Below are 114,439 nucleotides of genomic sequence, written 5' to 3'. Positions count from 1 at the left end.
CTCGAGTCGGTCGCGGGAGGTGGTCATGCCCCCGACCCTATCCGAAAGTCCGGGCGGGCCCGGGCCGGCCGGTCGCCGCCGGCGCACGCACGCGCGCCGCTTGCTTTGCGACGGATGCCGCCGGTAATTTCGGCCGCCGTCAATCCCCAGTTCAGGCGCTGTTCGCTATGGGCGTACGCCCGAAGGGACGAAACGCGGGCGGGGCGTCGTTAAGCTTCAGTGAAACCGTTATATGGATTCCGGACGACACCGAGGAGAATGATGTTCGAGAGGTTCACCGACCGCGCCCGGCGCGTCGTCGTCCTGGCGCAGGACGAGGCACGCGAGCTCAACCACAATTACATCGGCACCGAGCACATTCTGCTGGGCCTCATCAGCGAGGGCGACGGCGTCGCCGCGAAGGCCCTGGAGTCCATGGGCATCTCCCTCGAGGCCGTGCGCTCCGAGGTCGTCGACATCATCGGCCGCGGCGCCCAGCCGCCCAGCGGCCACATCCCCTTCACCCCGCGGGCCAAGAAGGTCCTGGAGTACTCGCTGCGCGAGGCCCTGCAGCTGGGCCACAAGTACATCGGCACCGAGCACATCCTGCTCGGCCTGATCCGCGAGGGCGAGGGCGTCGCCGCCCAGGTGCTGGTCAAGCTCGGCGCCGACCTGCCGCGCGTGCGCCAGCAGGTCATCCAGCTGCTGTCCGGCTTCCAGGGCGACGACTCCGACGGCCCCGCCGGCGGCCCCGAGCAGCGCCCCGTGGGCGCCACCTCCGGCCAGCGCGTCGCCGACGGCAACCACCAGGCCGGTTCGCTCGTGCTCGACCAGTTCGGCCGCAACCTCACCGTCGCCGCCCGCGAGGGCAAGCTCGACCCGGTGGTCGGCCGCGAGAAGGAAATCGAGCGGATCATGCAGGTGCTGTCGCGCCGCACCAAGAACAACCCGGTGCTCATCGGCGAGCCCGGCGTGGGCAAGACCGCCGTCGTCGAGGGCCTGGCCCTGGACATCGTCAACAACCGCGTGCCGGAGACCCTGAAGGACAAGCAGCTCTACTCGCTGGACCTGGGCTCCCTGGTCGCCGGTTCCCGCTACCGCGGCGACTTCGAGGAGCGCCTGAAGAAGGTGCTCAAGGAGATCAACCAGCGCGGCGACATCATCCTGTTCATCGACGAGATCCACACCCTCGTCGGCGCCGGCGCCGCCGAAGGCGCGATCGACGCCGCGTCGATCCTGAAGCCGAAGCTGGCCCGCGGCGAGCTGCAGACCATCGGCGCCACCACCCTCGACGAGTACCGCAAGCACATCGAGAAGGACGCCGCCCTGGAACGCCGCTTCCAGCCGGTCAACGTGCCGGAGCCGAGCGTCGACCTGTCCATCGAGATCCTCAAGGGCCTCCGCGACAAGTACGAGCAGCACCACCGCGTGTCCATCACCGACCAGGCGCTGGTCGCCGCCGCGACGCTGTCCGACCGCTACATCAACGACCGCTTCCTGCCGGACAAGGCCGTCGACCTCATCGACGAGGCCGGCGCCCGCATGCGCATCAAGCGCATGACCGCCCCGGCGGACCTGCAGGAGATCGACGGCCGCATCGCGGACGTGCGCCGCGAGAAGGAAGCCGCCATCGACGCGCAGGACTTCGAGAAGGCCGCTGGCCTGCGCGACACCGAGCGCAAGCTGGGCGAGGAACGCCGCGAGAAGGAAAAGAAGTGGCGCTCCGGCGAGTCCGACACCATCACCGAGGTCGGCGAGGAGCAGATCGCCGAGGTGCTGGCCAACTGGACCGGCATCCCCGTGTTCAAGCTCACCGAGGAAGAGTCCTCGCGCCTGCTGCGCATGGAGGAGGAGCTGCACAAGCGGATCATCGGCCAGGACGAGGCCGTGCAGGCCGTGTCCCGCGCCATCCGCCGCACCCGCGCCGGCCTGAAGGACCCGAAGCGCCCGTCCGGGTCGTTCATCTTCGCCGGACCGTCGGGCGTCGGCAAGACCGAGCTGTCGAAGGCGCTGGCCGAGTTCCTGTTCGGCGACGAGGATTCGCTGATCCAGATCGACATGGGCGAGTTCCACGACCGCTTCACCGCCTCGCGCCTCTTCGGCGCCCCTCCGGGCTACGTCGGCTACGAGGAGGGCGGCCAGCTCACCGAGAAGGTGCGCCGCAAGCCGTTCTCCGTCGTGCTGTTCGACGAGATCGAGAAGGCCCACAAGGAGATCTACAACACCCTCCTGCAGGTCCTCGAGGACGGCCGCCTCACCGACGCGCAGGGCCGCGTCGTGGACTTCAAGAACACGGTGCTCATCTTCACCTCGAACCTGGGCACGCAGGACATCTCGAAGGCCGTGGGCATGGGCTTCTCCGGCGTCGGCGAGCAGGATGCCGACGGCCAGTACGAGCGCATGAAGGGCAAGGTCAACGACGAGCTGAAGAAGCACTTCCGCCCCGAGTTCCTCAACCGCATCGACGAGATCGTCGTGTTCAAGCAGCTGTCCCGCGAGGAGATCGTGGAGATGGTCGACCTGATGCTGGCCCGCGTCTCGGAGCAGCTGAAGGAAAAGCGCATCACCATGGACGTCACCGATCAGGCGAAAAACCTGCTGGCCAAGCGGGGCTTCGACCCGGTGCTGGGCGCCCGCCCGCTGCGCCGCACCATCCAGCGCGAGATCGAGGACCAGCTGTCCGAGAAGATCCTGTACGGCCAGATCGGCATGGGCGAGACCGTGCTGGTCGACGTCGACGGCTGGGACGGCGAGTCCGAGGGCTCCGACGCCACGTTCACCTTCGTCACGAAGGCGACCGACGGCGCCGAGGTCCCCGATGAGCTCGACGGCCTGGAGGCCATGGGCGCCGCCGACGGCACCATCGGCACCGGCGCCGGCGACGTCATCGACGCGGCCGAGGCCGCCGTGGAGGAGGCCGCCCGCGAGAGCGAGGCCGCCGAGTCCGGCTCCAAGTCCGGGGCCGATGCCGACGCCGAAGACGACGGCCGGAACGCCGACGGCGACCGGTAAAACCGGGCCGACCGGAACGCGGAGAGCCGTCGGCACGCGGCGCTGACCGGCCGCTCCACGGCAACCGGGACCGGGGCCGCCACGCTAGAATCGGGCGTGGCGGCCCCGGTTTTCTCGCGGCGCACCCCGCCCGCGCCCGGGCCGCGGCAACCGGTCACCGAGTAGCGAGGAGCACCGACATGGGGATCTTCTTCCGCAAGCGCACGAAGTTGGGCAAGGATTCCTGGCTCAACTGGTCGAAGTCCGGGGTCTCCGGCTCCAAGCGGGTCGGCCCGGTGACCATCAACAGCCGCGGCGGATTTTCCATCCGCCTGGGCAAGGGGCTGAACTACCGGGGCCGCTGGAAGTAGTGGCCCCCGGAAGCGGTGGCCCCGCCCGGTGACGGCGCGGTACGGTTCATGACATGACAACATTCGCCGTGCTCCAGCCCCGCGAGGTGCCCCTCGGCGGGTACCGCGCCATCACGGTGCGCCGCACGCTGCCGCACGTCGAGCGGACCAGCGTCGGCCCCTTCATCTTCGCCGACCACTTCGGCCCGGCCGCGCCGTCGATGGACGTCGCCCCGCACCCGCACACCCACCTGGCCACCTGCACGTGGCTGTTCTCCGGCCGCGTGCGCCACGACGATTCCGCCGGCCACCACCTCGACGTCGTCCCCGGCGACACCGTGCTCATGGTCGCCGGCAACGGCATCGCCCACTCCGAGTACTCCTGGCCCGACGGCCCCGAGCTCCACGGCGTCCAGCTGTGGCTCGGGTACCCCACCGACGAGCGCCACGCCGAACGGGGCCTGCACCACTTCACCACCGACGCCGTCACCCACGGCGGCGTGACCGCGCGGGTATTCCTCGGCGAGCTGGTCGGGGAAGTCGGCGAAGTCGGCCGCGCGGCCGGCGGGGAAGTGGGCACTGCAGCCGGGGGAGCGGTGCCCGAGGACGCCCGCTTCGGTTCTTCCCCGATCCCCGCCCCGCGACGCGCCCTCGCCGCCGAACTGCGCATGCGCCCCGGTGCGACGCTGACGCTGCCGCTCGGCCGGGAGGTCGGCATCCTCGTCGATTCCGGCTCGGCGGAGCTGGGTGACGGCTCTACCTCCGCCACCTCCAAAAACTGCGCCACCGCTGGCCCCGCCGCCCTCGCGTACTCGCGCGGCCCCGTCGCCGAGGCCACCATCACCGCGGGCGCAGACGGCGCGACGCTGGTGCTCCTGGCCGGCGACCCCTACGGCGAGGACCTGCTGATGTTCTGGAACTTCGTCGGCGAATCCGAATCCGCCGTCCGCGCCGCCCGCGATGACTGGGAGGACGAGCGCACCCGCGCCCTCCGCTACGGCGTCGTGGAGGGCTACCCCGGCCACGAGGGCGAACCCACCCGCGCCCAGGTCGACCGCATCCCCGCCCCGCCGATGCCCTCGGTGCGGCTGCGGCCCCGGCGGAACAGGTGACCGCGCCCGTTCAACACGTCCCCGCAGCCCCCGGCGCGTCCGGCCCACCCATCACGCTGACCAGCCACCCGAACGCCTCATCCTGCGTCAACTGCCACGCCAGCCCATGCGAGGCGTCGCCCAGGTCTTCGTCGACCTCCGCGTAGGTCACGTTCGCGCCCGCGTCGCACCAATCCCGCACCAGGCGCCGCGCGCCGGCGACGGGAATGACGTCGTCCTTGATGTTGTGCGTCACGAACACCGGCATCCGCGGCGCCGTCGTCCCCAGCTTCTGCTCGTCGACGGCCTCCCGCAGCCGCGGCCCGGCGCCCGAGCCCAGGTGCGCGGCGAACGACCGCCCGTCGACGGTGAGGTCCGCCGACTTCTTCCGCCCCCACAGCGCCAGCGTCGCACCGACGCACTGCGTGGCGGTCTCGCTCAGGAAGCGTTGGCCGTCGGCGTCGAGCATGGCGTCGACGTCGCCGCGGATCTCGGGGTACGCCGCCATCAACCCGTTGATGGCGTAGCCCATCGCCCCCGACAGCGGCGACCCGTCGATTTCCGCTGCCGTCGACGGCAGATCCGCCGGCACCCCGCCCGCGTAGACGGCGCGGATGTTCAGCTCCGGCGCGTGCTCCGCCGCCAACTCCGCCGCGGCCGCCGACGCCGCGCCGCCCTGCGAGAACCCGAACACGGCGATGGGCGTCTCCCTGCCAGGCTCCGCGCCACCTCCGCCGCCCAGCAGCCGCTCCGCCGCCCGCGCGACGTCGAGCACGGCGTGGCCCTGCGCCTCGCGCACCAGATACGTGTGCGGGCCCGGCGTGCCCAGGCCCTCGTAGTCCGTGATGGCCACCGCCCACCCCAGGTCCAGGAAATGGCGCGCCGGCGGAGGGGGAGAGGTGCCGAAGTGCATGGTCATCGACGGCGCGCAGTTGTCCGCCGCCCCCTGCGTCCCCGGCGCGATGATCAGCAGCGGCCGCGGCCCGTCCCCCGTCCACTTCGCGGTCGGTTCCAGCACCGACCCGCTGACGACGTTCGGCCGCCCGTGCACGCCCCGCGAGGCGTAGACGATGCGCCGCGCCGTCTTCACGCTCGGCGACTCCACCGCCAGGTCCATCTGCGTGATGACCGTCCCCGGCGCCCTCTCCACCGGCGGCGGCGTCCCCCGCCCGGCGTCGGCGCCCTCGAAGCCCGACGAGCACCCCGCCAGCGCCACGAACGCCGCCACCATCGCCACGGCGACGAACGGCACGAAACGACCCCGCACCGGGCCGTCTCCCACCGATGAAGCGCTCATGCCGCCAGATTAACCCCGCCCTACCTGGGCAGGCGGAACCGCCCGTCGGCGTCCTGGACGGCCAGGCCGTCGTCGAGAAGCGAAAACAGCGCCCGCGACCGCTGCGCCGCATCGGGCCACACCGCGTCGAGCAGCTCCCGCTCCACCGGCGACTCCGCGCCGCGCAGCACGTCGAGCAGCTTGCCGCGCACCTGCCGGTCCGTGCCCTCGAACTTCTGCACCCGCTTCTTCGCCGCCGCCAGCTCCTCCTCCGACGGCTCGGGCGACCCCGCCGCCACCCACGCGCACGACTCCCGCACGGGGCACGCCCCGCACTCCGGCCGCGTGCGGCACACCGTCGCCCCCAGCTCCATCCACGCGGCGGACAACTCGGCGGCGGCGGGCGGGTCGTCGTAAAGCAACTCCTCAACGGCGGCCATGTCCGCCCGCCTGTGCGCGCCCGGCAGGAACGTCGCCTGCGCGTGGCGGCGCAGCACCCTGCGCACGTTGACGTCCACCACCGGCGTCCGCGCCCCGAACGCGAACGCGGCCACGGCCCGCGCCGTGTAGTCCCCGATCCCCGGCAGCGCCAGCAGCGCGTCGACGTCGGCGGGTACCCGGCCATCGTGCTTTTCGACGATCGCCGCCGCACATTCGCGCAACCTCAGCGCACGCCGCGGATACCCCAGCTTGCCCCACTCGCGCAGCACCTCATCCGCCGGCGCGGCCGCCAGATCCGCCGGCTCCGGCCACAGCCCCATCCACCGCCGCCACGACGGCGCGACGCGGGCCACCGGCGTCTGCTGGCTCATGACCTCGCTGACCAGGATCCCCCACGCCGACGTCCCCGGGGCGCGCCACGGCAGCTCGCGCGCGTTGCCCCGGAACCACTCGACCAGGTCCCCGCGCCAGTCGCCGGAAACGCCCCCGCCGCCGCCATCGCGACCCCCGTTTTGCGCCGAAACCAAAACCCGATTCACTCCATTCAACCGAAACCTTGCAGAATGGATGCTATGACACGCACCCCTGAATCAGTTTGGAAGCACCTGCTCGAGGGAAACCACCGTTTCATGGAGGGTCAGTCCGCCCACCCGAACCAGGACCCCTCCCGCCGCGAGAAGCTCACGGCCGGCCAGCACCCCGGTGCCGTAGTCCTCGCGTGCTCGGACTCCCGCGTGCCCGTCGAGATCATCTTCGACCAGGGACTCGGGGACATCTTCGTCATCCGCACCGCCGGCCAGATCACCGACCTGTCCGTGCTGGCGTCCCTGGAATTCGCCGTCGACGGCCTGGGCGTCCCCCTCGTCGTCGTGCTGGGCCACGAGTCCTGCGGCGCCGTCAAGGCCGCCCACACCGCCCTCGAGGGCGGCGACCTGCCCGGAGGTTTCCAGCGTGTGCTCATCGAGAAGGTCACCCCCTCCCTGCTCGCCGCCCGCAAGGACGGCCGCACCGAGGTCTCCGAGTTCGAGCAGCGCCACGTCGCCGAAATCGTCGAGCACATCGTCGACCGCTCGCCCGAAATCAAGGCCCGCCTCGCCGACGGGCGCGTCGGCGTCGTCGGCCTGCGCTACCGGCTTTCCGACGGACTCGCCGAGACCGTCGTGACCAAGGGAGTCAGCGAGAACCCGCTAATCTGAGTCCGTGACCAACCGACCGCTGCCCCCGGAGATCTACCGGCGCCGACGCATCGCCGCGCTGGTGCTGGCCATCGCGTTGATCCTCGTGATCGCGGGCGTCGTCAGATGGGTCGCCGGCGGCATGGGGTCGGACGAGGGCACCGACCAGGCCGCGGAAACCAGCGAGTCGGTCACCGTCAGCCGCGACGACGGCGTGGAAAACACCTCCGCGCCCGCCGGCGACTCCTCCGAGCCCTACACCACCACCGACTCCGCCGCCCCGTCCGAACCGGCGGACAAGGACAAGGACACCTGCGAGCTCGCCGACCTCAACCTCAAGGTCACCGCCGACAGCCCCAACTACGGCGCCACCAACCCCCGCTTCGCCCTGACGCTGTCCAACCCCACCAAGGCCGACTGCAAAATCGACCTCGACCGCGACACCCTCCGCTTCGAGGTCTTCGACATGACCAGCTACGAGCGCATCTGGTCCGACCTCGACTGCCACGACTCCGAGGGCAGCGGCACCGAGACCATCAAGGCCGGCGGTGAAGTGGTCTACGACGTCAACTGGTCCCGCAAGACCTCCGCGCCCGGCAAGTGCACCGAATCCGACCGCCGCGACGTCGGCGCCGGCAGCTACCTCGTCTACGGCCTCGTCGGCGACCGCAACTCCGACCCGTACACGTTCAACATCCGGTAGCCCCCCAGGTTTACTGCAACCGGTCAAGCCCCTGTCGCACGTGGCGCGCCCACAACGGGCCGACGCCCTCCAGCGCGGCGAGGTCCTCCGTCTTCGCCCTCAGCAGCGACGGCAGCGTCACGAACCGGGCCACCAGCTTGTCCATCAGCGAATACTGCATCCTGGGCACCCGCGCCAACGCCCGGTAACCGCGGGGATCCACCCGCTCGCCCAGCGCCTCCGCGTCCGTCGGATACCCCAGCACCTGCGCCACCGCCCGCGGACCCAGCAGATCCGGGTCCGGCAACTCCGCCAGACCGGCCAACGCGGCATCCACGTCGGCCTCGTCGGGAAGCCCCGATGCCGTGACCAGGTAATCGTGCAGCAACAGCCGCGCGTTCGGCTCGGTGTCCGCGATCAGCTCGCGCAGCTGCACGTCCAGCTGGTGCCCATCCGACCCCAGCGCCACCACATCCAGCGACACCGACTGCGCCGCCCGCCGCAGCAGCTCCGACAACCGCAGCACGCCCACGACCTCCGACGCCGACGCGTACCCCGCGATCTCCGCCGTGAACAGCGCCTCCGACTCCGCGTCGAGCCGCGACCGGTACCGCTCGATGGTCCCCAGCGCCTGATTCGCGCGCGACAGGATCTCCGCCGAATCCTTCAGCACGTGCCGCGCCCCATCCGCGTACACCGTGATGATGTCCATCGACTGCGACACCGCGATCACCGGCACCCCCGTCTGCAGCGCCGTCCGCTCCGCCGACCGGTGCCGCGTGCCCGACTCATCCGTCGGCAGCGACGGATCCGGCACCAGCTGCACGTTCGCCCGCCGGATGCGCGTGCCATCCGTCGACAGCACCACCGCCCCGTCCATCTTGCACAGCTCCCGCAGGCGCGTCGGCGCGAAGGCGACGTCGATCTCGAACCCCCCGTCGCACAGGCCCTCGATCTCGTCGTCGAAGCCCAGGACGATCAGCGCCCCCGTGCGGCCGCGGCGGATCCTCTCCAGCCCGTCGCGGATGCCCGTCCCCGGGGCGAGGGATTTCAGCAGTTCATGGCTCGGTTCCGACACGCGCCCATTTTAGCGCCGCCGAATACTCGAATATGCATCGCCGCAGGCTAATCCAGCGCGGCGTCAATCGCCTCCGCGATCGTGCCCACCCGCACGAGCCGCAGCCCCTTCGGCGCCTGCCCGGGATCGGTCTCCCGCGGTACCGCGGCGTGCGTGAACCCCATCCGGGCGGCCTCCTTCAGACGCCGCCCGACGTCCGGGACGCGGCGGACCTCGCCCGCCAGCCCCAGCTCGCCGATGACCACCATGTTTTCCCGCACCGGCCGCTGCCTCGCCGCCGACGCCAACGCGATGCCCACCGCCAGATCCGACGACGGCTCCAGCAGCGTCATCCCGCCCACCGTGGCCACGTACAACTCGCGCGACGCCAGACCCCGCATCTCGTCCGGGCCATGCTGCGCCACGATCGCCGCGACCATGGGCACGCGCCGCTGATCCAGGCCGGACACGTTGCGGCGGTTGCCCTTCGCGTCCTGCATGTCGACGACCAGCCCCTGCACCTCCGCCAACATCGGGCGGCGCCCCTCCATCGCCACAGTGACGGCCGTGCCGGGCGTGGGGGAGCGGTGATGCAGGAACAGCCCCGACGGATCCTCGACCTCGCGGATGCCGTCCGCCGTCTGCTCGAAGCACCCCACCTCGTCGGTGGCACCGAACCGGTTCTTCAGGCCGCGCAGGAACCGCAGCCCCGAGTGGCGGTCGCCCTCGAAATTCAGCACCACGTCCACCAGGTGCTCCATCGTCCGCGGGCCGGCGACCGTGCCGTCCTTGGTCACGTGGCCGACCAGCAGAATTGCCGTGCCGGACTCCTTCGCCAGCGCCGTCAGCGCCGCCGTCACCGCCCTCGCCTGCGCCACCCCGCCCCGGGTGCCCTCCACCCCGGCGGCCTGCATCGTCTGCACCGAATCGACCACCAACAGCCCCGGCTTCACAGCCAACGACTGCTCGATCACTTCCCCCACGTCCGACTCCGCCGCGAGATACAGCTCGTCGTGAAGCGCCCCCGTCCGCTCCGCCCGGAGCCGGACCTGCCCCACCGACTCCTCGCCCGTCACGTACAGGGCCGGGCCGAGCTCACCCGACGCACAGCGGAACGCGACCTCCAACAGCAGCGTCGACTTGCCCACCCCCGGCTCGCCCGCCAACAACACCACCGACCCCGGCACCACGCCGCGGCCCAGCACCCGGTCGAGCTCCCCGATGCCCGTCGGCACCGCCTTCGCCAGCCCCGGGTCGACCCCCGTGATGGGCGTCGCCGCGACCGCCGGCAGCCCCGACGCAGACGAGACCGCGGACCCGGCCGAACGCGCACGTCCGACCGGTTCCGCGGTCTCGACCAAAGAACCCCATTCCCCGCACGAAGGGCACTGGCCCACCCATTTGGATGCCCGCCAACCACAGGCGGAGCAACGGTAGGACGGGCGGCCCTTCGCCACGGAGCCTGCTACTGGTAGATCTGGCCGGTGTACGGATCCGTCGCCGAGGAGGTCTCAGCGTCGCCGTTGCCGTCCGCGGTCTTGCCGGCGGTCGACTCGGCCGCCTTGGCGCCCTCGGCCATGCCGTCCTTGCCGCGGTTGACCGCGCCGGCCTCCGGGACGTACGGCGAGATGGTCACGAACATCTCGATCTTCTCGGTGCCCTTCGGGCCCTCGAACGTGAAGGTCACGTTGCGGTTCTCGCCGGCGGCGGAGGTCTTCTCGCCGGTCAGGGTCTTCGAGTCGAGGGACGTCGACATGTAGGTGATGCAGGCCTGATTCGCGGCCGCGGCCTTCGAGTACTTCTCCACGGCGCCCGCGTAGTCGGCCACCAGCTGGCAGTCGCGCGGGATGGAGCGGTCGCCCTTCTTGGCGGCCTCGTAGGACTTCGTGGAAGCGACCGGGGTCAGCTTCACGTCGCCGACGCCCTCGACGTCGATGGACTTGAGGGTGTAAACGACGTCGTTGGCGCGCTCCTGGTTGGTGACGGAGAACTTCAGCGCCGCGTCGCCCGACTCCGGATCGACGACGATGTGGGCGTCGCGGATGGCGACGCCACCCGGGATCGCGTCCTGCTCGTTCTGCGCGCCGTCGACGGCGGCGACCTGGTTGGCGGTCTGGGAAACCTGGCCGGCGCCGCAGGCGGCGAGCGCGACGGCGGAAGCGGCGGCGACGGTGGCGAGGGCACCGCGGCGGACAACCGACTTGAGGGTCATGGGTTCGTGTCCTCCATCATCTAGGGCAAGTTGAGGATTGGGGTAAAACGGTTCTGCAGTTGAGAACCCACCTTAGTGTCCTCAAAGGCTCTTCTCATACTAGCGGTAATTTTCAGGGGGGTCATGATAGGGTGGAGGGCCGTTGAAAGGGGCGTGGACACCACATGGAATTCAGCGTCGGCGATACCGTCGTCTACCCGCATCACGGGGCCGCGAAGATCGAGCAGATCATCGAGCGCGAGCTGAACGGCGAGACCGTTCAGTACCTGGTCCTCCAGATTCTGCAGAGTGACCTGAACATTCAGGTTCCGGCGAAGAACGCCGAACTGGTCGGAGTGCGCGACGTCGTCGGCGAAGAGGGCCTGCGCAAGGTCTTCTCCGTCCTCCGCGAAACCGACGTCGAGGAAGCCGGCAACTGGTCCCGCCGCTACAAGGCCAACCAGGAGCGCCTCGGCTCGGGCGACATCAACAAGGTCGCCGAGGTCGTCCGCGACCTGTGGCGCCGCGACCAGGACCGCGGCCTGTCCGCCGGCGAGAAGCGCATGCTCAGCAAGGCCCGCCAGGTGCTGGTCGGCGAGCTGTCGCTGGCCGAGGGCGTCGACGACGAGAAGACCACCGAGCTTTTCTCCCGCATCGAGGCCACCATCGAGCGCCACAAGGCGCTCGCCGACGAGGCCGCGAACTCCGCGGAACCGAAGTCCGCCAACGGCGATTCCGACGCGGACGCCGTCGACCTCGACGCCGAGGACTAGGCCCGCAGTGGGAATGCGGGTCACCGCGCTCGTCGCGGCCGCGGGCCGCGGCACGAGGCTCGGCGAACCCATCCCCAAGGCGTACGTCCAGCTGCGCGGCCGTTCCCTGGTGGAACGCTCCGTCGCGGCCATCGAACGATCGGAGGCCGTCGACGACATCGCCGTCATCGTCTCCGGCGACATGATGGAGTACGCCCGCGAACTGTTCCGCCGTGCCAGGGCCGCCGGCCGCATCCGCTCCGACGTCGACTTCATCGTCGGCGGCGGCGAACGCATCGACTCCGTCTGGGAAGGCATGCGCGCCATGCCCGAAGACGGCGTCGTGCTGGTCCATGATGCGGCCCGCGCGCTGACCCCGCCCGGCATGATCGCCCGCGTCGTGCGGTCCGTCATCCGCGGCAACGATGCGGTCATTCCCGTGTTGCCCGTCGCGGACACCATCAAGGAGGTGGCCGGCGACGTGGTCGTCGGCACCCCCGATCGTTCGACCCTGCGCGCCGTCCAAACGCCGCAGGGTTTCCGGCTGCCTCTGCTGCGCCGCGCGTACGAAGAGCATTTCGGCCGTCCCGCCGGCGAGGCCGTGCACGCCACCGACGACGCCTCCCTCGTGGAGCGCCTCGGCGTCCCCGTCCACGTGGTCCAGGGCGATCCGATGGCCTTCAAGGTGACCACCCCCCTCGACTTGGCCCTGGCGACGCAGATCGCCGGCGAGGCCGAGTCGACCGAGTTCGAGATTTCCGGAGAATGACATGACCGACGCACCCATCCTCATCCCGCGCGTGGGCATCGCCACCGACGCCCACCAGGTCCAGGAGGGCAAGCCCTGCTGGATGGCGGGGCTCCTCTTCGAAGGCGAGGACGGGTGCGAGGGGCACTCCGACGGCGACGTCGTCGCCCACGTGATCGTCGATGCGCTGCTGTCCGCGTCGGGCCTCGGCGACCTCGGCAGCTTCGTCGGGGTGGGGCGCCCGGAATACGACGACGTCTCCGGTGAGCGCCTGCTTCGGGAATGCCGGCAGCTGCTCGAGGACAACGGGTTCGTCATCGGCAATGCCGCGGCCCAGATGATCGGCAACCGGCCCAAGATGGGGCCGCGCCGCGAAGAGGCCGAGCGGGTCCTGTCCGGTTACATCGGAGCCCCCGTCAGCGTCTCCGCGACGACGACGGACCACATGGGGTTCACCGGTCGCGGCGAAGGTGTCGCGGCGGTCGGCACCGCCGTGGTGTGGAAGAAGCCCGACTCGCAGTAGTTTCGCCGCACCCCGCCGCCGAGGGTGTTTCGCCGGCGCATGGCGGGGCCTCACGCCGCCGCCCCGCGCTCGGCGTTGAAACGCACCCGCCGCTTCCCGTCTGACGCGACCGGTTGGGCCCATCCCGTGAGGCCCCGCGGATGATTGGTTCTCGGGGTCATGTGACCGCGCCGTGGATCGGCGCGGGTGTCGTCGTTGTCGGAGTGGTGCCGCCGGCACAGCAGCGTCAGGTTTTCCAGGTCCGTGTTCCCGCCCAGGGCCCATGCGACGAGATGGTGCGCGTCGCATGCGTCCGGCGGTCGATTGCATCCCGGGTGCCTGCACGTCCCGTCGAGAAGCTGAAGTGCTATCCGCTGGTCGAGACTCGCCGACCGCCGGGTTCGCCCGAGCTTCAGCTGCGATTCCACGACCGGGGCATCCGGGTCGATGATGGCGGCGTACATGAAGTCGGAAAGCCCGAGCCGGAGCAAGTCGATCAAACCGAGCTCGACGCCGGAACCGGCCTTGACCGTCGTCCGCGTGGGATCAATGGGGCGTACATTCGGTGAGCGCCCGGCGGCGGGATCGACGCCGGTCGCCGCCGCGAGATCCTTGAGGTTCAACGCCGCGACGACCGTGCACATCGGTTTCCCCTTCACCCTCGGGTGCGCCTCATGCGCCGTCCGCAACGCGAGGTCCAGCGCATCCGCGTTGCGCTGCATCGGGGTTCGACCGTCCTCGTGGCTGCCCTTCTTGATCCCGTGCGCGAGCAGCCACGCCTCGAGCAGTGCCACCGTCGCCGCATCCAGGTATCCGCTGACCTTCGCGCCGCCGTCGTCGTCCTGCTTGCCGACGGTCAGCCTCCTCTTGCCGTGCGCCGCATTCGGGTCCCGCGGGAATCGTCTGTTCTGCTCCTTGACGAGCTGCCTGCACAATGCGCCGGCACCGTGTGGTCCGTGGGCGGGGGAGCGGGCGATCACTTCATCCGCCAGATCCGACGCGGAACGCTCCGCCCGCTCGTCGAGCGATTCCAGCTCCTTCGCCACATCGGCGATTCCCCGCAAAGTCACGTCGCCGGCGCGCAGCGCGGCGTGGGCGGGGCCCTTCAGTTCGGGATGGCCGCTCATGAACGCGCAAGCCCGGACCCGCGACATCGCCTCGCGGCGCGGCAACTGCAGTTCTTCCACCAGATAGTCATCGGGATGCGTGGTCCCCGTCATCCGGGACAACTGCTCCGCCGCCACGGTCGCGGTGACCTGCGCGTCCACGACGGCGAGCCCCCTGCGCGCGGTTTTCAGCCGTTTGAGTGCCGGCATCAGCTGCATCAGCTCCGCCGCCGACAGGGAGCGGTATTCGCATGTGCGGGCGATCTTGACCAGTGCATCCGTCACGGCGCGCGTCAATGCGATGAGCTCCCCGATGCTCGTGGTTGGCCTGGCGGCCAGCCCGGTCCTGTTCCTCTGTACTGCACTGAAGCGTTCATTCATGGCCGCCCGTTCCCCCTCATGTCATGGCGCGTGCCGGAATCTCCGGCTTCGATCATAGGGTCCATGCGAGTCGAAAACAAGAGCGAACCGAAAGTTAATCGAACGTTCATTCGTGGTCGAATCGCGTGTTGTTGGCGCGGCTCCTGAGGCAAGTGGGGCGGATGTTCGTCGTAAAGCGAATCATTTGCCCCGCGCCGATAGCTGAATCATGCGAAGTGAACGACCCTCATCGAACGCCCCGTGAACCGCCGGTGAACAAACGGTGTGTCCGGCGGGGAGGGCCCAGGTCATGTGCCGCGCAAGCGTTCGGGAGGCACGGACGCGACCGCTACACTCGGGGGCGTGAACTTCCGAATCTTCGATACCGCCACCCGTGAGCTGCGAGACTTCGAGCCCATCCGTGCTGGGCACGCGTCCGTCTACCTGTGTGGGGCCACCCCGCAGGCGATGCCGCACATCGGCCACGTGCGTTCCGGTGTCGCGTTCGACATTCTGCGCCGGTGGCTGCTGGCGCAGGGGCTCGACGTCGCGTTCGTGCGCAACGTGACGGACATCGACGACAAGATCCTGACCAAGGCCGCCGAGCATGGCCGGCCGTGGTGGGAGTGGGTGTCCACCTACGAGCGCGAGTTCACCTGGGCGTACGACCAGCTGGGCGTGCTGCCGCCGAGCGTCGAGCCGCGCGCGACCGGCCACGTGACGCAGATGGTCGAGTACATGCAGCGGCTGATGGACAACGGCTACGCGTACGACGTCGACGGCAACGTGTACTTCGACGTCGGTGCGTGGGCGGCGTCGGAGGGCGGCGACTACGGTTCGCTGTCCGGCAACCGCGTCGAGGAAATGGAGCAGGGCGAGCCCGATTCGCCCGGCAAGCGGGGACCCAACGATTTCGCGCTGTGGAAGTCGGCGAAGCCCGGCGAGCCGTCCTGGCCGACCCCGTGGGGCGATGGCCGGCCCGGCTGGCACCTGGAGTGCTCCGCGATGGCGACGTACTACCTCGGCGGCGAGTTCGACATCCATTGCGGCGGGCTGGATCTGCAGTTCCCGCACCACGAGAACGAGATCGCGCAGTCGCACGCCGCCGGCGACGGGTTCGCGCGGTACTGGATGCACAACCATTGGGTGACCATGTCCGGCGAGAAGATGTCGAAATCGCTGGGCAACGTGTTGTCGGTGCCCCACATCCTGGAGAAGGTGCGGCCGGTCGAGCTGAGGTACTACCTGGGCAGCGCCCACTACCGCTCGGTGCTCGAGTACTCCGAGGAAGCGCTGCAGGAGGCGGCCGCGGGGTACCGGCGGATCGAGGCCTTCCTCAAGCGCGCCGCGGACAAGTTCGGGGAGATCGAGATCGGGGAACGCCCCGAGGCCTTCGATGCCGCGATGAACGAGGACCTCGCGGTGCCGCGGGCCCTGGCCGAGCTGCACAATGCGGTCCGCGCGGGTAACCAGCAGCTTGCCGACGGAGATGGTGCGGGAGCCGAGAAGACGGCCGGGGCAGTCCGCGCGATGGCGTCCGTTCTGGGATTCGATCCGTTGTCCGAGAAGTGGGCGGCCGCGGGCGGCGACGACGACAAGGCGATGCACGCGCTCGGAGTCCTGGTCGGCCATGAGCTGGAGACCCGCCGGATCGCCCGCGAGGCCAAGGATTGGGCCACCGCGGATGGCGTGCGGGACCGGCTGACCGAGGCCGGCGTGACCGTGACCGACACCGCCGACGGGCCGAAGTGGTCGCTGGGAGACTGACGGCAACGGTGGAATCCCCGGTGGAATGACGGCCGGCGACGCGAACGTCGCAGGCACAACGAGAACAACCGGAAAGAGAGCCGAGTGGTCCGCGGGACCGCGCGGCGACGAACGCGACGAAGGCGAGAGACGAGAAGATGGCGGGCAATTCCCAGCGACGGGGCGCGGTGCGCAAGACCAACAAGAAGGAAACGGCCGGATCCGGTGGCCAGAAGAGGGGGCTGCGCGGCAAGGGGCCGACCCCCAAGGCCGAGGACCGGGTGTATCACAAGGCCCACAAGCAGGCGCAGCAGAAGCGGCGCCGGGACCAAGGCCGGCATGAAAAGGCGTCCGACGGAACGGAGCTCGTTGTCGGCCGCAACCCGGTCGTGGAGTGCCTGCACGCCAAGGTGCCGGGCAGCGCGCTGTTCGTGGCGTTGGGCACGGACAATGACGATCGGCTGCAGGAGGCCGTGCGCATCTCCAACGATCGCGCCATCCCGATCCGCGAGGTGCCCCGCCATGAGCTCGACCGGATGACGGGCAATTCGCTGCACCAGGGCATCGGACTGCAGATCCCGCCGTACAAGTACGCGGCGGTGGAAGACCTGATGGAGAAGGTCGTGGACTCCGGCGAGCCCGGGTTGATCGTGTGCCTGGACAACATCACCGACCCCCGGAACCTGGGTGCGGTGATCCGCTCGACGGCCGCGTTCGGCGGGCACGGCGTGGTCATCCCGGAGCGGCGTTCGGCGGCGGTCACGGGCGTCACGTGGCGCACCTCGGCCGGCACCGCCGCGCGTCTGCCGGTGGCGCGGGCGACGAACATGGTGAGGTCGCTGAAGCAGTTCCAGAAGGCCGGCTACCAGGTCGTCGGGCTCGATGCGGGCGGCGAGCACACCCTGGACACGTACGACGGCACGACGCCCACGGTGGTCGTCGTCGGATCCGAGGGCAAGGGGCTGTCGCGTCTGGTCCGGGAAACCTGCGACTCGATCATGTCGATCCCGATGGCGGGATGGGTGGAGTCCCTCAATGCCTCGGTCGCGGCGGGCGTGACCCTGAGCGAGTTCGCCCGCCAGCGCCGCGCCGCGTCCAAATAGGGGCGGCGCAGCGTAGCAGGGGTGGCGCAGCGAAGCAGGGGCACCTCGGCAGGGAGGGGCCCGCGCGCCGGTTAGGGGGCAGGGTGCCGGCCGGTGCAGTCGGAGGCGTCGTCGAGGGGATAGCCGCCGGGGCCGGACGGGCTGGCGGCCGCCGAGCCGGAGCCTGAGCCAGTGCCCGAAGCCGAGCCAGCGCCCGCGAGAGCGGCCGCCGCGGCGGCTGGGATTACGCCCTCGCGGGGCGTCGCCCAGCGGCCGGCGGAGACGTCATCGCGGGTGGCGTTGCGGCCCCGGTACCAGCCGATGAAACGGCAGACGAGGTAGATGCCGAAGGAAATGGCGGTGACGAAAACACTCACCGGCACGCCCGGCGCCAGCGACAGGACGACGCCGCCGACCGCGGCGACCTCGGCGAAGATCACCGACAGGACCACCGACATCACCGGCGACGCGGTGACGTGCGCCGCGGAGGCGCCGGGGGTGATCACCAGAGAGATGATCAGCAGCGCCCCGACGATCTGGACGCCCTGGGCGGCGGTGAGGCCGATCAGCACCGCGAACAGCACCGACATCGCGCGGACGTTGATCCCCGACGCCGCCGCCAGCACCGGGTCCGCCGACGCGAACAGCAGCGGCCGCCAGAACACCGCCACCACGGCGATCACCAGCGCCGCCACGCCGGCCAGCAGCCACACCGACGCGCTGGACAATCCCACGATCTGGCCGGTCAGCAGGGCGAACGCCGTCGTCGTCCGGCCGGGGTACAGGTGGATGAACAGCACGGACAGGCCCATGCCGAAGCTCAGCACCACGCCGACGATCGTGTCCTGACCGCCGCGCATGCCCAGCAGCGCCAGCACCACCGCCGCCAGCACCGACCCGACGATCGCGCCGCCGCCGACGCTGAACCCCGTCAGCAGCGCCGCCGCCGCGCCCATCAGGGCCAGCTCGGACGTGCCATGGACGGTGAAGCTCATCCGGCGCATCACCACCAAAGGCGTGACCACGCCGGACACCAGCCCCAGCAGCGCCGCCGCGATCAGCGCGGATTGCACGAACCCCACGTTCAGCAGGGTCTGGGTGTCCGCGACGAAGGAGTTGAGCCACTCCATCAGACCACCACCAGCTTTCCGCCGACCGTCGCCACGGTGATGTCGGTGCGGTACAGGTCGGACAGTGTCTCGGACGTCATGATCTCCTCGACGGGCCCGACCCTGTGCCCGTGCGGCGTGATGTAGAGGACGCGGTCGCAGTGGCCGAGGATCGGGTTGATGCCGTGGGTCACGAACACCACGGCGGTGCCGTGCTCGCGGCGGCGCCGGTCGAGCCTGTCCACGGCCGCTCGCTGGGCGGCGGGGTCGAGGCTGAGCAGAGGCTCGTCGCAAAGCAAAAGTTCCGGATCCCCCACCAGTGCCTGCGCCTGCCGGACCAGCTGCTGCTGGCCGCCGGACAGGGTGCCGACGCGCCGGTCGGCGATGCCCTCCGCGCCGACGTCGGCAAGCGCGGCGTCGATGCGCGCGCGCGAGGGGCGGCGCCGGATGATGCCGTGCGCCGCGGCGAGACCCACCAGGTCCCGCACCCGCATGGGCAGTTCAGGGTCGAACATGCGCTGCTGCGGGATGTAGCCGACCTTGGGCGTCGCCCGGACGGTCCCGGCGGTGAGCCGCCGGGTGCCCAGGGCCGCGCCGATCAGCGTCGACTTACCCACGCCGTTGGGGCCGAGCACCGCCATGAATTCCCCCGGCCGGACCTCCAGATCGAGATCCGACCACAACGGTGCGACGGCCGCTCCGGCGAAGGTGAGTGGGTTCAACTACTTTTGCTCCAGGTCGTCGAGGATGCGGTCGTACAGGTCGAAGAAGTTCTCGTTCGCGCCCGGCGACTCGTAGACGTTGACGATGCGCAGGCCCTTCGCCTGGGCGGCCTTCACCAGCCGCTCGGAGACCTGGTTGCGGGTCTGGGGTGCGTCGATCAGGAAATCGAGGTTACCGGACTCGACCAGCTTGAGCATCGCCGCGACGTCGGCGGCGGAGGGCTCGGATTCGGCGAGCGTCGAATTGCGGTAGCCCTCGGGGGTCTCGTCGGTGATCTTGGTGCCGATCAGGATGTCGTCGGCGAGCGGGTGGGTCTGCGCGGTGGCCGCCTTGGGCAGCTTGGCCTTGCGTTCCTCGATCTTGTCGATCCGCTTGACGACGTCTTCGTCCGACGCCCCCAGCTTCCAATGGGCGTTGACCTCGGATGCGAGGGTGTGCGCCAGCGACTTCACGGCTTCGGTGTTGTACCAGATGTGCTCGTTGACCTCGTGGTCGTGGCCCTCGTGGTCATGGTCGTGGTCATGGCCTTCGTGGCCGTGGTCGTGACCCTCGTGCCCCTCATGGTCGTCGGCGGTCTTCTCCTCCGACTTCGCGGCGGCCTTGTCATCCGACTTCTCCGCGGCCTTGGCCTCGGACTTCTCGGCGGACTTCGCCTCCGACTTCTCGTCGGATTTCTCGGCCGCGCCCTCGGCGCCGTGGTCGTGGCCCTCATGGTCGTGGTCGTCGTGACCCTCGTGGCCCTCCTCGCCGTGGCCGTGGCCGTCGAAGCCGTCGCCCTCCATGGCGGTGAGGATGAGCTTCTTCGAATCGCCGGACGCGGCCTGGGTGAGCCAGGCGTTGTAATGGCCGCCGCCGGCGACGAGGACGTCGGCCTGCTCGACGGTGGCCATGTCCGCGGCGGTCGGCTGGTAGGAGTGCGGGTCGATGTCGTTGGAGGCGATGATCGGCTGGATCTCGACGTTCTTCGCGTCGCCGACGACGGCCTGGGCCACGTCGGCCCACACCTTGGTGGACGTCACGATCTTGACTTTGTCGCCGTCGGTTCCGTTGCCCCCGGAGGCCTCGGTGCCGTTGTCGTCAGAGCAGGCGGCGAGGCCCATGGTCAGGCCCACGGTGGCCATTGCGGCCAGGGCTGTGCGCAGGAAGGGAGTTTTCATGGTTTCATCGTATCCCGGAAATGAAAACGGTTGCCAAGTGGGGTTCGAACGTATTACCGGCGATCCGCGGCATCGGGTAGATTCGGGCGCGTGCACACCGATTACCCCGCCGATCCCGCCGAGCCCGATTCGGCGTCGGCGACATCGCGGAACGGTTCGCGGGGCGGCCGCCGGTCCAGGGGGACTTTGGCGTCGATCGCCGCGGAGTTGGGGGTGTCCCGGACGACCGTGTCCAACGCCTATAACCGCCCCGATCAGCTGTCGCCGGAGCTGCGCGAACGCATTCTCGCGCAGGCGGAGGCCCAGGGCTACCCCGGCCCGGATCCCATGGCGCGCAGCCTGCGCATGCGGCGGGTCGGCGCGGTGGGCGTGCTCTTCACCGAGCAGCTGTCCTTCGCCTTCGACGATCCCGCCTCGGTGGATTTCCTCGCGGGCCTGGCGGAGGAATGCGGCCGGCGCGGCGACTCGCTCCTGGTCATCCCGGCGTCGTCGGCGGAGTGCGGAGACGGGGAAACCGAACGGCGTGACGACGGGCCCGCGCGCACCTCTTCGCCGGAGCCCGCCTCGCCCGACCCCAGGATGCTCATCCGCCAGGCCGTCGTGGATTCCTTCGTCGTCTATTCCGTGGCGGAGGACGATCCCTTCCTCAAGGCGGTGCTCGAACGCGGTCTGCCCACGGTGATCTGCGATCAGCCGACGTGCGAGGATGGTGTGCCCTTCGTCGGCATCGACGACCGCGAGGCGATCAAGCCGGCGGTGCGCCACCTGACGGAGCTCGGGCACCGCGACATCGGCGTGCTGTCGGTGCGCCTGTCCCGGCTGCGCAACGATGGCCCCGTCAGCGCGGAACGGTTGGCCGGCGCGCGGCATCACGTGCAGCGCTCCCGCGTCGAGGGTGCGCTGGAGGCGCTGGGCGAGGCCGGCATCGACGCCGCCGGCGTGCCCATCGTCGAGCGGCACCTCAACGATCCCGAGAACAATTACGACGCCGCCCGAGAGCTGCTGACGTCGCACCCGCACCTGACCGCCGTCGCGTGCACCACGGACACGCAGGCGCTCGGGGTGCTGCGCTACGCGAACGACCACGGCATCCGGATCCCGGAGGACCTCTCCGTCACCGGTTTCGACGGCATCGAGGCCGCCCGCCACAGCGGCATCACCACGGTCATCCAGCCCAACCGCGACAAGGGCCGGGCGGCCGGCGCGGCGCTGGCCGGCGGGGAGGCCAGGGTCATCCTGCCCACGGAGTTCCTGCCGGGGCGGACGACGGCGCCGCCGCGCGGCTAGGCCGGGCTCCCGGACGCGGCGGCTTCGCGGGCGTCGGCGAAATCCCGGAGGAACGCGGTCACGGCCGCGGTGTCGGGGAGGAAGGCGGTCGCCGCGCTGGGGCCGTCATCGGGGGAGCCGACCTTGATGCCCAGGTCGCCGTTGCCCAGCGTGCGCAGGACCGTTTCGTCGGTGACGTCGTCGCCGATGAACAGCAACGCGTCGGCGCCGTATTCGCTGCGGGCGGCCTCCAGGTAGCTGCCCTTGGTCACGTCGAGGACGGCGAGCTCGACGATGTCCTTGCCCTCGGTGATGTGGACGCCCTGGAGCGGCCGGAAGATGGACAGCGCGTGGTCGAGCACGCGGCGCTTGCGCACCTCGTCCTCCAGCAGGCGCACGTGGAGGACGCGCGCGGCGGGTTTGCGTTCGACCCAGACCAGGTCTCCCGCGCCGGCCTCGGCGACGACGTCGCGAAGCCGCAGGTCCAGGGCCTCCAAGAGGGAGGATTCCGCCTCCGACAGGGCCAGACCGTCCTGGGGTTCGGCACCGTGGCTGCCGACCAGCCGGGCGGCGTGCTCCATGCCGGACAGGTAGCGCAGGTCGCGCAGCTGCCGGCCGGACAGGATGACCACCTCTGTGCGGGGCAGCGCGGACAGCCGCGACACCAGCTCCACGTTGCCCTCGCGGGGGCGCACGGCCATCGGGTCATCGCACAGGTCCGCCAGGGTGCCGTCGAAATCGAGGGCGACCACGAGCGTCCCGGCCTCGGCGACGGCGGCGACGGCGGATGGGGTCGGTGACGTGTTGCTCACGTCACCACCCTACGCAACGGCCCCTCCCCGGCGGCGCGGCCACCGGTGACCATGGGTAAAGTGCGGCCCATGACCAATGCCGACACCCGCCCCGCGCCCCTGGAGACGATGGACGAAATGTCCATCCGCAAGGCGTTCGGCGAGTTCGCGACGGGAGTCACCATCGTCGCCTCCGACGACGGCGAACCGGTCGGCTTCGCGTGCCAGTCCTTCTCTTCCCTGAGCCTGAACCCGCCGCTGGTGCTGTTCACCGTGATGAACACATCGCGGTCGTGGCCGCGCATCCGCGCCACCGGCCGGTTCTCGGTCAGCGTGCTCACGGAGGCCCAGCGCGACATTTCCGCGGTGTTCGGCCGCCGCGGCCGCGACAAGTTCGAGCACGGCGAGTGGACCCGATCGGCGCTGGGCAACCCGCTGCTGCGCGACTGCGCCGTGTGGATCGACTGCACCATCGAGGACGTCCACGAGGCCGGCGACCACTTCATCGTCGTCGGCCGCGTCGCGGAGATCGGCCACCGCGCGGATTCCCGCCCGTTGCTGTACCACCGCGGCTCCTACGCCAACGTCGTCGCCGCCGGCGAGGACGCCCCGGCCGACGAGAGCTGGCGGCAGCGCCCCTCGGTGTAGGCGCGCCGCTCAAACGCCCCGCTCGAACGCCCCGCCCCGCTAGGGCGTGTCTCCCAATAGGCGTACCCAGGACAGGATCGAACAGAGTGTGACGGCGGCGCGGTAGGTGATCGCGAGTTTGTCGTAACGGGTGGCCAGGGCTCGCCATTGCTTGGCCAGGGCGAAGGATCGTTCGACGACGTTTCGCCCTTTGTAGAGGTCAACGTCGAGTTTGGGCGGTCTGCCGCCGCGGCCGCCTCGGCGTGCTCGTGCGGCGATCGTGTCGCTTTTCTCCGGGATCACGGCGGCGATGCCCCGGTTGCGGAGCTGGCGGCGGATGGTTCCGGACGAGTACGCCTTGTCGGCGATCACCGCGTCTGGGCGGGTGCGGGGCCGGCCCCGCCCGTGGCGGGGAACGTGGATGTCGGCGAGCACCTGTTCGAGCATCGCACCGTCGTTGCGTTGGCCGCCGGTGACCACGTTCGCCAGCGGTCGCCCGCGGCCGTCGACGGCGCTGTGGATTTTGGTCGTCAGTCCGCCACGCGACCTGCCGATGCCGTGACCTGCAGGTTCACACTCGGCTGCGGGGCGATTCTTGTGATTCGATCGAGCCCCCTGTGTCCTGCTCAGGGCGGGTCGTATTTGTGCCGTGCTGGTGGGCGCGGCAGATGGTGGCGTCGACCGAGACGTTCCAGTCGATCATCCCGTCGGCGTCGGCGTCAGCCAGGATTGCCTGCAGGACCCGGTCCCAGGTGCCGTCCTCGGCGTATCGAGCGTGGCGTTTCCACACCGTCTGCCACGGGCCGTACTCATCTCGCGGCAGGTCACGCCACGGAATCCCTGTCCGGTAGCGGTAGATGATGCCCTCGACCACCTTGCGGTTGTCGCGAAACGGATGCCCCTGCCGCCCCTGGTTGGAGGGCAGCAGGGGCTCGATCCGCTCCCACTGCTCATCGGTGAACTGGCGAAACCTTGACTTCGTCTGTGCCATACGGACACCGTCTCGCGGGTCACCGCTCAGCTATGGGAGACACGCCCTAGGCTTCCGCTTCGCGCCGCGCATCCGCGACCTCGGCGAAACCAAGCTGTACGTGCCGCAGGGCGTGCAAGCCTACCCGACGTTGCGCCCGCTGATCGGCGGCACCCTGAACATCAAGCACGTGCGTGCCCACTGGGACGACATCCTGCGCCTGGCCAGCTCGATCAAGCAGGGCACCGTCACCGCCTCGCTGATGCTGCGCAAGCTCGGCAGCTACCCGCGCCAGAACGGACTGGCCGTGGCCCTGCGCGAGCTGGGCCGGATCGAGCGCACGCTGTTCATCCTGGACTGGCTGCAAAGTGTTGAACTGCGCCGCCGCGTGCATGCCGGCCTGAACAAAGGTGAGGCGCGCAACTCGCTGGCCAGGGCGGTGTTCTTCAACCGCCTTGGGGAAATCAGGGATCGGAGCTTCGAGCAGCAGCGCTACCGGGCCAGCGGCCTCAACCTGGTGACGGCGGCTATCGTGCTGTGGAACACGGTGTACCTGGAACGCGCCACCCAGGGGTTGGTCGAGGCCGGCAAGCCGGTGGACGGCGAGCTGCTGCAATTCCTGTCGCCGCTGGGCTGGGAGCACATCAACCTAACCGGCGATTACGTCTGGCGGCAGAGCCGCAGACTGGAAGACGGGAAGTTTCGGCCCTTACGGATGCCCGGAAAACCTTAGCGTACGATTTTTTCCGAATTCTGCGGGCTCCCCTATCTCATCTGCGCAAGGCAGAACGTGAAGACGGCCGCCCTGGACCTCGCCCGCGAGCGCCAGGCGCACGAGGCCGGCGCGCGGACCCGCGCCACGGCCCACGAGCGGACGCCGCAGCAGGAGCGCCAGAAGGCCGCCAGAGAGGCCGAGCGCGGCCGTGAGGCTTGGACGCTAGGGCAGGGCATGAAAAAGCCCGTAGCGGGCTGCTACGGGCGTCTGACGCGGTGGAAAGGGGGAGGGGATGTTGTCTACATGGCTCTGCTGTAGTGAGTGGGTTGCGCTCCGGCAGCGGTCCTGATCAATCGTCACCCTTTCTCGGTCCTTCAACGTTCCTGACAACGAGCCTCCTTTTCGCCAATCCATCGACAATCACCGCGAGTCCCTGCTCGAACGCTGCGTCCGGACCGGCTTCGTCGAAGGCGTCTATCGCGGCCCGCAACAGCGGCGAGAGCGGAGCCTGTTCAACGGTGCCGCCGCGCTCGCCGGCATCGCTGTCGCCGGCCTGCTCCTCAAGCACGGCCCCAACAGTGAAGTAGCTGATTGTCATCAGCGCATTGACGGCGTCCCCGGCCGAAAAACCCGCCTCGCAGAGGAAGCGAAGCTGCGCGTCGGCCGTTTCCATCTGCGGTGCGCCCGGTCGCGTGCCGGCATGGATGCGCGCGCCATCGCGGTAGGCGAGCAGCGCCTGCCTGAAGCTGCGGGCATTCCCGATCAGAAATGAGCGCCAGTCGTCGTCGGCTCTCGGCACCGAATGCGTATGATTCTCCGCCAGCATGGCTTCGGCCAGTGCGTCGAGCAGCGCCCGCTTGTTCCTGAAGTGCCAGTAAAGCGCCGGCTGCTGAACCCCCAACCGTTCCGCCAGTTTGCGTGTCGTCAGACCGTCTACGCCGACCTCGTTCAACAGGTCCAGGGCGGCACGGATCACTGTATTCGGCTGCAACTTTGTCATGCTTGACACTTTATCACTGATAAACATAATATGTCCACCAACTTATCAGTGATAAAGAATCCGCGCGTTCAATCGGACCAGCGGAGGCTGGTCCGGAGGCCAGACGTGAAACCCAACAGACCCCTGATCGTAATTCTGAGCACTGTCGCGCTCGACGCTGTCGGCATCGGCCTGATTATGCCGGTGCTGCCGGGCCTCCTGCGCGATCTGGTTCACTCGAACGACGTCACCGCCCACTATGGCATTCTGCTGGCGCTGTATGCGTTGATGCAATTTGCCTGCGCACCTGTGCTGGGCGCGCTGTCGGATCGTTTCGGGCGGCGGCCGGTCTTGCTCGTCTCGCTGGCCGGCGCTGCTGTCGACTACGCCATCATGGCGACGGCGCCTTTCCTTTGGGTTCTCTATATCGGGCGGATCGTGGCCGGCATCACCGGGGCGACTGGGGCGGTAGCCGGCGCTTATATTGCCGATATCACTGATGGCGATGAGCGCGCGCGGCACTTCGGCTTCATGAGCGCCTGTTTCGGGTTCGGGATGGTCGCGGGACCTGTGCTCGGTGGGCTGATGGGCGGTTTCTCCCCCCACGCTCCGTTCTTCGCCGCGGCAGCCTTGAACGGCCTCAATTTCCTGACGGGCTGTTTCCTTTTGCCGGAGTCGCACAAAGGCGAACGCCGGCCGTTACGCCGGGAGGCTCTCAACCCGCTCGCTTCGTTCCGGTGGGCCCGGGGCATGACCGTCGTCGCCGCCCTGATGGCGGTCTTCTTCATCATGCAACTTGTCGGACAGGTGCCGGCCGCGCTTTGGGTCATTTTCGGCGAGGATCGCTTTCACTGGGACGCGACCACGATCGGCATTTCGCTTGCCGCATTTGGCATTCTGCATTCACTCGCCCAGGCAATGATCACCGGCCCTGTAGCCGCCCGGCTCGGCGAAAGGCGGGCACTCATGCTCGGAATGATTGCCGACGGCACAGGCTACATCCTGCTTGCCTTCGCGACACGGGGATGGATGGCGTTCCCGATCATGGTCCTGCTTGCTTCGGGTGGCATCGGAATGCCGGCGCTGCAAGCAATGTTGTCCAGGCAGGTGGATGAGGAACGTCAGGGGCAGCTGCAAGGCTCACTGGCGGCGCTCACCAGCCTGACCTCGATCGTCGGACCCCTCCTCTTCACGGCGATCTATGCGGCTTCTATAACAACGTGGAACGGGTGGGCATGGATTGCAGGCGCTGCCCTCTACTTGCTCTGCCTGCCGGCGCTGCGTCGCGGGCTTTGGAGCGGCGCAGGGCAACGAGCCGATCGCTGATCGTGGAAACGATAGGCCTATGCCATGCGGGTCAAGGCGACTTCCGGCAAGCTATACGCGCCCTAGGGCGTGTCTCCCAATAGGCGTACCCAGGACAGGATCGAACAGAGTGTGACGGCGGCGCGGTAGGTGATCGCGAGTTTGTCGTAACGGGTGGCCAGGGCTCGCCATTGCTTGGCCAGGGCGAAGGATCGTTCGACGACGTTTCGCCCTTTGTAGAGGTCAACGTCGAGTTTGGGCGGTCTGCCGCCGCGGCCGCCTCGGCGTGCTCGTGCGGCGATCGTGTCGCTTTTCTCCGGGATCACGGCGGCGATGCCCCGGTTGCGGAGCTGGCGGCGGATGGTTCCGGACGAGTACGCCTTGTCGGCGATCACCGCGTCTGGGCGGGTGCGGGGCCGGCCCCGCCCGTGGCGGGGAACGTGGATGTCGGCGAGCACCTGTTCGAGCATCGCACCGTCGTTGCGTTGGCCGCCGGTGACCACGTTCGCCAGCGGTCGCCCGCGGCCGTCGACGGCGCTGTGGATTTTGGTCGTCAGTCCGCCACGCGACCTGCCGATGCCGTGACCTGCAGGTTCACACTCGGCTGCGGGGCGATTCTTGTGATTCGATCGAGCCCCCTGTGTCCTGCTCAGGGCGGGTCGTATTTGTGCCGTGCTGGTGGGCGCGGCAGATGGTGGCGTCGACCGAGACGTTCCAGTCGATCATCCCGTCGGCGTCGGCGTCAGCCAGGATTGCCTGCAGGACCCGGTCCCAGGTGCCGTCCTCGGCGTATCGAGCGTGGCGTTTCCACACCGTCTGCCACGGGCCGTACTCATCTCGCGGCAGGTCACGCCACGGAATCCCTGTCCGGTAGCGGTAGATGATGCCCTCGACCACCTTGCGGTTGTCGCGAAACGGATGCCCCTGCCGCCCCTGGTTGGAGGGCAGCAGGGGCTCGATCCGCTCCCACTGCTCATCGGTGAACTGGCGAAACCTTGACTTCGTCTGTGCCATACGGACACCGTCTCGCGGGTCACCGCTCAGCTATGGGAGACACGCCCTAGTTCCGCGACACCGCCGCCCACCCCGGCGCGGCCTCGCCCGGCGCATGGTCGCCGACGGCGGTCATGCGCAGGCCGGGTGCGCCGGCGGAGACGATGAAGTCACCGGTCAGCTTCGCGCGCAGGCGGTCGTGGAAGGTGCGGGCGACGGCGTCGCAGTCGGCCTCGCGGACGGTGCGCGGCTCGCCGACGGACACGATGTCGCCGTCGCGCCACGTCAGCGTCCCCTGGAAGGAACCGCAGGCGCCGTCGCCGGTGTAGGACTCGCGGCCGAACGCGATGACCGGCGGCACCATGCCGTCGGGTGCGCCGTGGGGCAGCGCCGGGTCGTCGTAGACCGCGGTGACCTGCCAGCGCTTGCCGACGACCCGATCGTCCCCGTCCCCGCCGTCATCCCCGCCGCAGGCGGCGAGCGACGCCGAAAGGAGCGTCGTCAAGCACAATGCCGCGGCCCGGCGGCCGCGCGCGCTCACCGCCCGCCCTCCGACGCCTCGTGGGCGCGGGTGAGCTCCTCGAGGAAGCTGCGCGCCCACAGGTCGACGTCGTGGTCGCGGACCTGGGCGTGCAGGCGCTCCATGCGGGCGCGGGCGTCGTCGGGGTAGTGCTCCAGCGACGTTACCGCGGACATGATCGCCCGCTTCACCGACTCCAGGTCGTGGGGATTGCAGAAATGCGCGCCGTCGAGCTCCGTCGCCGCGCCGGTGAACTCCGACAGCACCAGCGACCCGGTGCCGTCGGGGTGGCAGGCGACGTACTCCTTGGCCACCAGGTTCATGCCGTCGCGCAGGGCGGTGACCAGCATGACGTCGGCCGCCGAGTACATGCCCAGCAGGTCGTCGAAGGGCACGGGCCGGTGGATGTAGTGGATCACCGGGCGGCCCAGCGACCCGAACCGGCCGTTGATGCGGCCTACCGCGTGCTCCACGCGGGCGCGGGTGCGGCGGTAGTCGTCGACGCGCTCGCGCGACGGGGTCGCCACCTGCACCAGCACGCTTTCCGACGGGTCCAGCGCCCCCGATTCGAGCAGCGCCTCAAACGCCTCGAGGCGGACGAGGATGCCCTTGGTGTAGTCCAGCCGGTCGACGCCCAGCAGCAGCGTGCGCGGGTTGCCGGCCAGCGCCCGCACGCCATCGCGGTCGGCGCCGGCGGCCCTGGCGATGACGTCGCCGGAGTCGATGGAGATGGGGAAGGACCCCACCCGCACCGTGCGGCCGTCGGGCGCGGTGATCGCCCCGGAGGCCTCGCGCACCGACGAGCGCCCGCTGACCTCGAGGGTGTCGGGCAGCCCGGTGTGCGAGCCGGCCTCGCCGGACACGCGGCGGCACAGGTCCAGGAAATTGTCGGCGCAGGTGTCCAGGTGGAAACCGATGACGTCGGCGCCGAGCAGCCCGCGGACGATTTCCTCGCGCCACGGCAGCTGGCGGAAGATCTCCGACGGCGGGAAGGGGATGTGCAGGAAGAACCCGATGGTCAGGTCGGGTCGCACCTGCCGGAGGATGCCGGGCACGAGCTGCAGCTGGTAGTCCTGCACCCACACCGTGGCGCCCTCGGCGGCGCGGCGCGAGACGGCCTCGGCGTAGCGCAGGTTGACCTCGCGGTAGGACTCCCACCAGTCGCCGTCGTACGTCGGCGCGACGATCAGCGAGTGGTACAGCGGCCACAAGGTGGCGTTGGAGAAGCCCTCGTAGAACTTCTCGTGCTCGTCGGACGTCAGCTCGACGGGGAAGAGGTGCAGGCCCTCGTCGGTGTCGATGGCCTCGGGGACGTCGGGGGCCTCCGGTTCGTCGGAGACGCTGCCGGCCCACCCGACCCACGCGCCGTTGTTGCGCAGCAGCACCGGGGTGAGCGCGGTGACCAGGCCACCGGGGCTGGCTTCCCAGCGCACGCCGCCCGGGGCCGCCGGATCATCGACGGGGGCGACGGGCAGCCGGTTGGCCACGACGACGAAATCCGAGCGTTCGCGGCCCATTCGCGTCACGCCTTCTTCGTGGTCTTCTTGGCGGCCTTCTTGGCCGTCTTCTTGGTGGCCTTCTTCGCCGTGGTCTTCTTGGAGGTGGCCTTCTTGGCCGCCTTCTTCGTGGACTTGCGGGTGCGCTTGGCGGTCTTCGGCGCCGTGGCCTCGAGGTGCTCCTCGTGGACCTTCTTGTAGCTCAGGCCCTCGGGTTCGACTCCGAGCATGCACATGAGGGTGACGCAGTCGTGGAAGTCATCGGAGAACGTCGCGACGATTCGCCGCGCGCCCGCCGCCGTCTCGGCCTCGACCTGGTGCAGTGCCTCGTTCTGGGCGGTGCGGGTGTCGGTGACCTTGGGTGGCACGGATCCTCCTGGCTCGTGGCGGGCGATTGTCGGGTGGCGCGCACGGGCGTGCGCCGCGTGCGGATGGGGGCCGGGCGGCCGCCTCGCCGGTCTCCCCATACAGGCCGTCCATTGTACCAAGGAGGGTCATTTCGGGTGAGGTGGGCCGGTGGGTGCTTTGCGACGCCCGTGTGCCCTCACCAGTCCACGGTGCGGTCGCCCGGTGCGCGCCCGTAGCGTCGGCCGAATTTGGCGCGGGCGCTGCGGCTGAGGCGCGTGCGGCCGTCGATGGGGTTGGCCGTGCCGCCGGTGGAGTCGGTGCCCGCGGCCTGGCGTCGGCGGCGCCGCTGGATCTTCGGGCGCCGGACGTCGCCGTGGCGGATCAGGCGCGGCGGGCGGCGCATCTGGCGGGCGAGCCATTCGCCGAGGGCGATGCCGGCGGCCAGCGCGGTGGCGGTGCCCAGTGCGGCGGCGAGCGCCGTGAAGCCGTTGAGGGGCTGGCCGTTGAGCAGGGCGTGGAGGCCCCGGTAGATGGACATGCCGGGCAGGAAGGGAGTGACGCCGGCGATTGCGGTGACCAGCGGCGGGATCGACGTGCGGCGGGAGAGCAGGCCGCCGGCCAGGCCGACGGCGGTGGCGGCGGCGCCGGCCGCGGCGACGGGGTTGACGCCGGCGGGCAGGAGCAGCCAGTAGTAGAGCATCGAGCCCAGCAGCGCCGTCGCGCCCGACACCCCGAGCGCCTTCCACCCGGCGTTGGAGGCCACGGCGAAGGCGACGCTGGCCGCCGTGCCCGCGAGCACCCGGACGGTGGATTCCGCGAAGTTGGGGTCGGACGCGACGCTGGTCGGCGGCAGCGCGATGCCGATCAGCGAGGTGATCTCGAAGCCGATGGCGATGCCCGCGACGATGCCGCCGGTGAGCAGCATCGTGTCGAAGAATCTGGCGGAGCCGGTGACCGGGGCGCCGGTGATGCCGTCCTGGAGCGATTGGACGAGCGTGAGGCCGGCGAGCATGACGATGATGCCCGACGCCACGACCCGCGACGGCTGCACCTCGATGCCCGCCCAGTTCGATCCCGCGTAGGCGAGGGCGGCCATGACGGTCGCGATGAAGCCGCCCGTCGCGTTCTGGAAGAACGGGGGCAGCGCCCGGACGTTGAGCTCGCCGATCGTCGCCACGATGACGGCGGTGACCACCGCCGCGATGGCGCCGACGGCGGGGCCGCCGCCGAGCAGGATCGACACCGCAGCGGCCATGGCGGCCCAGCCGAGGTAGATGACGCGCAGGCGGTACAGGGGAGGGGCGGTCTCGATGGCCTCGGCGCGTTCCACGGCGTCGTCGAGCGAAACCTGGCCGCCGCGGATGGCCCGCAGCAGCGAGTCGACGCGGCGCAGGCGGTGGAAGTCCACGGCCGGGGCGTCGACCACGCGCATGGCGGTCACCGGCGTCCGGCGCGCGCCGATGAGGTGGTACACCGTCACCGACGTCAGCGTGATGTCGACCTGCACCCGGGTCAGGCCGTAGGCCGAGGTGACCGCCTTGATCTGCAGGACGGTGTCCGAGTTGCCCGTGCCGCAGGACAGCAGCAGGCCGCCGAGCTGGGCGGCGAGGTCCAGCACCGAGGTGACCTGGTCGGGGTCGGTGTAGTCGATGGGCGCCAGGGGCAGCGGCGTCCGCGTCGACTGCACGAGGTCGACCGTCGATTGGGGCCCGAACAGGGCGCCGCGCACCTTGGCGCGGAACTTGCCGGCGAATCCGGGGATCGCCGCGGCGGTGGTCGCCTGGTGGTCCTCGGCCATGGTCCTCCGTCCCCGGGATCCGTCGGTGGTGGATCGCCGCGTTTCGTCGTGTCGTCGTGGCGCGGGGTTCCCGCGCCGCGGGGATTCTACATGCGGATTCACCGAAAAACACGACCGCATCCGACGCCGTGGGCAGCGGCCGTGCGGCGGCGCTCGGGTGCCTGTCCGGGCGCCCCTCTGGGCCGGGTAGAATCCCGGGCAATGCCGGAGTGGCGCAATTGGCAGCGCGCCCGCCTTGTAAGCGGATGGTTGCGGGTTCGAGTCCCGTCTCCGGCTCCGACGGTGCAGGTCAGGCAAGCAATCGCCTGGCCTGCACTCGTTTCCGAGCCACCGAATGGCACTCTAATGGCACTCCATTGGCACGGTAATGACCGGACATGACGGTGAACCGGACTCCCGCGCTCGCCGGGTTCGGCCAATTCGCACTCGCGTCGGGCAGCCGAGCCAAGCGCCGACACTGCTGCGCCGGGATAATGGACGGATCACCGCAACGTCGCAGAATGCACTCCAGAAGAGGTGGGCGCCAATGGAACTCCTTGACCGAAGCGAGGTCTTCGCATCACTTGCTCCGCTTGACCGGCACATCAAGGACAAGGGCAAGATCCCGGCCATCGACACCGCCTATACGGCCTTCATCCACCAGTTCGAGCCGATTGCCCTGACCCCGGACATCGACCTGTGCGGGTATCAGGAAGCGCTCCAAGTCAACGGGTATGCCCGTGATTCGGGGCTGCCGGAGGACTTTTGGCTCATCGGGCGCTCGGGCCAGGGCGACGAATGGCTTTTGAGCCAGCGGCATCGAACGGTCTTCTTCTTCGACCACGACAAGGGCGGTCACGACGATGCGGGTGCCTTCACGGATTTTCGCATTGATTTCACCGACTTCGTCCGAGCCGGTCTCGTACTTGCCCAGCTCGAGAAACACCTCGACGCCGGTGACGACATTGCGCCGCTCAAGAACGAAACCGCCGCATTGCTGGGGCGCATCCATCCGGGCTTGTTCGACGCATACCCATACGGCTACTTCGATTCGGATTGCTGAGCGCATTCCCGTACCTCACCCCGTGGACTCCCGAGGCCCGGCGCCGCCCCATCGCGGGCGGCGCCGGGCCTTTGGCGTGGTCGGGGCTCCGGTCGCCACCGGGTTGCCGGCCACCCCCGCGGCCACGTGGGCGTCGCAAAGCCAAATGCTTGTGACCTGGGCCACTTTGTCCGCGTTCGATGAATGACGATTCACCCCCGGAAGCGTTTCGGCGGGGAAACCTTGCGAGTTAATGGAGATTCACGAAATACTGTGACCCACGCAACACCGGTGATCCCCGCCACGATCGCGGGCCACGACGACCCCGACGTCTCCAACGCACAAGGACCCGACATGAACGCTCCCGTCACCCCCGCCCCCGGCCTCGACCGCACCGTCCATCCCGGCGCCCCGCACCACCCGCCGCACCCCAAGCGGGTGCAGACGCTGCAGCAGGACGACGCGCGCCTGAGCACCCCGGGCCACACCCGCGACAGCGAGGCGTTCCGCGCCGCCCGCGACACCCTCCTGGCCACCCGCACCGACTACGAGGGCGCCCGCGAGGCGTTCGAATGGCCGGAGCTGAAGGACTTCAACTGGGCGCTCAACTGGTTCGACGTCATCGCGTACCACAACCCCGAGCCGGCCCTGTGGATCGTCGAGCCCGACGGCTCCGAGGCCATCTACTCCTTCGACCTCATGCGCCGGCGCTCCAACCGCGTGGCCAACCACCTGCGCTCCATGGGCATCGGGCGCGGCGACCGCATCATGCTCATGCTCGACAACCAGGTGGAGCTGTGGGAGACGCTGCTGGCCGCCATGAAGCTCGGCGCCGTGGTCAGCCCCGCCTCCATCCAGCTGCCCGCCGCCGAAACCCCGGAGCGCCTCGAGCGCGCGCGGATCAAGATGGTGGTCACCTCCCGCCGCTACCTGGACCGTTTCGCCGACGTCGCCGAGGACGACGACGTCATCCTCCTGGCCGCCGACGAAGACGAGGAGCCCGTCACCGGCGACGGCCGCATGCCCTCCATCCCGGTGCACAACTTCCACGACGCCTACCTGTCGTCCGACGAGTTCGAGGCCGACGGCCCGACCCGCCCCGGCGACCTGCTGCTGCTGTACTTCACCTCCGGCACCACCTCGAAGCCGAAGCTGGTCGCCCACACCCACGCCAGCTACCCGGTGGGCACGCTGACCACCATGTACTGGTTGGGCGTGCAGCCCGGCGACGTGCACATGTCCATCTCGCAGCCGGGCTGGGCCAAGCACTCGTGGTCGCAGGTGTTCGCGCCGTGGTCCGCGGAGGCGTGCATCTTCATCTACAACACCGACCGCTTCGACGCCGGCGCGCTGATGGGCCAGCTCGATCGCTGCGGCGTGGACACGTTCTGCGCCCCGCCGACGGTGTGGCGCATGCTCATCCAGGCGGACATGACCGGCATGTCGCGGGTGCCGCGCGAGGCGCTCGGCGCCGGTGAGCCGCTGAACCCCGAGGTCATCTCGCGCGTGGAGGAGGATTGGGGCGTCACCATCCGCGACGGCTACGGCCAGACGGAGACCACCGCCCTGGTGTGCAACTCGCCGGGCCAGACCGTGCGCCCCGGTTCGATGGGCCGGCCCTGCCCGGGCGTCGACATCGTGCTGGTGGACCCGGAGACCGGCGAGCTCGTCGACGACGGCGAGATCTGCGTGGTCATGGACGGCCATCCGCTGTTCCTGACGCCGGGCTACCACGAGGACGCGGACAAGACGGGCGCCGTCATGTTCGACGGGCACTACCACACGGGCGACCGCGGCATCCGCGACGAGGACGGCTACATCACCTTCGAGGGCCGCATCGACGACGTGTTCAAGGCGTCCGACTACCGCATCTCGCCGTTCGAGCTGGAGTCCGTGCTGCTGGAGCACCCGGCGGTGGCGGAGGCCGCGGTCATTCCGTCGCCGGACCCGCTGCGCCTGGCGGTGCCGAAGGGCGTCGTCCGACTCGCCGCCGGCGCGGAGGAGTCGCTCGAGACCGCGAAGTCGATCATGGCGCACACCGCGGACCGCCTCGCCGGCTTCAAGCGCGTCCGCCGCCTCGAGTTCGCGGACGATCTGCCGAAGACCGCGTCGGGCAAGATCCGCCGCGTGGAGCTGCGCAACAGCGAGCTCGCGCGCCCGGAGACCGAGACCGATCCCTCGGCGCCGGTGGAGATGCGCCGCGAGCGCGAGTACTGGGAAAAGGACTAGTCTCCGGCTTTGCGACGCCCACCGCCCCCGGTGCAGGGTCTTCGGATCCGGCACCGGGGGCATTCCCATTGGTCACATACGTCACTCGAGTCCCTTCCGTTGCAGTTTTGGAGTAATATGGTGCGTGCTCGATTGGGCGCCCCACCCCGGCGCCCGCTCAAGACGCAACACCGGGAGCACGCATGTCGGACCACACGATCGCCAGGCAGTCCACGGTCATCCCCGCAGCGGCGGGGCATGATGGCGGGCGGCGCCGCAGAGTGCGCGCGGCCGTCGGGGCCGTGGCCGGCGTGATGGTGCTCGTCGGCGGCGGCTTCTTCGCGGGGGTGGCCGCCGGGCAGCAGTCCGCGGGCGGCGATGATCGCGCCGCCGAGGTCGATTACCGGTCGGCGCTGTTCGGGTCTTCCCTGCCGGGGTCCCTGCCGGGATCGTCGTCGTCGGGGCCGTCGTCCGCGGGCGGCGACGAAAGTGCCGGCGCCGAGGATTCCGCTGCGCCGGGAGAGGCCGGCCGGGGAGAAGCCGGCCCGCGCGAGTCCGGCCAGGCTGCCGGCGACCCGGGCGACGCCGCGGGCGAAACGACGGCCGCACCGGATCCCGGCGCGGCGCGCGGCAGCGGCGGCCGCACCGGATTCGCCCTGCGCGGCGACGTCATCGAGATCGAGGGCGAGGACGTCCTGGTGTGCGCCACCGGCAACGGCTTCGGCATGAGCCACATCGGCGTGACGCTGTCCGAGGGCGCCGACGCGGACGCCACGCGCGCCGAATCGGACCGCCTGTGCGCCGACGCGCTCCGGGTGATGGGCGCGCTGGTGCTGGCCAACCGCGGGGAGGATCTGCTGGGCACCGAACGCGACGTCGAGGCGGCGGGCCGCACCTACCGCTGCCGCCCGGTGGCCGAAAAGGTGCTGCGCTGCACCGGCGACGACGGGTCCGTCGTCACGCTCTGGTCCGCGGCCCCCTGACCGCCCCCGTTCGCCGGGTGCTCCCCACGGCAAAACCACCTATGCTGGGGGTGATGTTGGAGGGGGCGTTCACGAGCCGCCCGGAGGCTCCGTCCCCGCCGTCGCCATCGCGGTGAAACCCGCGCACACGGGGAAGCGGAAGGAAGGGTGCGGAAATGTCGGTGATCCTGTACGTCAGCGGGTCGAACATGGGGATGTCGCGCATGGCCGAAGGGCTGACGCGCCGCGTCGCCCCCGCCGTCACGGTGATCTCGGCCGGCATCGACGTCGATCCGGATGACCGCGGCGTCGACGAGGACGCGCGCCGGGCGTGCGCCGAACTCGGGGCGCGCTGCGACGGCGACCCGTTGCAGATGACCCCCTCGCTGGCGGACCGCGCCGACATCGTGGTGGTCCTCGGCGACATCGACGTGACCGATCACGTCGCCCCCGACGTCGACACGCAGCGCTGGGAGCTGCGCGATCCGGCAACCGACGGCGTCCGCGGCGTCGAGCGCTACCGCCGTCTCCGCGACGATCTGCGCGAGCGGATCCTCGTGGTGCTCACGGACCTCGGCGAAGCGCCGCGCGTCCACTGATTTTATTTCCAGATTTTATTTCCAGCCCTTTTTCGCCCCGCCGCCACGGCCGGATGCCCCGCCGCCTAGGGTGAATACTCATGAAAAAGGGACCATCCTTCCGCCGCATCATCGTCAACGCCGCGGGGAAGTCGCTGACCCCCAACCGACTGCGGCACGTGCTCAACGCATGGCCGCCGCTGGTCGCCATGGGCATCCGCATCACGCGCATCGCCGACGACTGGTCGCTCGGCCGGCTGGAACTGCGCCTCACCCGCCTCAACGCGAACATGCACGGCGCCGCGTTCGGCGGCACGCTGTTTTCCATGACCGACGTGCTGTTCGGCACGCTGGTCATGCAGCGACTGGGCGTCGACCGCTATGAGGCCTGGACCCGCACCGGTTCCTTCGAGTTCATCCAGCCGGGCCGCAAGGGCGCGTACCTGGAGGTCGAGGCATCCGATGAGCTGATCGAGCGCATCCTCGCCGAGACCGAGGGCGGCTATTCCACGGTCGTGCCGTACACCTCCGTCATCCGCGACCGGCACGGCTCGATCGTCGGCATCGGGCAGCAGGATCTGTACGTCCGCCCGCGGGGCATCGGCAAGCCGCCGGCGAATCCGGCGCAGCTGGAGCACGTCGAAGGCGAGAACCTCATCGCCGCGGGGCGCACGCTGGCCCGCCTGGGGCTGCGGGGAGCGGAGCACCGCGAGCGGCTCACCGAGCATGAGCGCGTCGCCCGCCGCTGCGTGCGGCCGGAGGCCCGCGCCGTCGCCTGGCTGGAGGGCGTCCTGGAATACGGTTCCGTGAGCCTGGAGGATTACCGCGCGGCGGGTCTGCCGGAGGTGGTCATCGAGGCGCTGACGTCCGACTCCCCGAGTGGCGCGGCGATGTCGCTGCGCGCCGAGGTCGTCGACGCCCGGGAGTCGCTGAACAGGTACTGACCGGCGCACGCGCCGCCCGGCGCCGCCGCCGGACCCGCATCTGCATCCGCCGCCCGCCGGGAGTACCGTGGCGGGCAACGATGAACCCCGGTCACCACCCATGACCGGGTTCATGCGGCATCACCACGACCTGATGAGCGAAAGGCGGATCGTCATGAGCGGCAAGAGCGGCAATTACGCGCGGCAGTTGGTGGAGGCCCTGGCGGCCCAGGGGGTGCGGCGCATTTACGGGCTGGTCGGGGACAGCCTGAACCCGGTCGTCGACGCCGTGCGGCGCAGCGACGACATCGAGTGGGTGCACGTCCACAACGAGGAGTCCGCCGCCTTCGCCGCGGGCGCCGAATCGCTGATCACGGGCGGGCTCGCCGTCTGCGCGGCGTCGTGCGGCCCGGGCAACACGCACCTGATCCAGGGGCTTTACGACGCCCATCGAAACGGCGCCAAGGTACTGGCCATCGCCTCGCACATCCCGTCGCAGGCGATCGGCACCTCCTTCTTCCAGGAGACCCACCCCGAGCAGCTGTTCAACGAGTGCTCGGGCTACTGCGAGATGGTCAACTCCGCGGAGCAGGGCGCGAAGATCCTGCACAACGCCATCCAGTCGACCATGGCCGGCAACGGCGTCTCCGTGCTGGTCATGCCGGGCGATCTGGCGTCGGAGGACGCCGTGGCCGCGCCGGCGCTGGCGTCGCGGGTCGTGCCGGGCTCGGGCGCGGTGACCCCGGACCCGGCGCAACTCGCCGATCTCGCCGCCGCCATCGACGAGGCGAAGACGGTCACGTTCATGGTCGGCGCGGGTGCCGCCGGCGCCCGCGACGAGGTGCTGGAGCTGGCCCGCAAGCTCAAGGCCCCGGTGGGCCACGCGCTGGGCGGCAAGGAGATCATCCAGTACGACAACCCGCATGACGTGGGCATGTCCGGCCTGCTCGGCTACGGCGGGCTGCAGAAGGCGATGGACGACGCCGATCTGTTCATCATGATCGGCACCGATTTCCCGTACTCCGATTTCCTGCCGACGGGCAACGTCGCGCAGATCGATGCCAACGCCGCGCACCTCGGCCGCCGCACCACCGTCGCCCACCCCGTGCACGGCGACGTCGGCGAGACCATCCGCGCCCTGCTGCCGCTGGTCGGGGAGAAGACGGACGACTCCTTCCTGGTGAAGATGCTCCGCCACCACGAGCGCGAGCTGAACCACGTCGTCGAGGCGTACACCAGCGGCGTGGAGGATCGGACGCCGATCCATCCCGAGTACGTCGCCCGGGTGCTCGACGAGCTGGCGGCCGACGACGCCGTGTTCACCGTCGACACCGGCATGTGCAACGTGTGGGCCGCCCGCTACATCACGCCGAACGGCCGTCGCCGCGTGCTCGGTTCCTGGCGCCACGGCACCATGGCCAACGCCCTGCCGCACGCCATCGGCGCGCAGTCGACTGACCGGAACCGCCAGGTCATCTCCATGTCCGGCGACGGCGGCCTGTCCATGCTGCTCGGCGAGCTGCTCACCGTCCGCCGCAACGGTCTGCCGGTGAAGACGGTCGTGTTCAACAACTCCTCGCTCGGCATGGTCAAGCTGGAGATGCTCGTCGAGGGCATGCCGGACTTCGGCACCGACCACGACGACGTCGACTACGCCGCCGTCGCGTCCGCGCTGGGCATGCGGTCGGTGCGGATCACCGACCCGAAGCGCCTGCGCGAGCAGCTCGCCGACGCCCTCGCCACCGATGGCCCGGTGCTCATCGACGTGGTCACCGACCCCGATGCCCTGTCGATCCCGCCGGAGATTTCGCTGGAGCAGGTCGCCGGGTTCACCAAGGCGTCTGTGCGCACGGTCCTCGACGGCGGCGTGGGCAAGATGATCGACCTCGCGCGCGCCAACCTGCGCAACATCCCGAGGCCGTAGCCGCGCCCCGCAGCCCGGCGGAGGTCAGTCCGTCCCCAGCAGCTCCGCGACCAGTTCGGCGACGCCGCGGTCGTGGGGCTGCAGGTGGTGGGGCACCCCGCGGCCCAGGCGTTCCTCCAGCCGGATCGTGGTCGCGCCCGGGTATTCCTCCGGCGTCAGCGCGCACTCCGCCGGCACGACGAGGTCGGCGCCGGTGACCAGATCGAACCACTCGGGGAGGGCAACGGCGTCGCCGCCGGTCGCCCGCGCCTCGTGCACGGCCTTCGCCACCTCGGGAAACCCGGCGGCGACCCCGTCTGCCCCGCCCACTCCGACCGCGCCGTCGCGTTCGGCGAGGAGTCGTTCACGCAGCCGGATTTGATCCGCGAGAGCCGGTCCGACCGCCGCCCGGAGTGCGGGCATCGGCAGCCCGCGCGGCCGTCGCACCCCGCGGTGGCTCGCGGATATGCAGATGACCCGGCGCACGGAGGCGTCGTCAAGCACGCCGGCACCATCGAAAACCGGGCGCCCGCGCACCATGCCCGCCACCAGCAGACCGGCGAGTAGCCCGCCCTGCGAATGCCCGACCAGATCCACCCGGTCGGCGCCGGTGATCTCGAGCGTTCGGCGGACGACGTCGGTCACCTCGGCGAGATTGCGGGCCAGCGGCGCCGTGCCGCGTTCCCCGTAGGTCGGAGCGACGACGATGCGGCCGCGGGCGAGCAGCAGCTCCGCCAGCGCACCCCAATTCCCGCCGTTGGCCACGGTGCCGTGCAGGCACACGACGGGCGGAGCGTCGGGCGGGGCCGTGGTCGGTTCAGACGGGGAATCGGTCGGCGGGGCGTCGGGACGATTCGCGCCCCGAGTTCCGGCGGCGCTCACGTCGAGCACCCCGTCCGGCAGCCAGCCGGTCGGAGGGAACCTTAGCGACAGCGGTTTCACCGGTCGGTCACGTCACCCTTGTTCCCGGAGGCGCTAACGCCGTGCGAGGCGGTCACGTCGTCGGCGGCGCCGCCCGTTTCTCCGCCGCCATCGGCCGGGACCTCGTCGTCGGCCCCGTCGTCTCCGGCATCCCCCACGGCATCGTTTCGGGCCTCACCATGTTCGGCCCGATCACCTCCGACGACGCCGTCTCCGGATCCGTTCTCGGCCTCCCCGGCCGCATCGTCCCCGGCTTCATCGTCCCCGGCCGCATCCTCCCCAGCTTCATCCGACCCGGCTTCATCGTCCCCGGCCGCATCCTCCCCAGCTTCATCCGACCCGGCTTCATCCTCCCCGTTCCGGCCCCACTTGAACATGGTGCCCGGGCCCATCGACTCGGCGAGCTGCTGCAGCCCGGTGAACCCGGTGCGCTCGGCCCAATCCGCGAACCCCGTGCGCTCGGCCCAATCCGCGAACCCCGCGCGCTCCGCCCAGTCCGAGAAGCCCTCGCGGTACATCACCGCGGACAGCAGCGACGCGAATGTGGTCACGTTGGCGCCTTCGTTGGGGGCGTCGCCGAGCTCCTCGCGCATCGCATCCGCCCGGGCATCCGAGCTCGACCCGTCGCCGTTGCCGTCGTCGTCGCCCTCCGCGAGGAACGCCGCCCCGGAGAAGGACTCGTTGACCAGCCGCAGCAATTGCTCGCGCACCAGCGCCCGCACCCGCCGGTCGGTGGCCACGTGCTCGTGCAGAACCACCGCCTGCGGGAACCGGTCCTGGATCCAGATGTTGTCCACGGTGCCCTGCCCGCCGTCGTCGAGGAAGCACGACGACGGCGGATTGATCAGCTGGTCCGTGCGGCTGGCGAGGCACGTGTACGTCACGCCCGGTGCCGTCACGTCGCGCCGCGCGATGTCCTCCAGCAGCGGCGACCCCGTCAGCTGCTCGATGCCCGACTGCCCCCAGTAGCTCTGCACGAAGTTGTTCACCAGCGACTTCGTGCCCGGGATTTTCAGCAGCCCCGACGCCACGCCGCCCAGCGACGTCCCGTGGTTCGGCGCCGCCAGGCACACCACGTGACGGGTGAACTGGGGGTCGCGGAAGGACAGCAGCGTCGCCAGCAACCCGCCCTGCGAATGGCCGACGATGATCGCCCGCCGCCCGCCGGTGGCCACCAGCACCTGCCGGATGTACGCGGCCAGCTGGTCCATCGACTCCGTCAGCGGCCCCGTCGCGCGGTACCCGTAGTCCGGGGCGAACACGGCCCAGCCGTCCTTGCGCAGCTCCGCGCCGAGATCCTCCCACACCCCCTTGGCGTGGCCGGTGCCGTGGATGAGCACGATCGGCCACGGGCGTTTCGGCGATACGCTCGCCCGCCAGTCGTCCTCGAAAATCCCGCGCCGCGTGCGGTACGTGGCATACGGGACCTGGGGAGTCTGTTCGGCCATTACGCCAGGTCCGTGGTTCCCAGTGCGTTGCGGAGCTTGTCGGCGGCCTCGTCCATCTTCGCGGGATCGGGGGCGCGGTTGACGGAGGCCAGGTTGAAGCCGCTCATGTCCTTCGCCGGGAACACGTGGATGTGGGCGTGCGGCACCTCGAATCCGGCGATGAGGTAACCGGCGCGCGGGGCGTCGAACGCCTCGACGACCGCCTGCCCGATCTTCTGCGCGACCTCGTTCATGTGCGCCCACAGCGCCGGGTCGGCGTCCGTCCACTTGTCCACCTCCTCGACGGGAATGACCAGCGTGTGGCCGTAGGCGACCGGCTCGATGGTCAGGAACGCCACCACCCGGTCGTCGCGGTAGACGAAACGGCCGGGCAGCTCGCCGTTGATGATCTTCGTGAAGACGGTGCTCATGCCGCCCACAGTAGCGGCCAACCCGGATCGGCCGCAGGGCAAAGGTTCCGGCCCCGGTTTCCGTTCGCGGCCGTGCCCCGCACCGCTTGACGACGTCCGCGCCCACCCGCCGCGCCCTGCCCGTCACCTTCGGCGACACTGGTCCCGGGGCGGGAACGAAACGGGGAGGGTTCTGCGATGGGGAACGCACGGATGGGCGGGGATGGGGATGCTTGGCCGCCGGCGCCCGAGGCGGTGCCGCGCACCCGCGCGGAGCTGATCGCCGGGCACGGAATCGGGGCCGAACGCACGTGGCGGCGCGTGCGGCGCGGGATGTACGTGCCTCCTGGTGCGGACGTGACGCCGCAGGTCAGGGCGCTCGCCGAAGTGCGGGCGCGGCGCGGGGCGGTGCTGTCGGGGGCTTCGGCCGCCCGCGCGTGCGGCCATCCGTGGGTCGCCGACCGGGTGCCGGAGGTAGTGCTCGTCCGCGAGCCGCACAATTCGGGCGGGGTGGTCCTGAGCGGCCGCCGCCCGTGCCGGCCTGCGCGCGCGTGCCCGCTGCAGGTCGACGGCGGTGAAGTGGCCGTGCTCGTCGCAGATCCGCTCGACGTCACCATCGACTGCGTCGCCGCGCTGCCCGACGATGAAGCGATCGCGTTCCTCGACGGCGCCATCCGCGTGTGGGGCATCGACCGCGCGCTCCGCGAGTGGGCCCGCGGCGGTCGGCCCGGGGCGCAGCGCATGCGTGAACTGCTGAAATGGTCGGATTGGCGCGCCGAATCGCGTCCCGAGAGCCTGCTGCGCACGAAACTCCGGCGCGCCGGGGCGGGGCGCTGGGTGCCGCAGTTCATGGTGGCCGTCGGCGGCGGAAAGAGGTGGGTGGACCTGGGCGATCCCGACTACCGCATCGCCGTCGAGTTCCACGGCGAAGGGCATTGGCGGGATGCGGAGGCCCGGCGGCGCGATGCCCTCCGCGTCAACGAGCTGCGCGAAGTGGGGTGGTGCGTCATCGAAGTGACCATCCTCGACGTGTTCCGCGACTTCGATGCGCTGCTGCGGCGGATCGGGGAGCACCGCCGCCGCATCGATGCCGAGCGTGACGGGGATCTGGCGTGGCGGCGCGGGAAGGCGATCGACGCCATGCGCATGCGCGTGAACCGCTGGCTGCGGTAGGAGTTCGGGGGCGCGTATGGCCGGCGTGCGTGGGCGGGGTGTGAGGTCGGCGCGTGGTTGGCCGACGCGTGCGTGGACCGTGTGCGTGAGCGGCGCGTGGTTGGCCGGCGTGCGTGGGCGGGGTGTGAGGTCGGCGAGGAGCGGCGGTCGGCCGTGCCCCAAAGGCCGTGAACAGAACTCGACTCTGCGGGGCCGGCCAGGGACGGCGATGGCCCGAAATCGCGATACGCGCCGTGTGGCCCGCTGCGACGTCCGCAGGATTGCTTCGATCATTTGTGCGCATGAGGGGGTTAATCGCATTGCGGGGCGTTGTGGCACGTTTTCGGACATGGTCGATGATTTGCGATGTTCGCATCACGATTGGGATTGTCAACCAATTCAACTTCGCGAGTTTCGTGTGCGATTCGGCGTGTGCGAAAACGATGAAGTTGAAGGAGTGGGGCCCGAATTCTTCAACGCCAGCGTTTTTGCGGTCGTAAATCTGTCGCGAAACCGTCGAAGTTGAATGAGGTCGGCGCCGCCGGCGATTGGGCACCGTGAGAGGCGTCCGGGGCCGCGTCGAGTGGAGTGCGGGCGGAGTCGCCGGTGGGCATGGTGGTGATTGGTGGGGTTCGGGAGCTGAGGTCGGTGAATCGGCAGTTGTGGGTGGTGCCGTTCTTGGTGTTGATGCCGGCGGGTTTGTTGGGGCGCGCGGGGTCTCGTTGGTGGGCCGAAGCCGACCCGCGAAGGGGTGAATCACATACCTGTGGCGGGGTCGGCGGGGGTAGTTTTCCGCCCGATTTTTCCGGCGATTTGTCCCGCTTCGCGACGTCCCGCTCGACGCATTTCGTAGCGCTCGAGAAGCCCCCCGACGGGGTGCGCAGCCCAACGCGTGCGCCCGCATTTAACCGTTTTCGGGGGTACCGGCACGGTTGGCTGCTCGGGAAATGCAACTAAAGCTCCCCGCCGAATCCACTTGACGAGCGCGCATGTGAGATATCCGTTAAAGCGTCGCTAACAATCGACGGGGGTGGTGGCGCACTCCGGTCGGCTCGGGGGTAGGTGCCAGCGACAATCGGATGCGGCGATGAATCGTCCCGGTCAAAATCAATCGCGGGGTGAGCCAGTGGGGCGGCCGAGGTAAGAGGGCCGCAAGCGGGTGCTCACCGCCCCGGCGGAACACCACCGTGCCACGCCGGGGCACCGAGGGGTACCCGCGCTTCGGGGAGGGAACCGCGGCATGACGCACGGCCGGCCGCCGGAAACGGAGGGCACCGGCGCCGGGGCCGACGCGCTGCCGCGGCCAATCGCCCGCTCCGCATCCGGGAACGATGGGGGTCATTTCGCCGGATGCCGGTGAGCCGGGCATCGCTCACCCCGCACGGCCGGCCGCCCGCGCCGCGAAGGGGGGACAGTCGCGCGGGCGGCCGGAGGGGAACGGCGCCGCGATGGCGGGGCCGGATGGGGACCCTGCGATGGACCCGCAATCAGGTGGCGGGGAAGGCGCCGCGATGGCGGGGCCGGATGGCGTTCCGGTGGGCGTCGCAAAGCAATGGGGTGGCCCGGAATGTGGGCCGCGACCTGGTAAGTAGAATCGCTGGCATGCGCATCCTCGTTATCGGTTCCGGTGCCCGCGAGCACGCCCTCCTCCATTCCATGAGCAAGGACCCGCAGGTCGGCGAGTCCGATCTGCACGTCGCGCCGGGCAACGCCGGCATGTCCCGGTTGGCCACGCTGCACCCGGTGAAGGTCGACGACCCCGCCGCGTGCGCCGCGTTGGCCGACGAGATCGAGCCGGACCTGGTGGTCATCGGCCCGGAGGTGCCGCTGGTCGCGGGCGTGGCCGATGCGCTGCGCGCGAAGGGTTACGCGGTGTTCGGCCCGAACGCCGACGCCGCCCGCATCGAGGGGTCGAAGGCGTTCGCGAAGGACGTCATGGCCGCCGCCGGCGTCAAGACCGCCCACGCCGAGGCTCTCCAGCCGGGCGCCTCTGACGCGGACATCGACGCCGCCATCGACCGTTTCGGCCCGACCTGGGTGGTCAAGGACGACGGCCTGGCGGCGGGCAAGGGCGTGGTGGTCACGCCGGATCGCGCCGCGGCCCGCGCGCACGCCGTCGACGTCCTCGCCGCCGGCAACCCGGTGCTGCTGGAGTCCTTCCTCGACGGCCCGGAGGTCAGCCTCTTCTGCCTGGTCGACGGCGAGACCGTGGTGCCGCTGCAGCCGGCGCAGGACCACAAGCGCGTGGGCGACAACGACGAGGGCCCGAACACCGGCGGCATGGGCGCCTACGCCCCGCTGGACTGGCTGCCGGAGGACGGCGTGCGGCGCATCGTCGACGAGGTCTGCGTGCCCGTGGCCAAGGAGATGGTCGAGCGCGGCTGCCCGTTCCAGGGCCTTCTCTATGCGGGCCTGGCGTGGGGCGCCGACGGCCCGTCGGTGGTTGAGTTCAACTGCCGTTTCGGCGACCCGGAGACGCAGGCCGTGCTGGCGCTGCTGGAATCGCCGCTGGCCCAGGTGCTGCACGCCGCGGCGACGGGCACGCTGGCGGAGCAGCCGGAGCTGGAGTGGCGCGACGGTTACGCGCTGACGGTGGTGCTGGCGGCGAAGGGCTACCCGCAGGACACCCGCACGGGCGACGTCATCGGCGGCGCGCAGCCGGGCCGCGAGGACGAGGGCGTGCTCCACGCGGGCACGGCGGTCGACGCGGACGGCAACATCGTGTCGTCGGGCGGCCGCGTGCTCAACGTCGTCGGCGTCGGCGCCACGCTGGAGGAGGCCCGCGAACGCGCGTACGCCGTCCTGCCGACCCTGGAGCTCGACGGTTCGCATTACCGCACCGACATCGCGCTGCCGGCGGTGGAGGGCCGCATTTCCATCCCGCAGTAGTTTCTCCCATTGCTTTGCGACGCCCCCGCGCCCGGGCCACATGGTCCGGGCGCGGGGGCTCTGCTCTGCGCCGATAAGGTGGTGCCATGATGCCTTCGAAGCGATCCGACGTTGCCCCGTTCCACGTGATGGATGTGTTGGCGGCGGCGCAGGAGCGGCAGCGGACGCATGGGGACGCGCTGTTCCTGTGCGCGGGGCAGCCGTCGACGCCGGCGCCGCGGCGCGCGTTGGAGGCGGTGCGGGCGGCGGTGGGGGAGCGGGTGCTCGGCTACACCGAGGCGACGGGCATCCCGGAGCTGAAGCGCGCGATCGCGGAGGATCACAATCGGCGGATGGCGGCGCGCGGGGGCGCGGGGCGCGAGGTCGCGGCCGAGGACGTGGTGATCACGACGGGTTCGTCGGGAGGCTTCGTCACCCTGTTCCTGGCGGCGCTGGACCCCGGCGACGACATCGTGCTGGCCCGGCCCGGTTATCCGGCGTACCGCAATACGCTGCAGGCGCTCGGCGCGAACGTGGTGGAGATCGATTGCGGGCCGGAGACGCGCTTCCAGCTCACCGTCGAGCTGCTGGAGGGGCTGGCGCGGGTGCCGCGGGCGGTGATCGTCACCAGCCCGGACAACCCGACGGGCACGATCATCGACGCCGACGAGCTGGGCCGGATCGCCCGCTGGTGCGAGGCCAATGACGTCCTGCTGGTCAGCGACGAGATCTACCACGGCATTTCCTTCGGCCGCGAGTGCGTCAGCGCCCGGGAGTTCGGCGACGCGGCGGTGGTGGTGGGCTCGGTGAGCAAGTACCACTCGATGACGGGGTGGCGCGTCGGCTGGCTGATCATCCCCGAGTGGCTGCGCGGCCCGTGCGACCGGTTGGCGGCGAATCTGACGGTGTGCCCGCCGGCGGCGTCGCAGGTCGCGGCGATCGAGGCGTTCCACCCGGAGTCCATCGCGGAACTCGACGGCCACGTGCGGCGCTACGCCGCCAACCGCGAATTGCTCATCGAGCGGCTGCCGGGGGCGGGCCTGGGCACCTTCGCCCCGCCGGACGGGGGTTTCTACATCTACGCCGACGTCTCGCACCTGACGGACGATTCGCTGGCATGGGCGCGCGAGCTTCTCCGCGCCACCGGCGTCGCCGTCGCGCCGGGCGTCGACTTCGACACCGTGTCGGGCCACCGCTGGGTGCGGCTGTGTTTCGCCGGGTCGACGGAGGACATGGCGGAGGCGTGCCGGCGCATCGGGGAATTCACCGCGCGCTAGCCCTTCCCCCGGGCGCGCCGCGGGTCTAGCATTTTCGCGGTGAGCATCACGTTGAGCGTGGGGCGGCGCCGCAGGCACCTTCGCCCCACCATGGCGGTGGCCCTCGGTTTCCTGGGCGTCATCGCGGCGGGCACGGCTTTGTTGTCCGCGCCCTGGTCGTCGGTGGACGGGTCGGTGACGCCGCTTTCCGACGCCTTGTTCACCGCGACTTCGGCCACCTGTCTGACGGGGCTGATCACGGTGGACACGGCGGCGCATTGGTCGGCGGCGGGGCAGGTCACGGTGATGGCGCTGATCCAGCTGGGCGGCCTGGGCTTCATGACCATGGCGTCGCTGCTGGGGCTCGTCGTCGTCGGGCGCCTGGGGCTGCGCCAACGGCTGGGCGCGACGGCGGAAGGGCGCGGCATCGAATTGGGCGAGGTCGCGTGGGTCGTGCGGGCGACGGTGCTGTTCACCCTCGTGGTGGAGGTGCTCGTTGCGACCGTCCTGACGCTGCGCTTCCGCTCCGGCTACGGCTACGGCTGGGGCCGGGCGACGTGGGAGGGCGTTTTCCACGCGATCTCCGGCTTCAACAACGCGGGATTCGCGCTGTACTCCGACAACGTCGTCGGTTTCGCCGCCGACGCCTGGGTGCTGTTGCCGTTGGCGTTCGCGCTGATGATCGGCGGCCTCGGATTTCCGGTTCTGTTGGAGGGCGCCCGCCGCGTGCGGGCGCGCGTCGAGAACCGGCCGCAGCGCCGTTGGAGCCTGACCTCCCGGTACACGTTGCTGGGCACGGCGTTTCTCGTGCCCGCGGGCATGGCGATGGTGGCGTTCGGCGAGTGGAACGGCGCCCTCGCCCGCGCCGGCGGCGTCGACGGAGCGGAGCCCACCACGCCGGTGCGGCTGCTCAACGCGTTCTTCGCCGGGGTCAGCCCCCGCACCGCGGGCTTCAACGCCGTCGACTACGCCCATTTCCACCCGTCGACGCTGATGGGCACGGACATCCTCATGTTCATCGGCGGCGGTTCGGGCGGCACCGCCGGCGGCGTGAAGATCACCACCGCCGCCGTGCTCATCGCAGCGATCCTCGCCGAAGTGCGGGGCGACGACTCCGTCATTTCGCACGGCAGAGTCGTGGGCAGGCGCGTCGTCAGGCAGTCGCTCGCCGTGCTGGCCGCCGGCCTGGCCCTGGTGGTCGGCTCGACGATGGCGCTGCTGTTCATCGCGCCGCAGTTTTCCACGGACCAGCTGCTGTTCGAGGTGATCAGCGCGTTCGCGACCGTCGGCCTGTCCACGGGCATCACCGGCGATTTGCCGGTGGCCGCCCAGATGATCCTGATCCCCCTGATGTTCGCGGGGCGCGTCGGCCCGTTGGCGCTGGCCACCGCGCTGGCCGCCCGCAGCCGCGGGCGCCTGTACGACTACCCGGAAGAAAGGCCCTTCATTGGTTAACGCATTCCGCCGCGGCGCTCGCGCGGCAGACGAGGCCGAGGCCGCCACCGGCCCGGTGATCATCCTGGGCCTGGGCAGGTTCGGCCAGGCGCTCGGCGAGGAGCTGGTCGCCGGCGGCGTCGAGGTGCTGTGCGTCGACGCCGACCCGCGCGTCGTGCAGGAATGCTCGACGAGCTTCGACCACGTCGTCACCGCCGACACCACGAACCCGGAGGCGCTGCGCCAGCTCGGCGTCGCCGAGGCCGGGCGGGTGGTCATCGCCATCGGCTCGAACATCGAGGCGTCGGTGCTCACCGCGTCGGCCGTGGTGGACATGGGCGCGCCGAGCATCTGGGCGAAGGCCGACAATCAGGCGCACGCGAAGATCCTCGGGCAGATCGGCGTGCACCACGTCATCCGGCCCGAGTCGGACATGGGCCGCCGCGTGGCGCACCTGATCGGCGGCGGCGTGCAGGAGTACGTCGAGTTCGACCGGGGTTTCGCGGTGGCCAAGATCGCCCCGCCGGTGTCCGTGCTGGACCACCGCGTGGGCGAGATCAACGCGCGCGGCGATTCCCCGGTCCAGATCCTCGCCCTGCGGCCGCGGGACGGGGCTTTCCGACGGGCCCTGGCCGACGACGTCCTCCATGCCGGCGACCTCGTGATCGCCGCGGGCCCCGTCCAGGAACTGGAGAAGTTCGCCGCCCGGAAGTGAGCGGGGGAAGGGCGCGGGACGTGAGCGGGGGAGGGGCGATCCGGGCCACATGGAATACTTGGGGCGTGGCCAACAACAAGAAGAAGATCGCAAACGTCCTGGCGAACCGCTACGCGTCCGCGGAACTCGCGGAGCTGTGGAGCCCCGAGCACAAGATCATCCTGGAGCGGCGGCTGTGGCTCGCCGTGCTGAAGGCGCAGGCGGCGCGCGGCATCGAGGTGCCGGAGGGGACCGTCGAGAAGTACGAGGCCGTCATCGAGCAGGTGGACCTCGACTCCATCGCCGAGCGCGAGCGCGTCACGCGCCATGACGTCAAGGCGCGCATCGAGGAGTTCTGCGCCCTGGCCGGCACGGAGCACATCCACAAGGGCATGACCAGCCGCGATCTGACGGAGAACGTCGAGCAGCTGCAGATCCTGCAGTCGCTGCGGGCGGTGCGCGACAAGGCCGTCGCCGTCGTCGCCCGCACCGCCGAAAAGGCCGCCGCCTACCAGTCCCTGGTCATGGCGGGCCGCTCCCACAACGTCGCAGCGCAGGCGACCACGCTGGGCAAGCGCTTCGCGTCGGCCGCCGACGAAATGTTGCTGGGCATCGAGCGCATCGAGGATCTGATCTCCCGCTACCCGCTGCGCGGCATCAAGGGCCCGATGGGCACGGCCCAGGACATGCTCGATCTGCTCGACGGCGACGAGGCCGCCCTGGCCTCGCTGGAAACGGAGATCGCCGAGGGCCTGGGCTTCACCCGCGTCTTCGACTCGGTCGGCCAGGTCTACCCGCGCACCCTCGACTTCGATGCGCTTTCGGCCCTGGTCGAGCTCGGCGCCGGCCCGTCGTCGCTGGCCACCACCATCCGCCTGATGGCGGGCAACGAGATCGTCACCGAGGGCTTCAAGGAGGGCCAGGTCGGCTCGTCCGCCATGCCCCACAAGATGAACGCCCGCTCCTGCGAGCGCGTCACCGGCTTCCAGGTCATCCTGCGCGGCTACATGACCATGCTCTCCGAACTGGCCGGCAACCAGTGGAACGAAGGCGACGTGTCCTGCTCCGTGGTCCGCCGCGTCGCCCTGCCGGACGCGTTCTTCGCCATGGACGGCATGTTCGAGACGTTCCTCACCGTCCTCGACGAGTTCGGCGCCTTCCCCGCCATGATCGACCGCGAGCTGGAGCGCTACCTGCCGTTCCTGGCCTCGACCAAGGTGCTCATGGCGTGCGTCCGCGCGGGCGTCGGCCGCGAGGAGGCGCACGAGGTCATCAAGGAGCACGCCGTCGGCTCGGCGCTGGACATGCGCGAAAAGGGCGCGGAGCAGTCGCTGGTCGAGCGCCTCGCCGCCGATTCCCGCATCCCGCTCGACGAGGAGGGCCTGCGCGCGGCGCTGGCCGACCGCCACGCCTTCATCGGCGCCGCGGAATCCCAGGTCGATCGCGTGGTGGCGCGGGTGAACGAGCTCGTCGCAAAGCACCCCGAAGCCGCCGCCTACCAGCCGGGCGACATTCTCTGAGCGCGCGCTGAAACGAAACCCGGTCTTTTCGCACCCCCGACCTCCGCCGCGGAGGCGGGGGTGCACCCGTTCGCGCAGCGGAACGGCGTGAGTCCGCGGCGTTTCCACAGGTCAGGGTTTCCTGAGTGGGATGGTTCGCAAAGGGTTTCCAAAGCTGAACGGCAACCCTTGGCAAAAGCATTGAGAGCAGGTTAGCCTTACGCGGGCTCGTTGATCGATGTTCGGTTTTCGCGGCCCGCAGTCCCCGCGGACTGCCCCAGAGCTTCCCCATCGACACCACAAAAGAGGTTCACTGATGCGCTTCACCACGCGCCTGGCCGCCGCCGCAGTCGCGGTCTGCGGTCTCGCCGCCGGCCTCGTCGCCTGCGGCACGGACGAAGGCACCGGCACCGACGGCAAGGGCGCCGCGCCCGCCGACGGCCCCCTGGTCATCTACTCCGGACGCAGCGAAGACCTGGTCGCCCCGCTGATCGAGGACTTCAAGAAGGAGACGGGCATCGAGACGGAGGTCCGCTACGGCAAGACCGCCGAGCAGGCCCAGCTGCTGCTCACCGAGGGCGACGACACCCGCGCCCACGTCTTCTTCTCGCAGGAGGCCGGCGCGCTGGGCCTGCTGCAGGACAAGGGCATGCTCGCCGACGTCCCCGGCGACCTGATGAAGAAGGTCCCCTCCGGCTTCTCCTCCGAAGAGGGCAAGTGGGTCGGCGTCACCGGCCGCGCCCGCGTGGTGGCCTACGACAAGGAGTCGGTCGACGAGGCCGACGCCCCCGACACCGCCGCCGGCATGGTCGACCCGAAGTGGAAGGGCAAGATCGCCATCGCCCCGGGCAACGCCTCCTTCCTGTCCTTCGTCACCGCCATGCGCGTGACCGAGGGCGAGGACGCCGCCCGCGACTGGCTGAAGAAGCTCGCCGCGAACGAGCCGAAGACCTACGAGAAGAACGGCGACGTTCTCGAGGCCGTCAACAAGGGCGAGGCGCAGATCGGCCTGATCAACCACTACTACTGGTACTCGGCGGCCTCCGAGCAGGGCGCCGACAAGATGCGCGCCCAGCTGAAGTTCGGCGCCGACGGCGACCTGGCCGGCCTGGTCAACGCCACCGGCGCGGGCATCCTCACCGGTGCCGCGGAGCGCGAGGACGCGAAGAAGTTCGTCGAGTTCCTGCTGTCCGAGAAGGCGCAGAAGTACTTCGCCGAGAAGACCTACGAGTACCCGCTGGTCGAGGGCATCAAGGGCCCGGAGGGCGTGCCCGCGCTCGATTCCCTGAAGGTCCCGGACGTCGACCTGTCGAAGCTCGGCACCGTCGAGGAGACCGCCGCCCTCATCGATGAGGCCGGTCTGACCGTCAATTGATCGCCGTCTCCGACACCGTCGGCCGTCGCGCTTCGGCGCGCCGGCCGTTTCGGCGTTTCCGGGTGGGCGCGGGACTGCCCGGCCGCGCCAATCCCGTCCTGGTGACGCTGGCCATCCTCACCGTCGCGGTGGTGGCGACGCCCCTGATGTTCCTGTTGGGCGAGGCGCTGGCTGCGCCGGGTGAGCGGATCGCCGATGCGCTGCTGCGGCCGCGGACCCTGCGGCTGACGGCCAACACTCTCGCGCTGACGGGCGGCGCGGTCGCGGGCACCCTGCTGTTGGGAGTGCCCACGGCGTTCGCGCTGGTGCGCACGAATCTGGTGGGCCGCCGCTGGTGGTGGGTGGCGGCCTCCCTGCCGTTGGCCATCCCGTCGTACGTGGCGGGCCTGGCGTGGGTGAGCGCGACGCCGCTGCGCGGGTACTGGGGTTCCCTGCTGGTGCTGGTGCTGGTGACCACGCCGTACGTCACGCTGCCGGTCGCCGCAGCCCTGCGCCGCGCCGACACGGCGGTGGAGGACGTCGCGCGGACGCTGGGCCTCGGGCCCCTGCGCGCCTTCCTGACCATGACCCTGCCGCAGATCGCCCCGGCCGCCGGCGCGGGGGCGCTGCTGGTGGCGCTGTACGCGATCTCGGAGTTCGGCGTCGTGGCCATCATGCGCTTCCCGACGCTGACCCCCGCCGTGCAGACGGCCTTCGCCGGCACCTTCAACCGCGAGCTGGCCATGGTGCTGTCGCTGCTGCTGGTGCTCATGGCGCTGGTCGTCGTCGCGTTCGAGCGCGCGCTGCGCCGCCCGGCCGCGGCCATCCGCGTGCGGGGCGATCAGGCGCCGCCGGTCCGGCTGTCGGGGGCCGGGCAGGCCGGGGTCTGCCTGGGCTTGGCGACGGTCTTCGTCGCCTCCGTCGGCGTGCCCGTCTACGTGCTCCTGGATCGTCTGGCGCGCAGCGTCGCCGGGCACGAGATCGAGGTGGAGCGCATGTTCGCGGCGGCGCGGACGACGGTGTTCCTGGGCTTCGCGGGGGCGGTGGTGGCCACGGTGCTGGCGCTGCCGATCGGCATCCTCGCCGCCCGCCGCCGGTCGCGGCTGGTGTCCGGCCTGGAGACCGCGACGTTTTTGGGCCACGGCCTGCCGGGCATCGTGCTCGGCCTGTCGATGGTCTACCTCGCGCTGGCCGCGGTGCCCGCGCTGTACCAGACCCTCGGGCTGCTGGTCATCGCCTACGGCATCCTGTTCGTGCCCAAGGCCATGGGGTCGGTGCGCACGTCGATCGCGCAGGTGCCGGAGTCACTGGAGGACGCCGCGCGCACGCTCGGCCGGTCGCCCGCGCGCACGTGGGCGGAGGTGACCGGGGCGCTGTCGTGGCCCGGGATCGCCGCCGGCGCGATGCTGGTGGCGCTGACGGTGATGAAGGAACTGCCCGCCACCTTGATGATGCGCCCCACCGGTGTCGATACTCTGGCGACCCGACTGTGGCAGTTGTCCGACATCGCCGCCTACGGGGCCGCCGCCCCGTATGCGCTGATGCTCATCGCGGCCGCCGCGGTACCCGCCCTGGTGCTCGCCCGAAACCCCGGAGGATCGCGATGACCGACGCCCGCCCCCAGACCCCCGCCCCGCCCGCGCTGTCCATCTCCGGGCTCTGCGCCGGATACGACGGCTCCCCGGTGCTCCGCGACATCGATCTCGAGGTCGCGGAGGGGGAGCTTTTGGCGGTGCTGGGCCCGAGCGGCTGCGGCAAGACGACGCTGCTGCGCGTGCTCGCGGGGCTCATGCCCGCCACCGCGGGCACGGTGCATCTGGCCGGCCGCCGCGTCGTCGACGGGCCCTCGGGCGTCCCGCCGGAGCGGCGGCGGGTCGGGCTGGTGCCGCAGGATGCGTCGCTGTTCCCGCACCTCGACGTCGCCGACAACGTCGGTTTCGGTCTCGGCCGCCGGCTTCCGCGCCTGCCGTTCACGCGCCGCGGCCGCAGCGTGCCGGACCGCGTGATGGAGCTGCTGGAGATCGTCGGCATCCCCGAATTGGCGCACCGCATGCCGTCCGAACTGTCCGGCGGCCAGGCCCAGCGGGTGTCGCTGGCGCGGGCGCTGGCGCCGAACCCGGATCTGGTGCTCCTCGACGAGCCATTCTCCGCCCTCGACGCCGCCCTGCGCACGCGGCTGCGCGGCGAAGTCCGCGAGATCCTCGCCGCCCACGGTGCGACCGGCCTGCTGGTCACCCACGACCAGGATGAGGCTCTGTCCACCGCGGACCGCGTGGCCATCGTCGAATCGGGCCGCATCATCCAGTGCGATGCCCCGGAGGAGGTCTACTCGCGGCCGGCGACGGCGTGGGTCGCCGGGTTCGTGGGCACGTGCTCGCTGCTGCGCGGCCGCGTCGACGGCCCGATCGCCCGCAGCGCCCTGGGCACCGCGGAGGTCCCGGCGGGCACGTCGGCGGACGAGGTCGCGGTGATGGTCCGGCCCGAGCAGGTCGCCCTGACCCGCGGTGACGAGGTGGGGGCGGGCACGGGCACCGGCACAGGCGCCGGAGTCGCCGGGACCGTCGAATCGGTGGAGTACTCCGGGCATTCGACCAAGTACGCGCTGAGCATCGGCGAGGCCGGGGACGTCGAAAAGCTCATCGCCCGCGAGCACGGCCCCGCCCGCTTCGCCGTCGGCGACCGCGTCACGGCGGCGGCGACGTCGCCGCTGCACGCCGTGCACGACCGGTAGCGGGTCAGGCCAGCGCGGCCGCGGTGACGGCCCGGACATGCGCCGGGTCGACGCCGGGCGCGGTCTCCACCAGCCGCAGCCCGGTGCCCGCCGCGCCGCGCCCCACGTCGATGACCGCCAGGTCGGTGATGATGCGGTCCACGACGCCGCGGCCGGTCAGCGGCAGGCCGCACCGCTCGACGATCTTCGGCGAGCCGTCCTTGGCCACGTGCTCCATCAGCACGATCACGCGGCCCGCGCCGTGGACCAGGTCCATGGCCCCGCCCATGCCCTTGACCATCTTCCCCGGCACCATCCAGTTGGCCAGGTCGCCGTTTTCCGCCACCTGCATGGCCCCCAGGACGGCGACGTCGATTTTGCCGCCGCGGATCATGGCGAAGCTGTCGGCGGAATCGAAGTACGCGGCGCCGGGCAGGGTGGTGACCGTTTCCTTCCCCGCGTTGATCAGGTCGGGGTCGACCGCGTCCCGGGCCGGGTACGGGCCGACGCCGAGGATGCCGTTTTCCGACTGCAGCACCACCGTGCGATCCGCCGGGACGTGGTTGGGCACGAGCGTGGGCATGCCGATGCCCAGGTTGACGTAGGCACCGTCCGGCAGTTCGGCGGCGGCGCGCGCGGCCATCTGGTCGCGTGTCCAGCCGATTCGTTCAGTCATCGTCCCCGGCGTCCTCTCCGTGGCCCGGCTCGCGGACCGTGATCTTCTCGATTCGCTTTTCGACGTCCTGCCCGACCTCCACGACCGCGTGGACGAAGCAGCCCGGCAAGTGGACGTGGTCCGGGTCGATCTCGCCGGGTTCGACCAGTTCCTCGACCTGCGCGATGCAGAATCGCCCGGCGCTCGCGGCGGGAGGCCCGAACTGGCGGGCCGACTTGTTGAACACGAGGTTGCCGTGCCGGTCGCCGCGGGCGGCGTGGACCAGCGAGAAGTCCGTGACGATGGCCTCCTCGAGCACGTAGTCCACGGGTTCGGCGTGGTGGGTGGCGAACTTCCGCGTCGGCTTCGGCGGCGATTCGGCGACGACGGCGCCGCCCGGCCCGTACAGCACTGGGATGCCGCCCTCGGCGACCTGGGTCCCGACGCCCGTGCGGGTGAAGAACGCCGCGATGCCGGCCCCGCCGGCGCGCAGCTTCTCCGCGAGGGTGCCCTGGGGCACGAGTTCCAGCTCGAGCTCGCCTTCCAGGTAGCGGCGGGCGAATTCCCGGTTCTCGCCCACGTAGGACGACGTCATCTTCCGGATGCGGCCGGCGGCCAGGAGCGTGCCCAGGCCCCAGTCGTCCACACCGCAGTTGTTGGACACGATGGACAGGTCGCGGCTGCCGTGGTCGAGCAACGCGTCGATGAGCACGTTGGGGTTGCCGCACAGCCCGAACCCGCCGACGGCGATCGACGCGCCGTCGGGGATGCGCGCGACCGCCGCGGCCGCGGAGGGGAGGGTTTTGTCGAGTGCCATCAGCTCGCCGTCCAGCCGCCGTCGATGGTGTAGGACGCGCCGGTGACCATGCCGGAATGCTCCGACGCGAGCCACGTGGCCAGCGAGGCGACTTCCTCGGGTTCGACGAGCCGCTTGACCGCGGATTCGGTGAGCATGATCTTCTCCACGACTTCGGCCGGGTCGATGCCGTGGATGTCCGCCTGGTCGGCGATCTGCTTTTCGACGAGCGGCGTGCGCACGTACGCCGGTTCGATGCAGTTCGACGTCACCCCGTGAGGGGCGCCTTCGAGGGCGGTGACCTTGGAGAAGCCTTCCAGGGCGTGCTTGGCGGAGACGTACGCGGACTTGAAGGCGCTGGCGCGCGAGCCGTGGATGGACGAGATGTTGATGATCCGCCCGAAGCCGCGCTCGTACATGGCGGGCAGGGCGGCGCGGACCAGGAGGAACGGCGCTTCGATCATGATCCGCTGGATGAGCCGCCACGTGTCCGGGGCGAACTCGTGGATGGGCGCGATGCGCTGGATCCCGGCGTTGTTGACCAGGATGTCGACGTCCAGGCGGACGTCTTCGAGGGCGGCGGTGTCGGAGAGGTCGGCGGACCACGCATCTCCTCCGATCTCGTCGGCGAGCGCGCGGGCCGCATCGCCGTCGATGTCGCAGACGGTGACGTGGGCTCCCGCGGCGGCGAAGGCCCGGGCGCAGGCGGCGCCGATCCCGGAGGCTCCTCCGGTGACCAGCGCGCGGCGTCCCGCGAGATCGAGGGTGGTCGTGGGTGCGTTGGCGTTCATGTGGCGTCCTTTCGGATCGTGGTGGACGGGGGTTGCGGAAGGGGCCGGGGCATCAGAATGCGCCGAGGGAGACCGCGGCGACGAGCAGGGCGACGACGATGACGGGGCAGACCATGGTGATGACGGCGACGTCCTTGTAGGACTGGCGGTGCGTCAGCCCGCAGACGATCAGCAGCGTGACCACGGCGCCGGAGTGCGGGAGCGTGTCCAGGCCGCCGGCGGCCATGGCCGTGAGCCGGTGCATGACCTCCAGGCTGGTGCCGTCGGCTTCGGCCATGGCGCGCAGATCCTCGCCGAGCGCGTTGAGGGCGATGGTCATGCCTCCGGACGAGGACCCGGTCAGGCCCGCGGTGATCGAAACGGTGACCACGGAAGTGATGACCGCATTCGCGCCCATGTTGAAGACCGAGTCCCGGACCAGGGCGAAGGCCGCCACCGAGGCGACGACGGCGCCGTAGCCGACCTCGGATGCGGTGCTGAACGCCGGGAGCATCGACTGCTTCGCGCCGTCGGTGAAGGCGACGGCGAGCGTGCGCCGGTGCCCGAAGTTGAGGGCGACGATCAGGGCGATGGCGGCGGCGATGCCGACGAGCACCGCCCACAGCGCGGCGCGGGCCGACAGTTCGACGGGGCCGAACTTCTCGTCGGCCAGATAGTCCCAGTTCAGCGCCGGGAAAATGTACAGGGTGCACGCGAAGTTGACCGCGAACACCGTGATCAGCGGCAGGAACGGAACCCAGCGGTTCGGCGGTGCGAGAGCGGCGGCCGCGTGCGCGGCGGGATCCTCGTCGTGGGTGCCGGGGGCGTCGTCGACGGCGTGGTGGGCGGCGGAGAAGGTCTCGCCGCCGCGGGCGAGGGACCGGCGCCGGTACTCGAGCCAGGCCATGCCCAGGGCGAGGATCCCGGCGGAACCGATCAGGCCGACGGCGACGCCGGCGAAGGAGCCGGTGCCGAAGAACTGCCCGGGGATGATGTTCTGGACCTGCGGGGTGCCGGGCAGCGCGGTCATGGTGAAGGTGAAGATCCCCAGCGCGATGGTCGCCGGAATCAGCCTGCGCGGGATGTCGGCCGCGCGGAAGAGCTCCCTCGCCAGCGGGTACATGACGAACGCCACCACGAACAGGCTGATGCCGCCGTACGTCATCAGCGCCGAGGTGATCACGGTCGCGGCGATCGCGCCGCCGGCGCCGACCCACGAGGTGACCGTGGTCGCGATCGACTTGGCGTAGCCGGTGACGGTCATGAGGATGCCGAAGATCGCGCCGGTGAGGAACACCGGGAAGTAGCTGCCGACGAATTTGGCCATCGCCGGCATGAAGATTTCGGTGTACGACGCGAGGATCGGCGCGCCGGAGAACACCAGGGCGACGATCGACGAAATGGGCGCCGCGATGATCACGGGGACGCCTCGGTAGGCCAGGGTGATCAGCAGGGCGAGGGAAAGCAGGATTCCGATGATCCCGAGGATCATTGGCGCCTCCTAGCGGGAGTCGGGGACGATGGGTCCCCGGCGCCCGCCGCCGCACGTTCAGGAGGATCATGCGGGCGCCCGGCGCCGGGCGACGCTGATCAGGATGACGGTTCCCGTGTGACCTGCGCTACATCCGGCGGTTCAATGTTCGCAGGGGAAATTTGTGCCCGGCTACGAAACGCCCCGGCCCCCGCCGCCCAGCGAGGCCATCGCCCACGACACCTCGATGAGGTGGTCGACGTCGCCGAGGTCGGCGCCCGTGAGCTCGGAGAACCTGCGCAGCCGGTAGCGCAGGGTGTTCACGTGGACGGGGATGGACGCCGCGGCGGCGGGGATGTTCATCCGGTTGTCCAGGTACGCGCGCACCGATTCGAGGATGTCGTCCCTGATCGCGCCGGCGCCGTCGAGCGCCCCGATGTACCGCCGGCGCAGCATCCGGGTCGTGTCCGGGCTGGAGTGGACGCCCATCCGCCACGACAGGCTCTCCAGATCTACGAGCCGGCGCGCGCCCACGGCATCGGCGGCGCGCAACGCCCGCGACGCCGCTTCGAAGGAGACCGGCAGGTCGGCCAGCGTGGCGGGCTCGCCGAGGGCCACGGTCATCGCCGGTTCTTCGGCGTCGTCGGCCACGTCCCCGATGAGAATGCCGACGATCATGTTCGACCGCACCGCCGTCAGGGCCCGCGCCCCGGCGCTCTCGGCCCACCGTTGGATCTCCCGTTCCCCCGCATGCCCCGAACGCGGGCGCACGGGGGCGGCGAGCGCGCGGAGCGGGGCGTCGGTCGGCACGTCGTACGCCGCGGCGCCCCGCAGCAGCTCGGCGGGATCCATCGAGTCCGAGACCGCCGCCCCGATCCACGCGGACTTCCGCTCCGAGTCGGCGACGGCCCGCGCGATTTCGCGGTCGCGGTAGACCGCCGTGGCGCGGGCGGAGAAGACATCGCCGAGCGACCACAGCAGCGTCGAGCACTCGAGCACCTGGTCGGCGGGGATGCCCGACAATGGCGCGAGTTCGATGAGGCGCTGGAGGATGACGGTCATCGACGTCCGGAAACCGCTGAGGACGTGGCCCAGCGACACGCCCTGCCGGAGCCGCTCGTTCGCCAGTGCCTCGGCTTCGGGGACACCGTCGGGGGACGGGTGCCCGCCGGCCCGGATGATGCGGATGCTCAGATCGAGGTTGCGGCGCGCCGACGCCGCGAGCGCCTCGGTGGGCACGACGTCATACCCGGGCACCGTCGCGCGGAGACGCTCGACGGTCAACGTCACGATGCCCTGGTCGCGCCCGAGTTTGTCGAGCAGATCGGACCAGCGGTCCCGCAGCGCGTCCGGGGTGACGGGCGCCGCCGGGATGGCGGTTTCGGAAGTCATGGGGCATCAGGGTAATCACCGCCCGCCCCGAAACGTCAGTTCGCGGGCTTCTCCACCACGCCGCACAGCGCGCGGTCCCCGGCGTCGCCCGTCTTCTTGGTGTCCTCGTCGGGCCCGTCGGGGGCGTAGCGCTCGGGGATGTGGGCGAAGTTGTCCGGGCCGGCGTGGACCATGACGGCCGAACCGTCGTCGTCGAAAAGCAGGTCCTTGGTCAGGCGGTCGGTGGTGAAGGTCATGCGGGCCGTGCCGTCGGAGGCGACCAGCAGCGACGGCATGTCTCCCGCGTGGCCCGGGGCGGCGTCGGGGTTGCCGTGGCCGACGTTCTCGGAGTCGCCCATCAGGTGCCCGCCGGCGGAGAGGAAGTCGCCGGTCTTCTCGCCGTCGGGGGCCTTGCTGTTCGGCTCGCACTTGCCGATCGAGTGGACGTGGAACGCGCGGAACCCGGGCTCGAGGCCGCGGGCCTCGACGGTGACGGTGACGCGGTCGCCGTCCTCGGCGAAGGTGACGGTGCCGGCGTCGGAGCCGTCCGGGGTTTTCAGGGCCGCGGTGGCGAAACCTTCGCCGGCGGGGGCGGCGGAGGTGGTTTCGGCCGCGGTCGAGGCGGCGTCGGTGACCGTGGTCGAGCCCGAGCCCGAGCCGGCGCCGTCGCCGCCGTCGGCGCAGGCCGCCAGGCCGAGGGTCAGGGCCGCGGCGCCGAGTGCGGCGGCGGTGATCCGGGTGGTGCGGTGCGTCATGGTCGCTCCTGTCTCGTCTCTCCGTCTGGAGGGTTCGTCTCTGTGACCGGTGACACACGATGTTACGCGGGTTCACCATCGGCGGGCGGGCCCTTCGCGGCGCCGCGGGCGATCCGGCGGAAGTTGTATGGTCGGACTGGAAACCCGGATGCGGCTCAGCCGGCCGGTCCGGGAGCGTCACCCGAAGAACGTGGAGAACGTCATGTGCCTCGGCATCCCAGCCCAGATCGTCGACATCCCCGACCCCGCCCGCGCGAAAGTGGCCATCAGCGGCGTCGAGCGGATGATCGCCACGGACCTGCTCCTCGACGAGTCGCTGGCGGTGGGGGACTGGGTCCTGGTCCACGTCGGCTTCGCGTTGAGCAAGATCGACGAGGAGGAGGCGGCGCAAACCCTGACGCAGATCGAGCGGCTGGGCGGCGACGTGCTTTCCGACGAAGTCGATTCATTCACCACAAGCCGGATCGAATGAGCGGGGAGCACCGTGAAGTACGTCGATGAATTCCGGGATCCGGAGGGCGCGAAGAAGCTGCTCCGGTCCATCGAGTCCAACGCCGCCAAGCTGGACGGGCCCATCTCGCTGATGGAGGTCTGCGGCGGCCACACCCACACGATCTACCGCTACGGGCTGGAGAACCTGCTGCCGGAGGCCATCGAGCTGGTCCACGGCCCGGGTTGCCCGGTGTGCGTCATCCCGATGGGCCGCGTCGACGATGCGCTGTGGCTCGCCGCCCAGCCCGACGTCATCCTGGCCACGTTCGGGGACATGATGCGCGTGCCCGGCTCGGACGGTTCGCTTCTCGACGCCCGCGCGAAGGGTGCCGACGTGCGCTTCGTGTATTCGCCGCTGGATGCGCTGAAGCTGGCGGAGGAGAACCCCGACAAGCACGTCGTCTTCTTCGCGGTGGGGTTCGAGACCACGGCGCCGTCGACGGCGGTGACCCTGGAGGCGGCGCGTCGGAAGGACGTGCCGAACTTCTCCGTGTTCTCCAACCACGTCACCATCGAGCCGCCGCTGCGGGCGATCGTCGACGGCGGGGAAACGCAGGTCGAGGGGTTCATCGGCCCCGGCCACGTGGCCACGGTGGTGGGCACGAAGGCCTTCGACTTCCTGCCGGAGGAGTTCGGCCTGCCGTGCGTGGTGGCCGGCTTCGAGCCGCTGGACATCCTGCAGGCGGTGGACATGCTGCTGAAGCAGTTCGTCTCCGGCGACGTCGCCGCGGGCCGGGCGACGGTGGGCAACCAGTACGCCCGCGTGGTCCGGCCGGAGGGCAACCCCGCCGCCGAGGCCCTGCTGGACCGGGTGTTCACGGTGCGGGACCGTTTCGAGTGGCGCGGCCTGGGCTGGCTCGACGACTCCGGCCTGGGCATCGCGGACGAGTACGCCAAGTGGGACGCGGAGAAGCGCTTCACCGTCCCCGGCGCCCTGATCCCCGATCCCGTGGCGTGCGAGTGCGGGTCGGTGCTCACCGGCCGCATCAAGCCGTGGGAGTGCCGCGTGTTCGGCACCGCGTGCACGCCGGATACGCCGATCGGCACGTGCATGGTCTCGCCGGAGGGCGCCTGCGCCGCGTACTACAACTTCGGCCGCATCGACCGGAAGGTCACCGTCGAGCTGGGCTCCCGCCCGAGCTGACCCGGACAACAGGAGAACGAGTGGATCCCAAGAACCGCCTCAACGTCGACGAGGACCGGGTCAACGCCAACATCGGGCGCGTGCGGGGGCGCGGGCACAGGCTGCTCGACGACCACGTGACGTTGGCCCACGGCGCCGGCGGGAAGGCGTCGGCGGCGCTGGTGGAGAACGTCTTTTGGGAGGTTTTCGGCGGCGACGTCCTGCCCGACGGCGGCGACTCCGCCGTGCTGCCGTTGGACGGGCTGCTGGGGGCGGACCCCGGGAGCCTGGCCATGTCCACGGATTCCTACGTGGTCAACCCCATCGAGTTCCCCGGCGGCGACATCGGCGACCTGGCGGTCAACGGCACGGTCAACGATCTGGCGGTGGCCGGCGCGGTGCCGAAGGCGATCACCGCCGCGTTCGTGCTGGAGGAGGGCCTGCCCATCGACGTGCTGCGCCGCATCGTCGGGTCGATGGCCCGCGCCGCGGAGGCCGCGGGGGTGGCCATCGTCGCCGGTGACACGAAGGTCGTGCCGCGCGGCGCGTGCGACAAGATGTACATCACCACGGCGGGGGTGGGCGTGGTGCCCGCCGGCCGCCGCACCGGTTACGGCGAGATCGCGGTGGGCGACCGCATCATCGTCTCCGGCCCTATCGCCGACCATGGCATGGCGGTGATGATGGCCCGCGGCGACCTGGCCATCGACGCCCCCATCCAGTCCGACACCCGCGCGGTCAACGGGCTGGTGGAGGCGCTGTTCGCTGCCGTGCCCGACGTCCGTTTCCTGCGCGACGCCACGCGCGGCGGGGTGGCGACGGTCATGAACGAGCTCGCCCGTGGCTCCGGCAGGGGCATCGCGCTGGACGACGCCTCGATCGAGGTCCGGGACATGACCCGCGCCGCCTGCGACATGCTCGGCATCGACCCGCTGTACGTGGCCAACGAGGGCACGTTCACCGCAGTCGTGCCGGAGGCCGCCGCGGACGAGGCCGTCGCCGCGCTGCATGCCGCCGGCGCGCCCGGTGCCCGCGTGATCGGCCGCGTCGTCGCCGAGCCCGCCGCGTCGGTCGTACTGGTCACGGGCTTCGGCGGCACCCGCATGGTGGACATGCTGGTCGGCGATCCGCTGCCGCGCATCTGCTGATCGGACGCTTTACGACGGTCCCCGCGTGGCCAGCAGCCCGGCCATCGCCTGGCCCACGCTGAGCCCGCCGTCGTTGGCGGGGACGACGCGGTGCTCGAGGAGGTCGAACCCGCGGGCGGCGAGGTCGTCGCGAAGCTCGGCCATGAGGATCCGGTTCAGGGCGCAGCCGCCCGTCGCGCCGACGATTGCCGTGCCCGCGGCGTCGGCGGCCGCGGCCATCTGCCCGCCGATGATGCGCGCCAGGCCGCGGTGGAAGCGGAGGGCGCGCGCGGCCGATGGTGCGTCGGATTCGGCGAGCTCCAGGAACAGCTCGGGGAGCGTCGTCGCGGAGCCGGTTGCGATGGATGCAGGGGCGTCCGGGCCGTCGTTCAGCGCGGTGCGTGCCAGGTGCTCGAATTCCATGGCGGCCTGGGCTTCGTAGGTCACGGCGCCGTCCGGCCAGTTCGCGCCGCACCCGGCGAGCACGGCGGCGGCGTCGAAGATGCGGCCGAGCGACGTCGACGCCACGACGCCGACGCCCGCGGCCAGCTGCGATTCGAGCAGGGCGAATTCGGCCCCGGCCGCGGCGCCCGCCAATTCGGCCACCGGAAGATCCAGCCCCCACGACGCCGCGATGCACGCCAACGTCCGCCACGGCCGCGCCACCGACCGGTCGCCGCCGGCGAAATCGAATGGGGGCGCGTGCCAGGTGCGCTCCCATTGGCGCAGGTCACCAAGGCCGTCGCCGTCAGCACCGCCGAGCGTGAGAATCTCGCCGCCCCAGATCGCCCCGTCGGTGCCGTAGCCGGTGCCGTCGAGCGCCGCGACGACCGCCGGCCCCTCCGCGATGCCGTGCTCGGCCAACAGCGACAGTGCGTGGGCGTAGTGGTGCTGGACTCCCAGCATGTCGATGCCCCGCTCGCCCGCCCACCGCTCCGCCCAGGCCGTGGTCGCGTAATCGGGGTGCAGATCGTGGACGACCAGCCCCGGCTCGGCGCGGCGCATGCCCAGCATCCGCTCCACCGCCTCGCCGTACGCCGCCTGCGTCACCGCCGACCGCATGTCCCCGATGTGGGGCGACACATGCGCGAGGCCTTCGCCCTCGCCACCACCGGCTCCGCCACCGCCGCCGTCGACCACGGCGAACGTGTTCTTCAGCTCACCGCCGACGGCGAGGATGGGGGGTGGCGGCGGGCCGTCGTCAAGCGAAGAAGCCGGAGGCAAAGGCGAAGGCAACGGCAGTGGCAGCGGCGCGAAGCCGCGCGATCGGCGGATGGGGCGGTCGCCGAGGCAGACGGAATCCTCGACGGGCACGTGAATGCCGCGATCGTGCAACAGAAACGCATCCGCGATGTGCCCCAACCGCGCCCGCGCCGACGCATTGCCGTGGCAGAGCGCCTCGCCCGGCGGATTGCCCGACGTGGCCACGAGCGGCTTGGCGACGAGCAACTCGTGCAGCGGCGAATACGGCAACATCACGCCGACGTCGCCGAGGCCGGGCGCGACCGACGGGGCCAGCGGGGCGCCGTCGCGCATCGGGGCGATGACGATGGGATGCGCCGGCGACGTGAGCAGTGCGGTGTCCGGGAAGTCGGCGAGCCGGTGTGCGGCGTCGGCGTCCGGGGCCATGACCGCGAAGGGCTTGGCCGGGCGGTGCTTGCGGCGGCGCAGCTCGGCGACGGCGTCCTCGTTGGCCGCGTCGCACATGAGGTGGAAGCCGCCGATGCCCTTGACGGCCAGGATCTTCCCGGCGTCGAGGAGCTCGCGGGCGCGGGCGATGGTCGCGCCCATGAACTCTGGGGAGCGTTCGGGGGGTGGGGTTTGGGTGGTGGGGTCGGCGGCGGAGCCGGTCCCGGGTTCTTCCAGCCACAGCCGCGGCCCGCAGTCGAAGCAGCTGATGGGCTGGGCGTGATGGCGGCGATTGGCGGGGTCCGAGTACTCGGCGGCGCAGGCCGGGCACATGGGGAACTCCCGCATGGTGGTGTTCGGCCGGTCGTAGGGGACGTCCTCGATGATGGTCAGCCGCGGGCCGCAGTTGACGCACGTGATGAACGGGTACCCGAAGCGGCGGTCGCCCGGATCGCGCAGCTCGGCCAGGCAATCGGGGCAGGTGGCGACGTCCGGCGGAAGGAGCGTGGGGGCGCCGGGCGCGCGGCGGGATTCGAGGATGGCGAACGGCGGGCCGTCGGGTGCGGCGGGGGAGTCGAGGGGCGGGAGGTCGCGGGCCTCGTGGCCGATGATGCGCGACAAGGGTGGGGCGTCGGCGATCACGTCGCGGATGAAGGCGTCGACCTCCGCGGGTTCGCCCTGGACCTCGATGAAAACCTCGCGGTCGTCGTTGCCGCAGAATCCCGTGACGCGGTGGCGGGCGGCGACGGCGGCGACGTGCGGGCGGAAGCCCACGCCCTGGATCACCCCGCGCAGCAGGTGTTCGCGCCGGATTTCGGTCATGGGGCCAGCTTAACGCGGTCGTGCGGCGCGCATCGGTGCAGGTCAGGCGGGTGTGGAGCGCATCGATGCAGCTCAGGTGGGTGGGGCGTGCATGCGTGCAGGTCAGGCGAGTGGAGTGTGCATGCGTGCAGGTCAGGTGGGTGGGGCGCGGATGTGTGCGGGGCGGGAGCGGCGTCGCTCACCCGCCGGCCGCCCGAACCTCGCACGTCCGCCCGAACCTCGCACGTCCGCCCGAATCCCGCACGTCCTCCCGGAACCCTGTCGATCCACCCCGAAACCCCCGCACCATTCGCCACATGGGTCACGCTGGTGCACTTGGCGCATTCATACACACCTTTCGTTGCTCGATTTCGGCCAAAACGCCGGTTTTGGGCGCCGGAGAGCAACGAAAGGTGTGTATGAATTTCTCAGGTTCCCCGGGCGGTGGGGCGCCGTGTTCCGGGCGTCCGATTACGGCGCGGTTCTCCGACGGGTGGGGTTCAACATCGATGTCCGATGCGTGGTGGCCGATGCCCGATCTCCGATTCCCGTCAACGGCGGCTGGTTTCCGACGCCGGCCCGAACCGCTTCCTGACGTCCGGCGGTGGATGTCGGGTTTGCGGTGCCCGCCCCTTCGCCGGCCCCAACGTCCACCCCGCCGCCGACCCCAACGCGCGGGCCGAAAACCGCGCCCGAATCGCCCCGCGTAACACTTGTTCGCGGCGGATTTCGCGGATGTGCCCAACATAACCCCCCGGTTGGGAGCGTCGTCAGCGCAGGTCAGGGGCTTTTCGCTGCTTGTGCTACCGCATCTCGTTTCAAGTATTTCAAATACCGGTCTAAGGTTGGGCACATGCATGAGGTAGCCTTGAGCATGCAACTGGCCCGTATCGTGGCCAAGGCTGCCGATAACCGAAAAGTCCTGGTCGTCCGGCTGGAAGTCGGCGCACTCCGTCAGGTGGTGCCCGAAACTCTGGCCCATGCCTGGAGGTTCGTGGTCAAGGACACCAACCTCGGCGCTTCCCGTCTCGACGTGGATTGGAAGCCGGTGGTGCTGGAATGCCCCGCCGGACACGTCGCGGAGATGCCCGAGTCGTGGGGGTTCGACTGCCGGATCTGCGGGCAGCCGGCGAAAGTCGTGGGCGGCGAAGAGTTTCGGGTTCTGGACATCGAACTGGAGCCAACGCGGGAAAGAGCGTGAGATGGGTCGCTTCCACAGGCACGACGACGGCACGGTGCATGCGCACGACCATGGGGATCATCCGCACGAGCACCATCACCACCACGACCACGACCATGACCATGACCATGGCCACGATCACCACCATGACCACGGTCATGCGCACGAGCACGACCACGGCGATCATTCCGGGTACGACACCGGCCGCGAGCGCGTGCAGATCCTCGAGGACATCTTCACGGAGAACGACGTGCGCGCTGCGGAGAACCGCGCGTTTTTCGACGCCCACGGCGTCACCGCGATCAACGTCATGAGCTCCCCGGGCTCGGGGAAGACCGCCCTGCTCCGCCATGCGCTGGAGGACCTGAAGGGCAAGGTCCGGGTCGGAGTGATCGAGGGCGACATCGAGACCCCGCTGGACGCGGAGCGGCTGGAGGGTTTCGGGGCGCAGATTTCCCTGCTCAACACGGGCAACGGTTTCGGCGGCGAGTGCCATTTGGATGCGCCGATGATTTCTGCGGCGCTGAAGGGCCTGGATCTGGCGGAGCTGGATCTGGTTTTCATCGAGAACGTGGGCAACCTGGTGTGCCCGGCGGAGTTCGAGGTCGGCGAGCACCGGAAGATGATGGTGTATTCCGTCACGGAGGGCGAGGACAAGCCCCTGAAGTACCCGGTGATGTTCCGGTCGGTGGAGGCGGTGGCGGTCAACAAGATCGATCTGTTGCCGTATCTCGATTTCGACATGGACCTGTTCCTCGCGAACCTGCGCAAGGTCAATCCGGGCGCGAAGGTGTTCGAGGTGTCCGCCAAGACGGGCGAGGGCCTGGGCCCGTGGCTGGAGTGGTTGTCGGAGGGGGACGGGCAATGATTGCCGCGCGCCCCACGTCCTTTGCCTGCTTTACGACGACGCGCTCCGCGAAGACTTGCTTTACGACGAACCGGCGGGCCGCGAATTCGCCCGCGCTTTTCGACTACGACGGGGGTGCGCACCGCCGGTTGCGGTGCCGGTCCTCGGAAACATCCTGGACTGGGAGGACACTGAAGTGAATATCGGGGATGGTTGGCGGGGTGAGACGCTCGCCGAGAATCTGGAGAGGTCGGGCGTTTCGCGCCGCGACTTCATGAAATTCTGCGGTGGGCTCGCCGCGATCTTCGCCGCGGGGTCGCCCGCGATGGCCGGTGCGCAGGAGCTGACGCCGGCGGCGCAGGAGATCGCGGACAAGCTCGGCGCGGTGGAAAAGCCCAATGTGGTGTGGCTGCAGCTGCAGGAATGCACGGGCTGCATGGAATCGACGCTGCGTTCCGGCGGTTCGACGGTGGAGGATCTGGTGCTCAACCGCCTGTCCATGCCGTACAACGAGCTGCTGATGGCGCCGTCGGGCCACGCCGCCGAGAAGGCGCTGGACGACGCGAACGCGGAGCCGCACATTCTCGTGGTCAACGGCTCGGTGCCGATGAAGGGCGACGGCATTTTCTGCACCATCGGCGGCAAGTCCGCGGAGCAGGTGCTCCGGGAGGCCGCGGAGAACGCCACGGCGATCCTGGCCGTCGGCGCCTGCGCGGTGTGGGGGTCGGTGCAGGCGGCGAAGCCGAACCCGACCGGCGCGGTCGGCGTCGACGAGCTGATCAAGGACAAGCCGGTCATCAACGTGGCCGGCTGCCCGCCGATTGGCGAGGTCATCACCGCCACGATCACGTACATCCTGACGCACGGCGAGGCGCCGAAGGTCGACGCCGAGGGCCGTCCGCTGTTCGCCTACGACCAGCGGATCCACGACTCGTGCCCGCGCCGCCCGCACTTCGACGCGGGCCAGTTCGTGCGCACCTTCGACGATGAAGGCGCCCGCAACGGCTGGTGCCTGTACGAGGTCGGCTGCAAGGGCCCGTCGACGTTCAGCCCGTGCCCGATCATCCAGTGGAACCTCAAGTCGGGCTGGCCCATCGGCCAGGGCCACCCGTGCATCGGCTGCACGGAGAAGGACTTCTTCGACAAGTTCTCGCCGTTCTACGAGGAGCTGCCGAACATCACCGGTTTCGGCGTGGAGTCCACCGCCGCGAAGGTGGGCCTGGGCGCCGTCGGCGTCGCGGCCGCGGGCGTTGCGGCGCATGCGGGCATCACCACCATCAAGCAGATCGGCATCCGGCAGAAGTCGGGCGATGAGCGGGTGATCGCCAAGTTCGGCGACGGTCCCGACGCCGGTTCTGCGGGCCGTGCGGTCGACGCGCACGACAACACCCCGGGGAAGGACAGTTAAATGGCCACCGAGAAACTCGTCATCGATCCGCTGACCCGCATCGAGGGGCACCTGCGCATCGAGCTGGAGCACGAGAACGGGAAGATCTCCGAGGCGTGGAGCGAGACGACCATGTTCCGCGGCATCGAGGAGATCTGCCAGGGGCGCGACCCCCGCGACGTCTGGGCGTTCGTCGGCCGCATCTGCGGCGTGTGCACGGGCGTCCACTCGATCGCCTCGGTGGTGGCGGTGGAGGACGCGATCGGCTCGAACCCGCCGCCGCAGGCCCGCCGGATCCGCGATCTGGTGCTCGGGTCGCAGGAGATCCACGACCACGCGGTGCACTTCTACCACCTGCACGCACTCGACTGGGTCAACGTCGTCTCGGCGGCGGAGGCCGACGTGGACAAGGCCCTGGAGTTCGCCCGCTCGATCGGGTCGAAGTGGCGGGGCAACACGCACGACAAGTTCGCCAAGGTCAAGGAGACCCTGAACCAGGTCATCGAGTCCGGGCAGCTGTCCATCTTCACCGGCGGCTACTGGGATCACCCCGATTACCGCCTGCCCCCCGAGGCGAACCTGATGGCGGTGTCGCATTACCTGGACGCGCTGGAGTTCCAGCGGTCGATCATCCGCATCAACACCGTGTTCGGCGGCAAGAACCCGCACCCGAACTTCCTGGTCGGCGGCATGGCCTGTTCCATCGACCCCGACAAGTCCGAGACCGTCAACCAGGTCCAGCTCGACCAGGTCGAGACGTGGGTCGCGGAGATGGTCGAGTTCGTGCGCGACTGCTACTACCCGGACGCCGTGGCGATCATGGGCGCGTACAAGGATTACTTCGACATCGGCGCCGCCGCCCCGAATTTCCTGGCGGTCGGCATGGCCGGCGCGACGTACGGCGGCGACCCGGCGAAGTCGCGCGTCGAAACGGCGCACCCGGAGGTCAAGCCGGGCGTCATCCTCGACGGCGACTACTCCAAGGTGGCGCCGTTCGACCCGGCGAAGATCGAGGAGTTCGTCTCCTCGGCGTGGTTCAGCTACGCGGACGGCGACGACAAGGGCCTGCACCCCCTCGTCGGCGAGACCACCGTCGAGTACACCGGCCCGAAGCCGCCGTACGAGTGGTTGGGCGACAACGACAAGTACACCTGGTCGAAGGCGCCGCGCTACGACGGGCGCGTGATCCAGGTCGGCCCCGTCGCCCGCGTGCTCAACGCGTACATCCAGGGCGAGAAGCGAACAAAGAAGCTTGTCGACGACGCCGTGCGGAAGCTCGGCATCCGGATCGAGCAGATGAACTCCACGGCGGGCCGCACCTACGCCCGCGTGGTGGAGGCGGTGACCACCGCCGAGTACATGGCGGAGGTGGTCATGCCGAAGTTCGTCGAGGGCATCCGCAACGGCGACATCGACGTCTTCGACGCGAGCAAGTGGGAGCCGTCGAGCTGGCCGGACGAGTGCTCGGGCATGGCCTTCACCGAGGTCGCGCGCGGCATGCTCAGCCACTTCACGTCCATCAAGGACGGGAAGGTGAGCAACTACCAGGCGGTGGTGCCCACCACGTGGCTGGCCGGCGGCCGCGATCCGGAGGGCAAGCGCGGCCCCTACGAGGAGTCGCTGGCTGGCGGGCACCCGCTGGTCGACCCGGAGCAGCCCCTGGAGCCGATCCGCACGATCCATTCCTTCGACCCCTGCATGTCCTGCGCGGTCCACGTGCTGGACGTCGGCGGATCGGAGCTGTTCAGGACGGTGACATCATGACCGCCCCGGAAAAGCACCCCGAAAAGCACCCGGAAAAGAACCCGGACGCGCACCCCGATCTCGGCCGCGAGGCGGAGGCGATGTCCGCCGATTCGATGCGGGCCCCCGGGGAGCCGCGCCGGATCGTCGACGGCGACGAGTACGTGCGCGTCGACCTGTGGTCGGCGGGCCTGCGGTTCCAGCATTGGGCGTCGGTGTTCCTCATCGTGGTGATGTCGGCGACCGGCTGGTACATCATGGACCCGTTCTTCGGCCCCGACGCGGCGACGTCCGCGGCGTCGGGCGACACGGGCTACCTGATGGGCATCATCCGTTTCATCCACATCACGGCGGGTTTCCTGTGGTGCGGCGTCGCCCTGGCCCGACTGTTCATGCTGTTCTTCGCCCGCGGCGAGCAGTCGCGGTGGCGGTCGCTGCTGCCGTTCCACTCGAAGTCCGACGTCAAGGGCATGTGGGACACGATCCTGTACTACTCGTTCATCAAGCGGCACGCGCCGCTGTACATCGCGCACAATCCGCTGCAGCAGCTGTCGTACACGGGCATTTACGTCATGTGCCTGCTGCAGCTGCTGACGGGTCTGGCGCTGTTCGGGCTGTACGACCAGTCGAACTGGTTCTTCGTGATCCTGTCGTACCCGGTGCATTGGTTCGGCATCCCGATCATCCGTCTGGTGCACGCGGTGCTGATGTTCCTGATCTGGGTGTTCGTGGTCATCCACGTGTACCTGGCGGTGCGTTCCGACGTCGTGGAGAAGCACGGCGGCATTTCCTCGATGATCAACGGCGGCATGTGGTTGCACCGCGACGCCAAGCCGGTCGACGGCGATCGGGTGGGCCCGCCGAAGAAGGACGAGGAGAGGCGCCGCCGCTTCCGGTGGGCCCGCGCCAACCGGTGGACGGCGAAGTGAGCGGCCCGGCGATCACGGTCCTCGGCGTCGGCAATGCCGTGATGGGCGACGACGCCGCGGGGCTGGAGATCCTCCGGCTGCTCAAGGCGCGGTATGCGGGCTTCGGTTCGTACTCGGACACGGACTCAGCCCCCGCCCCCTCCGCCGTCGACGTCGATTCCCTCGTCCCGCTGGCCAGCGCCTCGGCGACGCCGGGCGTCCCGTCCCACGTCACCGTCGCCACGGCCACCGCGACCGACATCGCGGCGGGCCCGGACGGCCGGATCGGCGACGTCGCCTTCGTCGAGGGCGGCACCTCCGGCCTGGAGCTGGTGGGCGTCGTCGGCGAGGCCCGCAAGCTGCTCGTCCTCGATGGCCTGACCGGCCCGGGGGAGCCCGGCGACGTCGTGGTGCTCGAGGGCGACCAGGTGCCGCGGCTGCTCAGCTCGAAGCTGTCGCCGCATCAGGTGGGCCTGCTCGATCTGCTGGCCACCGCGCGCCTGCTGGGCCACGAACCCGAGCACGTCGGCGTCGTGGGGGTGGTGTGCGCCAGCGCGGAGCTGGAGGTGCGCCTGACCCCGGAGGTCGCGGCCGGGCTGCCCGCCGCAGTCGATGCGGCGGCGGAGGTCCTGGAGCGATGGGCGTCCGGCTAGGCCCCCGAGTCGACGTCGACTTCCCGGATGGCGAATTCCCGCCCGCGCCGCAGGTCGGCGGTGGGCGCGCCGCATTCGGGGCAGGCGAGGGCGAAGAACTCGTCGATTTCCCGTTCGGCCTCGCACGCAGGGCACCATACGGTGGCGGGGATGACCACGACCTCCAGGTCGGCGCCCTCGCATACGGTCCCTCCGGCGGCCAGCGGCCACGCGGCGTACAGGGCGTGTTCGATGACGCCGGCGCGGGAGCCCACGTCGAGGGCCACGCGTCGCACGCGCCGGCCGTCGGCCGCCCCGGCGATGACCTCGACCACTCCCGACAGGAGCCCCAACTCATGCATGACCCAAGTGTGGCACGGAGTCCGTCTGTGGTAGCGGTGAACCCATGAGCGAGACCATCCACCTGGACCAGCTGGTCGACCCGTTCGAGGCGAAGGTCGTGGTCGTCCGCGACGCCGCCGGGGCGGTCGTCGACGCGCGCTTCGACCTCGCGGGCCTGCCGCGCCTGGATCCGATGCTGGTGGGCAAGGACGTCGCGGGCGTGCCGGATCTGGTGAAGATGCTCTGCGGCATCTGCCCCGTCGCCCACCACCTGGCGGGCGTGGCGGCGCTGGAGTCGCTGGCGGGCATCGCGCCGGGCGATCTGCCGCGGCCGGTGCGGGATCAGCGGCTGCTGCTGCATCACGGCAGCGTGCTCGATTCCCTGGCGTCGCGGTTCATCGGCCGCGACCGGGAGTTGGCGGTGCGCCTGCGCCGGCTCGGCAAGCTGGCCATGTCGGCGGCGGGCGCGCCGGGCCATTTCCCGGACGTCGCGGTCCCCGGCGGGGTGCGGGTGCCCGTCGATGCGGGGGCGTTGGGCGAGCTCGCGGGGCAGCTTCCCGCGCTTGACGACGACCTGGCGTCCCTCATCGCCGCCGTGCCATCCGCGGAGAGCTCTGCGGCGGAGAGGTTCGACGGGCTCGACGTCGCGGTCGTGGATGCCCGGGGAGAACTCGATCCGCTGGGCGGCCACGTGGGGCTCATGGGCCCGAACATCCGCGAGACCGTTCCCGCCGCCGAGTGGGCGGCCCGCGTGACCGAGAGCCGACCCGGCGCGCCGGACCCGCGGCCGGTCATCGACGTGGCGGGGAAGAAGTGGCCGTACCGCGTCGGCCCGATGTCGCGGATGCGGTTCCGCGGCGGCGCGGGCGATCCCTTCCGCGCGCAGCTGGACACCCTCGCCGATTCGGTGCGCGCGCTGATCGGCCTGTGCGGGTCGCTGTCGGGTTCTGCGGCGGATCCGGTGACGGAGGCGTCGCAAAGCATGGGGCCGGGCAGGGGCATCGGCGTGGTCGACGGCCCGCGCGGCCTGCTCGCCCACGAGTACGAGGTCGATGCCGGCGGCACGGTGACGGGCTGCCGCATTCTCACGCCCACCGCCCAGAACGAGGGCTGGCTGGCCGGGATGCTGCGCGCGTCGCTGGCCGCCGCGGGCGACGGCGAGGCCTGGGCCGAGGGCGCGATCCGCGCGGCCGACCCGTGCCTGCCGTGCACGTCGGCGCCGGAGGGCGCGATGGGCGTTACGGTGGAGGAAGAGACGGAAGGAAACCGCTGACATGTGCATTGGCGTTCCGGGCAAGATCCTGGCCATCCGCGAGGGGCTCATGCCCATGGCGGACCTCGACTTCGGCGGCACCGCCCGCGAATGCTGCCTGGCCTACGTGCCGGAGGCGCAGGTGGGGGACTACGTGCTCATTCAGAACGGGTTCGCCATGGACGTCATCGACGAGGCCTCCGCACGGGCGTCGCTGGAGGCGATCGCGGAACTGGGGCTTGCACCTGACGCAACGTCAGGTGATTGAGTCCGGTTCATGCGAGGCAACGGATACGGCGACGGACCCGAGTACGACATCGACGACGGCGACGGCACCGAGCTGACCATCGGCGAAACCGCCGACCTGCTCGGCGTCACCGTGCGCACGCTGCGGCATTGGGAGTCCATCGGGCTGCTGGTGCCGTCGTGGCGGACGCTCGGCGGCCATCGGCTCTACGTCGACGCCGACGTCCGGCGCGCGCAGCAGATCCTGGTGTACCGGGAAGTCGGGCTGCCGCTGTCGGAGGTCCGCGAGCTGGTCGACGGCGGCGGCGACGTCCGGGATCACCTGGAGCGCCAGCGGCGTCTGCTGTCCGAACGCGCCTCGCATCTGCGCCGGATGATCGGCGTGGTCGACGAGATGCTCGAGGAGATCGACATGAACGACGGAAAGACGATGGACGCCCGCGCCGCGGCCGAGAAGTTCGGCGGCGGGTGGCGGCAGGACTTCGCCGACGAGGCCGAGGCCCGCTGGGGCGGCACCGACGCCTGGGCGCAGTCCGCGGCGGCGAACGCGAACCGCTCCGAGGAGGAGTGGGCGCGGATGTACGCCGACCAGGAAGCGCTGGGGGCGAAGCTGGCGGACGCGGTCCGCGACGGCGCCGACCCCGATTCGGAGCTCGGCCGCGAGGTGTCGGCCATGCACCGCGCGGGCGTGGAGAACCACTACGAGTGCGGCCTCGGCCGCCAGGTGATCCTGGCCCGCATGTACCTGGCGGATGACCGCTTCCAGGAGACCTACGGCGGCGAGGCGCCGACGAAGTGGCTGGTCGCCGCCATCGAAGCCGACGCCCGCGCCCACGGCGTCGACCCGGACGAAGCCGCCTGGGATTGAGTACCCTCGCGGGCATGAACGACATGCGACACGACCCCGTCACGGACCTCCCGGACGGGGTCCCCGCCTTTTCCGGCGGCCCCCGCGCCGTCATCGTCCACGGTTTCAACGGCTATCCCGCCAAGCACTGGTTCCCGTGGCTTGCCGGCGAACTGGTCGGCGCGGGCTTCCCCGTCACGCGCGTCGCCCTGCCGGAGCCGTCGCGCCCGGATCCGCGGGCCTGGGCCGCCGCGCTCGCGGAGCAGGCGGGATCCCTGGACGGCGCCGTGGTCGTCGCCCATTCGCTCGGTTGCTTCACGACGCTGCGCCATCTGGCCGACAACCCCGATCAAGCCCTCGCCGGGCTCGTGCTCGTCGCGGGTTTCGACCTCAAGGGCGATGAGCTGGAGCGGGGGACGGCCGAAGAGCGCGGCGCGCTGAGCCAGCTCGACCCGTTCCTCGGCGATGGCGTGGACACCCCGGCGCTGGTGCCGCGGTTGGGCAAGGTCACCGTGATCATGTCGGATGACGACCACATCGTGCCGCGGGTCTTCTCCGAGGCTCTGGCGGAGCGGTTGGGCGTCGACCCCGTCGTGGTGCCGGGCGCGAAGCACTTCCTGTACTCCGACGGCGTGACCGAGGTGCCCGCCGCACGGGATGCGGCGCTGGCGGCGCTGGAGGCGTGATGGTTTCGCTCACCCCCGTCGCCGCGCGCGCCGCCCGGTGCCGCGCGCAGTTGCTCACCGCGAAGGACCGCGCCGCCGATCCCGTCGCGGTGGCGCGGCACATGCTGGCGCTGCAGGGGCAGAACGCGAAGGCGGCTCGGTGGGCGGTGGGCATGCGCACCAGGTCGTCGAAGTACTCGGACGTGGAGGCGGCGCTGGAATCCGGGGCTCTCATCCGCACGTGGCCGATGCGCGGGACGCACCACATCATGGCGGCCGAGGACGTCGACTGGCTGACTCGGCTCTGCGCGCCCCGGGCGTGGTCCGGCATCGGGAAACGCCGCGAGGCGTTGGGCCTGACGGCAGCCGACGTCACCCGCTCCGGCGACCTCGTCGCCGACGCCGCGCTCGATCCCGGGCGGTTGCCCGAGGAGGCGGCCGAAGAAGCGGTGCGGTTGCCGTCGTCAAGCGGTGCGGTGGCGCTGACCCGCGCCGGGGTGCATGCCCTGCTGGCGACGATCGGCATCGACGCGGGCGAGAACCGCGGCTCGCATATGCTCCGGTACCTGTGCGAGGCGAGGGTGCTGGTGCAGGGGCCGCCGGTGAACGGCAAGGAAACGTTCACCGCGTTCGGGGCGTGGGTGCCCGCCGGCGCCGGATTCGAGGGCGAGGAGGCCGTGCGCGAGGTGGTCGTGCGGCACGCCACCGCCCGCGGACCCGTGACCGACGCGGACATCGCCTGGTGGACGGGGCTGCCCGTCACCCTGGTGCGCCGGGGCATCGCGGACGCCGGGGATGAATTGGCGGCGGTCGACGTGGAGGGGCGGGAACACGTCATGGCCGCGGCCTCGGCGGAGGAAGCCGCGTCGGGGTCGGCCCGGCCGCCGCGCAATGCCCGCCTGTTGCCAGCCTTCGATGAGTACCTGCTGGGCTACGGCGACCGGTCGCTGGTGCTCGACCCCGCCGACGCCGAGGAGGTCGGCCCCGGCCCGGCCGTGCTCGCGGGCGGGCGCATCGCGGGCATGTGGTCGGCCAAACCGCGGGCCGCCGGGCCGGCCGTGGAGGTCCGGGAATGGGTCGACGGCCTTCCCGGAATCGGAAAGGCCGTCGAGGAATACCGCGCGTTCGCGATCGGCTAGATGTCGCGCACGCTGCCCGTGAAGTGCGGGCGCCGCTTCTTGCGGTCCCACGCCACGATGTCGGTGCCGCCGCGGCCCTCGCCGTCGACGACCTCGCCCGCGCGGGTGATGGCGACCATCACCGTCGCCGGGACGATGACCGGCGCCGCGAACTCGATGTGGAACTCGAACGGGGCGCCGCCCGGCACGTTCGACTCCGCCAGCGCACGCGAGGCGGTGTACATGCCGTGGGCCACGACGCCGGGCATGCCCAGCGCCTTCGCCGTCAGGCCGGTGACGTGGATCGGGTTCCAGTCGCCGGAGACCTTCGCCCACGTGCGGCCGATGGAGCCCGGGACGCGCCACTGCGCGGTCGGGACCGGCACCCTGAACTGCGGGCGCTTCGACGCGCCGGCCGACTCTGCGAGGGGCTCGACGTCGTCAAGCCGCTTGCCCTTGGCCAGGTAGACCGAGGTCTCCTCGACCAGGACCTCGCCGCCCCGGGAAACGGTCGCCTCGTGCACGACCTCCGTGCCCGAACGGTGCGCGCGGAACCCGGCGACGCGGACCTCCACGTCGACCTCCGAGCCCACCGGCACCGGCTTGAGCTGGCGGTAGGTGTTCGAGGTGTGGATCAGCCCCATCATCGGCAGCGGGAAATCATCCGCGGCCATGAGCTCCATCTGCAGCGGCATGATCAGCGAGTGGACGTGGCCGAAGAAGGCGCCGTTGGCCAGATGGTCCACGGCCGGCGCACCGGCGACGCGGCGGAACTCCTCGTCGCGCGCCGCCTCGACCGTGACTCCCTTGACGGCCAGCGCCGGGGTCTTCAGGTTCGACGTGCGATTGGTGCGCTTGCCGCCCTTCGCGGCCTTCGCGTACAGCGGGGCCAGCGACGGCACCGCCGGGAGGGTCTTGGCGGGGATGGATGCGTTCGGATCGGTCACTGCCAACCCCCTACTGGCCCACGATGTTCTGGCCGCAGACGCGGAGAACCTCGCCGTTGACGCCCAGGGCGCGGTCGGAAACCAGGAACGCGATCGCCTGCGCGACGTCGCCCGGCTGGCCGCCCTGCTGCAGGGAGTTCAGGCGGCGGGCGACCTGGCGGGTGGCGAACGGGATCATCGCGGTCATGTCGGTCTCGATGAAGCCCGGGGCGACGGCGTTGATGTTGCCGCCCATCTTGGCGATGCGGTCGGCGGTGGCCTCGACCATGCCGATCACGCCGGCCTTGGAGGTGGCGTAGTTGGTCTGGCCGCGGTTGCCCGCGATGCCCGACGTCGACGACATGGTGGCGATGCGCGGGGAGCCCTGGAACGCCTCGTGCGCCAGCAGCTGCTCGTTCATGGTCAGCTGCGCCTCGATGTTGACGGCGATGACGGAGCCCCACTTGGCCTCGTCCATGTTCGACAGCAGCTTGTCGCGGGTGATGCCGGCGTTGTGCACCACGATGTCCAGCTTGCCGTAGCGCTGCTGGGCGGCGTCGGCGATGCGGTTGCCGGCGTCCTCGGCGGTGATGTCCAGCTGCAGGGCCAGGCCGCCGAGCTCGTTGGCGACCTTCGACAGGGCGTCGCCGGCCGGGGGCACGTCGATGACGATGACGTCGGCGCCGTCGTCCTTCATGCGGCGGGCGATGGCCGCGCCGATGCCGCGGGCGGCGCCGGTGATCGCGGCGACCTTGCCGGCCAGCGGCTTGTCCCAGTCGGCGGGGATCTCGCCGGCTGAGGAGGAGACGGTGAGGAACTGGCCGTCAATGAACGCCGAGCGGGGGGAGAGGAAGAAGTGCAGCGAGGCGACCGCCGACGGGGCGGTGACGTCGACGCCGTCGTGGATGAGGATGCCGTTGGCGGTGGAGCCGCCGCGGACCTCGTGGCCCATCGAGCGGACCAGGCCCTCGACGCCGCCGCGGGCGGCGTTGAGCGCGACGTCGATGTCGGCGCCCGCCTCGGCCTTGGCGCGCGAGATGAAGACGATGCGGCCGTTCTTGTCCAGCTTGCGCAGGTGTTTCGCGGCGGCGAGGACCGGCTCCTGCAGATCCTTCGGGCGGGTGGCCTCGGTGACGACGACCACGATGGCGCCGACCTTGTCGTCGGCGGCCGAGTCGCGGCGGACGCCGAGGCCCCACTCGCCCAGCTGCTCGGCGACGGCGTCGGCGTCCGCGCCGGTGCCGGTCACGAGGACCTTGTCGTTCTTCAGCAGCGGCTCGCCGGCCTTGTGGCGGCGCAGGTGCGGCGGCTGGGGAAGGCCGAGGGACTTGGCGACGCCCGTGAGCGGACCGCCGGTGACGAGTTCCTGGTACTTGTCTGCCATGTCAGATGCTCCTATGTGGTGTGTGTCGGCGGGGGTTACGGACGGGCCTCGAGGATGGCGACGACGCCCTGGCCGCCTGCGGCGCAGACGGAGATGAGGCCGCGGGCGACCTCGCCGGTCTCGTCGGCCTTGGCGCGCAGCATCTTCGCCAGGGTGGCGGCGATGCGGCCGCCGGTCGCGGCGAACGGGTGGCCGCAGGCCAGCGAGGAGCCGTTGACGTTGAGCTTCTCGCGCGGGACCGAGCCCAGCGCGCCGTCCAGGCCCAGCTTCTCGCGGCAGTACTCCTCGTCCTCCCACGCCTTGAGCGTGGAGCACACGGTGGCCGCGAAGGCCTCGTGGATCTCGAAGAAGTCGATGTCGTCGAAGGTCAGGCCCTGGCGGGCGAGCAGGCGCGGGGTGGCGTAGGCCGGGGCCATGAGCAGGCCCTCGTCGCCGTGGACGAAGTCGACGGCGGCGGACTCGACGTCGACGACGTCGGCCAGCACCGGCAGGCCGCGCTCGGCCGCCCACTCCTCGGAGGAGATGAGCACGGCGGACGCGCCGTCGGTCAGCGGGGTGGAGTTGCCGGCGGTCATGGTCGGCTCGGCCTCGAGGCCGCGGCCGAAGACCGGCTTCAGCTTGCCCAGCTTCTCCACGGTGGTGTCGGCGCGCAGGTTGGTGTCGCGGGTGACGCCCTTGAACGGGGTGATCAGGTCGTCGAAGAAGCCCTCCTCGTACGCGCGGGCGAGGTTGCGGTGCGACGCGGCGGCCAGCTCATCCTGCTCGGCGCGGGTGACGCCCCACTCGGCGGTGGTGATGGCCTGGTGCTCGCCCATCGACAGGCCGGTGCGCGGCTCGCCGGTGTTCGGCAGATCCGGGACGGCGTCGCCCGGGCGGACGGCGGCCAGGGCCTTGACGCGGTCGAGGTTGGACTTCTGGCGGTTGGCGTCGAGAAGCGCCTTGCGCAGGCCCTCGGACACGGCGATCGGGGCGTCGGAGGTGGTGTCGACGCCGCCGGCGATGCCGGCCTCGATCTGGCCCAGCTTGATCTTGTTGGAGATGGTGGACAGCGCCTCCATGCCGGTGGCGCAGGCCTGCTGCACGTCGAACGCCGGGGTGGCCGGGTCGAGCGCGGAGCTGAGCACGCACTCGCGCACGAGGTTGAAGTCGCGCGAGTGCTTGAGCACGGCGCCCGCGGAGACGGAGCCGAGTCGCTCGCCGGCCAGGCCGTAGCGGGCGACGAGGCCGTCGATGGCGGCGGTGAGCATGTCCTGGTTCGACGCGTGGCTGTATTCCTTGTTGGAGCGCGCGAACGGGATGCGGTTGCCGCCGACGATGACGGCGCGGCGCGGGGCGTTCTGAGTGGGCTGAGTCGTCATGTGACTGGTGCCTTCCTTGATCCCTATGTGTGATCTGAGTAACTAAATGTAGACATTATCGCGGATTGCGATCCGTGTCACGCCGATGCGAAAAACGGCACCGCCCCCGCCCCCGGGGGTGACGGCTTCGAGTATCAAGGGACGGGTGGACACCTCATTGACGGGCCCGATCGCCCAGGCCGGGACGATCGCGCTGCTGGCGGCCCCGCTCGCCGTGATGCTCATCCCGCCGAAGAACGCGCGCGGGCGCCGCAATCCCCGGCGCTGGCTCCTGGGCCCCGTCGCCGTGACGGGCGCCGTGGCGTGGGCGATCGTGGGCGGCATCTGGTTCGCGCTCGGCGTCGCCTGGCGGCCGTTCCCCGAGGCGGTGCCCGCGGCGATCTACGTCGCGTCGGCGGTGGCGCTGCACGCGGCCATGCTGGCCGTCGTCAAGCCCCTGGCCACCCGCCGCCGCACCGTGGCCTGGACACTGCCCGTCGCGTTGGTCGCGGTCGTCGCCGCGCTGCTGCAGGCCAACATCTGCTACCAGCTCTACCCGACGGTCGCCTCGCTCGACCCGACGACGATCCCCGACGAGGTGGCCTACGAGGACCTCAAGTCCGTCGGCCAGCGTGACACCGGCGTGGTCACCACCGTCCGCCTGAACAACTCCGCCAGCGGTTTCGCCGCCCGGGAGGCGCACGTCTACCTGCCGCCGGCGTACTTCGACCGGGATCGGCCGAAGCTGCCCGTCATCGTGGTCGTCGCGGGCGTGCCCGGGGCGCCCGCGCAGTGGTTCGACGAGGGCCTGGCGGGGCAGGCCCTCGACTCCTTCGCCTCCGAGCACCGCGGCCGCGCGCCCGTCGTCGTGGCGGTCGACGCCAACGGCGAAACGTTCAAGGACACCCTCTGCGTCGATTCGCCCGCCACGGGCGACAAGGTGGCCACGTACCTTTCGCGGGACGTGCCCGCGGCGGTCGCGGGGCTTTTCGACGTCGACCGGGACCCCGCCAAATGGGCGATCGCCGGACTCAGCCGCGGCGGGTCCTGCGCGCTGCAGACCGCCGTGGCCAATCCCGGCGTGTACCCGACGTTCCTGTCCATGTCCCCGCAGAAGAACCTCATCGACGAAAACCTCGACGAAACCGTGCGCAAGTACTTCAAGGGCGACCGCGCTGCCTATGACGCCGCCGACCCGCTGACCGTCCTGGAGAAGGTCGGAAAGCCCGGCGGGCCCGAGCGCGGCCCCGACATCCACGGCCGTTTCATCGCCGGATTGGACGACGCCGAGGACCGCGACGCCGGGCGCGCGCTGTCCGCCGCCGCCCACGCCGCGGGCATCCCCGTGAGCTACTCGGAGCTGCCCGGAGGCCACACGTGGAAGGTCTGGTCGGCGGGCTTCCGGGACTCCCTGCCGTGGCTTTCCGCCCGATTGGGGTTGACCGGGGAAGGCTGATCCGCCGGGGTCTATGCTCTATGCCCATGCGACCCGAACTTTCCGCGTACAGCCACCTGACGGCGGGCAAGGTCCGCGAGATCTACGAAATCGACGACGACACCCTCCTCATGGTCGTCTCCGATCGGATCTCCGCGTTCGACCACATCCTGGACACCCCCATCCCGGACAAGGGCCGGGTGCTCACCGCGATGAGCGTGTTCTTCTTCGACGAGCTCGACTTCCCCAACCACCTCGCCGGCGCCGCCGACGACGAGCGCATCCCGGCCGAGTCGCTGGGCCGCGCCCTGGTGTGCCGGAAGCTGGACATGCTGCCGTTCGAGTGCGTCGCCCGCGGCTACCTCACCGGGTCCGGTCTGGCCGAGTACCGCGAGTCGGGCACCGTGTGCGGCATCGATCTGCCGGACGGCCTGACCGAGGGGTCGAAGCTGCCGGAGCCGATCTTCACCCCGGCCACGAAGGCCGAGATCGGCGACCACGACGAGAACGTGCCGTTCTCCCGCGTCGTCGAGTCGCTGGGCGAGGAGCGCGCCAACGAGATGCGCGACGCCACCCTGTCCATCTACTCCCGCGCCGCCGAGCTGGCGCTGGAGCGCGGCATCATCCTGGCCGACACGAAGTTCGAGTTCGGACTCGACGAAGAGGGCCGCCTGGTGCTCGCCGACGAGGTGCTCACCCCCGATTCCTCCCGCTACTGGCCGGCCGACTCCTACGTGGAGGGCCAGGTCAACCCGTCGTTCGACAAGCAGTACGTGCGCAACTGGCTGACGTCGTCGAAGTCCGGGTGGGACAAGAACGCCGGCACGCCCCCGCCGCCGCTGCCCGGCGGCGTGGTCGAGGCGACCCGCGAGCGCTACATCGAGGCGTACGAGCGCATTTCCGGCCGCCGCTTCTCCGACTGGATCGGCGACCCCGCGTGACGGGGGCGCAACCGCCCGTCGCCGCCCGCCGCCCGCACGTCCGGGTCCGCCACGGACGCGAGTTCGCCGACGACTACGAGTGGCTGCGCGACAAGGCGGACCCGGAGGTCATCGCGCACCTGAACGCGGAGAACGCGTACACCGACGCGATGACCGCGGATCTCGGCGACCTGTCCGAGGCGATCTTCGGCGAGATCAAGTCCCGCGTGCAGGAGACCGACATGTCGGTGCCGGTGCGCTCGGGTGACTGGTGGTACTACTCGCGCACCCTGGAGGGGAAGTCCTACGGGCTGTCGTGCCGCATGCGCGCCGACGGCGACGACTGGACCCCGCCGGCCATCCCGGACGCCGCGCCGGGCGAGACGGTGCCGGGCGAGGAGATCCTGCTGGACCTCAACGAGTTGGCCGAGGGCCACGAGTTCTTCTCGCTGGGCGCCGCGTCGGTGACCGTCGACGGCAACCTGCTGGCCTACTCCACCGACGTGGTCGGCGATGAGCGGTACACGCTGCGCATCAAGGATTTGCGCACCGGCGAGCTGTACGACGACGTCATCTCCGACATCGCCGCCGGAGCGACGTGGGTGGGCTCCGACTACCTCTTCTACCAGCGCCTCGACGAGGCCTGGCGGCCGGATTCGGTGTGGCGCCATGCCGTCGGCGCGCCGACGTCGGAGGACGTGCGCGTCTTCCACGAACCGGACGAGTCCTACTGGGTCGGCGTGGGCACCACCCGCAGCGAGAAGTACCTGATCTTCGAGGCCGGCTCGAAGATCACGTCGGAGACCTGGTTCCTCGACTGCTCCGACCCGACCGGCGAGCCGACGTGCGTGCGCCCCCGCGAGCGCGGCGTGGAGTACGACGTCGATCACGCCGTCATCGGCGGCGAGGATCTCTGGCTGATCACGCACAACATGACGGGCCCGAATTTCGCGCTCGGCGCGGTGCCCGCGGGCACCTTCGATTCGGTGTCCGACCTGCGCGAGCTCGTCGCCCACCGCGACGACGTCCGCATCGAGGGCGTCGACTGCTTCGCGGGGCACCTGGTGCTGGCGTACCGGTCGGGCGGCATCGGCAGGCTGGCATTGGCCGTGCTTGACGACGACGCCGCCGTGGATTTCTCCGAGCTCGAATTCCCGGAAGAGCTCTACACCGCCGCGTCGGCGGGCAATCCCGAGTGGGAGGCGCCGGTGCTGCGGTTCTCCTACGGCTCCTTCACCACGCCCTCGGAGGTGTGGCAGATCGACGTCGCCACCGGCGAGCGCGAGATGCTCAAGCGCCAGCCCGTCCGCGGCGGGTACGAGCCGGGCGATTACGCGGCCACGCGCCGCTGGGTCACCGCCCGCGACGGCGCGAAGGTGCCGGTGTCGCTGGTGCACCGCGCGGACCTGGATCTCTCGTCGCCGAACCCGCTGCTGCTGTACGGCTACGGCTCCTACGAGGCCCCGATCGACCCGGGCTTCTCCGTCGCCAGGCTGTCGCTGATGGACCGCGGCATGATCTTCGCCATCGCCCACGTGCGCGGCGGCGGCGAGATGGGCCGCGCCTGGTGGGAGCAGGGCCGGGGGCTGGCGAAGAAGAACACGTTCACCGACTTCATCGACGTCGCCGACGACCTGCTCGACGCCGGGATCACCGCCCGCGACCGCATGGTCGCCGACGGCGGCTCGGCGGGCGGCATGCTCATGGGCGCGGTGGCGAACATGGCGGGCGACCGGTTCGCGGGCATCGAGGCCGTCGTGCCCTTCGTCGACCCGCTGACGTCGATGCTCATGCCCGAGCTGCCGCTGACGGTGGTGGAGTGGGACGAGTGGGGCGACCCGTTCCACGAGGAGGAGGTCTACGACTACATGGCCTCCTACGCCCCGTACGAGAACGTCGAGCCGAAGAAGTACCCGCCCATCCTCGCGGTGACCAGCCTCAACGACACCCGCGTGCTGTACGTGGAGCCGGCGAAGTGGATCGCGAAGCTGCGCGAGGTCGCCGGCGGCGTCGAGGGCGCGGGCCCGTTCCTGCTCAAGACGGAGATGAGCGCCGGCCACGGCGGCGTCTCGGGCCGCTACGCGAAGTGGCGCGAGACCGCGTTCCAGTACGCCTGGCTGCTCCGGGCCGCCGGCGCCGCCTGATGGACGTCTACGAGGCCATCGGCCGCCGCCGCGACGTGCGCCGCGAGTTCAGCGGCGGGGTCATCGCCGACGATGCGCTCATGCGCATCCTCGGTGCCGGCCACGCCGCGCCGTCGGTGGGGCTGTCGCAGCCGTGGGATTTCCACGTGGTGCGGCGGCCGGAGCGCCTGCGCGAGTTCGCGGACCACGTGGCGGGGTGCCGCGCCGCTTTCGCCGATTCGCTTCCCGACGACCGCCGCGGCACGTTCGACCCGATCCGCATCGAGGGCATCGTGGAATCGGGCACCGGCATCGTGGTGACGTACGACCCCGAGCGGGGCGGCCCGAACATCCTGGGCCGGCACACCATCGACGACACCGGCCTGATGTCGGTGGCCCTGGCCATCCAGAACATGTGGCTCGCCGCCACGGCCGAACGCGCCGGCATCGGGTGGGTCAGCTTCTACGAGGAAGACTTTTTGGCGGAGTTCATCGGCGTCGCAAAGCCGGTCCGTCCCGTGGCGTGGCTGTGCCTGGGCCCCGTGACGCACCTGGCGGAGGTCCGTGACCTGGAGGCCTTCGGCTGGCGGAAGGGCCTGGCCCTGGACGAGGTCGTGCACTGGGATTAGCCCGGCGTTAGGGCGGGCGTCCCCTGGCCTTCACCGGGAATTCACCCCGCGATGCTTTGCTTGGCCCATGACCGCCGTCTCGCCCGCCCTCGTGGTGTCGGTGTCGGGCATCCGGGATGACCGGCTGCTCGACGCCGCACGTTTCATCGCCGCCCTGGAGTACCGGGGCATCTCGCCGTCTCTGCTGGTCGCGCCGTATCTGGGCGGGGATTGGTCACTGCGGGATTCGCCGGCGGTGCTCGATTGGATCCGGCGCCGGCGCGACGAGGGCGCCGAGATCCTGCTGGCCGGCTACGACCAGTCGGACCGCGGCCGGCGCGGCGAATTTGCCTCGCTCGACGCCCACGAGGCCCGGCTGCGCCTGACCGCCGCGACGCGCCAGATGCGGGCGCTGAGCCTGGAAACCGACATGTTCGCCCCGCCGCGCTGGCTGATGTCGCCCGGCACGCTGGAGGTTCTGCCGGACCTGGGCTTCCGCATCGCCGCCGACCTGCACGGCGTCCACGACCTGGTCACCGGCGCCACCGACCCCACCCGCGTGCTGGCGGTGGGCGAGGGCTTCGGCGCCGCGCGCTGGTGGCGCCGGGCGATGCGCAACTCGGTCAACCGCGCCCTCGCCGACGGCCGGCCGATCCGCATCTCGGTGTCCGCCGCCCGCCTGCGCGACGAGAAGGTGCGCCGCGACATCCTCCGCCTGCTGGACATGGCCATGGCCGCGGGCGTCGCCCCGGCGGGCTACGGCGCGGTGCCCCTACGATGGGCGGCATGAGCGAAGGCAACGGCACCCTCCACGACATTCCCGTCACCACCATCGACGGCCGCGAGACCACGCTGGCGGATTGGGCGGGCCATGTCCTGCTCATCGTCAACGTCGCCAGCGAATGCGGCCTGACCGACCAGTACCGCGCGCTGCAGGAACTTCACGACGAGTTCCACATGCGCGGCTTCTTCGTCCTCGGCTTCCCCTGCAACCAGTTCGGCGGCCAGGAGCCCGGCGACGAGGATCAGATCGCCGACTTCTGCGAGACCAACTACGGCGTCGAATTCCCCATGTTCGCTAAGGTCGAGGTCAACGGCGACGGCGCGCACCCGCTATTCAAGCGTTTGACCGCCTTCGCCGACGCCGACGGCGAGGCGGGCGACGTGGCGTGGAACTTCGAGAAGTTCGTCGTCGACGATTCCGGCGAGATCGTCGGCCGCTTCCGGCCCCGCACCGAGCCCGACGACGACGCGATCATCGAGCTCATCGAGGAGCATCTTCCGGCATAGGCGCCGGCCGCGGGCCGAACTCGGGATCCGGGTCGGCGTCGTCGGGAAGCGGGATCACGTCGATTTCCGGAGCCGGCAGCGGATCCGCCGCCAGCGGCCCCTCCAGCATGCCGGTGGCGCCCCAGCCCATGATGCCGCTGCGGTTGCGCAGGTTCATGCTGGCCAGGCCGACCTTGCCGAATTCGTCGCCGCCGACGGTGACCACCTCGCCGTGCACCGCCACGACCATGTTGACGTGGTGGCCGAACGGCCCCGGGTAGTCGTAGAACACCAGGTCGCCGATCTGCGGCGAGAACTCCGGCTCCGCCGCGGCGTCGATGTAGGCGCCCCGGTCGGCCATCGCCCCGGCGAGCTCGAGGACGTCCGTCACCAACCACGAATTGGGCCGCCCCGGCTGCTCCGCCCGCACCGGCAGCCCCACCTCGTTGAGCACCCACGACACGAATGCGGCGTCCCAGCGGCCCTCCGGATAGCGGCGGTCCGGTCCGGTCTTGGGGGCCACGGTGCTTTCCGACGGGCCGGCCTCCCCGTCGCCGCGCGTGAAGTAGCGGGCGCCGCCGGGCTGTTCCTCGTACTGGGCGCGCGCGATTTCCACGATGCCCTGCTGGTAGAGGGGCCGCTCGGGGTCGGTCTCGGGGAAGGGGCCCCCGCGCCAGGCCAGGAGGTTGACCGGCCCCCACAGCGTCACCGCCGCACCGAAGGCGAACACGAACACGAGCAGCAGGATGGGCCAGGGGGCGAGGCCGAAACGTCGGGGAGGGCGGGCGTCGGTCATGGGCTCAGGATAGCGGCGGCGTGTGCGGTCCCCGCCGCCTAGTAGAGTTGTCCCCGGATATGCGTCCCGCGACCAGGCGGGGCTTCCCACCGAAAAACAGGAGCACTTACGTGGCGCGTGTAGTTGTCAATGTGATGCCCAAGGCGGAGATCCTCGACCCGCAGGGCCAGGCCGTCCACCGGGCTCTGGGGCGCATCGGCGTCTCCGGGGTGTCGGACGTTCGCCAGGGCAAGCGATTCGAGCTCGAGGTCGACGATTCCGTTTCCGACGAGGACCTGAACCGCCTGGCGGAGACGCTGCTGGCCAACACGGTCATCGAGGACTTCGAGGTCGTGCGCGGGGAGGGCAAGTGACCGCCAGGATCGGCGTCATCACCTTCCCCGGCACCCTGGATGACGTCGACGCCGCCCGCGCCGTGCGGCTGGCCGGGGCGGAGGCGGTCGATCTCTGGCACGCCGACGCCGACCTGAAGGGCGTCGACGCCGTCGTCGTGCCCGGCGGCTTCTCCTACGGCGACTACCTGCGCAGCGGCGCGATCTCCGCGCTGGCCCCGGTCATGCGGTCGGTCATCGACGCCGCGGGCAAGGGCATGCCGGTGCTGGGCATCTGCAACGGCTTCCAGATCCTCACCGAGTCCGGCCTCCTGCCGGGCGCCCTGACCCGCAACGAGGGCCTGCACTTCGTGTGCCGCGACCTGCACCTGAAGGTGGAGAACGCCGACACCGCGTGGACGTCGTCGCTGACGGCGGGCCAGGAGATCCTCATCCCGTCGAAGCACGGCGAGGGCCGTTTCCAGGCCGCCCCGGACACCATCCGCGAGCTGGAGGAGGAGGGCCGCGTGGTGTTCCGCTACGTGGAGAACCCCAACGGCTCGATCAACGACATCGCCGGCGTGTGCAGCGCCGACGGCCGCGTCGTGGGCCTCATGCCGCACCCGGAGCACGCCGTCGAGGCGCTGACCGGCCCGTCGCTCGACGGTCTCGAGCTGTTCCTGTCCGCCGTCTCCGCCATCGGCGCGTAAAGGGAGGATCGACATGACCGACAACACCCCGCACGTCAACGTCCACGACGACACCGTCGACAACGCCGCCGCCACCCCGGACGTGGCGCAGCCCTGGGCCGAGCTGGGCCTGAAGGAGGACGAGTACGCCCGCATCCGCGAGATCCTCGGCCGCCGCCCCACCGACGCCGAGCTGGCCATGTACTCCGTGATGTGGTCGGAGCACTGCTCGTACAAGTCGTCCAAGGTGCACCTGCGCTACTTCGGCGAGACCACCACGGACGCCATGAAGGAGAAGATGCTGGCGGGCATCGGCGAGAACGCCGGCGTCGTCGACATCGGCGACGGCTGGGCCGTCACCTTCAAGGTCGAGTCCCACAACCACCCGTCCTACGTCGAGCCCTACCAGGGCGCGGCCACCGGCGTCGGCGGCATCGTCCGCGACATCATGGCGATGGGCGCCCGCCCGGTCGCGGTGATGGATCAGCTGCGCTTCGGCGCGGCCGACGCCCCGGACACGCAGCGCGTGCTGCCGGGCGTCGTCTCCGGCGTCGGCGGCTACGGCAACTGCCTGGGCCTGCCGAACATCGGCGGCGAGACCGTCTTCGACGAGTCCTACGCGGGCAACCCCCTGGTCAACGCCCTGTGCGTCGGCGTGCTGCCGGTGGATGACCTCCACCTGGCGTTCGCGTCGGGCACGGGCAACCGCGTGGTGCTCTTCGGTTCGCGCACGGGCCTCGACGGCATCGGCGGCGTGTCGGTGCTGGCCTCGGACACCTTCGAGGAGGGCGCGGAGCGCAAGCTCCCCGCCGTCCAGGTCGGCGACCCGTTCGCCGAGAAGGTGCTCATCGAGTGCTGCCTGGACCTGTACAAGGCCGGCGTCGTCGTCGGCATCCAGGACCTCGGCGGCGCGGGCCTGTCCTGCGCGGTGTCCGAGCTGGCGGCCGCCGGCGACGGCGGCATGAACGTCAACCTGGACAACGTCCACCTGCGCGCGGAGAACATGACCGCCGCGGAGATCCTGTCGTCGGAGTCCCAGGAGCGCATGTGCGCCGTGGTGAAGCCGGAGGACATGGACGAGTTCATGGCCATCTGCGCCAAGTGGGACGTCATCGCCTCCGACATCGGCGAGGTCACCGACGGCACGAACCTGGTGATCACCCACGGCGGCAAGACCGTCGTCGACGCCCCGCCGAAGACCATCGCCGACGAGGGCCCGACGTACCACCGCCCGTACGCCCGCCCCGAGTGGCAGGACGAGCTGCAGCGCGAGCCGGACCTGGCCCGCCCGTCGACGTCGGAGGAGCTGCGCAAGACCGTCCTCGACCTCGCGGCGTCGCCGGCGCTGTGCTCCCGCGCGCACATCACCGAGCAGTACGACCGCTACGTGCGCGGCAACACCGTCGCCGCGAAGCATTCCGACGCCGGCGTGCTGCGCGTCAACGAGGAGACCGGCCGCGGCGTGGCGCTGTCCACCGACGCCTCGGGCCGTTACACCAAGCTCGACCCGCGCACCGGCGTCCGCCTGGCGCTGGCCGAGGCGCACCGCAACGTCTCCGTCACCGGCGCGAAGCCCTACGCGGTGTCGAACTGCCTGAACTTCGGCTCGCCGGAGAACCCCGACGCCATGTGGCAGTTCGCCGAGGCCGTCCGCGGCCTGGCCGACGGCGCCGCCGAGCTGGGCGTCCCGGTCACCGGCGGCAACGTGTCGTTCTACAACCAGACCGGCGACGAGCCGATCCTGCCGACCCCCGTCATCGCGGTGCTGGGCATCGTCGAGGACGTGGAGAAGGTCATCGGCAACCGCCTCGGCGAGGACGGCGCCGGCGACGAGGTTCTGTACCTCCTCGGCGACACCGCCGACGAGCTGGGCGGTTCGATCTGGCAGCAGGTCGCCCACGATGCGCTGGGCGGCATGCCGCCGGCCATCGACCTGGCCGACGAGGAGAAGCTGACCGAGTTCTTCCACGGCACCATCGAGGCCCGCGGCGAGCACTTCGTCACCGCGGCCCGCGACCTGTCCGAGGGCGGCCTGTCGCAGGCGGTCGTCGAGGCCGCGGTCCAGTCCGGCGTCGGCGTCGAGATTTCGCTTGACGACGTCTCGGCCGACCCGTTCGTGGCCCTGTTCTCGGAGACGGCGTCCCGCGCCCTCGTGGCCGTCCGCGCCGGCGACGCCGCCGAGCTCGAGGCCCGCGCCGCCGAGGTGGGCGTGCCGTTCGCGAAGATCGGCCGCGTGCTGGCCGGCGACGACAAGGTCATCCGCGTCTCCGGCGGCGAGATCTCCTTCGAGATCCCGCTGGCCGAGGCGGAGTCGGCGTGGCGCGATACGCTGCCGAAGCTGTTCGCCCACGCCGCCGGCGCGAACTCGGTGGTGGAGGCGGAGTAGTCTCCGTCGCCGTCGTCGTCGACCGGCTCTCCCGCGGGTGCGGGAGGGCCGGTTTTTTCGCGATGGGTTACGGTGGGGCGCCCCTGGTTCCGTGGCGTGCCGAGGGGTCGTGGGCGTCGCAAAGCAAGGGCATGCACAATCGATGGACCGCGACATTCGACCCGAACAGGAAACGGAGATCACATGAGCGACACCGCCAACCGCAGTAAGAAGGCCGCCCCCGGGATGGTGCCGGCGTTGATTGCGCTGGTGGTGGTCGTGCTCGCGATCGCCGGCGTCGGCGGGTACATGGTGTGGGGCGGGTCCTCCGATTCCGAGCCGGCCAAGGGCGCCGCCTCCGGGGAGGGCGGCACCCCGCACGCGGATCCCGGGTCGGGCGGCGAGGGGCTGAGCTTCCTCGCCCGCCGCGACGAGAACGACCGCATGGCGGTGGGCCCCGTCGACGCGCCCGTGGTGCTGGTGAACTACTCGGACTGGCGCTGCCCGTTCTGCGCGAAGTTCGCCCGCGACATGGAGCCGAAGCTGATCTCCGATTACGTGGAGACCGGGAAGCTGCGCATCGAGTGGCGCGACATGCCGCTCTTCGGCGGCGACTCGAAGTTCGCCGCCCGCGCCGGCCGCGCCGCCGCCGAGCAGGACAAGTTCCACGATTTCCACCGCGTGGTCATGGCCGCCGCCCCCGAGCGCGGCCACGCGGACCTGGACGAGCAGGCGCTGATGTCCTTCGCCGAGGAGGCGGGCATCCCGGATCTGGAGAAGTTCCGCGCGGACATGCTGTCGGATCGTTTCGATGAGGCGATCGACAAGGATGCCGAGGAGGGTTCGCTGTACGGCGTGAATTCGACGCCGACGTTCATCGTGGGCAAGGGCGCGATCGTGGGGGCGCAGCCGCTGCAGACGTTCATCGACGCCATCGAGTCCCAGCTGCCGGCCGGGGCGGGGGAGTAGCGCGTGGGGGTCGGTTCGATCGGTTTCGCCGGGGCGTTCCTGGGCGGGTTGCTGTCGCTGCTGAGCCCCTGTTCGGCTCTGCTGCTGCCGTCGTTTTTCGCGTACGCCTTCGACGGCGTGGGCAAGCTGGTGCAGCGCACGGTGGTGTTTTACCTGGGCATGATCGCGGTGCTCGTGCCGATGGGCGCGGGCATCGGCGCCGTCGGGTCGCTGCTGACCATTCATCGCGCGACGGTGACGTTGGTCGCGGGCCTGGTGGTCATCGCGCTCGGCGTGTTCACGGCGCTGGGGGGCGGGTTTCGGTTCGGCGGGAGTTTGGGGCCCGATGCCGGGGCGACGGCGAAGGGCACGGGCGTGTTCAACGTCGCGGTGCTTGGTGCGGTGTACGGCTTGGCGGGGTTCTGCTCGGGGCCGCTGCTCGGCGCGATTTTGACCGTCGCGTTGGCGGGCGGTTCGACGGTGCAGGGCGGCGTGCTGATGGCGGTGTACGCGTTGGGCATGGCCGCGCCCCTTCTGGTGATGGCGTTGCTGTGGGAGAAGTTCGACCTCGGTTCGCGGTCGTGGCTGCGGCCGCGGACGGTGAAGGTCGGGCCGGTGCGCACGAATTCGCTGTCGCTGATCGCCGGCGTCGTGTTGGTCGCGTTGGGCGTGCTGTTCATCGTGACCGGCGGGACGGCGGGCCTCGGCGGCGCGACGACCGTGGACCAGCAGTTCGCCATGCAGGAATGGTTGGCCAAGGCGTCGGGTGCGGTGTCCGATTTGTGGGTCCTGCTCGGCGTGCTCGTGCTGGTCGCGATCGGCCTCGTCGTGTACCTGCTCCGTGCTCGGCGTGCGGGTGCGGGTGCCGGCGCCGATGAAGGCGGAGCCGACGATGCCTCTGACGCCGACGCCGGCACCGGTTCCTCGGCTTCCCGGGCACGCGGCACGTCCGCGGAATAGAGGCCTCGGGGTCAACGGTCCTTGGGGCGGGGCCGCCGGGTGTCGCCGGTCGCCCCGGCTTCTGGGGTCGCCGAAGCTCGCCGGGCCCCGCGTCCAGTTCGCGGCTCGTCTTCGCCGGCCTTGGTTTTGGGTTTCGGGTTGCCTGAATTCGCCTGCCCAAGGATTGGCCTGCCCCGGGCCGGGCGGTGCCTTTCCGGTTCCGTGCATCAGGCTTCTCCATGGGAACGAGTGCATCGGTAGCCTCCATCGGGCCGCCACCGGAATCACCGCCTCCATCGGAACGGCCACAACAGGCGCGACATCAGAAGGGCCACATCAGGCACCATCAAAAGGGCACCGTGGGGTCCGGCCCCAACGGCCGCGGCGCCTCGGGCACCGACGCCGGCTCCGTGTCGTCCTCCGTGCACGGCCACCCATCATCGGTCGCATCGACCACCGCCCGCGCATCCCCGGCTACCACCGGGTCCGGTGAATTCAACGGCCCGGCAACGAACTCCTCCATCTCCCGCTCATACTTCGCGGTTTTCCTGGCGTGTTCCCGCAAGGCCGCATCAACTTCGGCTCGGTCCATCGCCTCCCGTGCCTCCGCCGCCGCGCGCATGCGCTTGTCGTTGTCGGCGCGGATGGTCTTCGCCAACCTCGCCGCCCGCTGATCGAAGGTCTGGCGTTTGATGTGGGCGATCGGCCCATGCGGCACCGTCGTCGCCTGCACCTCACCGGTGTGGTCGCTCCACGTCACCGACGCGTCGTCGTGCATCACCGCATGCCAGTGCCTGCTGGTCTTGAGGTTGTGGTGGTGCTGGCACAAACACTGCAGATTCCACGTCGCCGTCACACCCAAACCGTTGGCGGCGTTGCCGGCGACGAACCCACCGGCATGCTCATGGGCGTGGCCACAGTGGTCGTGGTCGTGGCCGCAGCCGCCATGGTCGCCGTGACCGTGGCTGCAGTGATCATGCCCCTGGCCCGCGGTGTTGAACAGCGGGTTATCCACCAATCCGGCGTGGTCGAGGTTCGGGTCGTAGTTGACGACATGATCGATCTGGCACCTATCCGCCGGCACCGAACACCCCGGAAACCGGCACCCACCATCCCGACCACGAACCCTCGCCTTCTGCGCCTCGGTGGGCACATACCCACCCGTGACCGAATCACCCGACAACCGCACCGCGGTGGCGCGCTCCAACCACTGCTTTGTCACGTAGGTCGGCAACCACCCGGCACCGTCCAACCACAACCGAAGCTCCCCCTCATCGGTGACCCCACCATCGGCATACACATTCAGCGTCACGTTCGCCCCGCCGTGATCGCCGCGGCACAAGTGCATGAGCGCATCGGCGAGGGTGCAGGCCTCCCCGGCGTTGAGGCGGGCATCCCGGATGGCGCGGACGGTGGCGTCGAACTCGGCCAACCGATCCTTGCGCAACACCACCTCCACGCACCCGTGATCACCGGGGGAGTCCCGGTCGGCGACGTACCCCTCCGAGGCCGGTTGTTCTGCGTCGTCGTCGGGTGGGGTGGAGATCGGTTCGATCTCCTCGACGATGCGGGCCAGGTGCCGGGCGAAGACCCTGATGCCGGGAAGCGCCTGGAAATCCCGCCGGGGCGTGAGGTACTCCAAGAACTTCGCCTCTACCTCTTCGAGGTGGTCGTCGGTGACGGCGATGATGGCGGCGGCGATTTTCACCAGGTGCCCCATCGGCACCACACCGCCGACACAGAAGGCCCGGATTCTCGGCATGCGGTGGAGCATCACCCCGACGTCGCAGTACTGCATCGCCCGCACCTTGCCCGCACCGATGCGGGTGGCGATGGTCGCGGCGTGGGAATCGACGTCCGTGCCACCGTCGGGTGTGCAGGCAATCGCCATGTCGACCTCGGCGATGTTGCGCTCACGGGCCAGGCAGGCCAACGCATCATCGGTGCGTTCGGTGACCCACCGCTTGCGCGACAGGGCCTCCGGTTCGGTCGACTGATGCGACGGGCATTCCTGCTGGCCGCCGGCCTGGCCATCCTGGCCATTTTGATCAGCTTGATCGGCCTGGTCTACGGCGTCGGGCGTGTCCCACCCAACGTTGTCGGGCGGGTGGGCGTGGTGGTTGCGGTGGTGGTCCGGACAGTTGTGCTCATCGTCGTTTGCATCGGATGGAACATGGTCGAAAGCCATGTCGATTCCCCCACGGTGGCGAAAAGAAACTGGAACTGCAACGTCAACGGGAAACCCTCGAGTTCCCCCTGTGGAAGCCGGCCCATTATCCCCATCCCGCTTCACCACAGATGATACACGTGTTCGACCGATATTGCTCGAACATTGCGTCACGGTTTCGCTTCTTTTCGCACCATGGGGCACTTTCGCACCACGCGGGGTGGCGCTCGAGCGGCTCGCACGTATCGGCGACTAAAGGGTGGCTGGAGGGCGCTGGGGCCATGTGGGTGCACGTCGTCCGCGCAGGGTCGCGGGCGCTGCGGGTCAAGTGCGCTTGCCTCTTTGGCGGGGTTTCGGCCGCCCGCCTGAATGGCTGGACGGCGTTGCGGGCCACGCGGGTTGGCGTCGTCCGCGCGGGAATGCGGTCGTCCACGGGGCGGGGGCTCACATCGAAATGGTGGCGGCTCAGGACGGCACCGCAGGAGCACGCCGATCGCATCGCGATGGCTTCGCGACGTGAGGGCGGCTGCACGCCACGGCCACGTCGCGCACCGCGCCCCTCGCCTCCCACGCCGGCCCGTCGCAAAGCCAGCCCCCGCGCGTACCCTGGGCGCAGCACGCACAGGCGCCGCAGCCCACACCCCCGACGAACGGAGCGACGATGCCCGACAAGCCCACGGTCTACTTCCTCTGCAACACGAACAGCGGAAAGTCCCAGATGGCGGAGGCCATCATGCGCCTGCGCGCCGACGAAGCCGGCCGCGACATCGACGTGATCTCGGCGGGCGTCACGCCGGGCGACGCGATCAACGAGGGCTCGGCGGCGTCGCTGTCGAAGATCGGGGCCGACATGACCTGCGGCAACCCGAAGGCCATCGACGCCGACGCAATGCGCGCGGCCGACCGGGTCATCGTCGTCGGCGGCGCCGAAATCCCCGTCCACGACGGCATGAAAACCACCGTCGAACGCTGGGAAGTCGACGAACCCAGCCGCCGCGGCATCGAGGGCGAGGAACGGATGGACCTCATCCGCGACGAGATCGACGGGCGGGTCAGGAAGCTTCTCGACGAGCTGTAACCGCCGCAGCGGCCGAAATCGCCCGGGCCACCGACACGATGGCCACCACCCCCACGGCCAGCGACAGACGCTGCCACAGGCCCAGCCACAGGTTCGGCCCGCCGAACTCGTTGAGCCCGGACGTCACCGCCACCGCCGCCAGCAACGCCAGGAACACCCCGGCCAGCACGCGGCGGCCCAGCAGCCACAGCCCGACGCCCACCAGCGCCATCCCCACCGCCGCAGTCGACGAGCAGATCGAATGGACGAGCACGTCCGTCTTCTCGGCATCCGTCAACGTCGCCGAGGCGCCGGGGCCGACGGTGGTCACGGTGGGCATGCGGAAAATCGAGTCGGCGATGGTAGCGGCACCCCACACCCAGAAACCGGCCGGAACCGCCGCCGATCCCCACGTCACCCCGCCGCGCCACGTCAGCGCCGCGGACAGGGCACCCAAAACCACCAGGAGCGTCCCCGACACGGTGTCCAGGCGCGCGAACAGGTCACCGTGGGGCTCCGTGCGCGCGGCCAGCTCCGACGCGAAGGACATCAGCGGATCCACCCCGTTGGGCAGGAACGCCTCCATCATCCACCCCGAATAGATCACGGCCACCACGGCGGCGAGGGCGATGAGGGAGACGCGGGCCGTCGTCAAGCGAGAAGGGGACACCTCAGACCCGGCCCAGGGGCCCCACCAGCGGCAGCGGCTGGTAGGCGTCGCGCAGTTCCTTCAGCGACAGGTCGTGGGCGTGCAGGCGCTTGTCCTCGTCCGTGGTCGGCTGGAAATGGGGGACCGGCTGCGGCTTGAAGTCGTCGTCGATGGCCACGTACGTCATCGACGAATGCAGCGCCAGCTGCAGGCCGCCGCGGCCCTTGCGCGGCTCGCCCGAATGGACGTGGACGCTCATGTGCATCGACGTCGTGCCGGTGCGCAGGATCCGCGCGCGGACCTCGACCAGATCGCCGATGTGGATGGGCTTGTAGAACCGCACGCCGCCCGCGTACACCGCGATGGTCTGGCGGCCGGCCCAGTTCATGGAGCACGCCGACGCGGCTTCGTCGATCCACTCCATCGCCGTGCCGCCGTGGACGTTGCCGCCCCAGTTGACGTCGGTCGGCTTGGCCAGGAAGCGCGTGACCAGCTCCGGGGCCGAGGAATCGGCGGTGTACGTCTGGGCGCGCATGGCGGCCTCGATGTCGCGGCGCAGGTCGAAACGGGAAATGGCGGCGTCCTTCGCGCGCTTCTCCTCGTCGGTCTGGGGCTCCCACGGCGGCACCGGGGTGGGCTTCCCGTTCTCGTCCATGGCCACGAAGATGACCAGGCAGTCGGCGGCGCGGGTGAACTCGCCCTCGCGAGGGTCGCGGGAGAGGACCTCGTTGACGATGTGCATCGACGTGCGGCCCGTGTACGCGATCTTGGAGCGGACCTCGACCATGTGGCCCGACGGGATCGGCCGGTCGAAGTGGATGTGGCCGAAGTAGGCGGTCACGCAGTACTCGCCGGACCAGCCGGTCGCGCAGGCGTAGGCCGCCTTGTCGATCCACTGCAGCACGCGGCCGCCGTGGACGCTGTTGGAGCCGGCCATGAGCACGTCCGTGGGCGCGGCGAGGAAGCGGAGGGTCACCGAAGGCGAAGGCATGCCGTCAACAATAATGCGGGGCATGGCGAAGAAGGTCGATCCCGTGGAATTGAGGGAGGCCATGGCCTCGGTGGAGGCCTGGCTGCTTGACGACGGCCCGTCGTCCCCCCGGCCCGGCCGCGCCGAATTGGCCAGGGCCGTCCGGCTGTCGGCGCGGATGCTCGCCCAGGAGGCGCCCGGCCACAGCGTCGAACTCCGCGTGCCCCCGTTCGCGGCCGTCCAGTGCATCGAGGGGCCGAGGCACACGCGCGGCACGCCGCCCAACGTCGTGGAGGTGACGCCGCGGACGTGGCTGCGGATGGCGCTTGGCCTGGTCGGCTTCGACGAGGCCCGGGAACGCGCGGGGGAGGAGCCGGGCGAGTCGATGGAGGTGTCGGGCACCCGCGCGGGGGAGCTTTCCGGGCATCTTCCCGTGTGCCGGTTGGGGTGAGGGGCGGCGACCGGTTTGGTCTGCGCCCCGGCGGCCCGACTATCCTTGTCGGCGTGGCCGATCCCCTGAACTACGGTTCCCCCGTCCCGGCGTCAACCCAGTCACCCGCCTCCCCGTTCGACGATCACGGGGAGCAGCCGCCCCGCGAAGAGTGCGGGGTGTTCGGCGTCTGGGCGCCCGGCGAAGACGTCTCCAAGCTCACCTACTACGGGCTGTTCGCCCTGCAGCACCGCGGCCAGGAAGCCGCCGGCATCGCGGTGGGCGACGGCGACCAGATCCTGGTCTTCAAGGACCTGGGCCTGGTGTCGCAGGTCTTCGACGAGCAGTCGCTCGACGCCCTCAAGGGGCACATCGCGGTGGGGCACACGCGGTACACCACGGCCGGTTCGCCGTCGTGGGAGAACGCCCAGCCCATGTTCCGCATGGCGCCGGATGGCACCGACATCGCCCTGGGGCACAACGGCAATCTGATCAACCACGTCGCGCTGGCGGAGGAGGCCGCGGGCCACGGGCTCGTCGACCTCCGCGACAACTTGCCCAGCGACTCCGACATCATGTGCGCCCTGCTGGCGCACGAGACCGGGCTCATCGCCGAGGAGCGGCGGGACGAAGAGGACGTCGCCCACAACGGCACCGTCGTCGAGGCGGCGGCCCTGCGCCTGCTGCCGCGCCTGGAGGGCGCGTTCTGCCTGACCTTCACCGACGGAGAAACCCTCTACGCCGCCCGCGACCGGCAGGGAGTGCGCCCGCTGGTGCTGGGCCGCCTGGCCAACGGGTGGGTCGTGGCCTCGGAGACCTGCGCCCTCGACATCGTCGGCGCCTCCTTCGTCCGCGAGATCGAGCCGGGCGAGCTGGTGGCCATCGACGCGTCGGGCGTGCGCTCCAGCCGCTACGGCGACGCCGCCCACAAGGGCTGCATCTTCGAGTACGTCTACCTCGCCCGCCCCGACTCCGTGATCCGCGGCCGCTCCGTCAACGCCGTGCGGCTGGAGCTCGGCCGCCAGCTGGCGCGCGAGTTCCCGGCCGAGGGCGACCTGGTCATCCCGGTCCCCGAATCCGGCACCCCCGCCGCGGTGGGCTACGCCCAGGAATCGGGCATCCCCTTTGGCCAGGGCCTGACCAAGAACGCCTACGTCGGCCGCACCTTCATCCAGCCGTCGCAGACCATCCGCCAGCTGGGCATCCGGCTGAAGCTGAACCCCCTGAAGGAGGTCATCGCCGGCAAGCGCCTGGTGGTCGTCGACGACTCCATCGTCCGCGGCAACACGCAGCGGGCGCTGATCCGCATGCTGCGGGAGGCCGGGGCGGCGGAGGTGCACGTGCGCATCGCGTCGCCGCCGGTGAAGTGGCCGTGCTTCTACGGCATCGACTTCGCCTCGCCGGGCGAGCTCATCGCCAACGGCCTGCCGGAGCGGGACCTGGTGGACGGCATCGCCACGGCCATCGGCGCGGACACGCTGGGCTTCGTGTCCGTCGACGGCATGACCGAGGCCTCCGAGCAGGCGCCGGAGGAACTGTGCCGGGCGTGCTTCGACGGCGCGTACCCGCTGGGGCTGCCCGCCGGGGACGCCAACGCGGAGGCCGTCCAGCGCATGCAGGCCACCCAGCCCTGATCGGCGCCGGATACCCTGGCGTGCGATCACACACCAACGACATCGACTGACATTCGAGCGGGAGACGAGAAGCGGACATGACCGACAACCAGAACACCGGCGCGTCCTACGCCGCGGCGGGCGTGGACATCGAGGCGGGCGATCGCGCCGTCGAGCTGTTCGCGCCGATCGCCAAGAAGGCGACGCGGCCCGAGGTGCGCGGCGGGCTCGGCGGTTTCGCCGGGCTCTTCGCCCTGGGCGAGTACAAGAAGCCGCTGCTGGCCGCCGCGTCCGACGGCGTCGGCACCAAGCTGGCCGTCGCGCAGGCGATGGACCGGCACGACACCATCGGCCGCGACCTCGTGGCCATGGTCGTCGACGACCTGGTGGTCTGCGGCGCGGAGCCGCTGTTCCTGCAGGACTACATCGCCATCGGCAAGGTCGTGCCCGAGCACGTCGCGGAGATCGTCTCCGGCATCGCCGAGGGCTGCATCGACGCCGGCTGCGCGCTGCTGGGCGGCGAGACCGCCGAGCACCCGGGCGTCATGGAGCCCGACGAGTACGACGTCTCCGCCACCGGCGTCGGCGTCGTCGAGCAGGACAAGCTGCTCGGCCCCGACCGCGTCCGCGAGGGCGACGTCATCATCGCCATGGCGTCGTCCGGCCTGCACTCCAACGGCTACTCGCTGGCCCGCCACGTCCTGCTCGAGCGGGCGGCGCTGCCGCTGGACGAGTACATGGAGGACTTCGGCCGCACCCTCGGCGAGGAGCTGCTCGAGCCGACCCGCATCTACGCCAAGGACTGCCTGGCGCTGATGGCGGAGGCGGAGGTCCGCACCTTCTGCCACGTCACCGGCGGCGGCCTGGCGGGCAACATGGCCCGCATCATGCCGGAGGGCCTGGTCGCCGACATGGACCGCGCCACCTGGACCCCGGGGCCGATCTTCCGCACCATCGCCGAGGTGGGCCGCGTGTCCCGCGAGGAGATGGAGAAGACCTTCAACATGGGCGTCGGCATGGTGGCCGTCGTCGCGCCGGAGGACCGCGACCGCGCGCTGGCCATGCTCACCGCCCGCCACATCGACGCCTGGGAGCTCGGCATCGTCCGCGCCGCCGGCGACTCCGCGGCGGAGCGCGCCACCCTGCGCGGCGACCACCCGCGCTTCTAGGGGGGGCAAACGCCCGAAAAGGGGGCGGGCCCGGCCGATTCGGCCGGGGCCCGCCCCCTTTTTCGCTACGGATGAAACGCAGGATGCATCAGCGGCTGTCGCCGCTGTTCCAGTCCTCCCAGTCGGAGTAGTCATCGTAAGCGCCGTCGTCTTCCGACTTGCTCACGAGCTCCCGCTGGAGCCGCTCCAGATCCATATCCGGAGTATCGTACTTCAGCTGACGAGCAACCTTCGCCTGCTTTGCCTTGGCACGGCCGCGACCCATGGCCTGACCCCCTTGTTTAGGTCCGGGGCGCGGCACGGGGATTCGGCCGCCCCTCCATCATCTAATGCGTCAATTCCTGAGTGACACCATAGCCCATCTGCCGACGCGACGTTGACGCCCACCCGACATGCCGCGCCACGCGGGTCGCCCACGGGGGCGATTCAGGTACGTGACCTGCGCTTTAGTTGAGCAAGAGGAATTTTCGCACGTGTCGCGGTCTCAGCGCCCCCGGAGCTTGTCGACGGCGGCCCGCCCCGGGCGCACCGATTCATCCCTGTCCACCGTGGCGGGATCCACGGCGACCGCGACGCCGCGGGCCGTGAGCTCGACGCCTTCCTGGGAGGAACGCTTGACCAGGGCCAACGCGATCGGCCCGTATTCGTGGTGCTCCACGACGGTGCCCACGCGGCCGACGGTCCGCTTGCCCGCCACCACCGGGTCGCCGGGTTCGGGCAGCTCCGAATCCGACCCGTCGACGTGCAGCAGCACGAGCGTGCGGGGCGGGCGACCGAGGTTGTGGACGCGCGAGACGGTTTCCTGGCCCCGGTAGCAGCCCTTGTCCAGGTGGACGGCGAGGCCGATCCACGCCGGCGACTCGTGGGGGATCATCTTCTCGTCGATGTCCAGGCCCGGTTCGGGGCGCAGCGACGTCACGCGCTCCGCCTCCCACGCCATCAGCCCCGTCGGCTTCGCGCCGGCGGCGGCGAGGCGGTCCCATGCGCCCACCAGGCCATCGCGGGGGACGAACACGTCCCGGGCACCGGACGCCGGCCACTCGGCGCCGCGCACCGGGGTCCCGTCGCCCGCGACGGCCACCGCGCCTGCCCCGGGATCGGGCAGATCGGCCGCCGCGAGCACGTCGCCGGCATCGGGGCCGACGACCGAGAGGATGGCCAGGTCCGCGTGCTCGACGACGACGTCGGAGCGGAAGATCATCATGGTCAGGAAACGGTGCAGCGACTCCGCGCCGAGCGGCGAGACGTCGAGAAGCACCGAATCGCCGAGCACCGCCACGCCCATGTGATGGAGCACGCGGCCCTGGGGATCCAGGTCGAGGGCCTCCGCCGCGTAGCCGGCGGGCGCATCGTCGAGCTTCTGGGAGAAGAGGGTGTTCAGCCAGTCCAGCCGATCCGGGCCGGAAATCCGCAGCACCCGGCGGTGGGAACGATCCACGAGCGCCGCCGCTCCGGCGATCGCCCGCTGTTCGACCAGGGGCGAGCCGTAATGCCACGCGACGCCCGCCCGCCCGCCGGGATCGCCCTCCGGGACGGCGACCGCCCCGGGAACGTGATGGACGATCGGACTGAACTCATCGAAGGTCACGCCCGCCATGGTAACGCGACCCCCGGCGAATAAGCTATGGGGCATGACGGCCCCGCATCCCGACATCATCCTCGTCGACGTCCTCTCGGAGGGCGCCCCGCGCGTCGCCGACGCGTCCTCTCCCTTCCTCTACCCGGATGACCTCGGCGCCGTGCGCGGCGACGGGGTCTTCGAAACGCTGCTGGTCAGGGACGGACACGCCTGCAACGTCGCCCGGCACGAGAACCGCTTCCTGTCCTCCGCCGACATGCTGCAGCTGCCCGCCCCGGACCTGGGCCGGTGGCGCGAGGCGTCGCGCCTGGCCGTCGGCGAATGGAACGCCGCCGCCCCGGGCCGCGACGCCGCGATGCGGTGGGTCTACTCCCGCGGCCGCGAATCGACCGGCCGGCCGACCGGCTACATCATGATCACCCCGGCCACCGGCGGCGAGGCCCGCGAGCGCGGCGTCCGCGCCATGCTCGCCGAGCGCGGCTTCGAACTCGACCTGGGCAACCGCGCGCCGTGGGCGCTGATCGGCGCCAAGACGCTGTCCTACGCCGCGAACATGGCGGCCCTGCGCCACGCGAAGGAGCACGGGTTCGACGACGTCATCTTCACCTCCGCCGAGGGCAACCTGCTCGAGGGGCCGACCTCGACGCTCGTCCTGGTGCGCGGCCGCCGGCTGCTCACCCCCAACCCGGGCGAGGGCGTCCTGCCCGGCACCACCCAGGCCGCGCTGTTCGACCTCGCCGCCGAACGGGGCTGGGAGTGCGTGCCCGCGCAGCTCACGCCCGAGGACCTGCGCACCGCCGACGCCGTGTGGCTGGTGTCCTCCGTGCGCATCGCGGTGCGCGTGACCTCCCTGGACGGCGAAGAGCTCCCCTCGCCCGGCGCCGCAGCGGAAGCCGAGTTCAGGGAGCTCTGCGAGGAAGCGCTCGCGCGCTGACCGCTATCCGGCCCAGCGCTTCAGCTGGGCGGACATGCGGGGGAAGAAGTCGTCGCCGCGCAGGCGCTCGTCGACCCACCCGAGGTCGTTGTTCGGCATCAGGCCGTACAGGCGCTTGCCCGGGCCCAGCGACGCCGGGCCGGTGGCGGTGACCATGGTCGAGGCGGCCTGCACCTCCCACGCGCGCTCGGTGACCGGCTTGCCGTAGTAGATCTCCACCACGCCGGTCGAGTGGGTGCACAGGAACTCGATCTCGTCGTCCTCGTTGATGCGCCAGAAACCGGTCTCGCGCAGGTCGGGGCCGATGACGTTGTCGTCGTCGTCGATCTTCCAGAACCGCGACTCGTAGCTGAGGTAGTTCTCGCCGTCGTGGCTGAAGATGATCTGCTGGCCGAAGCGGTACTGGCCGTCGACCACGGTGTCCGCCTGGCCCTCGCCGCGCCACACGCCGACCAGCGGCAGCAGGGCCAGCAGGCCGTCGTGCAGGTTGGGGCCGTGGCGCAGGTTCGCGGTGTCCTCCGCGATCGGCAGGCCCGGGAGGTCCGCGATGTTGCGCCCGCCGGTGGTTTCCGACTGCTGCGCGGCGCGGTCGATCGCCTCGTTGCCGTCGAGGCGGCGGGGAACGTCGCCCGTGTTCTCGTTGGTGTCGTCCATGCCCCCGAGACTACTGCGAAGGGCGGCCGCCGCGGTCGGTCTCCCCGCCGAGTTCGGGGTCGGGCGTGGCCACCGGCAGGAAATCCTCGGGGGACACGGTGCGGTACAGCTCGTCGCCCTCGATGAAGATGGACCCGCCGGACACGAAGATGCGGGTGGGCCGCTGCCGCAGCGGCAGCTCCGCGCCGGTCAATTCCAGTTCGAAGGCGGGCATGATCGCCGCCTTGGCGTCGTCGGAAAGCTCGCGGCCCTTCACCACCTTGTCCGAGTCGGGGCCCTCCGGCCCCGAGATGACCTCGATCGGCGTGAAATGCGCGTCGCCGCGGACGATGCGGAGCTTGACGGCGACCTCCGCCGGCGCCGACCAGCCCTTCGGCGTGGCCTTGAAAATCGCCTCGGTCTCCCAGCCGCCGGCCGGGGAGACGTCCTCGAGGTTCTGGATGGCCAGGTCCGTGAAGCCGAACTGCCGGCCCAGCGACAGGCCATCGAGCTGCAGTTTCGTGTGGTAGCGCTTGGTGAAGCCGTCGGCGAAGTCGCCCGTCCACACCGAGGATTTGGGCACTTCGACGTCGACCGCGCCGGACTCGACGGACACCAGGCCGAAGCCCTCGATCTCCAGGTCGCGGGCGCGCACCTGGATTGAGCTCCACTTGCCGGTGAAGAAGGAGGAGGCGTAGGCCGCGCCGCCCAGGCTGACGTAGGGGTCCGCGGGCAGGTTCATTTCCTGGCGGATCCGGTTGGCCAGGTTGCGTTCCGCGTGGATGGCCAAACCGAAATCGGCGCCGACGGCCAGCAGCGCGACGGCGCCGACGGCGGCGGAAATGCGTTTGACCGGGCGAGAAATGCTCACCCCCCATTAGTACCGCATGTGCGCCCGCGCGAGAATGCGCGACCGTTAAGATAAGCGTGGTAAACGAACCCCCGAGAATCGGAGTGTGCTCCCGTGCGCCTGGCCATCGTCAGCAACGACCCCCAGGTCCGCGAGCGCGTGCCCAACATCGGGCTGCTGAACCACGACATAATCCGGCTGCCCGCCACGGAGGCGTCGGCGACGCTGCTGGAGGACGTCACCGTCGCCATCATCGACGCCACCGGCCCGAACCTCCTGGCCGCCCGCGAACTGTGCCGCCACATCGCCGGCGCCAATCCGGACCTCCCGGTCGCGGTCCTGGCCGCCGACACCGCGCTCATCGCCATCGACGGTTCCTGGGCCGTCGACGATTTCCTGCTGCCCGGCGCCACCCCGGCGGAGATCGACGCGCGGCTGCGCCTGCTGCTGTCCCGCCGGCCGGTGCCGGTGACCGAGCCGGAGGAGAGCCCCGTGCTCACCCTCGGCGATCTGGAGGTCGACGAGCACACGTACACCGCCCGGCTCAACGGCACGCCCATGGACCTGACGTTCAAGGAGTTCGAGCTGCTGCGCTTCCTCACCCGCAACGCCGGCCGCGTCTACACGCGCGAGCAGTTGCTGCAGGACGTGTGGGGCTACGACTACTACGGGGGCACCCGCACCGTCGACGTCCACGTCCGCCGTCTGCGGGCCAAGCTCGGCCACCGGCACGAGGGGCTCATCGCGACGGTCCGCAACGTCGGCTACAAGGCCATCGAACCCGAGGAGGACCAGCAGTGACGTTCCGCATCGAAGAAGGCGCGCCCGATCCCGCCGAGGCCCGCGCGCTGCTCGCGGCCATCGAGTCCGCCGACGGGGTGGAGCCCTTCGGCGAGGCGTTCGTCCGGGGCCTGTCCGATCCCGCGGCCGGTCACCGGCACCTGCGCGTGCTTGACGACGGGACGCTGATCGGATTGGCCGGCGTGGCCGACGATTCCGCCGAACTCGCGGTGTCGGCCGATTTCCGCCGCCGTGGCGCGGGACGGGCGCTGCTCGACGCGGTCGACGGGCTCGTCGGAAAGCGGCTGCCCGTGTGGGCCCACGGCGACGTCGCCGGCGCGGGGGAGCTGGCGGCGGCCACCGGCCGCCGGGTGGTGCGGGAACTGCTGCAGATGACCGCCGCGGGCGAAGCGGTCGCGGCGCTCGGCGACGAGGACGCGCCGGAGGGGATCCGGCTGGAGGACCTGCCGACCGCGCGCGCCCGGATGGGGGAGGGGGCCGTCGACGAGGCGTGGCTGGCCGTCAACAACGGGGCCTTCGACTGGCACCCGGAGCAGGGCGGATGGGATCTGGCGCAGCTGCGGCGCGGCCGCGACGTCGAGTGGTTCGACCCGGCGGGCGTGCTGTTCGCCGTCGACGAGGGCAGCGGCGAGATCCTCGGCTTCCACTGGACGAAGTGGCACGGCGGCGGCGTCGGGGAGGTGTACGTCATCGGCCTGGCGGGCGCCGCCCGCGGGCGGGGCGTCGGGGGCTGGCTGACGCGCGCGGGGATGCGGCACCTGCGGGACCGCGGCGCGGACCGGGTGATCCTCTACGTGGAGGGCGACAACGTCCCCGCCGTGCGGACGTATGAGCGAACGGGGTTCGACGTGACCCGCCGCGACGTGATGTACGGAATGTGAGGATCATCTCGGGAAGGTGAGAGGAAGTACTCTTCTCGTTCACCTCTCGTTCACCTTCTGCACGGGATCCGGCAACCAACGGCCGATACGTTTTTCAACCAGCGAGGTCCGACCGGACTTCGACGTTCGAGTGTGGCCCGCCGTCTCATGGGCGGGCCGCCGCCGTTCGATACGACAGCCCAGTCGGGCGCCACGCCCGCAAGCGAGAATTCTCCCGGAGGAACACCCGTGCTGAAGAACAACCGCCGCCGCGCCGCCATCCTCGGCCTCACCGCCGTCGCCGGCCTCACCCTTTCCGCCTGCTCGGAGGGCGGCTCCAACAGCGAGCTGCAGGGCGAGGGGGCCACCTCGCAGCAGCGCGCGATGGATCTGTTCGCCACCCTCTTCGAGTCGAACTCGTCCGGCTCGACCCTGTCCTACAACGCCACCGGCTCCGGTTCGGGCCAGTCGCAGTTCCTCGCCAAGACCGTCGCCTTCGCCGGCTCGGACTCGCCGCTGAAGGACGACCAGATCGAGAAGGCCAAGGAGCGCTGCGGCGGCAACGACGCCTGGCACCTGCCCATGGTCATCGGCCCCGTCGCCATTGCCTACAACCTCAAGGGCGTCGACGTGGCCCTGTCCCCGTCGGTTACCGCCAAGATCTTCGACGGCCAGATCACCAAGTGGAACGACCCGGCCATCGCCGAGCTGAACAAGGGCGTGGACCTCCCGGACACCGACATCTCGGTCGTCTACCGCTCCGAGGAGTCGGGCACCACCGACAACTTCATGAAGTTCCTGTCCTCCGCCGCCCCGGAGGACTGGAAGCACAAGGCCTCCAAGTCCTTCCCGACCGCCCACGGCCAGGGCGCCAACGGCTCCGCCGGCGTCGTCGACCAGGTCGCCCAGATCCCGGGCGCCATCACCTACGTCGAGGCCGGCTTCGCCAAGGACAAGGAGCTGGGCGTCGCCAAGATGGACTTCGGCCACGGCCCGGTCGAGCTCACCGCCGACACCGTCGGCGCCGCGCTGGACAAGGTCAAGTTCAAGTCCGAGGGCAACGACATGGTCGTCGACTCCGACGCCCTGTTCGGCATGGACGAGGCGGGCGCCTACCCGCTCGTCCTGACCACCTACGAGATCGTCTGCTCCGCGGGCTACGACGAGGGCACCCGCGACCTGGTCAAGAGCTTCTTCAAGACCGTCCTGGAGAAGGGTCAGACCAAGGAGCTCGAGGACCTGGGCTACATCCCGGTCCAGGGCGAGTTCAAGCAGAAGCTCTCCGACGCCGTCGACGCCATCAAGTAAGACGGTTCGACCGCGGTGACCGGCCGACCCGGCCGGTGACCGCAACCCACTGCGACACCGCGGCCGACTGGCCCGAATCTTCCCCGGCGGGGAGGTGAGGGGCCCGTCGGCCCGTGGTGCGTCCAGGGCAGTTACACCCCACAGCTCACCAGCCAAGGAAACTCAATGACATCATCCACTCCTGCCACGGGAGATCCGTCGATGGCCGAGCATGCCCCGCACGACGGGGGATTCGCCACCGGCGCCCAGCGCCTCGGACCGGGCGGCGAGCCCGGGGGCGCCGAGCCCGACGTGGCGAAGGGAGTCGTCCGACCCGGCGACCGGATCTTCCGGACCCTGTCCGTCGGTGCGGCGTCGCTCGTCACCGCGTCGATCATCGCGATCGCGATCTTCCTGCTCCTGCGTTCGATTCCCTCGATGAGAAACAACGAGGCGAACTTCCTGACGTATGACGACCGGTGGAACCTGAACGACACGTCGGCGATGTACTTCGGCATCCCGAACCTGTTCCTGGTGACCGTCGCGGTGTCGGTGCTGGCGCTGCTCATCGCCATGCCCGTTGCCCTGGGCATCGCCATCTTCCTGACCAGCTACGCGCCGAAGAAGGCGGTCAAGCCCCTCGGCTACCTGGTGGACCTGCTCGCCGCGGTCCCCTCGATCGTCTACGGCCTGTGGGGCTTCATGGCCCTCGGCCCGGCGCTGGGGGGCTTCTACAACTGGGGCGCGAAGAACCTCAGCGGCATCTTCCTGTTCGCGACGTACGACAATTCTCCGGCGTTCGAGACCGGCCGCAACCTCTTCACCGGTGGCGTGGTGCTGGCCATCATGATCCTCCCGGTCATCGCGGCGACCACCCGAGAGGTGTTCGTGCAGACCCCGCGCGGGCACATCGAGGCGTCGCTGGCCCTCGGCGCGACCCGGTGGGAGACCGTCCGCCTCGCCGTCCTGCCCTTCGGCAAGTCCGGCTACATCTCCGGCTCGATGCTCGGCCTCAGCCGCGCGCTCGGCGAGACGATGGCCCTGTACCTGGTCATCTCCCCGTCCGCGGCGTTCCGCGGCTCGTTCTTCGACGGCGGCACCACCTTCGCCACCGCGATCGCCAACGCGGCCCCGGAGTTCAACGACGACCTCAAGGCGGGCGCGTACATGTCCGCCGGACTGGTCCTGTTCTTCCTGACCTTCGTGGTCAACTCCGCCGCCCGAATCATCGCCAAGAAGTAGGGGACAGACAATGGCAATCGACAATCAGGCCCTCATCGACGACCCCGGCGCCAGGGTCCCGACGACCGAGTCGGCGTTCACCCCGATCAAGGGCTCCCGCAAGCTCGGCGACAACATCGCGACGGTCCTCATCACGACCTGCATGGCGCTGGCGCTCATCCCGCTGGGCTGGGTGCTCTACGAGGTCGTCGCCCGCGGGTTGCCCGTGGTCATGTCCCTCGATTGGTGGACCAAGTCGCAGCTCGGCGTGACGGCCGGCTCGGATGCCGGCGGCGTCGCCCACGCCATCATCGGCACCCTCGTCCAGGCCGTGGTCACCTCGCTCATCACGGTGCCCTTCGGCATCTTCGTGGCCATCTACCTGGTCGAGTACGCGGGCGAGTCCCGCCTGGGCAAGACCACGACGTTCATGGTCGACATCCTCTCCGGCGTGCCGTCCATCGTCGCGTCGCTGTTCATCTACTCGATGTGGGTGGTCATGTTCGGCATGAACCGCTCCGGCTTCGCCGTGTCGCTGGCCCTGGTGCTGCTGATGCTGCCCATCGTCATCCGCAACACCGAGGAGATGCTGCGCGTCGTCCCCGCCGACCTGCGCGAGGCCTCCTACGCGCTGGGCGTCCCCAAGTGGAAGACCATCGCCAAGATCGTGCTGCCGACGGCCCTGTCCGGCATCGTCACCGGCATCATGCTCGCCATCGCCCGCGTCATGGGCGAGTCGGCGCCCATGCTGATCCTGGTCGCGACCTCGCGAATCATCACGTGGAACCCGTTCGGCCAGTCGCAGTCCTCGCTGCCCCTGTTCATGCTCGACATGTACAAGACGGGCAACACGGGCGCCGCGTTCGACAGGATGTGGGGCGCCGCGCTGACGCTGGTGCTCATCATCGCGATCATCAACATCGCCGCCCGCGCCATCTCCGCGATGTTCTCCGTCAAGCAGTAGCGGCCGCCGGCCCAATTCACAGGAAAGAGACCCCGAATCATGGCCAAGCGCCTCGATCTGAACAACGTCGACATCTTCTACGGCGACTTCCACGCCGTGAAGAACGTCAACCTCCACGTCCCGCCGCGTTCCGTGACCGCCTTCATCGGTCCCTCCGGCTGCGGCAAGTCCACCGTGCTGCGTTCCCTCAACCGCATGCACGAGGTCATCCCCGGCGCGTACGTCACCGGTGAGGTCCTGCTGGACGGCGAGAACATCTACGGCCCGAAGATCGACCCGGTGTCGGTCCGCAACACCATCGGCATGGTGTTCCAGCGCCCCAACCCGTTCCCGACCATGTCCATCGAGGACAACGTCGTCGCCGGCCTGAAGCTGGCCGGCGAGAAGAACAAGAAGAAGCTCAAGGAGGTCGCCGAGGCGTCGCTGCGTTCCGCGAACCTCTGGGAAGAGGTCAAGGACCGCCTGGACAAGCCGGGCGGCGGCCTGTCCGGCGGCCAGCAGCAACGCCTGTGCATCGCCCGCGCCATCGCGGTCGAGCCCGAGGTCCTGCTCATGGACGAGCCCTGCTCGGCCCTGGACCCGATTTCCACGCTGGCGATCGAGGACCTGATCCACGAGCTGAAGGAAGACTTCACCATCGTGATCGTCACGCACAACATGCAGCAGGCCGCCCGCGTGTCCGACCAGACCGCGTTCTTCTCCCTCGAGGCGACCGGCAAGCCCGGCCAGCTCGTCGAGGTCGGGCCGACGAAGAAGATCTTCGAGAACCCGGACAAGAAGGAGACCGAGGACTACATCTCGGGCCGCTTCGGATAGCCACCGCGGGAAAAGAGCCCCGCCCCACCGGAAACGGTGGGGCGGGGCTCTTTTCGCGCGTCGACCGGGGCGTCAGGAGTTGAAGTGGCGCTCAAGATCCGACAGGCGCTTGGTGATCGACGCGCGGCGCTCCTCGGTGTCGATCTCGCGCATGTAGTCCTCCTGCTTGTAGCCGGTGGCCAGGTAGACGATGCGGGCGGCGACGGCGACGCCGTGGTCGGCGTAGCGCTCGAAGTAGCGGCTCAGCAGGGTCACGTCGACGGTGGCGGCGGGGCTCTGGCCCCACTCGTCGGAGGTCGTCAGCGTGAAGAGGTGGCTGTGGATGTCGTCGATCGCGTCATCCTCCTCGTTGATGCGGAGGGCGCTGGCGACGTCGTAGTCGATGAGGACCTGGCGGGTCTCGTGGGTGATCTTGTCCGACACCGCGGCCATCTCGCGGAAGTAACCCTCCACGTGCTCCGGCAGGGCCTTCTCGGGGTGGCGGCGGCGGGCGGTGTTGGCGATGTGGACCGACAGGGCGCCCATGCGCGCCATGTCCTCGACGATGTAGATGCCGGAGACGACCTGGCGCAGATCGCGGGCCACCGGAGCCTCGCGGGCGAGCAGCTCGAAAGCGCGGTCTTCGGCGGAAATGCGGAATTCATCGAGCTTGTCGAGGGAGCTGAGAACCGACTCGGCCGCCTCGAGGTCGGCGTCGAAGAGCGCCTTGCAGGCGGCGCGGTGCATGCCATGGACGTGGTCGCACATGACGATCAGGCCGTGGGCGAGGGTGTCCATCTGTTCGCGGTAAACGGTGCGCATGGTCACCAATAGTAGGGCCAAGCCCAACCTTTTGCCTGCCGGGATGGCCCGGGCCGCCAATTGCGCCGAATTGGCCCCCGAATGAGGGGCGATTAACCGCCCGAGTGCATCAAATCCGCACCCACGGGCACGGTTTCATCTTCCGGGTCGTCCAGCCAGCCCTCGGGGAGCACGACCTTGCCCGGCGACCCCTGCCGGCCCCGCGCACCGTCGGCGTCGTCCGGGAGGGCGCCCGCGTGGGGGCCGTCGTGAAGCGGGGCGAGGACCTCGTCGAGCTCGGCGAGCGTGGACACGCGCGCCAGGGAGGAACGGACCTCCGAGCCGGCCGGGTACCCGCGGAGGTACCAGCCGATGTGCTTGCGCAGGTCACGGCAGCCCTTGCGCTCGCCCTCGTGACGCACCAGGAGCTCCGCGTGGCGGCGGATGATGCCCGCGACCTCGGCGAACGTCGGGGGAGGGGGCACGGGCAGGCCCCGCAGCTCGGCGGACAGCTGCGCGAACAGCCACGGGCGGCCCAGGCAGCCGCGGCCGACGACGACGCCGTCGCAGCCGGTTTCGTCCATCATGCGGCGGGCGTCGCCGGCGGCGAAGATGTCGCCGTTGCCCAGCACCGGCACCGCCCCGTGGCCCGAATCGACCATGTGCTCCTTCAGACGCGCGATCTGCGACCAATCGGCCTCGCCGGAGTAGCGCTGCGAGGCCGTGCGGGCATGCAGAGCGACGGCGACGGCCCCGTTGTCCGCGGCGATGCGGCCGGCGTCGAGGTGCGTGTGGTGATCCTCGTCGATGCCGACGCGGAACTTCACCGTCACGGGGATGCCGGTGCCCTCGGTCGCGCGCACCGCCGCGGCGACGATGTTGCCGAACAGGCGGCGCTTGTACGGCAGCGCCGACCCGCCGCCGCGGCGCGTCACCTTGGGCACGGGGCAGCCGAAGTTCATGTCGATGTGGTCGGCGAGGTTCTCGTCGGCGATCATCTTCGCCGCCTCGTACGTCCATTCCGGGTCGGTGGTGTAGAGCTGCAGGCTCCGCGGATCCTCGTCGGCGGCGAACGTGGTCATGTGCATCGTCTTCTCGTTGCGCTCGACCAGGGCGCGCGCCGTCACCATCTCGCAGACGTAGAGACCGGCGACCGTCCCCATCCGCTCCCTCTCCTGTTCGCGGCACAGCGAACGGAACGCCACGTTGGTCACGCCCGCCATGGGCGCGAGCACGACGGGGGAAGCGAGTTGATGGGGGCCGATGCGGAGTTCTGTCACGGGCGCATTGTCTCACCGGGAGGGTGAGCCGCGAAATCGGCGTTGGCCGCCCGAAAGGGTCCCCACCCCGGGGGTGTCTGCTCTCACAAAACCATGTAGTTTGTGTGAAGAGTCATTAACCGAATGGAAGGACAAGACGTGCACGACCACCTCGACCTGGCGCCGGAGGCGTTGCTGGACCACATCAAGCCCGGCACCAAGATCCTCGTGCCGGTGGCCGCATGCGAGCCCCCCGCCCTTCTCGACATGCTCGAAGCGCATGCCGATCAGCTCGAGGACGTGCACATCTACCAGATGTGCACCGAGTCGGTCCGCCCCTACCAGATGGGCGAATACCCGGGGAAGCTCACGCACCACGAGTTCTTCCTCGGCGGCGGCTCGCGCAAGGGCCACGGCAACGGCACCAGCGAGCTGTACCCGGTCAACTTCTCCATGATCCCGGAGCTGGTCCGCGACCACGTCAAGCCGGACATCCTCATCGCCGCGGTGTCTGAGCCGGACGAGCACGGCTACATGTCCATCGGCC

Annotated in this window: 107 protein-coding genes, 1 tRNA gene and 1 pseudogene (2 of these 109 running past the window's edge); 67 read left to right on the top strand and 42 right to left on the bottom strand. The window is 70.3% G+C overall.

The genetic code is table 11. The features are described 5' to 3' along the window. A protein-coding gene (gene mgtE, locus CHAN_RS12200; protein WP_290290120.1) for a magnesium transporter crosses the window boundary here: on the bottom strand, positions 1-27 show its 5' end (the start). It extends 1,383 nt beyond the left edge of the window; the window shows 27 of its 1,410 coding nt (coding positions 1-27); its start codon is at positions 25-27; the stop codon falls past the left edge of the window. Between the two features lie 234 nt (positions 28-261). Between mgtE and CHAN_RS12195 the strand changes: the two genes are divergently transcribed. The 3 genes from CHAN_RS12195 to CHAN_RS12185 all read left to right on the top strand — a co-directional run bounded on the left by CHAN_RS12195 (position 262) and on the right by CHAN_RS12185 (position 4,432). Then, positions 262-2,991: an ATP-dependent Clp protease ATP-binding subunit gene (locus tag CHAN_RS12195; protein WP_290293516.1), complete on the top strand. Its 2,730-nt coding sequence runs from the start codon at positions 262-264 to the stop codon at positions 2,989-2,991. Between the two features lie 179 nt (positions 2,992-3,170). After that, complete coding sequence (locus CHAN_RS12190) at positions 3,171-3,341, top strand: DUF4236 domain-containing protein (protein ID WP_290290117.1); 171 nt, start codon at positions 3,171-3,173, stop codon at positions 3,339-3,341. Between the two features lie 53 nt (positions 3,342-3,394). After that, positions 3,395-4,432: a pirin family protein gene (locus CHAN_RS12185; protein WP_290290115.1), complete on the top strand. Its 1,038-nt coding sequence runs from the start codon at positions 3,395-3,397 to the stop codon at positions 4,430-4,432. Positions 4,433-4,442: 10 nt separating this feature from the next. Here the strand turns inward: CHAN_RS12185 and CHAN_RS12180 are convergent, their stop codons facing one another. After that, positions 4,443-5,708 (bottom strand): lipase family protein, encoded by a 1,266-nt coding sequence (locus tag CHAN_RS12180; RefSeq protein WP_290290113.1) that lies wholly within the window; start codon positions 5,706-5,708, stop codon positions 4,443-4,445. Positions 5,709-5,728: 20 nt separating this feature from the next. Then, positions 5,729-6,586: an HhH-GPD family protein gene (locus CHAN_RS12175; RefSeq protein ID WP_290293514.1), complete on the bottom strand. Its 858-nt coding sequence runs from the start codon at positions 6,584-6,586 to the stop codon at positions 5,729-5,731. 171 nt (positions 6,587-6,757) lie between these two features. On the opposite strand from CHAN_RS12175, the gene CHAN_RS12170 reads away from it, so the two are divergent. Then, positions 6,758-7,324 (top strand): carbonic anhydrase, encoded by a 567-nt coding sequence (locus CHAN_RS12170; protein WP_377748493.1) that lies wholly within the window; start codon positions 6,758-6,760, stop codon positions 7,322-7,324. Positions 7,325-7,328: 4 nt separating this feature from the next. Continuing rightward, positions 7,329-8,006 carry a hypothetical protein gene (locus CHAN_RS12165; RefSeq protein WP_290290110.1) on the top strand — a complete coding sequence of 226 codons (678 nt, stop codon included), beginning with the start codon at positions 7,329-7,331 and terminating at the stop codon, positions 8,004-8,006. 10 nt (positions 8,007-8,016) lie between these two features. On the opposite strand, the gene disA is transcribed toward CHAN_RS12165, so the two are convergent. From disA to CHAN_RS12150, 3 genes are read right to left on the bottom strand one after another with little or no spacing between them, the layout of a single operon-like run. After that, a complete protein-coding gene (gene disA, locus CHAN_RS12160) occupies positions 8,017-9,063 on the bottom strand; it encodes a DNA integrity scanning diadenylate cyclase DisA (protein WP_290290108.1) in 1,047 nt (348 codons plus the stop codon). A 47-nt stretch (positions 9,064-9,110) separates the two neighbouring features. Continuing rightward, positions 9,111-10,499: a DNA repair protein RadA gene (gene radA, locus CHAN_RS12155; RefSeq protein WP_290290106.1), complete on the bottom strand. Its 1,389-nt coding sequence runs from the start codon at positions 10,497-10,499 to the stop codon at positions 9,111-9,113. An 8-nt stretch (positions 10,500-10,507) separates the two neighbouring features. Continuing rightward, on the bottom strand, positions 10,508-11,254 hold the full coding sequence (locus tag CHAN_RS12150) for a hypothetical protein (protein ID WP_065421570.1): 747 nt from the start codon (positions 11,252-11,254) through the stop codon (positions 10,508-10,510). Positions 11,255-11,418: 164 nt separating this feature from the next. Between CHAN_RS12150 and CHAN_RS12145 the strand changes: the two genes are divergently transcribed. From CHAN_RS12145 to ispF, 3 genes are read left to right on the top strand one after another with little or no spacing between them, the layout of a single operon-like run. Continuing rightward, the gene (locus tag CHAN_RS12145; protein WP_048744071.1) at positions 11,419-12,006 is read left to right on the top strand and encodes a CarD family transcriptional regulator; all 588 of its coding nucleotides are present in this window, start codon (positions 11,419-11,421) and stop codon (positions 12,004-12,006) included. 13 nt (positions 12,007-12,019) lie between these two features. Then, the gene (gene ispD / locus CHAN_RS12140) at positions 12,020-12,754 is read left to right on the top strand and encodes a 2-C-methyl-D-erythritol 4-phosphate cytidylyltransferase (protein ID WP_290293511.1); all 735 of its coding nucleotides are present in this window, start codon (positions 12,020-12,022) and stop codon (positions 12,752-12,754) included. Position 12,755: 1 nt separating this feature from the next. Next, complete coding sequence (gene ispF / locus CHAN_RS12135; protein WP_048744073.1) at positions 12,756-13,256, top strand: 2-C-methyl-D-erythritol 2,4-cyclodiphosphate synthase; 501 nt, start codon at positions 12,756-12,758, stop codon at positions 13,254-13,256. A gap of 50 nt (positions 13,257-13,306) precedes the next feature. On the opposite strand, the gene CHAN_RS12130 is transcribed toward ispF, so the two are convergent. Beyond that, the gene (locus CHAN_RS12130; RefSeq protein WP_290290100.1) at positions 13,307-14,626 is read right to left on the bottom strand and encodes an HNH endonuclease signature motif containing protein; all 1,320 of its coding nucleotides are present in this window, start codon (positions 14,624-14,626) and stop codon (positions 13,307-13,309) included. Positions 14,627-15,064: 438 nt separating this feature from the next. Between CHAN_RS12130 and cysS the strand changes: the two genes are divergently transcribed. Both cysS and rlmB read left to right on the top strand, forming a co-directional pair. Beyond that, positions 15,065-16,468, top strand: a complete 1,404-nt coding sequence (gene cysS / locus CHAN_RS12125) for a cysteine--tRNA ligase (RefSeq protein WP_048744076.1) — start codon at positions 15,065-15,067, stop codon at positions 16,466-16,468. A gap of 137 nt (positions 16,469-16,605) precedes the next feature. After that, positions 16,606-17,550 (top strand): 23S rRNA (guanosine(2251)-2'-O)-methyltransferase RlmB, encoded by a 945-nt coding sequence (gene rlmB, locus CHAN_RS12120; RefSeq protein ID WP_290290098.1) that lies wholly within the window; start codon positions 16,606-16,608, stop codon positions 17,548-17,550. Positions 17,551-17,621: 71 nt separating this feature from the next. Here the strand turns inward: rlmB and CHAN_RS12115 are convergent, their stop codons facing one another. The 3 genes from CHAN_RS12115 to CHAN_RS12105 are packed head-to-tail and all read right to left on the bottom strand — an operon-like array spanning position 17,622 to position 20,518. Next, positions 17,622-18,659, bottom strand: a complete 1,038-nt coding sequence (locus tag CHAN_RS12115; protein ID WP_290290096.1) for a metal ABC transporter permease — start codon at positions 18,657-18,659, stop codon at positions 17,622-17,624. Then, a complete protein-coding gene (locus CHAN_RS12110) occupies positions 18,659-19,360 on the bottom strand; it encodes a metal ABC transporter ATP-binding protein (protein ID WP_290290094.1) in 702 nt (233 codons plus the stop codon). Before CHAN_RS12110 ends, CHAN_RS12115 begins: the two co-directional genes overlap by 1 nt. Next, complete coding sequence (locus tag CHAN_RS12105; RefSeq protein ID WP_290290092.1) at positions 19,361-20,518, bottom strand: metal ABC transporter solute-binding protein, Zn/Mn family; 1,158 nt, start codon at positions 20,516-20,518, stop codon at positions 19,361-19,363. 186 nt (positions 20,519-20,704) lie between these two features. On the opposite strand from CHAN_RS12105, the gene CHAN_RS12100 reads away from it, so the two are divergent. Then, positions 20,705-21,805, top strand: a complete 1,101-nt coding sequence (locus CHAN_RS12100; RefSeq protein WP_290293508.1) for a LacI family DNA-binding transcriptional regulator — start codon at positions 20,705-20,707, stop codon at positions 21,803-21,805. On the opposite strand, the gene otsB is transcribed toward CHAN_RS12100, so the two are convergent. Continuing rightward, positions 21,802-22,596 (bottom strand): trehalose-phosphatase, encoded by a 795-nt coding sequence (gene otsB, locus CHAN_RS12095; protein ID WP_290290090.1) that lies wholly within the window; start codon positions 22,594-22,596, stop codon positions 21,802-21,804. The genes CHAN_RS12100 and otsB overlap by 4 nt on opposite strands. A gap of 69 nt (positions 22,597-22,665) precedes the next feature. On the opposite strand from otsB, the gene CHAN_RS12090 reads away from it, so the two are divergent. Next, a complete protein-coding gene (locus tag CHAN_RS12090) occupies positions 22,666-23,223 on the top strand; it encodes a flavin reductase family protein (RefSeq protein WP_053088166.1) in 558 nt (185 codons plus the stop codon). Positions 23,224-23,262: 39 nt separating this feature from the next. Here CHAN_RS12090 and CHAN_RS12085 read toward each other — a convergent pair. Beyond that, positions 23,263-24,193, bottom strand: a protein-coding gene (locus CHAN_RS12085) for an IS5 family transposase (RefSeq protein WP_377748491.1) whose coding sequence is annotated in 2 segments (ribosomal slippage) — positions 23,263-23,823 and positions 23,825-24,193 — 930 coding nt in all. Because the reading frame shifts where the segments join, the coding sequence is not laid out codon by codon here. Positions 24,194-24,233: 40 nt separating this feature from the next. Between CHAN_RS12085 and CHAN_RS12080 the strand changes: the two are divergent. Further along, a pseudogene (locus tag CHAN_RS12080) lies at positions 24,234-24,905 on the top strand (Tn3 family transposase); the annotation flags it as partial. Positions 24,906-25,236: 331 nt separating this feature from the next. Here CHAN_RS12080 and tetR(A) read toward each other — a convergent pair. Further along, on the bottom strand, positions 25,237-25,887 hold the full coding sequence (gene tetR(A), locus CHAN_RS12070) for a tetracycline resistance transcriptional repressor TetR(A) (RefSeq protein WP_000164043.1): 651 nt from the start codon (positions 25,885-25,887) through the stop codon (positions 25,237-25,239). 105 nt (positions 25,888-25,992) lie between these two features. On the opposite strand from tetR(A), the gene tet(A) reads away from it, so the two are divergent. After that, positions 25,993-27,192 carry a tetracycline efflux MFS transporter Tet(A) gene (gene tet(A), locus CHAN_RS12065; RefSeq protein WP_000804064.1) on the top strand — a complete coding sequence of 400 codons (1,200 nt, stop codon included), beginning with the start codon at positions 25,993-25,995 and terminating at the stop codon, positions 27,190-27,192. 62 nt (positions 27,193-27,254) lie between these two features. Here the strand turns inward: tet(A) and CHAN_RS12060 are convergent. The 5 genes from CHAN_RS12060 to thrE all read right to left on the bottom strand — a co-directional run bounded on the left by CHAN_RS12060 (position 27,255) and on the right by thrE (position 32,326). Next, positions 27,255-28,185 (bottom strand): IS5 family transposase gene (locus CHAN_RS12060; protein ID WP_377748491.1). Its coding sequence is split into 2 segments (ribosomal slippage): positions 27,255-27,815 and positions 27,817-28,185, totalling 930 coding nucleotides; the frame shifts between segments, so codons are not numbered across the junction. Between the two features lie 46 nt (positions 28,186-28,231). Beyond that, positions 28,232-28,669: a hypothetical protein gene (locus CHAN_RS12055; protein WP_290290081.1), complete on the bottom strand. Its 438-nt coding sequence runs from the start codon at positions 28,667-28,669 to the stop codon at positions 28,232-28,234. Positions 28,670-28,701: 32 nt separating this feature from the next. Beyond that, positions 28,702-30,201, bottom strand: coding sequence for an alpha,alpha-trehalose-phosphate synthase (UDP-forming) (locus tag CHAN_RS12050; protein ID WP_048744087.1), 1,500 nt, complete (start codon positions 30,199-30,201; stop codon positions 28,702-28,704). 5 nt (positions 30,202-30,206) lie between these two features. Beyond that, complete coding sequence (locus tag CHAN_RS12045; RefSeq protein ID WP_048744089.1) at positions 30,207-30,548, bottom strand: hypothetical protein; 342 nt, start codon at positions 30,546-30,548, stop codon at positions 30,207-30,209. A gap of 176 nt (positions 30,549-30,724) precedes the next feature. Then, positions 30,725-32,326, bottom strand: coding sequence for a threonine/serine exporter ThrE (thrE, locus tag CHAN_RS12040; RefSeq protein ID WP_290290078.1), 1,602 nt, complete (start codon positions 32,324-32,326; stop codon positions 30,725-30,727). A 203-nt stretch (positions 32,327-32,529) separates the two neighbouring features. Here thrE and CHAN_RS12035 point away from each other — a divergent pair. From CHAN_RS12035 to CHAN_RS12005, 7 genes are all read left to right on the top strand, one after another. Continuing rightward, positions 32,530-32,602, top strand: a tRNA-Thr gene (locus CHAN_RS12035). Positions 32,603-32,852: 250 nt separating this feature from the next. Next, positions 32,853-33,368: a hypothetical protein gene (locus CHAN_RS12030; protein ID WP_290290076.1), complete on the top strand. Its 516-nt coding sequence runs from the start codon at positions 32,853-32,855 to the stop codon at positions 33,366-33,368. 252 nt (positions 33,369-33,620) lie between these two features. Next, a complete protein-coding gene (locus CHAN_RS12025; protein WP_290290073.1) occupies positions 33,621-35,576 on the top strand; it encodes an AMP-binding protein in 1,956 nt (651 codons plus the stop codon). Between the two features lie 182 nt (positions 35,577-35,758). Then, positions 35,759-36,538, top strand: a complete 780-nt coding sequence (locus tag CHAN_RS12020; RefSeq protein ID WP_290290071.1) for a hypothetical protein — start codon at positions 35,759-35,761, stop codon at positions 36,536-36,538. A gap of 155 nt (positions 36,539-36,693) precedes the next feature. Next, positions 36,694-37,116, top strand: a complete 423-nt coding sequence (locus tag CHAN_RS12015) for an arsenate reductase/protein-tyrosine-phosphatase family protein (protein WP_290290069.1) — start codon at positions 36,694-36,696, stop codon at positions 37,114-37,116. 80 nt (positions 37,117-37,196) lie between these two features. After that, positions 37,197-38,039 carry a PaaI family thioesterase gene (locus CHAN_RS12010; RefSeq protein ID WP_048744094.1) on the top strand — a complete coding sequence of 281 codons (843 nt, stop codon included), beginning with the start codon at positions 37,197-37,199 and terminating at the stop codon, positions 38,037-38,039. A 154-nt stretch (positions 38,040-38,193) separates the two neighbouring features. Continuing rightward, a complete protein-coding gene (locus tag CHAN_RS12005) occupies positions 38,194-39,942 on the top strand; it encodes a pyruvate dehydrogenase (RefSeq protein WP_048744171.1) in 1,749 nt (582 codons plus the stop codon). Positions 39,943-39,966: 24 nt separating this feature from the next. Here CHAN_RS12005 and CHAN_RS12000 read toward each other — a convergent pair whose 3' ends face one another. The 3 genes from CHAN_RS12000 to CHAN_RS11990 all read right to left on the bottom strand — a co-directional run bounded on the left by CHAN_RS12000 (position 39,967) and on the right by CHAN_RS11990 (position 42,700). Continuing rightward, positions 39,967-40,704 carry an esterase/lipase family protein gene (locus CHAN_RS12000; protein WP_290290065.1) on the bottom strand — a complete coding sequence of 246 codons (738 nt, stop codon included), beginning with the start codon at positions 40,702-40,704 and terminating at the stop codon, positions 39,967-39,969. Between the two features lie 155 nt (positions 40,705-40,859). After that, the gene (locus CHAN_RS11995) at positions 40,860-42,290 is read right to left on the bottom strand and encodes an alpha/beta fold hydrolase (protein WP_290290063.1); all 1,431 of its coding nucleotides are present in this window, start codon (positions 42,288-42,290) and stop codon (positions 40,860-40,862) included. Then, positions 42,290-42,700, bottom strand: coding sequence for an HIT family protein (locus CHAN_RS11990; protein WP_290290061.1), 411 nt, complete (start codon positions 42,698-42,700; stop codon positions 42,290-42,292). The genes CHAN_RS11995 and CHAN_RS11990 overlap by 1 nt, the downstream gene beginning before the upstream one ends. Before the next feature lie 177 nt (positions 42,701-42,877). Here CHAN_RS11990 and CHAN_RS11985 point away from each other — a divergent pair, with 177 nt between their 5' ends. The 9 genes from CHAN_RS11985 to CHAN_RS11945 all read left to right on the top strand — a co-directional run bounded on the left by CHAN_RS11985 (position 42,878) and on the right by CHAN_RS11945 (position 55,667). Then, on the top strand, positions 42,878-43,852 hold the full coding sequence (locus CHAN_RS11985) for a hypothetical protein (RefSeq protein WP_290290060.1): 975 nt from the start codon (positions 42,878-42,880) through the stop codon (positions 43,850-43,852). Positions 43,853-45,433: 1,581 nt separating this feature from the next. Next, positions 45,434-46,720, top strand: a complete 1,287-nt coding sequence (gene purD / locus CHAN_RS11980) for a phosphoribosylamine--glycine ligase (protein ID WP_290290058.1) — start codon at positions 45,434-45,436, stop codon at positions 46,718-46,720. A gap of 86 nt (positions 46,721-46,806) precedes the next feature. Then, positions 46,807-47,976: a pyridoxal phosphate-dependent aminotransferase gene (locus tag CHAN_RS11975; protein ID WP_290290056.1), complete on the top strand. Its 1,170-nt coding sequence runs from the start codon at positions 46,807-46,809 to the stop codon at positions 47,974-47,976. Between the two features lie 90 nt (positions 47,977-48,066). Further along, positions 48,067-49,410 (top strand): TrkH family potassium uptake protein, encoded by a 1,344-nt coding sequence (locus tag CHAN_RS11970; RefSeq protein WP_290293504.1) that lies wholly within the window; start codon positions 48,067-48,069, stop codon positions 49,408-49,410. A gap of 55 nt (positions 49,411-49,465) precedes the next feature. Next, positions 49,466-50,104 carry a potassium channel family protein gene (locus CHAN_RS11965; RefSeq protein WP_048744177.1) on the top strand — a complete coding sequence of 213 codons (639 nt, stop codon included), beginning with the start codon at positions 49,466-49,468 and terminating at the stop codon, positions 50,102-50,104. A gap of 65 nt (positions 50,105-50,169) precedes the next feature. Beyond that, a complete protein-coding gene (gene purB, locus CHAN_RS11960) occupies positions 50,170-51,603 on the top strand; it encodes an adenylosuccinate lyase (RefSeq protein ID WP_290290055.1) in 1,434 nt (477 codons plus the stop codon). A gap of 295 nt (positions 51,604-51,898) precedes the next feature. Then, positions 51,899-52,957, top strand: coding sequence for an iron ABC transporter substrate-binding protein (locus tag CHAN_RS11955; RefSeq protein ID WP_290290053.1), 1,059 nt, complete (start codon positions 51,899-51,901; stop codon positions 52,955-52,957). 62 nt (positions 52,958-53,019) lie between these two features. Continuing rightward, the gene (locus tag CHAN_RS11950; RefSeq protein WP_206540926.1) at positions 53,020-54,543 is read left to right on the top strand and encodes an ABC transporter permease; all 1,524 of its coding nucleotides are present in this window, start codon (positions 53,020-53,022) and stop codon (positions 54,541-54,543) included. Next, positions 54,540-55,667: an ABC transporter ATP-binding protein gene (locus CHAN_RS11945; protein WP_290290051.1), complete on the top strand. Its 1,128-nt coding sequence runs from the start codon at positions 54,540-54,542 to the stop codon at positions 55,665-55,667. Before CHAN_RS11950 ends, CHAN_RS11945 begins: the two co-directional genes overlap by 4 nt. A gap of 4 nt (positions 55,668-55,671) precedes the next feature. On the opposite strand, the gene CHAN_RS11940 is transcribed toward CHAN_RS11945, so the two are convergent. The 6 genes from CHAN_RS11940 to CHAN_RS11915 form a co-directional block, all read right to left on the bottom strand. Beyond that, a complete protein-coding gene (locus CHAN_RS11940; protein WP_290290049.1) occupies positions 55,672-56,322 on the bottom strand; it encodes a 3-oxoacid CoA-transferase subunit B in 651 nt (216 codons plus the stop codon). Then, the gene (locus CHAN_RS11935; protein WP_290290047.1) at positions 56,315-57,118 is read right to left on the bottom strand and encodes a CoA transferase subunit A; all 804 of its coding nucleotides are present in this window, start codon (positions 57,116-57,118) and stop codon (positions 56,315-56,317) included. The genes CHAN_RS11940 and CHAN_RS11935 overlap by 8 nt, the downstream gene beginning before the upstream one ends. Beyond that, positions 57,118-57,888: a 3-hydroxybutyrate dehydrogenase gene (locus CHAN_RS11930; RefSeq protein WP_290290045.1), complete on the bottom strand. Its 771-nt coding sequence runs from the start codon at positions 57,886-57,888 to the stop codon at positions 57,118-57,120. The genes CHAN_RS11935 and CHAN_RS11930 overlap by 1 nt, the downstream gene beginning before the upstream one ends. 52 nt (positions 57,889-57,940) lie before the next feature. After that, a complete protein-coding gene (locus CHAN_RS11925; protein WP_290290043.1) occupies positions 57,941-59,359 on the bottom strand; it encodes a GntP family permease in 1,419 nt (472 codons plus the stop codon). Positions 59,360-59,530: 171 nt separating this feature from the next. Next, on the bottom strand, positions 59,531-60,730 hold the full coding sequence (locus CHAN_RS11920) for a PucR family transcriptional regulator (RefSeq protein WP_290290042.1): 1,200 nt from the start codon (positions 60,728-60,730) through the stop codon (positions 59,531-59,533). A 35-nt stretch (positions 60,731-60,765) separates the two neighbouring features. Further along, a complete protein-coding gene (locus tag CHAN_RS11915; RefSeq protein WP_290290040.1) occupies positions 60,766-61,464 on the bottom strand; it encodes a superoxide dismutase family protein in 699 nt (232 codons plus the stop codon). Positions 61,465-61,666: 202 nt separating this feature from the next. On the opposite strand from CHAN_RS11915, the gene CHAN_RS11910 reads away from it, so the two are divergent. From CHAN_RS11910 to hypE, 3 genes are read left to right on the top strand one after another with little or no spacing between them, the layout of a single operon-like run. Then, positions 61,667-61,936: a HypC/HybG/HupF family hydrogenase formation chaperone gene (locus CHAN_RS11910; protein WP_048744185.1), complete on the top strand. Its 270-nt coding sequence runs from the start codon at positions 61,667-61,669 to the stop codon at positions 61,934-61,936. Positions 61,937-61,948: 12 nt separating this feature from the next. Beyond that, a complete protein-coding gene (hypD, locus tag CHAN_RS11905; RefSeq protein WP_290290038.1) occupies positions 61,949-63,100 on the top strand; it encodes a hydrogenase formation protein HypD in 1,152 nt (383 codons plus the stop codon). A gap of 20 nt (positions 63,101-63,120) precedes the next feature. Next, positions 63,121-64,227: a hydrogenase expression/formation protein HypE gene (gene hypE / locus CHAN_RS11900; protein ID WP_290290036.1), complete on the top strand. Its 1,107-nt coding sequence runs from the start codon at positions 63,121-63,123 to the stop codon at positions 64,225-64,227. A 9-nt stretch (positions 64,228-64,236) separates the two neighbouring features. Here the strand turns inward: hypE and hypF are convergent, their stop codons facing one another. Further along, positions 64,237-66,657, bottom strand: a complete 2,421-nt coding sequence (gene hypF / locus CHAN_RS11895; protein WP_290290034.1) for a carbamoyltransferase HypF — start codon at positions 66,655-66,657, stop codon at positions 64,237-64,239. 832 nt (positions 66,658-67,489) lie between these two features. Here hypF and CHAN_RS11890 point away from each other — a divergent pair. The 6 genes from CHAN_RS11890 to CHAN_RS11865 all read left to right on the top strand — a co-directional run bounded on the left by CHAN_RS11890 (position 67,490) and on the right by CHAN_RS11865 (position 73,354). Continuing rightward, entirely contained in the window at positions 67,490-67,837 is a 348-nt protein-coding gene (locus tag CHAN_RS11890; protein WP_048744111.1) for a hydrogenase maturation nickel metallochaperone HypA/HybF, read from the top strand. 1 nt (position 67,838) lies between these two features. After that, entirely contained in the window at positions 67,839-68,684 is an 846-nt protein-coding gene (gene hypB / locus CHAN_RS11885) for a hydrogenase nickel incorporation protein HypB (RefSeq protein WP_290290031.1), read from the top strand. A 175-nt stretch (positions 68,685-68,859) separates the two neighbouring features. Further along, a complete protein-coding gene (locus CHAN_RS11880; RefSeq protein ID WP_048744189.1) occupies positions 68,860-70,071 on the top strand; it encodes a hydrogenase small subunit in 1,212 nt (403 codons plus the stop codon). After that, on the top strand, positions 70,072-71,814 hold the full coding sequence (locus CHAN_RS11875; protein ID WP_290290028.1) for a nickel-dependent hydrogenase large subunit: 1,743 nt from the start codon (positions 70,072-70,074) through the stop codon (positions 71,812-71,814). Continuing rightward, entirely contained in the window at positions 71,811-72,722 is a 912-nt protein-coding gene (gene cybH / locus CHAN_RS11870) for a Ni/Fe-hydrogenase, b-type cytochrome subunit (protein WP_290290026.1), read from the top strand. The genes CHAN_RS11875 and cybH overlap by 4 nt, the downstream gene beginning before the upstream one ends. Before the next feature lie 41 nt (positions 72,723-72,763). Beyond that, a complete protein-coding gene (locus CHAN_RS11865; protein WP_377748501.1) occupies positions 72,764-73,354 on the top strand; it encodes a hydrogenase maturation protease in 591 nt (196 codons plus the stop codon). Here CHAN_RS11865 and CHAN_RS11860 read toward each other — a convergent pair. Beyond that, the gene (locus CHAN_RS11860) at positions 73,351-73,695 is read right to left on the bottom strand and encodes a hydrogenase maturation nickel metallochaperone HypA/HybF (protein WP_290290022.1); all 345 of its coding nucleotides are present in this window, start codon (positions 73,693-73,695) and stop codon (positions 73,351-73,353) included. The genes CHAN_RS11865 and CHAN_RS11860 overlap by 4 nt on opposite strands. Positions 73,696-73,739: 44 nt before the next feature. On the opposite strand from CHAN_RS11860, the gene CHAN_RS11855 reads away from it, so the two are divergent. The 5 genes from CHAN_RS11855 to CHAN_RS11835 are packed head-to-tail and all read left to right on the top strand — an operon-like array spanning position 73,740 to position 77,824. Continuing rightward, complete coding sequence (locus CHAN_RS11855; protein WP_290290021.1) at positions 73,740-74,948, top strand: reducing hydrogenase subunit alpha; 1,209 nt, start codon at positions 73,740-73,742, stop codon at positions 74,946-74,948. 1 nt (position 74,949) lies between these two features. Continuing rightward, complete coding sequence (locus tag CHAN_RS11850) at positions 74,950-75,195, top strand: HypC/HybG/HupF family hydrogenase formation chaperone (protein ID WP_290290019.1); 246 nt, start codon at positions 74,950-74,952, stop codon at positions 75,193-75,195. 9 nt (positions 75,196-75,204) lie between these two features. Then, on the top strand, positions 75,205-76,041 hold the full coding sequence (locus CHAN_RS11845) for a MerR family transcriptional regulator (RefSeq protein WP_290290017.1): 837 nt from the start codon (positions 75,205-75,207) through the stop codon (positions 76,039-76,041). 14 nt (positions 76,042-76,055) lie between these two features. Beyond that, positions 76,056-76,706 (top strand): RBBP9/YdeN family alpha/beta hydrolase, encoded by a 651-nt coding sequence (locus CHAN_RS11840; RefSeq protein WP_290290015.1) that lies wholly within the window; start codon positions 76,056-76,058, stop codon positions 76,704-76,706. Continuing rightward, a complete protein-coding gene (locus CHAN_RS11835; protein ID WP_290290013.1) occupies positions 76,706-77,824 on the top strand; it encodes a winged helix DNA-binding domain-containing protein in 1,119 nt (372 codons plus the stop codon). Before CHAN_RS11840 ends, CHAN_RS11835 begins: the two co-directional genes overlap by 1 nt. On the opposite strand, the gene CHAN_RS11830 is transcribed toward CHAN_RS11835, so the two are convergent. From CHAN_RS11830 to CHAN_RS11820, 3 genes are read right to left on the bottom strand one after another with little or no spacing between them, the layout of a single operon-like run. After that, the gene (locus tag CHAN_RS11830) at positions 77,821-78,750 is read right to left on the bottom strand and encodes a MaoC/PaaZ C-terminal domain-containing protein (RefSeq protein WP_290290011.1); all 930 of its coding nucleotides are present in this window, start codon (positions 78,748-78,750) and stop codon (positions 77,821-77,823) included. The genes CHAN_RS11835 and CHAN_RS11830 overlap by 4 nt on opposite strands. A gap of 10 nt (positions 78,751-78,760) precedes the next feature. After that, the gene (locus tag CHAN_RS11825; protein ID WP_290290009.1) at positions 78,761-80,113 is read right to left on the bottom strand and encodes a 3-oxoacyl-ACP reductase; all 1,353 of its coding nucleotides are present in this window, start codon (positions 80,111-80,113) and stop codon (positions 78,761-78,763) included. A 35-nt stretch (positions 80,114-80,148) separates the two neighbouring features. Then, positions 80,149-81,471, bottom strand: a complete 1,323-nt coding sequence (locus tag CHAN_RS11820; RefSeq protein ID WP_048744125.1) for an acetyl-CoA C-acetyltransferase — start codon at positions 81,469-81,471, stop codon at positions 80,149-80,151. A 145-nt stretch (positions 81,472-81,616) separates the two neighbouring features. Between CHAN_RS11820 and CHAN_RS11815 the strand changes: the two genes are divergently transcribed. The 6 genes from CHAN_RS11815 to CHAN_RS11790 all read left to right on the top strand — a co-directional run bounded on the left by CHAN_RS11815 (position 81,617) and on the right by CHAN_RS11790 (position 87,826). After that, positions 81,617-82,906 carry an alpha/beta hydrolase gene (locus tag CHAN_RS11815; protein ID WP_290290006.1) on the top strand — a complete coding sequence of 430 codons (1,290 nt, stop codon included), beginning with the start codon at positions 81,617-81,619 and terminating at the stop codon, positions 82,904-82,906. Between the two features lie 26 nt (positions 82,907-82,932). Further along, positions 82,933-83,826 carry a phosphoribosylaminoimidazolesuccinocarboxamide synthase gene (locus CHAN_RS11810; RefSeq protein WP_290290004.1) on the top strand — a complete coding sequence of 298 codons (894 nt, stop codon included), beginning with the start codon at positions 82,933-82,935 and terminating at the stop codon, positions 83,824-83,826. Next, positions 83,823-85,949: a S9 family peptidase gene (locus CHAN_RS11805; RefSeq protein WP_290290002.1), complete on the top strand. Its 2,127-nt coding sequence runs from the start codon at positions 83,823-83,825 to the stop codon at positions 85,947-85,949. Before CHAN_RS11810 ends, CHAN_RS11805 begins: the two co-directional genes overlap by 4 nt. Next, entirely contained in the window at positions 85,949-86,557 is a 609-nt protein-coding gene (bluB, locus tag CHAN_RS11800; protein WP_290290000.1) for a 5,6-dimethylbenzimidazole synthase, read from the top strand. Before CHAN_RS11805 ends, bluB begins: the two co-directional genes overlap by 1 nt. A gap of 67 nt (positions 86,558-86,624) precedes the next feature. Beyond that, entirely contained in the window at positions 86,625-87,326 is a 702-nt protein-coding gene (locus CHAN_RS11795) for a DUF2334 domain-containing protein (protein ID WP_048744134.1), read from the top strand. Then, a complete protein-coding gene (locus tag CHAN_RS11790; RefSeq protein WP_290289996.1) occupies positions 87,323-87,826 on the top strand; it encodes a glutathione peroxidase in 504 nt (167 codons plus the stop codon). The genes CHAN_RS11795 and CHAN_RS11790 overlap by 4 nt, the downstream gene beginning before the upstream one ends. Here the strand turns inward: CHAN_RS11790 and CHAN_RS11785 are convergent. After that, positions 87,801-88,601: a CHAP domain-containing protein gene (locus tag CHAN_RS11785; RefSeq protein ID WP_290289993.1), complete on the bottom strand. Its 801-nt coding sequence runs from the start codon at positions 88,599-88,601 to the stop codon at positions 87,801-87,803. The two genes, CHAN_RS11790 and CHAN_RS11785, sit on opposite strands and share 26 nt — an antisense overlap. A gap of 110 nt (positions 88,602-88,711) precedes the next feature. Here CHAN_RS11785 and purS point away from each other — a divergent pair, with 110 nt between their 5' ends. From purS to CHAN_RS11760, 5 genes are all read left to right on the top strand, one after another. Next, positions 88,712-88,954 (top strand): phosphoribosylformylglycinamidine synthase subunit PurS, encoded by a 243-nt coding sequence (gene purS / locus CHAN_RS11780; RefSeq protein ID WP_082144605.1) that lies wholly within the window; start codon positions 88,712-88,714, stop codon positions 88,952-88,954. After that, positions 88,951-89,622, top strand: a complete 672-nt coding sequence (gene purQ, locus CHAN_RS11775) for a phosphoribosylformylglycinamidine synthase subunit PurQ (RefSeq protein ID WP_048744141.1) — start codon at positions 88,951-88,953, stop codon at positions 89,620-89,622. The genes purS and purQ overlap by 4 nt, the downstream gene beginning before the upstream one ends. Positions 89,623-89,635: 13 nt before the next feature. Beyond that, positions 89,636-91,987 (top strand): phosphoribosylformylglycinamidine synthase subunit PurL, encoded by a 2,352-nt coding sequence (gene purL, locus CHAN_RS11770; protein ID WP_290289987.1) that lies wholly within the window; start codon positions 89,636-89,638, stop codon positions 91,985-91,987. Between the two features lie 183 nt (positions 91,988-92,170). After that, complete coding sequence (locus CHAN_RS11765) at positions 92,171-92,935, top strand: thioredoxin domain-containing protein (RefSeq protein WP_290289984.1); 765 nt, start codon at positions 92,171-92,173, stop codon at positions 92,933-92,935. A gap of 3 nt (positions 92,936-92,938) precedes the next feature. After that, positions 92,939-93,874: a cytochrome c biogenesis CcdA family protein gene (locus CHAN_RS11760; RefSeq protein ID WP_290289982.1), complete on the top strand. Its 936-nt coding sequence runs from the start codon at positions 92,939-92,941 to the stop codon at positions 93,872-93,874. Positions 93,875-94,199: 325 nt separating this feature from the next. Here CHAN_RS11760 and CHAN_RS11755 read toward each other — a convergent pair whose 3' ends face one another. After that, a complete protein-coding gene (locus CHAN_RS11755) occupies positions 94,200-96,194 on the bottom strand; it encodes a hypothetical protein (protein WP_290289980.1) in 1,995 nt (664 codons plus the stop codon). A gap of 487 nt (positions 96,195-96,681) precedes the next feature. Here CHAN_RS11755 and CHAN_RS11750 point away from each other — a divergent pair, with 487 nt between their 5' ends. Continuing rightward, positions 96,682-97,098: an arsenate-mycothiol transferase ArsC gene (locus CHAN_RS11750; protein ID WP_048742548.1), complete on the top strand. Its 417-nt coding sequence runs from the start codon at positions 96,682-96,684 to the stop codon at positions 97,096-97,098. On the opposite strand, the gene CHAN_RS11745 is transcribed toward CHAN_RS11750, so the two are convergent. Both CHAN_RS11745 and CHAN_RS11740 read right to left on the bottom strand, forming a co-directional pair. Further along, on the bottom strand, positions 97,073-97,732 hold the full coding sequence (locus CHAN_RS11745) for a DUF998 domain-containing protein (RefSeq protein WP_290289977.1): 660 nt from the start codon (positions 97,730-97,732) through the stop codon (positions 97,073-97,075). The two genes, CHAN_RS11750 and CHAN_RS11745, sit on opposite strands and share 26 nt — an antisense overlap. A 16-nt stretch (positions 97,733-97,748) precedes the next feature. Further along, positions 97,749-98,717 (bottom strand): acyl-CoA thioesterase, encoded by a 969-nt coding sequence (locus CHAN_RS11740; protein ID WP_377748489.1) that lies wholly within the window; start codon positions 98,715-98,717, stop codon positions 97,749-97,751. 22 nt (positions 98,718-98,739) lie between these two features. On the opposite strand from CHAN_RS11740, the gene CHAN_RS11735 reads away from it, so the two are divergent. The 3 genes from CHAN_RS11735 (at position 98,740) to purM (ending at position 101,908) form a co-directional block, all read left to right on the top strand. Further along, positions 98,740-99,147 (top strand): sterol carrier family protein, encoded by a 408-nt coding sequence (locus CHAN_RS11735; protein ID WP_290289972.1) that lies wholly within the window; start codon positions 98,740-98,742, stop codon positions 99,145-99,147. 53 nt (positions 99,148-99,200) lie between these two features. Further along, positions 99,201-100,760, top strand: coding sequence for an amidophosphoribosyltransferase (gene purF / locus CHAN_RS11730; RefSeq protein ID WP_290289970.1), 1,560 nt, complete (start codon positions 99,201-99,203; stop codon positions 100,758-100,760). Positions 100,761-100,837: 77 nt separating this feature from the next. Beyond that, entirely contained in the window at positions 100,838-101,908 is a 1,071-nt protein-coding gene (gene purM, locus CHAN_RS11725; RefSeq protein ID WP_290289968.1) for a phosphoribosylformylglycinamidine cyclo-ligase, read from the top strand. An 88-nt stretch (positions 101,909-101,996) separates the two neighbouring features. Here the strand turns inward: purM and CHAN_RS11720 are convergent, their stop codons facing one another. Together CHAN_RS11720 and ygfZ are read right to left on the bottom strand one after the other, a co-directional pair. After that, positions 101,997-102,173 (bottom strand): DUF3073 domain-containing protein, encoded by a 177-nt coding sequence (locus tag CHAN_RS11720; protein ID WP_082144436.1) that lies wholly within the window; start codon positions 102,171-102,173, stop codon positions 101,997-101,999. A 219-nt stretch (positions 102,174-102,392) separates the two neighbouring features. Next, a complete protein-coding gene (gene ygfZ, locus CHAN_RS11715; protein WP_290289964.1) occupies positions 102,393-103,496 on the bottom strand; it encodes a CAF17-like 4Fe-4S cluster assembly/insertion protein YgfZ in 1,104 nt (367 codons plus the stop codon). A 43-nt stretch (positions 103,497-103,539) separates the two neighbouring features. On the opposite strand from ygfZ, the gene CHAN_RS11710 reads away from it, so the two are divergent. Then, positions 103,540-104,421, top strand: a complete 882-nt coding sequence (locus CHAN_RS11710) for an aminodeoxychorismate lyase (protein ID WP_290289962.1) — start codon at positions 103,540-103,542, stop codon at positions 104,419-104,421. Positions 104,422-104,424: 3 nt separating this feature from the next. Here the strand turns inward: CHAN_RS11710 and CHAN_RS11705 are convergent, their stop codons facing one another. Both CHAN_RS11705 and CHAN_RS11700 read right to left on the bottom strand, forming a co-directional pair. Then, positions 104,425-105,075 carry a heme-binding beta-barrel domain-containing protein gene (locus tag CHAN_RS11705; RefSeq protein ID WP_048742532.1) on the bottom strand — a complete coding sequence of 217 codons (651 nt, stop codon included), beginning with the start codon at positions 105,073-105,075 and terminating at the stop codon, positions 104,425-104,427. Between the two features lie 10 nt (positions 105,076-105,085). Next, positions 105,086-105,925 carry an LmeA family phospholipid-binding protein gene (locus CHAN_RS11700; protein WP_048742530.1) on the bottom strand — a complete coding sequence of 280 codons (840 nt, stop codon included), beginning with the start codon at positions 105,923-105,925 and terminating at the stop codon, positions 105,086-105,088. Between the two features lie 93 nt (positions 105,926-106,018). Here CHAN_RS11700 and CHAN_RS11695 point away from each other — a divergent pair, with 93 nt between their 5' ends. The 6 genes from CHAN_RS11695 to pstB all read left to right on the top strand — a co-directional run bounded on the left by CHAN_RS11695 (position 106,019) and on the right by pstB (position 111,853). Continuing rightward, positions 106,019-106,705 (top strand): winged helix family transcriptional regulator, encoded by a 687-nt coding sequence (locus CHAN_RS11695; protein WP_048742528.1) that lies wholly within the window; start codon positions 106,019-106,021, stop codon positions 106,703-106,705. Continuing rightward, positions 106,702-107,586 carry a mycothiol synthase gene (gene mshD, locus CHAN_RS11690; protein ID WP_290289957.1) on the top strand — a complete coding sequence of 295 codons (885 nt, stop codon included), beginning with the start codon at positions 106,702-106,704 and terminating at the stop codon, positions 107,584-107,586. Before CHAN_RS11695 ends, mshD begins: the two co-directional genes overlap by 4 nt. 228 nt (positions 107,587-107,814) lie before the next feature. Continuing rightward, a complete protein-coding gene (pstS, locus tag CHAN_RS11685; RefSeq protein WP_290289954.1) occupies positions 107,815-108,873 on the top strand; it encodes a phosphate ABC transporter substrate-binding protein PstS in 1,059 nt (352 codons plus the stop codon). Positions 108,874-109,038: 165 nt separating this feature from the next. Next, positions 109,039-110,094 (top strand): phosphate ABC transporter permease subunit PstC, encoded by a 1,056-nt coding sequence (gene pstC / locus CHAN_RS11680; protein WP_290289952.1) that lies wholly within the window; start codon positions 109,039-109,041, stop codon positions 110,092-110,094. Positions 110,095-110,104: 10 nt separating this feature from the next. Then, a complete protein-coding gene (pstA, locus tag CHAN_RS11675) occupies positions 110,105-111,037 on the top strand; it encodes a phosphate ABC transporter permease PstA (protein WP_290289950.1) in 933 nt (310 codons plus the stop codon). 39 nt (positions 111,038-111,076) lie between these two features. Next, positions 111,077-111,853 carry a phosphate ABC transporter ATP-binding protein PstB gene (gene pstB, locus CHAN_RS11670; protein ID WP_048742523.1) on the top strand — a complete coding sequence of 259 codons (777 nt, stop codon included), beginning with the start codon at positions 111,077-111,079 and terminating at the stop codon, positions 111,851-111,853. Between the two features lie 72 nt (positions 111,854-111,925). On the opposite strand, the gene phoU is transcribed toward pstB, so the two are convergent. Beyond that, on the bottom strand, positions 111,926-112,654 hold the full coding sequence (phoU, locus tag CHAN_RS11665; protein ID WP_048742559.1) for a phosphate signaling complex protein PhoU: 729 nt from the start codon (positions 112,652-112,654) through the stop codon (positions 111,926-111,928). A 92-nt stretch (positions 112,655-112,746) separates the two neighbouring features. Beyond that, positions 112,747-113,856 (bottom strand): tRNA dihydrouridine synthase DusB, encoded by a 1,110-nt coding sequence (gene dusB / locus CHAN_RS11660; protein ID WP_377748500.1) that lies wholly within the window; start codon positions 113,854-113,856, stop codon positions 112,747-112,749. A gap of 195 nt (positions 113,857-114,051) precedes the next feature. On the opposite strand from dusB, the gene CHAN_RS11655 reads away from it, so the two are divergent. Then, a protein-coding gene (locus tag CHAN_RS11655) for an acetyl-CoA hydrolase/transferase family protein (protein WP_290289944.1) crosses the window boundary here: on the top strand, positions 114,052-114,439 show its beginning. The gene runs 908 nt beyond the window's last position; 388 of the gene's 1,296 nt are visible here — the first part of the coding sequence; it begins with the start codon at positions 114,052-114,054; the stop codon falls past the right edge of the window.

It is taken from the genome of Corynebacterium hansenii, assembly GCF_030408795.1.
GTDB classification, from domain to species: Bacteria; Actinomycetota; Actinomycetes; order Mycobacteriales; family Mycobacteriaceae; genus Corynebacterium; species Corynebacterium hansenii.
Note: the sequence above shows the minus strand (reverse complement) of the source record. Positions and strands in the feature narration are given on the sequence as shown.

Coding starts and splice junctions, on each gene's coding strand:
- CHAN_RS12020 (WP_290290071.1), top strand. CDS start 35,759: ATGTCGGACCACACGATCGCCAGGCAGTCCACGGTCATCCCCGCAGCG.
- CHAN_RS11875 (WP_290290028.1), top strand. CDS start 70,072: ATGGCCACCGAGAAACTCGTCATCGATCCGCTGACCCGCATCGAGGGG.
- CHAN_RS11825 (WP_290290009.1), bottom strand. CDS start 80,113: ATGGCAGACAAGTACCAGGAACTCGTCACCGGCGGTCCGCTCACGGGC.
- CHAN_RS11860 (WP_290290022.1), bottom strand. CDS start 73,695: ATGCATGAGTTGGGGCTCCTGTCGGGAGTGGTCGAGGTCATCGCCGGG.
- CHAN_RS12145 (WP_048744071.1), top strand. CDS start 11,419: ATGGAATTCAGCGTCGGCGATACCGTCGTCTACCCGCATCACGGGGCC.
- CHAN_RS11995 (WP_290290063.1), bottom strand. CDS start 42,290: ATGGCCGAACAGACTCCCCAGGTCCCGTATGCCACGTACCGCACGCGG.
- CHAN_RS11790 (WP_290289996.1), top strand. CDS start 87,323: ATGAGCGAAGGCAACGGCACCCTCCACGACATTCCCGTCACCACCATC.
- CHAN_RS11835 (WP_290290013.1), top strand. CDS start 76,706: ATGGTTTCGCTCACCCCCGTCGCCGCGCGCGCCGCCCGGTGCCGCGCG.
- ispF (WP_048744073.1), top strand. CDS start 12,756: ATGACCGACGCACCCATCCTCATCCCGCGCGTGGGCATCGCCACCGAC.
- CHAN_RS11855 (WP_290290021.1), top strand. CDS start 73,740: ATGAGCGAGACCATCCACCTGGACCAGCTGGTCGACCCGTTCGAGGCG.
- CHAN_RS12180 (WP_290290113.1), bottom strand. CDS start 5,708: ATGAGCGCTTCATCGGTGGGAGACGGCCCGGTGCGGGGTCGTTTCGTG.
- CHAN_RS11915 (WP_290290040.1), bottom strand. CDS start 61,464: ATGACGCACCGCACCACCCGGATCACCGCCGCCGCACTCGGCGCCGCG.
- CHAN_RS12170 (WP_377748493.1), top strand. CDS start 6,758: ATGGAGGGTCAGTCCGCCCACCCGAACCAGGACCCCTCCCGCCGCGAG.
- phoU (WP_048742559.1), bottom strand. CDS start 112,654: ATGCGCACCGTTTACCGCGAACAGATGGACACCCTCGCCCACGGCCTG.
- CHAN_RS12090 (WP_053088166.1), top strand. CDS start 22,666: ATGACCAATGCCGACACCCGCCCCGCGCCCCTGGAGACGATGGACGAA.
- CHAN_RS12185 (WP_290290115.1), top strand. CDS start 3,395: ATGACAACATTCGCCGTGCTCCAGCCCCGCGAGGTGCCCCTCGGCGGG.
- CHAN_RS12150 (WP_065421570.1), bottom strand. CDS start 11,254: ATGACCCTCAAGTCGGTTGTCCGCCGCGGTGCCCTCGCCACCGTCGCC.
- CHAN_RS11930 (WP_290290045.1), bottom strand. CDS start 57,888: ATGAACGCCAACGCACCCACGACCACCCTCGATCTCGCGGGACGCCGC.
- CHAN_RS11975 (WP_290290056.1), top strand. CDS start 46,807: ATGATGCCTTCGAAGCGATCCGACGTTGCCCCGTTCCACGTGATGGAT.
- CHAN_RS11985 (WP_290290060.1), top strand. CDS start 42,878: ATGGGGAACGCACGGATGGGCGGGGATGGGGATGCTTGGCCGCCGGCG.
- CHAN_RS12190 (WP_290290117.1), top strand. CDS start 3,171: ATGGGGATCTTCTTCCGCAAGCGCACGAAGTTGGGCAAGGATTCCTGG.
- CHAN_RS11920 (WP_290290042.1), bottom strand. CDS start 60,730: ATGACTTCCGAAACCGCCATCCCGGCGGCGCCCGTCACCCCGGACGCG.
- CHAN_RS11935 (WP_290290047.1), bottom strand. CDS start 57,118: ATGGCACTCGACAAAACCCTCCCCTCCGCGGCCGCGGCGGTCGCGCGC.
- CHAN_RS11705 (WP_048742532.1), bottom strand. CDS start 105,075: ATGGACGACACCAACGAGAACACGGGCGACGTTCCCCGCCGCCTCGAC.
- CHAN_RS12105 (WP_290290092.1), bottom strand. CDS start 20,518: ATGAAAACTCCCTTCCTGCGCACAGCCCTGGCCGCAATGGCCACCGTG.
- bluB (WP_290290000.1), top strand. CDS start 85,949: ATGGACGTCTACGAGGCCATCGGCCGCCGCCGCGACGTGCGCCGCGAG.
- CHAN_RS11845 (WP_290290017.1), top strand. CDS start 75,205: ATGCGAGGCAACGGATACGGCGACGGACCCGAGTACGACATCGACGAC.
- CHAN_RS11735 (WP_290289972.1), top strand. CDS start 98,740: ATGGCGAAGAAGGTCGATCCCGTGGAATTGAGGGAGGCCATGGCCTCG.
- CHAN_RS11970 (WP_290293504.1), top strand. CDS start 48,067: ATGGCGGTGGCCCTCGGTTTCCTGGGCGTCATCGCGGCGGGCACGGCT.
- CHAN_RS11795 (WP_048744134.1), top strand. CDS start 86,625: ATGACCGCCGTCTCGCCCGCCCTCGTGGTGTCGGTGTCGGGCATCCGG.
- pstA (WP_290289950.1), top strand. CDS start 110,105: ATGGCAATCGACAATCAGGCCCTCATCGACGACCCCGGCGCCAGGGTC.
- pstB (WP_048742523.1), top strand. CDS start 111,077: ATGGCCAAGCGCCTCGATCTGAACAACGTCGACATCTTCTACGGCGAC.
- CHAN_RS12050 (WP_048744087.1), bottom strand. CDS start 30,201: ATGGGCCGCGAACGCTCGGATTTCGTCGTCGTGGCCAACCGGCTGCCC.
- CHAN_RS11720 (WP_082144436.1), bottom strand. CDS start 102,173: ATGGGTCGCGGCCGTGCCAAGGCAAAGCAGGCGAAGGTTGCTCGTCAG.
- CHAN_RS11840 (WP_290290015.1), top strand. CDS start 76,056: ATGAACGACATGCGACACGACCCCGTCACGGACCTCCCGGACGGGGTC.
- hypB (WP_290290031.1), top strand. CDS start 67,839: ATGGGTCGCTTCCACAGGCACGACGACGGCACGGTGCATGCGCACGAC.
- CHAN_RS11750 (WP_048742548.1), top strand. CDS start 96,682: ATGCCCGACAAGCCCACGGTCTACTTCCTCTGCAACACGAACAGCGGA.
- CHAN_RS11710 (WP_290289962.1), top strand. CDS start 103,540: ATGACGGCCCCGCATCCCGACATCATCCTCGTCGACGTCCTCTCGGAG.
- CHAN_RS11765 (WP_290289984.1), top strand. CDS start 92,171: ATGAGCGACACCGCCAACCGCAGTAAGAAGGCCGCCCCCGGGATGGTG.
- CHAN_RS11955 (WP_290290053.1), top strand. CDS start 51,899: ATGCGCTTCACCACGCGCCTGGCCGCCGCCGCAGTCGCGGTCTGCGGT.
- CHAN_RS12005 (WP_048744171.1), top strand. CDS start 38,194: ATGAGCGGCAAGAGCGGCAATTACGCGCGGCAGTTGGTGGAGGCCCTG.
- CHAN_RS11740 (WP_377748489.1), bottom strand. CDS start 98,717: ATGCCTTCGCCTTCGGTGACCCTCCGCTTCCTCGCCGCGCCCACGGAC.
- cybH (WP_290290026.1), top strand. CDS start 71,811: ATGACCGCCCCGGAAAAGCACCCCGAAAAGCACCCGGAAAAGAACCCG.
- pstC (WP_290289952.1), top strand. CDS start 109,039: ATGACATCATCCACTCCTGCCACGGGAGATCCGTCGATGGCCGAGCAT.
- CHAN_RS11865 (WP_377748501.1), top strand. CDS start 72,764: ATGGGCGACGACGCCGCGGGGCTGGAGATCCTCCGGCTGCTCAAGGCG.
- CHAN_RS11850 (WP_290290019.1), top strand. CDS start 74,950: ATGTGCATTGGCGTTCCGGGCAAGATCCTGGCCATCCGCGAGGGGCTC.
- purD (WP_290290058.1), top strand. CDS start 45,434: ATGCGCATCCTCGTTATCGGTTCCGGTGCCCGCGAGCACGCCCTCCTC.
- purM (WP_290289968.1), top strand. CDS start 100,838: ATGACCGACAACCAGAACACCGGCGCGTCCTACGCCGCGGCGGGCGTG.
- thrE (WP_290290078.1), bottom strand. CDS start 32,326: ATGGCCGAGGACCACCAGGCGACCACCGCCGCGGCGATCCCCGGATTC.
- hypF (WP_290290034.1), bottom strand. CDS start 66,657: ATGACCGAAATCCGGCGCGAACACCTGCTGCGCGGGGTGATCCAGGGC.
- CHAN_RS12195 (WP_290293516.1), top strand. CDS start 262: ATGTTCGAGAGGTTCACCGACCGCGCCCGGCGCGTCGTCGTCCTGGCG.
- CHAN_RS11910 (WP_048744185.1), top strand. CDS start 61,667: ATGTGCCTCGGCATCCCAGCCCAGATCGTCGACATCCCCGACCCCGCC.
- CHAN_RS11940 (WP_290290049.1), bottom strand. CDS start 56,322: ATGACTGAACGAATCGGCTGGACACGCGACCAGATGGCCGCGCGCGCC.
- CHAN_RS11990 (WP_290290061.1), bottom strand. CDS start 42,700: ATGAGCACCGTCTTCACGAAGATCATCAACGGCGAGCTGCCCGGCCGT.
- CHAN_RS11945 (WP_290290051.1), top strand. CDS start 54,540: ATGACCGACGCCCGCCCCCAGACCCCCGCCCCGCCCGCGCTGTCCATC.
- CHAN_RS11820 (WP_048744125.1), bottom strand. CDS start 81,471: ATGACGACTCAGCCCACTCAGAACGCCCCGCGCCGCGCCGTCATCGTC.
- CHAN_RS12030 (WP_290290076.1), top strand. CDS start 32,853: ATGGAACTCCTTGACCGAAGCGAGGTCTTCGCATCACTTGCTCCGCTT.
- CHAN_RS12010 (WP_048744094.1), top strand. CDS start 37,197: ATGAAAAAGGGACCATCCTTCCGCCGCATCATCGTCAACGCCGCGGGG.
- CHAN_RS11925 (WP_290290043.1), bottom strand. CDS start 59,359: ATGATCCTCGGGATCATCGGAATCCTGCTTTCCCTCGCCCTGCTGATC.
- CHAN_RS11810 (WP_290290004.1), top strand. CDS start 82,933: ATGCGACCCGAACTTTCCGCGTACAGCCACCTGACGGCGGGCAAGGTC.
- CHAN_RS12015 (WP_290290069.1), top strand. CDS start 36,694: ATGTCGGTGATCCTGTACGTCAGCGGGTCGAACATGGGGATGTCGCGC.
- rlmB (WP_290290098.1), top strand. CDS start 16,606: ATGGCGGGCAATTCCCAGCGACGGGGCGCGGTGCGCAAGACCAACAAG.
- dusB (WP_377748500.1), bottom strand. CDS start 113,856: ATGGCGGGCGTGACCAACGTGGCGTTCCGTTCGCTGTGCCGCGAACAG.
- ispD (WP_290293511.1), top strand. CDS start 12,020: ATGCGGGTCACCGCGCTCGTCGCGGCCGCGGGCCGCGGCACGAGGCTC.
- CHAN_RS11890 (WP_048744111.1), top strand. CDS start 67,490: ATGCATGAGGTAGCCTTGAGCATGCAACTGGCCCGTATCGTGGCCAAG.
- CHAN_RS12115 (WP_290290096.1), bottom strand. CDS start 18,659: ATGGAGTGGCTCAACTCCTTCGTCGCGGACACCCAGACCCTGCTGAAC.
- purL (WP_290289987.1), top strand. CDS start 89,636: ATGACCGACAACACCCCGCACGTCAACGTCCACGACGACACCGTCGAC.
- CHAN_RS11785 (WP_290289993.1), bottom strand. CDS start 88,601: ATGACCGACGCCCGCCCTCCCCGACGTTTCGGCCTCGCCCCCTGGCCC.